The following is a 100,776-nucleotide window of genomic DNA, read 5'->3' as shown; positions in this document are numbered from 1 at the left end:
AACTTCGATGTACCAGATCTAACATCGGTTTAGATCAGATAAAAAGAAGCATCAAAGGTTCTACCTCGTTGGAGAGTGTAGACAAAGTATTTACCTATCTCATCTATCAAATTCGTCATAACCCTGCTAGTCGCCGATTGATTACTTCTTGGTGGAATATCGATGATTTGGATGAAATGGAATTAGAGCCTTGTTGGCACAGTACCCAATGGCTCGTCAAAGAGGGGAAATTACATTTGATTGTTACCGCTCGTTCATCAGACCTTTTCCTTGGCTGGCCTTTTAACGTCTTTCAATATTATGTATTACAACGTATGGTAGCTCAGGTTACAAACTATGATCTTGGAACGATGACATGTAATATTGGAGACATCCATGTCTATGATCGACATTTAGATGTGATTGCTCGCCAAACAGACTCACCTCAATTTGCAGCTCCAACACTTTGGATAAACCCAAATATTAAAGAATTAAGCGATTTTACGATTAACGATTTTAAACTGATTGATTACCAGCATGGACTTACTTTAAAAGCAGAGGTTGCGATCTAGGGGCAGTTTCAACATTACTTAATATGAAACTCCCCCTTCTACAGGTGGGAGTTAGACTGAAGAAAAACCTATTGAGCGAGTGAGAGGTGAACGGCAAAACTCCATTTAGGGTGCCGCTTAGCGGAATGGCAGCTGAAGCGGTATTTTCCTTGCGAGCAAACTGTTCGAGTCTCCGCAGGCGAATGCCGGAGGAGACGAGTTTTGCCCGACCGCGAAAGCTGACAGAACGCGGCAGTCACACATCTTCGGAAGCCCGGTTAGGAGCGTGCCGGGAACCACGATCACGAGCCGCCGATCACGGGACTTTGTCTACACTCTGACTCCCACTTCTACAGGTGGGAGTTTCTAACGACAACCATCTTTAGACTCCAACAAATCCCAGAAACGTTTAGGAAGTCGAAAATATATCTGTACAATTTCCTCGCATGTCTTATGGTCGAATCATTTTACCAGCAATAGTTAGATTAATATTTCTTTATGGTGTATTTTAATATATACAAAGATTAGGTCACAGGAGGTTTCAATATTGACAGAAGATAAGCCAAACAGAAAAATTATAAGTAAATTTAGAGAAAGCTTAACGTTTCAAGGTACTAAAGCTAAAGATTTACCACGAGAATCAAGCGAAGGTGTTGAGTTAAAAGACGAGGGTACATTGCATGCTCTTGATAAATTTGATTTACCATTTCGTCATTATTTTTTTAATGGTGGGTTTATAGGGGAGGTTTTTGATCCTGATACAAAAAGATTTGAATACTCTTTTAATCCAGAGAGAGAAAATCCACTTAGAGATATAGCAAAGATCCAGCAATTTCGAAAAGAACGTAATGAGCCTTTAATTCCAGATGAGTATATAGCAAGAGAAGAAGTTGTAGATCTTATGAAGGAATTTTATAAGGATCAAGAAGATTTGATTCCCGAAGGTAAAACTATGGAATCCAAGAGAATAACTTTTGAGCCATCACGAGAAAAGAATATAACAGTTATTGGTAATGATAAAGGAACACATAAACTTGATGTTCCTGATATCGATGAGCGATAGAAATAAGTCACATGTGTGTGACTTTTTTTATTACGGCTTTAGCCAGTTGAGCACGTTTTTTGTGCTCAACAGAAAACCATCTGCTATGCGGGTGGAAGACAATATGTTATACAAAAATACTCGAGTAAAGACTTGCTTCAGGACCGAAGGACCGCCAGTTAATAATGTGTTCCCATGTAGGGTTGCGTCGAGCAGTCCTTGTGGGGTGTTGTTGCCAGATACCTCGGTGCTGAAAATGACGCCCCCGGCGATATTCCAGCCAATGTATAGACCAATCGCCAGCCACAGCTTGTGGGTGGCGACGTATGCAGCAGTCAGCAGACCACCTGCTTCGACAGCGATCGCTAGCGCACCCCAAAGCGAGGCGTTTGGATTTGCTAGATGCATCAGCCCAAACAGCAGGCTGGTGATTACAAGTGCGATCCAAGTGCCCGTCCACTCCTCGAATATCCGGAACAAAACCCCACGAACATGACCTCTTCAGTAACGGCAGCGGCGGTCAGCATGCCAAAAGGCCCCAAAGCCCCTATCGGCGAGCCCAGTCCGGATACGGTGTAATATTCAAGGAAGAAAAGGTTCAAGATGACCGCACCGAAGAGCACCAAGCCGATCATCGTTCCTATCCCAACGGCTGCCACAGCTCCTTTTCTCTCCATCTCCAGTGGTGCTTGACGCTCAGTCCGTTGTACCACCCAAATGTACCCGAGAATCACCACCGATGTAGCAAGACCGATGAGTAGCGTTAGGATCGCATTGCCCTCCACCCCAAGTGCCGTGATAACCACAACAACTACAAGTTGCAAGATGAGTTGCAGCAATCTTCTACCAGTGAATTTACTTCTTGATTTATTCGGTGTAACGTTTATCTCTGCTATCGTAATCTTCCCCTTTTTATTTGATTTATCAAAATTTTATATTATTATAGAACTCCCTTTAATATTGGATTAATTTTATCGCTTCTTTGATAAACATGAAAGAGTCATTACCTCATATGGTGAAATGATCTGTTTTTTCAAATAACGAAGCTAGAGGGCGAGGTCAGTATAAAGATATTGATCCTTAATGAAATATTAATTAGAATAATATTATTATAGTATAAATATTTATAAATATATGTATTCAATATTGATTTGTCTTACAAGATAGGAGCGTTAGATGGAGAAATATTGCGCATTCTGCATGAGAAGTGAAAACCCATGGGGTCGCAATTTGGGCTTCTCCACCTAGTATTGCAGCTGAATTAACCTTTGGATGAGGATTGAAACATCTCTACATATCGTCATATATTGATGGATTTTCTGGTTGCATCTAGATAAACCTCTTGATAGAATTGAAATTCTGTCCTCTTTGCTTGTATCAAGTAAATACCATCCTTGTTATATCGGGAATAACCTTTGGAAAAGGATTGAAACAGATGCTTCTTCGACACTCACTTGTAGGGGGTTTATCAAATCAAGAGGAAGAAAGGAAACCTGCAAGTGAGTAACGTAACATGGAATAAGTTAATAGGGTTATTGACTCTTATAACTTTCAGTGATCACTGCTGTGATTTATAGTAAAAAAATAAGGAGCCTAATTTGGCTCATTTTATAATGCTTTTTAGGGTTTGATTGGAAAAGAATTTTTACCAAATATATTTCTTTTTAATGTGAAATACTTGGAATTTTCGTTGATTTTTATGATCCGGTTGATAATATAGCCTTTACTTTTACTCCTCACAGAGATTCTGAAAGAACCAATAGGCATGGTTCTTTCGTAAATGCCATTTTTATTTGCAGTTGTTGGAGCATCACGAAAAGTTATTAGTTCGCCTTTTTCATTACGCGGGTTAGCAGCATTAATAGAAACTATTGCATCAGATATAGGATTGTTTTTCTCGTCAACTATTTTGATGATGATGGGAACAGGATCATGTTCAAACAGGTTAATTGAACAACCAATTAATAGAATAAAAACTAAAAAAACAATATGTTTCAATAAAAATAACCACCCTAACGTTTGTGTCAATATTACTAATAGTATACAATATAAATGTATTCAAAAAAATATAGGGAGTTGGATTATGAAGGGTTTTATGAGAAATTCGATTCCGATTTTATTGCTATTGATTCTTATTGTTAGTTTTCATGTTTTACCAAGCAATGCTCAACAGGTAAATACTTCAAAGACAGTACTTCATAAAGGTGAAATAGAATTTAAAGATTTACCTAAAGAAGTACAGGAACGAATAAAAAAGACACCTTCATACGGTCCCGAAAATACAGATGCATTAAAAAATATTGATATGAAAAAGATCAAAGAGTTGCCAAAACACTCAAGTATTGGTAGTGATGGATCGATTGTAACCGATTTGCCCAAACCAAAAGTAAGTGAAAAAAATGGTTTTTTAGGTTCGGATAATGAAAAAATGGATACGAAAAATCTATTAAACTCTTTGGTACCTAATAATCTTGAAATTACACATCATACAACATATCCCTATAATGCAGTGGCAAGACTATTGGTTGAAAAGACTCCAGGTAATTACAATTGGTGCTCAGGATTTTATATTGATAGAAACACGATTATTACTGCCGCTCATTGTGTTTATAATACTACTACGAATACACCTGCAGTAAATATTGAATATGAAAGATCTCCTGGTCCGACAGGTAATCCTCTATATGAGTTTGGAGCAACGAAAAAATTTTGGATCAATAGTGGTTATGTTGATTTGCCAAATGAGAATGGAAATATTTCTGATTCTAAATATGATTTTGCAGCGGTACAAGTTGGAAAAGATTCAGCAAATTGGTTTGGTATACGAAATTCAAATCACCAACCAGGTGAACAAATATTATTAACAGGTTACCCTAGTGGGGGTGAGTATGACGCTTCTATACAATATAAAAGTTTAGGTGTTATATCTTCGATTGAAAATTACAATGGTATTCTTCAAACGACTGGATATATGCACGATGGAATGAGCGGAGGTCCCTCCTGGAATACCAAGGTAGGTACTACGGCAGTGATTGGTATCAACTCAGCTTCACTTTCAGATTATAGTTATTCCTTTTCAACTAGAATTGAAGGAAGCACATATGATAGGATCATCTATTGGCGAGATTTGCCAGACTAAACTATTAAGCATAGATCGAGATAATAATAAAACTTTTTTCAAAATCATGTCCCTTTTTGTGCTTCTGGTTGCACATATTATATAGTAGAAAATAGTTTTAGAGTAAAGAAAGTTTGACTGAATCAACTCTCTATTTATTTTATAGAAAATGGAAGTTTTATCTCTCATATATAGAGGGGTAACAGGAAAATAGTTTGCGGAATTTTGTCGGTTTTTTAGTGAAAATCTTGATAACATGTTAATGACTAAAAACAAATAGCTAAATAGTCTCTTTTGAGGTGCTTGAAGAGTGTGTGAATTCCCACATGCTCTTTTTTAATTCTCAAACATAACGAGTTAAACAAAAAATTACATAGCCCGAACCGCTTTAAGTTAGCTCCTTATTGCGAGTGATTTTTCCTTTCCACGTGTTGAGGTTTTTAGGGTGTGCATTTATTCATGCTCTTTTTTTGTGCTCATTTTCAGATGTGTAATGGTTTTTCAGACCCCTATATATTGTGACAAATGAGGGGTAGCAAGTCATACGTAATGGTTTTTCAAATGCCTATGTATGTTGAAAATGAACAGATTCAAATACATAGCTCATCTGCCAAAGCCTAGCTAGACGAGGATGCAGAGAAACACCTTGGCTATAAACAACAGGTGGTATTGTGTATCTAATTAAAGATAATGAAAATAAGGTGAAGCAATCAGGGGTTCAAAAACGTATGGTGGGAGATTGTTTGATAGCTTTTCAGTAGAGAGCGGATAAGATAGAATAAGGATCAAGAAAGACCTCCATAATCAGAATGGTTGGATCAATTTGTAAAAAAACGCGAACCTCTTGCTCCGTTCAAACCCCAGAGGGTTCGCGCTCTATATGTATCAAGGGTTTTAGCCATTTTTGAGGAAATCATCGCAAGTATTAGTCGATGGAAAAATGGGGTTCGCGATTTGGGTCTTTCCAACCCAGTAACCATATAGGCTGATATCGCAGCCGTTGCATCCGGAATAACCTTTAGATAAGGATTGAAACTTCAATACCTGATATGGCCATGACATGTTGACCTAGTTGCATCCGGAATAACCTTTAGATAAGGATTGAAACTTGTTCTGTTATAGACAAACCCAACCACATCCCAAGTTGCATCCGGAATAACCTTTAGATAAGGATTGAAACCATTCGATCGTGTCATATTCGATAGGAGCTGTTGGACGTTTTTCGTTGCACCTGGAATAACCTTTGGATAAGGATTGAAACAAGTTACCCATAAATGTTTGGATTGCTATACTAAAGTTACATCCAGATAAACCTCTAGGTGAGGATCGAAACAATATAGTAGAAAACAAAATAATTGCCATTGTTGAAACATATGGACAATAATAAGAGATAGATTATTCTGTTATTAATCAGATAATCTATCTCTTTTTGGTTTAAAGTCGTTTATATAAAATCCAATGATACGGACAGGAGTAATAAAATGATTGTTTTACGTAACCTCCTTATCTCCCATTTGATTAGTTTAATGATTTTCTTCATCTCTCTTGCATATTTAATGATAGGGACTAAGGATACAATCGACTTTTATAGTTATGTTAGTTATTTCATCAGCAATATTCTACCTTATGTAGTCGTTTGGTCTTTACTGGCTACGGGAATTGAACGAAAGTTAGAAGATAAAGGGAAGAAGTTCTCCTTTTATGTGTATCTCAGCATGGGTATGGGGTTTTCTTTGATCCGGTATTATTATGCTCATGCGTTAAATGAACCTAAGTTAGATGATTTCAATCTCTTCGTTCTTTTCACTTTTATTAGCTATTGGTGGCTACAACAGCGGATAAAAAAACATATTTCGAATAAAGATTTAAAACTTTACATGATTAAATTACTGATCGCTATTCCAATCGGTCTTGTCACCTTCGGTCTTCCTTTTTATTTGTATCTACCTAATGAAAATGCGATTATTTTCATTCCAATGGTTAGTCTAATTCCTATGATCCTATTTGCCCCATTCGCTTGGATCATTGATTGGCGCCTGCAAAAGAAAACGAGATATCAACAAATATGGTTGCTTTTATTACATATCATAATAAGCTGCATCTATATCATCGTGCATTACTTATATGAAAAAATAAATCCAGTTCAAACTGACGAGCCGTTTCTGTTATGGACTTTTAATATTCCTAGTTACTTGGCGACAGGTGTTATTTTCTGGATATTGACCCTTTTGATTGGTCGAATTTCTTTTACCCACCGATAAATTAAATAGAAGGAGTGGAAACGAGTTTTATGGGGATGATTTCTGATCTAAATGAGCTGATGGTAAATGGAAACGTAGGACTTGTCGCTGTGCTATTCATGCTCAACATCATCATGATTCAAATACTCTACCGATATAAGCCCAATCAACCTGATCTCTGGTCGTATCCATTTTATATCAGTCTCGCTCTATACATCTTAATTATGATCATCATATTGCCAGAATGGGCGGGTCAAGAAGGAGATGCTATTTATCACACAATTGCTTTCTTTCATTATGTGATCGCTTTTATACTGCTATATATCTACTTATTTTTATTGAAGCTCGAATATAAGAATAGGCAAAAACATATCAATCATCAGCAATAACATAGAGAGAGGTGAAGATTCATCGTGTTTGTTTATGTTGGCGGAGCAGTTATGGTGATTGTCACTGATATCCTCATTGTGATGTTGCTTTATAAACAAAAGCCTGATAAACCAAGCTATTGGTTTTTTCCTCATTATGTTACGATGATTATTTTCTTTATTCTTCTGATGCTCGAATCTTATGAGTTCGGGAGATATAGCATGTTCTTTTATTTTTTGCGGGAATTCCTAGGAAATTTTATTTAAATAACATCATATCAATTCGAATCTATCAGACTCAATGATGTCTCCGACGGTCTATAGCTTCGTCTCAGACCTAAGGGACCGTCGGAAGTGGTAAAATGCCGAAATCTCAAGGGTTTGAGGCATTTGAGTAGCGGGGAATGTTCTTCATGATAGTGAAGAAATGTTATGATATACTGAGATCGTCGGAAAAAGCTTGTAAAGGGCTTGTGGTTTAAGGGGTTTGATGGTTGCAGTGTTTCAAAAGAAAGAGCCTTGTTTAAAGGATTGAAACAGTGTTGTTACATCCATTACAGCGATCTGGCTCCCTATCGCTGCGTTTCAAAAGAAAGAGCCTTGTTTAAAGGATTGAAACTCCGCAAACTATTTCCTACTGTAGGCAATAAGCAAAACAAAAAGCGAGTTGGACACTCAATCCAACTCACTTTTCATTTCTTTACTTGCTAAATAAAATTGTCAGAAATAATGATTGAACATAAAAACAATTTGTAGTGTAATAAAAATAGCACATGGTTTTCTTCCGTTCAATACCTCAGGGGCCAATGGAAGAAGTGCTAGTCCCCCCAATGGGGATGTACGGAATCCAGAGTTACTTCTGGAGCAAGGACATCGAAAAATCCAGGGAGATCGTATGAAGTTCATCGGGTACATCAGGAACAAATTCTCGCGCGGCGACACGATCATGTGCGCGTGTCCGTGCAACCACGATCCCAAGTGCGACGCGTGTAGATCCGGTCAGTGCTACTCGCTGCGTTAAGCTTTTGAGCTTCTTCCCATAAAAAACGCCCGGTACTCTAGTACCGGGCGTTTTACCTTTTAAATCCTACATTATACATATCAAAAGAATGAGAACATCCTTATGATTAATGACCATCTATCACAGGTGAATCTAAAAAAGCGAGCTCGTCTAGCTCGCCTCAGTTTGTAGACAAAGCTCTGTGATCGGCGGCTCGTGATCGTGGTTCCCGGCACGCTCCGACTCGGGCTTGCGAAGATGTGTGACTGCCGCGTTCTGGCAGCTTTCGCGGCCGGGCAAAACTCGCCTCCTCCGGCACTCGCCTGCGGAGACTCGAACAGTTTGCCCGTAAGGAAAATACCGCTTCAGCTACCATTCCGCTAAGTTGTGCCCGAAATGGAGCTTTGTCGTTCACCTCTCCACTCGCTCAGTTGCGTTTTTCTTCAGTCTGAAGCAGGCTCTTATTTATCTACGTTCATGACTGCAAATCGACCATATCCAACCGAGGTTTTTGCTCCAACGCCACCGTATTCAAGCGCATCTTTGAGCCAATTTAACACCTCAGTGATACATACTTCATTATTGTTCTGTTGTTTACGTGGCGCAATACTAAAGAGAAATGGTTGATGCTCAGCTACGGTTAGAAAAGGGATCGGAACGGGATTTTCCCAGCCGTTAGGATGTTGGGTTGTTGGATTTTGATAGTACTGGGTATAGTGAGGGGTGATGATGTCGACCTCACATTTAATGGGTTCTAGGGGAAGGGCATCAAAGAAGATGAGGCTTCCCACGCTTAGTTGGTTTGAAGTAGGTTCCGGTCCAAAGAGGCGCTGGATCACATCATGACTAGTATCTGTCCATTGTTGAGCCCAATCGCGAATGAGTCCTTTCACTGAAGTTCCTGGTAGATAGGGCGTTCCTAATGTATGGTGCCATGTAAAACCATTTTCAATGGGGTTTGAGTTGCCCATCCCTGTGATAAAGCGACTCGTTGTTTTGGTGTAGATGACTTGACCATTCAGGTTTTCAACGAGATCTAAATGGCGTTCGACAGTTTCTTGAATGAGCGCTTCATCTCCAGTTTTACCATCATGTTGATGGGTGATGGTTTCGATCCAGTTCTGTTTATTGTTTTTCCGCTTCCATTTATGATTCGGATCGGCTTCCCATGTATGGCAAAATTTATCAAACCACAGACCTGCATTGGCATTAGAACTGCGGATGTACTTGTTGAAGATTGCAGGATCAGCATATAACGGGATTTTTCCAAATAAATTATTCTCGCTCATCGTTTATACCACCTGTTATTTTCAGTTGGGCGACAGAGATTTTCGCATGCCATTTTAACCAAGCCATTGTTTCGGAGATGGCCTGCTGATATCTGATTCGATCATGGCTTACAATAGATTGTAATAAATCCTGTTCCTTCGTCGTTGGATAAGGAGCCAGTGGATCATGACGGCAAAGCCATGTTTGTAAATCTCTATATAGCCAATAATGGGGGTCGTCCGATTGGTCTTTGACAGCTGCTAACAGCTGAGCTAGTGCTTGTCCTAGACCATTCATCCGAATATCTGCTGGTAGACTAACAACATAACTGGCGTAGTCATCCGCTTTCTGCATCAACTCTGGATCACGAGTAATGTTTTTGCGAATGGCCATCACTTTCTCTAGGGAGTCTTTCGCTCGCTGTTGGTCAAGGGTTAGGTGATTCATCTTGTCACTCCTTTGTTGCATCGGCTGAGGTAATAAACCAGCCTTGTCCTAATGTTTCATTGCCGCCGACTTGGATGTAGGGTTTGGCATTGAGTGCCTCATATAGTTGGGTCCAAGCATGATCGTATCCGGGTTTCGCCATCACGAGTGAGTACATGATGGTATCAGGTGGTAATGTCTCTTCGAACCATAAGTTTTCGCTCGCTTTTGTCTCGTTATTTAATTGGTTACGTGCGCGAACCGGCAAACCAAATCGAGCAAAGTGGGCAAAGTCTTGATCATGAAGAATGACGAGTTGATCATCAAGACGATTAAGGACGAATTCATGAGCAATTAACTTTTTAAGCGTCGTGACCATCTCGTCAAATTCCATGTCATTTGCTTGTTTGCAGCTAAATGAGAACTCCTCTAGAAACATGGTTCCAGTAAAATTCTTCGTCAACGCCTCACCCTCTTGTGGCTCAGAAGAGAATGGAAATGTGGGTTTATCGATGAGTGAGCGATCTCGATTTAAGCGTTGAAGGAGATAAGGGCATGTGACCCAACGATAATGACCTGTTAAAGACCGAACAGGAAGTAGAATTAACCGAACATCGGAGAAGATGACCTGACCGGCTTCTGTATCTGGATTGCCGATCTCGCTTTTCGTTCCAAAGATGGTGTTTACATTCTGACTAAACTCTTGTTCCGCTTTCATCCTTAAAGCTCCTTTGAAGCTGGAGCTTGGAATCATGGGATATTGGGTTGTAGCCTCTCGTGCTACAGGCTGTTGGATCACATCATGCGACTGTCCGGTTCCTGGATGAATCGATGTTTCTGCTAACATACCTAAGATAAATCCTTTATTGCTGCTCATTTATGAAATCCTCCTGTTCGCTCCATGTTCCTACGACTAATTGACCTTGCCCCCATAACGATTTCGATCCGCATAATGTGCCATGCAGGGCTTCGATCTGTTTTTGTTCTGTATGTCTAGCTCGGAAAAACCATGTACTGCCACTGGGTAATAATGGCTTTAATGGACGAGATTGTTTGTTTTCCGAATCCCAACCCCCCGCTTGGACCAATTTTCCGATACTTGCGGAGATACACTCACCAGGAATCGGATGTTCAGTTTCTACTTGACCTGACTTGATGGCTTGATCGAGATTCTTAACATCGCTTGAATTAAGTAAAGACAGCGTATAGTAAATCCAACCATTTCCTGATGGATTCAGTTTGGGTAATGAAGGCAATGGGGTAGAGGTAGCTTGATGAATCGAGATCGAAGCAGCACGCCCTTCGCCTCCTAGTGAAATGATATCTGATTTGATGAATGTACAACCATCAGGTATGTTGTCAATATCGACTACGATTTCTAATTCTGTTGCGGGTCTCACCTGATAGATGCTATATAATTCTCCATCATTGGTTGTTCGAGTTGCCTGATCTCGACCAATTCCGACTCGTAATTCTTCTTGCCACAATTGATGAGGTCGAAATATCTGTTCTTGTGTAGGCACTTCTCCTGCTAAAACAGCTTCCATACCTTGACGGGTTAACCATGCTTGGAGGGGAGCTCCTCCTTTTTGTCCGGATGGTAATTGTGGCAGGCGAATTTGCGCACCTAAATCACAGTCAACCGGGAGACCAGGTGAAAGACGTACAAGAGGCGCATCCTCTCGATGGCTAAATAATACAGAGGGAGCCGGATATAGAATCTTGTTTTTATATCGTAAATAGGGACCCGTGATTTGAAGTTGACCGAGGTCTTTTGTCGAGCCCAGTTCATGAGGCCATTCTTTCCCCTTACGCCAGCCATGTCTCTTGGCAAGCGCCATTCGTACAGCGCCTTGCAAGGTCATAAATGTAGGGGGGAAATGACTGCGTGGTAACATCGCACCTGGTTCCCCGAGTTGAAAGGGGGTACCATCTCGAAAAAATAATGTATCGATGGCATGAAAAATCCATTGTTCACGCATGGATGTACGCTCCTTTCTGGGCTAAAAATGCTGCCACAAGCGCACCATCAGCTTTAAATGAATGATTGATAGTGGAATCCGGATTCCAGTTACGACAACAGACATTGACGAGAGAAGCCATTTGCTGTTCAATCTGATCGCGATTGATCTTGTTGTTCCAGCCGACAATTCGTATGTAATCGGCAACGAGCAGTTGGATAATGATTTCTTTGTTTTCTTGTGGATCTTCGGAAAACATGGGGCCATTTTCGTATAACTCACGCAGTTTATATAAAAAGCTGTTAGAAAGCAGTATCTCATTCGATTGAAGGTCAGCTGCTAATTGTTCTAAATGGGTTGGAGCAGATGGACGTGCTGGGTCATAAACCTCTTCCCAACGGGCTGACCAAATCAAATCTGGGCCTGACCCTTTCCATGTGCCAATCGCTAAGCTATCTCGACCGCTTTTTTCTTTCGCGATTCTATCGAGTAGGTAATGCCCATATTGAACAATATTTTGGAGCGGTGCCATTTTATGCGCATAGACAATGCCTGCAGAGATGGTCGATTGTAGTTGGCTTCCTGACTGTTGGAATGATTGAATATATTTCTCACGTAAATGAACGGCAGCAGGAATGGCTTGTGCAAGTGGAAATAGGGCCAGTACATCATCGCCCCCTGCATAGATGGTGACGCCATGAAAATCATTGATCTGTTTCGCGATTTGATCCGTAAACAAAGCAAGAGCTTCACTGATTTTTTTGCTCTGATTCGGTTCTTTGGATTTTGTTTGCAGTAGTTGCCCTAATCGATCACCGTCCATCATCAGTAGCGCATAGTAATCGGCAGGTTCACCCTTCATGACTTTGGTCAATTGCGTTAGCTCCATTTGTAATTTGCATTGTGCTTCGTTAGTTAAATGAGCGGTTTCCAGCGCAAATGATTCAGGATAAACGTATTTTCCATCAAGATTGGTAAAAGAGCGAAGGGATGGCTGTTGCTTTGTGATCGACTGAATGGCTGGAAAATGTTGACTGATGGAAACGGTTTGTAGTTGATGTTGTTTCGCTGCGCTTGCAAAGGTTTTGGCTGCGTGTGGATGTTCCTTCATCGCCCTCACCATCCATGGTAAAGCTGCTAAATATCCGGTGGACGGAAAGGAGATCGCTGAGCTAGGCCATTTCCACCCTAATGCTTTTTCTGATACGAGTGGATATAAGCGTTTAATGAGCCCGATCGCGCTAAGACGTTCATGATCGTTTAAATGAAACGCACCAATTTTCTCTCGTAAAGTCGTCCAAAAACGATCTTGTGCCCTTCGTTCACTGATACGGTGATAACCAGAAAGTTCTTGCAACTGGCTCATCAATAAACACTTATCTCTAGGTTCTTCTGGAGGGATGTGACTTCGCCAGTTTTTTCGCCGATCCAGCAGATTCGCGTCTTCACCCATCACCCATGTAATTTCCCAAAAGTCACGTACTTGACGTTCCCAGATTTTGACTGACTTCCTGCCTAGTTGAATGATATCTTGACTCAATGCGTAATCTTTCACTGCATTGGCAACTTTCCGCCAAGCCATTTCTACTGTTGCGATCACCGTTTGAGGGTCAAAATGGGCACTATCGATTTCCGCTATAAAGCGGTTTGGAATGGAACCAATCCATGGCTGTGTCTCGACAGGTTCATGGGTTACTGTTTTGTAAATAGCATCTAAAAGTGGATCAAGATGACCTTCATCATTTTGTACATAGGGAAAGCGGATTTGACCCCCTTGGCGAATGAGCTCCACCATGGCATGACCAGAAAGAAAAGATAATAAGAATGAGCTGGCTAACAGATCGCGCGTTCGTCGGGAGCGAGCAACAAAATCTTGCACAGGTCCGATCGTAAAGTGAAAAACTTTCCTCATAAATACAGCTCCTTGCGTTGTTTCCTAAATCCTTTTTCTTCTAGATGTTTCGTAAATCGGTCCAGTGCAATGCCAAAGTGAATGTTTTGTTTATCGGCTGGTGCATCTGGATTTTTCGTATTTTCCTTCACTACTTCAGGGAAGGGTGATGGAAGGATCATATAGATTGGATAAAATTTTTTATCGAGATGAATCACGCGCGATATCGCAGGCGAGGGCATTCTATCCCCATCGCGTTTGTTTGGGCGGTATGCAATATCTTTCTGTTCTACATTCATGGGTAATCCAAGCGCTAAGCGGTCTTTTTTAAAACGCTTACGAAATTGTTGAAGCGTATAAGCGCCTTTCTTAAGTGCTGCATTCCATGTGGTTTCACCTTTGGGTAAATAGAATGCTGCCTGATCATTGATGATGGTATGTCTTTCATTTTGAAATGCTGGAAACCATTGATTTAATATAGATAAACCGCGATAAAACGACTGGAACCAGTCTTTCGGTCTCTTTGCTCGGTGAGCAATGGGCAATTGGTTGATCATTTGTTGTGGAATGGGTAGATTGGTAACATGCCAATGCTCCAATGCGAGAGAGCCAAATCCTTTGCGATTCCGATAACCTAATCCACCGATATGACCCAAGAGCCAGATGCTAGCAAGTAAACCCTGCCAGTTGCGTAGTTGCTCTTCTTCCTTTCCTGACCGAAGGAGAAAGGAAAGCGTAAACGTTTGGTTTGCATGAAAGTACGCCCGTTTTTGCTTCTGTTCCTGATCGTGATCCTTATCCTTAGTAAAAAAGGTGAAGTAGCTAAGTCCAGCAAAGAGCCGATCTCGACCTTCCAAAATGGCACAATCCAATGATTGATTCATTCGTGATCGTAGTAAAAATCGCCCCTGACCTAAGTTTGAACGGGGTGAGCCAAACAACTCTTCTTCATATGTTTGTTGTGTGGCAGGGATGAATCGGTTGAAATTGCCGTTGATTGCCCGGTACCAAAAGCGTAACGCTCCTTTGATGGACGGGAGATGAAGTTCGGCTTTCGCCTGATCGGCACCAGATAGGAAGAGAGGGGTAGTTAGACGAAATGTGACTTGTAATTCATTCATGTTTGTCCTCCGAAAAAAGAATGGATCGACGTGAAACAGGCTGGTTTTTATTATATGCGTAAGCTAAAGAGAATAGATAACTCACTAGTGTAATGGGATGGTTAGCAAATGTATACCAGTGATAACTTATTAGTTTTTGTTTAACATCTTTTTGAAACCAATGATTCGGATCGTTATAAACGATATATGGGATTTCATATTTTCCATTGATGAGTAAATCGACAATCTTGGTTGCATCGGGAGTAGAGACATCATCCAGAAAACGATAGATCAAAATATCATAGTTCTCTGATTCTAACTTCGTTTTTAAGGAGACCAGATCAAATTCCATCGGTTCAATCTGATCAATCCCACGTTGACGAATGGACATTAACTCTTCTCGCTCCATTCGTTTCGTTTCTTCTTCAGGTGCGACCAGTAAAATTCGTGTAGACTTAAAAACAATTTCGTTGTTGATCATTTGTTTAAAAGTATTGAATTCCCAATCAAGTATCTTTTTAAATTCTTGTTCCGTTTTGGTTCTCATCTCCTGCAATTGAGTTTCAAAAGAAGTTTGAATCTCAATTTGCGCTTTTTTTAGCGCGCGTTCACTTTCTTCTTTGGATTGAGCTAGTTCTCTAGCAAGTTCCTCTTTCGTTTCTTTTTTGGATTGTCCAGCAAAATAAAAGAAACCCGCGCCTATAACTGTAAAAAGAAAAGTGATCATCGTAATAAATAGATTAAAGGTTGAGCTGAGATCGGTATTTTTTTGTTGCATGAAATCATTGTAGTTTTTGATTTCTTCTCGTATGTCTTTATATACTTCATCATTTGCTTTAAGCTGTTGGATGTCTTGTTTTAGCTCTTCTATTTGTTTTGTGGTTTCTTCTGCTGGTGCTGCAAAAGCAGAGTGGGGCATGAGCAAACTGAAAAGAAGGGTCATGAACAAAAGCATTCTTTGATATTTGTATATATACACAATCGGCTCCTTTGGTTTAAGTTATAGATAGATAGCAAATCATTTCTAATTATACATTGAATACTGTTTAGAATGAATATAATATTTTGTTTTATTAGAAATCGATTACGTGTAAAATCATATGTAACAGTAATCTCGAAAACAAAGCATAAAAATATATTGTAGGTGAGTAAATGTATCGACTCCAATTGCATATACGTGTAGGTCAAAATATCGTTCCACAAATTCAACCGGGTGTGATGACCAAACGATTTCACGCGTTTATATTTTCCGTTATTCAACGAATCGACCCCCAGTTTGCAGTAGATTTACATAATCGAAAAAAGCGTCAACTATTCTCATTTTTTATCGATGAGGATAGAATCCTGATCCATTCTCCCAACAAGCGAGTGATTCAGTGTTTACAACAAGGATTATTTGAAGTCGAGCGAATTGATTTAAGAGATTGGAAGGGAAGAATTCAGGAAATGCATTGTAAACAAATTCATGAATCCGATATCGAGGCTGCATTTTCTACCTATGTCACACTACATTTCCTTACGCCTACCACCTTTTGTCATGGTAAAATCTATTATCCGCTGCCCGAACTTTATCGTGTTTTCACAAGCGCCAATAAAGCCTATGAAATGGCTACTGATTTGATGGTTCCACCAGAGCAATTGCAAGCAATCGCTTACCGTATTCGTATTGACTATCTCAATCTCCAATCAAAGCAAGTAAATTTTGATTCATTTCGTATCAATGGCTTTACGGGCAAATTAGAATTAAGCCTCAAAACCCTCACAGATCAAGAACAACAACTTGCTTGGAAATTACTCGTTTATGGTTCACTCATGGGAATTGGCTATAAAACAGCATGGGGAATGGGTCAGACTCGCATAGAACCATTTGAGCAAAAACATTTTTCTAATAGTAGGTAGTTTGCTTGTAAAACCCAAGTCATGTGTGGTTGATGTAGAATTATTATAGTAGAATAAGGAGTAGGAAAATGCGAGTAGATCCCTAGTGGATCAGAGTTCGCCAATCGGCGCTTGTTCAATGGAAAGAGCTTTTGCTTAAAGGATTAAAACGGTTTGTCAAATGCTGATAGATCAACGTTAGATCAGTTTCAAAAGAAAGAACCTTCTAAGCTAGACAAGAATTCCTAAGGTATATAGTCTGGTAAGTATGAAATTCCGAATATGTATCGGTTGAGACTTGCACAAATCTGAATCTATCCCTTTGAACAAAAGCAATTTTCCGACGGTCTATAGCTTCGTCTCAGACCTGGAGGTCCGTCGAAAAAGGCGTAACGCAGGAATCCCAAGGGTTTGAAGCGTATAATTAACAGAGGATGTTCTTTATGATAGTGAAGAAATGTTATAATATACTGAGACTGTCGGAAAAAGCATGTACAGGGCATGTGATTCAATGGATTTGCTGGTCGCGTTTCAAAAGAAAGAGCTTTGTTAAAAGGATTGAAACGATAATAGATTCACTCATTTTCAAGATAATCGTCTCCTTTGGTTTCAAAAGAAAGAGCTTTGTTAAAAGGATTGAAACTTGAGCGCAACAGGAAACGCTTTATCATCCAACTCGGTTTCAAAAGAAAGAGCTTTGTTAAAAGGATTGAAACTTAGCACCTGATTTCTTCACTGCTATATCAGCAGTGTTTCAAAAGAAAGAACCTTGTTTAAAGGATTGAAACTAACGACTCATAATAGTCAATAACTTCTTGCCACCAAGTTTCAAAAGAAAGAACCTTCTAAGCAAGACAAGGATTCCTAAAGTGTATAGTCTAATAAATGTGAATGTCCGAATAAGTATTGGTTACGACTTGGCACAAATCCAAATCTACCCCTTTGAACGACAGCCCTTTTCCGACGGTCTATAGCTTCGTCTCAGACCTGGGAGATCGTCGGAAAAGGTGTAACGCAGGAATCCCAAGGGTTTGATGCGTATGAGTAATAGAGGATGTTCTTTATGATAGTGAAGAAATGTTATAATATACTGAGATCGTCGGAAAAAGCATGTAAAGGGAATGTGATTCAATGGATTTGCTGGTCGCGGTTTCAAAAGAAAGAGCCTTGCTAAAAGGATTGAAACCAAAAATTTATCAAAGAGACAAATGACCTGATCAATGTTTCAAAAGAAAGAGCCTTGCTAAAAGGATTGAAACTGGGGAAATGAAGATGGTGAAATTTGCTGGGAAGAGGTTTCAAAAGAAAGAGCCTTGTTTAAAGGATTGAAATTAACGAGATTTAGTTTAATATCTCTAAAGAATTCGTTTCAAAATTTAAACGATCCAATTTTTGTTTCAAAAGAGAGAACCTTGTTCAAAGGATTGAAAACGGTGCGCCGATGGCTGAAGCTGGAAGTACAAACGCCCTAGTGGGCAATAAAAAACAAAAAGCGAGTTTGGACTCTCAATCCAACTTGCTTTTCTACCTCTCCATTTACGAACAAATTGAAATGTATCGCGTTTTCCCTGTTTCTACTCATTCCCTCATATTCTTAAACTCTTGATACATTGCCGCTTATGGATGGCTGTTCTTTTGTGGATCGGTTTTAGAACCTTTTGGCGAAAGGTTGTATGATGGGTTTTCGATGGAGAGTGGATAACATAGAATAATGGTCAAGATAGAACTGTACATAATCAGATTGGCTGGATTAATTTGTAAAAAAACGCGAACCTCTTGCTCCGGCGAAACCCCAGGGGGTTCGCGCTTTAGATGTATCAAGGGTTTTAGCGATTATTGAGGAAATGATTGGAGGCATTAACTGATGAAAAATGGGGTTCACGATTTAGGACTTCCCAACGCAGAAACCACATATATTGAGTTCGCATGCCGTTGCAACTAGAATAACCTTTAGATAAGGATTGAAACCTGAGAGATTCGATTTGCTCCTTAGAATACTTGCGTTGCAGCTAGAATAACCTTTAGATAAGGATTGAAACATCGTGGTCGAAAGACATCTTTACTCGTAATGATGGGGTAGCAGGTTCGAATCCTGTTGTCAGCACCAGCTAGAACCCTTATATATCAGGGGTTTTTGTGTTTTTAGGGAAAGTATTAAGGAGGGAAAACGAGTAAACTTCTAACATTTTTCTAACCTTTAGTAGACTAAAGGACAGCTTTTTGTTGCAATTAGGGTAATACATGACTGTTGCAGCATTAGAGTAGCATGTGTTTGTCTGATGTCATGGAATCCTCATATTAGGTAATCTAATTTTTTTAATGATACGTTTAAACGATCGTAAGAAATTCTTGGACTCACAGGTGTCCCTAATGATGTTGCAATAATTAAATTTCGATCTTTGTAGCAGAGCATCCAAAAATTGTATCCGAACGACTTGGACACACTGACACACGAATCACAATGGATATTTACATTTTGGAGGGGGTTACTTGTTAGAAGGGTCTTTCTACCTTCTTGTTTGAGCTTCTCATTTTCTTGAATCCTCTTGTGCTTCTTTAAAACTGCGATTGTCGTTACAGGTAAAGTGATTGATCGTTTACTTCCCGCTGTTTTTGACTCTTGTAAAATGGGTTTGTTATCAACCCATACTAAAGTTCTTCGAATGTAATTTTTTTGTTTCAAAGTCTAAATCACTTCTCGCAAGATGGAATGAAAGTATCTGACAGTTTGTGGTGATAATCCTCCTGTATCATCTATACGACCATTTTCAAGGTTTTCATTGTAAAATCTTTGTATGTGTACATCTTGGAGCTTTTGTAGTGTGTACTTACCTAAACTAGGCACTTGAATTAATCTTGAGTAATTTTCGAATGAAGTAGGTTTTAAAGAATTTCGTCCATAGTCTTCCAGCCATCGTTTGAGAAATTCTTTGAGAATTGTTTTTTGCGGTTAATAAATGTACCTTGTTCTAGCTCATGGATCTTTTGGACCATGGCTCTCTAAATAAATTAAAAACGCTATGGATTTCATATTTTGAATATTATAAAATAATCATTGACACCAATTATTAATATAGGAGGAAAATAGTAATTGAAACAAACAGAAGATGATGAAGAGGGACAGCTTCCTGCGGGAGAAAATGAAAGAAAACATAAAGATACATATAGAAATGAAGAAATAGAAAGACGTACCAATGAGATACGCCTGAAAAATATGATCATAAGACTATCTAAAAAGTATGGTGTTCCTGTCACGGGTGATTTAGGAGAATTGCTAGAGTCGCTGCACCAAAAAAAGATTATCACACATAAGCAACTTGTAGCATTTTATGAGGATAAAATTGAGTAATCTGTAGGAAGCTGCTTTATTAATCGTCATCTGCTAACAAAAACTCAATATATTTCAATGCATTTTCAAGTTTTTTACCAGAGAGCTCACGCCCATTTAGCGTGAGTTTTTCTATATCAGCAAGGTCATACCTCAGTTCCTTGCCTTGCAAGTAACCAACAGTTACTCCGTAAAATTCTGCAAACAGTTTGATGTACTTTTTTGGATATCGAAGTCCCTTCTCATATGGTCCATAGGACCCTCTGGATAATGTTTTTTTTAGTTTCTCTTTCATTTTTCTATTAAATATTTCTACAAATTCTTCTTGTGTCAAATCCATCTCGTTCCGTAAAGTTCTCAGATTTTCCCCGACCTTTTTCTTATACCTGTCATCGTCCGATGTGGACATAAGCATCCTCCATTTTCTCAAATTGTTTCTAATTAGTCTATATTATATCTTCTGGTGTTACATTTTACAATGTTTTGGTTATTTATGTTACTATTTGATACATTTGATTTCTCTGATTTTTATTGACATTCAAAGTTTTATAGAGTTATAATCCTTTTGTATGTTACATTTTGTTCGTTTTATGTTGCTGAATGTTTCATTGGAGTAGATGGTAAATAGCCCATAGACTGAAGTTGTTTCCAGGGAAAATGGGAGAATCGGTTTTTAGGTAGTTCAAAGTACACATTACGTACTTTTCGAGTTTGGCTACACGAGATTCAGTTATAACATGTCCAAGGTTGGGGTAACTTGATTGGATCTTTGTAACGAATTACTGAATGAAATGTTATGCAAAGTTCTCGTACAGATAACAATGACTATGGAGAGTGATTACATGAGCAATTTAGATCAAATGGTGCTGGAGAGATTAATAGAAATCATTGAATTAATGAAGGAAATCAAATCGGATCATTTAAAAAAACCTTTAGTTCTAAAAACGAGTGAAGCAGCTGCTGAGATGAGAATTAGCTTGCCAACGCTACGAGACCATTTTTTAGTTCGTCCTGACTTTCCTAAAGTAAGAGCTGGGACGAAATACTTGATTCCATATGATGCCCTATACCAATGGTTAAATCAACATCCTGAATTTTTAAAAATGAAATAAGAGATTATTTAAACATAAAAGCAAAACAAACAATGTGCGCCATAGTGACTGAATTGGAGATTGGAGACTGATGAAAAATTAGCATAATAAATTGTTAATATTTTTCGGATTTAATCTGCCTACTGTTGTAAGCCGATAGAAAGGAAATGAAATCAGATGTCACCTTTTAAACCAATAAAAAGAGCTAATTTTTTAAAAGATGATTTCACTAAGCAACTAAATGATTTGGAATATGAAATGAAGTTGCTACTCCCTTTTTTGGGTGCCGAAATGTATAAGTTAGAACGTCAAATCAGAAGTGTATTGAAAGCGATTGATTGCATAAAAGGGGGATTTTTCAGAATTTGAGATTTATTCGATTTATAGAAAGCGGTGATTTCATGAAGGTCATTATAGATATTCCGAATGAAGCGGTTGAAATGTTGAAAGATATGGCAACTGCTCTCCAAACGATAGCTAAAACAATTACTGTGGAACAATCTAAGCAGGAAGAAAAAACATTCTCCTTGGAGGAAGTTCGTGCAAAACTCATTGATCTCTCGCGTAAGGGCAAGCGGGAGGAGGTCAAAGGACTCATAAAGCAATTTGACGTACAAAGGTTGACAGATGTTCCGAAAACTTTTCTTTCGGAATTAATGAGAAAAGCGGAGGAGATTGATGAATAGGAAACATTCCCTACTATCTGCATCTAATGCGCATCGTTGGCTGAAATACACGCCAAGTGCATAACTGGAACAATCATTACTCAACAAGACAAGTTCTTATGCATCAGAAGGGATACTGGCATACCAATTGGCTGAGCAATGGTTGAATTATCATTTGAAACACGATTCAAAGTCTCCAGAGGGACCAACGGAGATGATGAAGTATGTTGGGACATATGTAAAGGAAGTTCTTGAAAAACGCGGGGAAATCTATATCGAACGACGTCTTGATTATAGTCCATGGGTTCCTGGAGGATTTGGAACGAGCGATGCGGTGATTCTTACAGACTCCACAATTGAGATCATGGATTTGAAATATGAAAAAGGTTCTGTGTCTGCAATGAACAATCCGCAACTTCGATTATATGGTTTGGGCGCTGTTCATAAGTTTGGAAGGGATTTTAAGAAGATTCGGATGACGATTGTTCAACCCCGGTTGAACAATCGTCATCCGAAGTACTGACTATTGATGAACTCTGTCAATGGGGAGAATCGATTTGTCCCATTGTACAAAAAGCATTTCAAGATAAAGGTGAGTATAAAGCAGGTAGTCATTGTTGTTTTTGTAGGCTTGATGGGCATGTCAGAATCGAAGATTGGCACAAGCAAAATATGAATTTAAGGAGAAATGAAAAGATGAAACAAGAAACCAAAGTGATTACAGGGAAGGTACGATTCGCTTATCCGAATGTATTTCGACCTTATGCAGTTGAGGGACAAGAACCCAAGTATAGTATTTGCTTATTGATTCCAAAATCTGACCAGGAGACAATAGCACGAATTGAACAAGCGATTGAGGCTGCGAAAGAAGTCGCGCGAAATCGTTATGGAGGCAAACTTCCTTCCAACTTAAAAACACCTTTGAGAGATGGAGATGAGGAAAAGCCGGATTATCCAGCATTTCAAGGACATTATTTTTTAAACGCTAGTAGTAAATATCGACCCGGGATTGTTGATCAAGACTTGACCCCTTTACTTGATACTACGGAATTTCATGCAGGTTGTTACGGTCGAGCGAGCATTAATTTTTATCCATATAATGTCTCTGGGAATCAGGGGATTGCTGCTGGATTGAACAATTTGCAAAAGTTATCAGAAGGAGATTCTCTAGACGGACGGTCACGAGCGGAAGATGAATTTGCTGATGATGTATGGGGAGGCAATGACTTTCTAGAATAAAAGTTCAAAGGGATGTGTTGGTGCATCCCTTGATTCTTAATAGAAGAGAGGGGAGAAGATTGCAAGTTTTGAGCATTGATATTGAAACCTATAGCAGCTTTGATCTAAGGCAGTGTGGAGTCCATCGATATGTCGAGACAGAAGACTTTGAGATCTTACTATTCGCTTATGCCGTGGATGATGCACCCATACAAATCGTCGATCTGGCTCAAGGTGAATTGATACCAGCACCGATCTTGGAAGCACTAACGAATCCCAATGTGATCAAAACAGCCTTTAACGCAGCATTTGAACGAACATGTATTGCGAAATTCTTCGATCTTCCCATGCCACCGGAACAATGGCGTTGCACACAAGCTCATGCACTCATGCTTGGATTGCCGAGAAGTTTAAAAGAAGTGGCAAGTGTCTTTTATCTTGAAAAAGATCCACGAGGTCAAAGTTTGATCCGTTATTTCTCGATCCCTTGTAAGCCGACGAAAGCCAATGGAGGGCGAACACGAAACCATCCTCATCATGATTTATCAAAATGGGAATCGTTTAAAGAATATTGTAAACAGGATGTAGCAGTAGAACGTGACATTCGTAGGAAACTCGAACGATATCCCATGCCGGAGAATGAACAATCTCTTTGGGTGATTGATCAGCGAATCAATGATCAAGGGATTCGATTGGATCGAAAATTGGTGGAGAGTGCTATTCAATTTGACGCCCAGACACAAGACCGATTAGAAGATGAAGCAAAACGTTTGACGGGATTGGAAAATCCAAATAGTTTGATCCAACTGAAACAGTGGTTAAAAGATCAGAAAGTCAATATAGATCACTTAACAAAAAAGAATGTACCTGAGTGGATTGAGAAAACAGATGGAACAGTGCAACGAATGCTACAAATCCGCCAAGCACTCTCCAAAACAAGTATCAAAAAATATCAAGCGATGAATCGTGTAATGGGTATAGATGACCGAGCACGAGGTCTGTTTCAATTTTATGGAGCAAATCGAACTGGAAGATGGGCAGGTCGTTTAATTCAGGTTCAGAATTTGCCAAGAAATAAAATCTCTGATCTTAATCTTGCTCGTGAGCTTCTGTTGGAAGATGCGTACGAGGATATAGAACTACTATATGGCAGCCCATCAGAGGTGCTTTCCCAGTTAGTTCGAACAGCATTTGTAGCTTCCCCAGGAAATCGATTGCTTGTATCTGATTTTAGCGCCATTGAGGCTAGAGTAATTGCCTGGTTAGCGGGTGAACAATGGAGACTGGATGTATTTAAAACGCATGGAAAGATTTACGAAGCCTCGGCGAGCCAAATGTTCCGTGTTCCAATCGAATCCATTACAAAAGGTAGTGAGCTAAGGCAGAAAGGGAAAGTAGCAGAGTTGGCACTCGGGTATCAAGGGAGCGTAGGTGCGCTAAAACAAATGGGTGCTTTAGAGATGGGACTAAGCGAAGAAGAATTGTTCGAATTGGTTTCTCGTTGGAGAAAAGCCAATTTACGTATTGTTCAGTTTTGGCGTGACGTAGAGAATGCAGCATTGAGAGCTATAAAAGAAGTGACCACGGTATCGCTGCCAAAGGGGCTCGCTTTTCAGTATGAACCAGGTATGCTTTTTCTTCGGTTACCTTCAGGTCGGAGATTAGCATATGTTCGACCGTGCGTGGATAAGGACGATCAATTAAACAAAGATTTCCTTACCTACAAAATTGGTAGTCAAAGAGAAAAAACATACGGAGGTAAATTAGTGGAGAATATCGTGCAAGCTGTGGCTCGTGATTGTTTAGCAGAATCCATGCTTCGATTAGATCAGGCTGGATACAACATGGTCATGCATGTCCATGATGAGATTGTAGCAGATCAGGCACATGGATCAATAAAAGAAATGTCTGCAATTATGTCAGAACCCATTCCTTGGGCTCCAGGTTTACCACTCGCAGCAGAAGGATTCATGTCGGCTTATTACAAGAAGGAGTGATCAGAGATTGGAGAAGTTGCAACTACAACACGATGGAGCCATCACCATTGCGGTCGGACAGAATCGCAAAGAAACCCAATGGAAAAATCGTGGGTTCTCCTGGACTGGATTTCTTTCACGAATATCTAAAGTACATCGAACTTCTGAGACTTTCTTAGAATACAAGACATTACCTAAACGAAAAAGAGACGAGATCAAAGATGTAGGTGGGTTTGTAGGAGGTACAATTCAAACAGGGCGTAGAAAAGCCGAAAATGTTCGATGGCGATCCATCATAACGTTGGATGCGGACTATGCGAACCATGTTCCATCATTGAAAGTTTTACATTACGCTGCGGCTTTGTATACCACACATTCTCATCATCCTGATAAACCAAGATTTCGGATAGTTATTCCCTTACAACGCCCAGTTACCCCTGAAGAATATCCAGTCGTGGCACGGCGAATTGCTGCTGATATAGATATCGAGTGGTTCGACGATACGACATTTGAACCGCATCGTATGATGTATTGGCCCAGTGCTTCTGAGGACGGAGAATATACTTTCATGTATCAGGATTGTGAATGGATGAACCCAGATGAGATACTAGCTGAATACCAAGATTGGAAAGACGCAGCACAATGGCCTGTATCATCAAGAGAAATGAAATCTATCAAACGAAAAGCCAAGAAGCAAGGCGATCCCTTACAGAAATCAGGAATCATTGGGGCTTTTTGTCGGACTTATACCGTATCGGAAGTCATTGATAAGTTTTTACCAGAAATATATGAAAAAGTGAATGAAGAGCGATATACGTATCAGAGTGGTTCCACAACAGGTGGGTTGGTCATTTATGATGATACATTTGCCTACTCACATCACGCTACTGATCCTATTAGTGGAAAGCTGGTAAACGCCTTTGATCTGGTACGGTTGCATCTATATTTTGAACTAGATGTGGACGCAGAGCCGGATACACCTGTATCTAAGCTACCCTCCTATAAAGCCATGCAAGAGTTGGCAGCAGGAGATGACCAGGTCAAAGAGACATTGGGGATTGAGCAAATTGGTCTGGCAAAAGAAGATTTTGAAGATACTCAATGGATAAAGGAATTAGAAAGACATCCAAAAAGCGGTATACTCTTGGTTACGTTTCGGAACTTTGAGTTGATTCTTGAAAATGACCCAACTTTAAAAAATGCATTTGCCTACGATGAGTTTAATCATCGTCCATTTGTTAGAAAAATACTTCCTTGGAAAGCAAAAGAAGGCCCTTTTGACAATATGGATGATGCAGCATTGAGAGGACATATTGAAAACAAATATGGCATTCGACATAAAGAACGTTTAACCGATGCATTAATGATGGTTTCTCGTAGGCATGCATTCCATCCCATTAAAGATTATCTAGAAACTTTAAAATGGGATGGGATTCCGCGATTAGAGAGCATATTTATAGAGTATTTAGGAGTTGAAGATCATGTACATACGCGTAAGTTAACCATAAAAGCGTTAGTGGCTGCGATAAAGAGAATCTATGAGCCAGGAGCTAAATTTGATGAGATGATTGTATTCAAGGGAAAACAGGGACGTGGAAAGAGCATGATGATCGCTCGACTTTCAAAAGGATGGTATACTGATTCGCTTGATTCCTTAAATGGAAAAGAGGCCTATGAGTCACTACAAGGTAGCTGGTTGGTCGAATTAGCTGAACTTTCAGCGATTAAAAGAGCGGCAGATATTGAACAAGTGAAGAAGTTTCTGTCCAAGACAATGGATCGATATCGTCCTCCATACGCACGAATGATCGAAGAATATCCAAGGCAGTGCATTTTCTTCGGTTCAACAAATACCCATGAATTTCTCAGTGACCGAACCGGTAACCGACGCTTCTGGCCCTTTCGTTGTGAAGATGAGCCAAAAAGAAGATGGCATCAGTTAACCGATGATGAAATCGATCAAGTTTGGGCAGAGGCTTTAGTTTACTATCATGAAGGATTTGCTACCCATCTTGATCCTGAAGTAGATGCTGATACATTAGCTTGGCTTGAAAATGAACAACATGAACATACTGAAGAAAATTCGTTGTCTGGGATGATTGAAGAATTTTTAGAAAAACCACTACCGCTCGACTGGAATCAGCGGGACATATCAAGTCGAAGAGCTTTTTTAAATGAGGATTTCGGCAGTTCTGCTATTGAAGTACTTCCACGCAAAAAGGTTTGCGTCATGGAAGTATGGACCGAGTTACTTGGAAGAGACCCATCCCTAATTGATAAACGGTTTTCAAGAGAGGTGGGGTCCATTATCGAGAACCTTCCTGGATGGAAAAGGTCAAAGAGATTGAGCTTTAAACATTATGGTCAACAAAGAGCGTTTGTTAGACAAAAGGAAAATAGCAGCTAGACAATACCGAAAAACTTTGTCTAGGTAGCTTCTATTATTTTATCTACTTTGTCTATATAATACTACTCTTTTGTCTAGGGATATATGTATTGATATATAAGGGTTTAATGGATATATAGACAAAAGTGACAAAGTAGATAATGGAAAAGAGTTATTAGCAGGTATGAGGTGTATGGAGGATATAGAAGTAAAAGTGGCTTCATAGGTCGCCTTGTACTCCATAATAGGAGGTAAGTATTAAAACTCTCTGATTTTGTCTACTTTGTCATTTGGATGAAGATGAGAGAAAAGCAGCTTGAACAGCGTTTGAAACAAGAAGTAGAAAAAGCTGGAGGATTAGCATTGAAGTTTATATCACCAGGATGGGCAGGTGCTCCAGATCGTATTGTACTTTTACCTGAAGGCAGAATCATTTTTGTGGAAATGAAAGCACCAAAGGGTCAATTGAGACCCTTACAAAAGAAGCGATTGCAGCAATTAAAAGATTTAGGATTTGACACTCGAATGGTGAATTCGGTGGATCAAATCAGAGAGATGGTGATTGATGAAGAAGTCAAGAGATCAGAAAACCCTGATTCATGCGGTCAAAGCGAAGATTGAGAAGGTAAGCAAAAAATAAGAAGAGGGCACCAGAATGATCATTATTGGCAATGAAGTTTTTAAGACAAAGAAAGCCGCAATAGAAAGAATACGGGGGATTTTTCATTCTTATGATACTGATGAATTTCTAGACTTGAAAGACGAAGTGTTTATCAGGGGTTTGCTTGAAAATCACCCTGATACAGATCAAAAGAAAGGTTGTGGAATCGCTGGGATTAAAGTTACTCAGAATCCATACTTTAAGAGGAATAAAACCTTTGTCATTATACGTATTGACGGAACAGAGACCGATTTTAGCTTCCAAAAATGTATTACCAAACCTAAGCCAGAAACGAAGTTCCGTGCAGCCTGCCGGCGTGCAATAGCACCATATATTATTAAATTTAAAAAAGAATTCTTCTCGAAAAATGAGGATATTTGTGAGATTACTGAATCAAGATGACTATCCATAATTCACATGTTGACCATGCACCGCCTAATACATTTGAAGAAATAGTTCAGATGTTTATAGAGAGCCAAAATATTGACACTACATCTATTATGTTTGAGTCGGCTTCTGATCATAAATATGGAACTTATTTTTAGATAAGGAATTTTAGCAAGAAGTGGATTCATTATCACAATGAAAAAGCAACATTACGTGTCATCAGCGAAAAAGCGAATTTAAGTCATGTTAGAAGGCAGTACTATGCCAAGCCAAGAAAGGATGTAACATAGCCAGACTCGTTAGATCAAGATTTGAATAAATAGAGAAAGAGGAGAAGAAAATGGATAAAAGTCAGAAAGAACGAGCTGAGATAGAATTTGCGAAGCGCATCAAAGGAGAAATAGTTCCTCATTTTGAAGTTGCTGGAGGCACATATAAATGGAAAATTAATGGATTGGGCATTTCTTGGGGAGTAAAGGATCGAAAGAATGGATTTAAAATGCTTAATAGTTGGTTAGACGAGGATAACGAGGCATTGGCTTTGAAAGGGCACAAAAAAGAGTGGTTAGTATGTATGAAACTATCTACCTTACAAGAATTGTTAAAAATTAAGTAAAGAGGAGACGTCAGAGATGAAAGCAACTAAAAGGAATGTAAGGCGTCAAAAGCCTGAGTGGCGACGCAAAGTAGAATGGATGTTGGAAGTTTATCCACAATACCAACAGGCTTTAAAAAAGTGGCATCCATCTCTGGTATCTCCTGTCATAATGGAGCGAGTAGATGGAGGAAACTACAAAAGTTCAATTACTGAAAAGATAGCTCTTATACATGCTGAACAACAGCAATTGATTAAGCAAGTGGAATACGCATTATCTCTGTTACTAAAAAATGAATTGCAAGTAATCACTACGACTTATTTCCCAGTTAAAATTCCAGTTATTATCGTCTGCTCTCGATTACATTACAGTGAGAGAAAATATTATTACTTAAAAGAACAAGCCTTTCGAAAAATGGCTATGTCTTTAGGATTATTAGAATAGAGCTGTAATTTCGGGAAAAGGGTTTAGTGAAACGAATGAAAAGTAGTGGGGTAATTTGGATTTATCACATTGTGAAAACTGCGTTTAAAATTCGCGATATTATACAGTAAAAGATTCAGTTTTTTTTAAGGTTAACGATGAAGAATTAGGGATCGATGAGGTAAGTTTTATTGTTAAACTTGTAAGTGTTACAGGAACTCAAACGGAAGAATATGAGATTAGAGGAATCAGAATAATACACCAAATAACCTAATCTGATTTTGCTCAGGTACTTGGTATCCACGAATGTTTATTATCAAGCTCGAGAAAGGGTTGGTTATACAAAGAGTAGAGCTAGATAAGAAAATTAGATTGTCATTTCAGCTATAGAGTGTAAGGAGCATTTTAAAAAGACGGGTTGAACCGTCTTTTTAGTGTTGGAATTAAAAACTTCAATATAACCGTAGAATCTTTTTAGTGGAAGTGAAAGCAAGCTGATCCCATGGGATTTCGCTAAACTTAAAAAAGCATCCCTTTTTGCTTTCGATATTCACGATTACGTCTTCACTATCAGTAATTGCTTCATAAGTTAATTGGATCAGTCCATCTTTCGAGGATGAGTATGTATCAACGATCTTTACAATATCTACTGATAGGCCTGTTTCTTCTTTTATTTCATTTCTTAGGGTGTCTAATAGATCATAGCCCCGTTCGACATGTCCTCCTGGAAATGCCCAAAATCCTTTTCCTGGCTCTTCATTTCTTTGCAGGAGTAATACTTTATTTCTTTCCTTATTTAATACTACTGCTACTACGACTAATTTAGGATCTAGATAAAAAATAAATTTACAGTGGTGACAGATGAGTTGAGGCTGGTTGGGAATATGTAAATCTTCTAGAGAGAAACGTTGGCCACAACGTGGACAAAACTGAAGGTCCTCTTTTTTGTAATTCCAATCGTATTTAAAATAGATGTCCTTGTTCATATTTGAAGCTCCCTCGTTATAGATTCGTTGTTCCAGAGTGAATAAAACTTCTTTTTTATTTGTTCGTACAGTGTTTGCTTTCCAGCTACCTTTTGCAATGTGAAACGAGGTCGTTTTTTTTCTGGAAGATAATCGGTAATTTCAACGACTAGTTTTCCAGCCTCACCATTATCAAATCCAGTTACGATATATGGAAAAATGGTACTGTATGTCTTTATTTTTAAACGAGTAATCAGCTTATCAGGTAGTTTTTTTCGAAGTTGATTTAGTTTGCGTATAGAATTTCGGATCTCGTAATGGAATTGTTTTTTATCATCATCATCATCGATAAATGTAAGAATAGAAAAGTTGTTTTTGATCCAACCAGGATCGAGGATTAACAAGTGTATTTCTCCAACATACAGTTTTTCTTTTAAAATATATGCCGAATCTTCAGCTAAATGAATCATGGATGTTCCTGAGATAAAGCAATTCCCTTTAGCCTCTAAAAGACATTTTTTATAGTCGGAAATACGATCATTAGGCGAATCCGTGATTTTAATGAAACCATCATAGTTAATTTTATCTTGTGTGGGATTAAAAGGATCATAATCAGAAAGCCCCACTTTCCATAGTGGAATTCGTAATAAATGGCACAAATTCCGTATAGTACAGAGATTTGTTATTTTTTTTACTCCTCGTTCCACATCGGATACGTAATTCACATTTACACCATTTCCATTATCAGTGGGCCATTTCTCAGCTAGTTGAGCTTGTGTCATTTTTAATTTTTCTCTACCTTCACGTATCGTTAACCCATAATGATATTCCATGATGCCTACACCTCATACAAATTAGTGTGAGTGATTAGTATTTCACGTTCTAAAAGTTTTGGGGTTCACTGTATATGCAATATTATGAATGTATATTCTGATAGTTAAATAGAAAACTGTAGTAATTTTGGTCAATATATATTAATGATTTGAATAAACATTCACTCTATTAACATGGGTCATTTTTTATAAAGTCCTACTTCTTGGATTGTTCTCTTTTATGTGGATGTTGCAGATAATAGTGTTAGATACTTTAGTGATCATTATAACGCTTAAACAACCTGATTAGAAAGAGTTGACATATTGGAGGTTAATCATGAAACGAGTAGAACCCATTTTGATGATCGAGCATCACGATATGTTAGCACTGGATCAGTTGAAAAGGAACTTAATTGGCGCGGGATTCGAATTGCAATTTCGTTGTCTACTCTCGATAGGTGGAGAGAATCATCGTTATATATATGAAGTCAAAAAACAACCAGAAAAGAGAGATTTACTAATTTCGGATCAAAACTAGCTATTCATGAGAGGGTTGAGTTAGCGAAGATAGCTAGCAAATGGGATGCGTGGAGACATGATCAGCTTGCTGGTATGGTAGGTAGGATAGCAATGGATTGGAAAAAAGGAGATTTTAGTCAATATTTCGGTTTGATTCAAATTTAGCCTCCTGGTATCTGTTCACGAAACTATCTCGGCGGGTTATATCGATTCATTCCGTTTATGAACGGTTGTGGGTGGGAAAGGATAGTAGCGGTTAGGGGCTGAGATATACAACACACCTTTAATTAAAAACCTAGTTTTAAATCGGTATCATCACTCGAAAATAAAAGACTTAGTCCCTTAGAGTGGTGAATTATTATATTTATAGTATCTGATAATAGAGGTCATATTATATGTCTATGATACAAAAATAAGATATATCGATGGTCGTTGCTATTTACGCACTACCAATCCTAAGTCGTTGCGAAAGGCAAGACAAAGGAGGGTTGTGGGAATGGCAAGTAAAAAACGTCTTTTGAAAATTCCTCTAATTCGTATGGGTAGAGAAGTGAAAGGGCGTTGTAAAATTTGTGGGGAAGAGGCTTTAATTTGGACTGATGGCGGTAAGCTTGTTTGTACTGCTTGTGACTCGCCTCAATGGTAATGATAGAATAATAGGAACTCTATTTAGGGTTCCTATTATTTTTGAAAGCAGGGATAAAGTGAATGATATTACGCTGTTTATGGAAGGATATAAACCTGCTCTTTATGATACTGTTATGTCAAAGCGATTTATGGGTTGGTTGCCACAACTTCAGGAGTATCCGTACATAGATGAAGGAATCAATCTTATTCCTGATGTTAAATTCTATTTGTTTTTCCAAACGGAGAATCAAAAAAGAGATTTTCAATCTAAGGTGAGTAAATTCGCTGTTCCATCAATTGAATTTCATCGATTGCTTGGTCAAACATTAGGCTATCCACCAAAGGCAGTTGATTTTTACATAAGGTGTGAGCAAGAGCCGTCATTAAAACCACTAAAAGTAGGAATGCATTATCAAGGAGTGTCATGCAATGGGAGTGTTTATGATTTAATTGATAACTGTAATTGGCTATGGGATACATACAGCTCTAAAGATTTACCTAATGAACCTCTACAGGTTCGCATTGGTTATAACATGTATTCTGCGGGATGGGGTGACATTGAGAGGATCAAAGAAATACAACAGATTGCGTTTTCTGAACTTCCCATTTCAGAGATCACAGTTAAATAAAGAAAAAGAAGATTGCGGGCGAAAGCCTATTTTTTTTGCATCTTAAAGGAGATATTATTTTGCACTTTTTATGCAGTTTTTTTGCCGTTTTCTAGTAATATGCCGTGATATTATGGTATCAGGGGTTAGTAAGTAAATAAATCAATTCATTTGAGACGAGCGAAGGCTCGTTGTTTTTTATTAGGAGGAATGTTCATTGTACCAATTTTATGGTCCGCGTCTAAGAGTTACAAATAGAATCTGCGACCAAAATAGAGAATGCTTAAAACAATCTCGTTTAATTTTTTACCAGCATCTTTTCGAAGATACTTTGGAACTGATTAAGCATCTATTAGAAAACGGAGTGATCATAGATTGTGTGATTGGGAAAGCATACACGAGTGATCCTAAAATCGTAAAAGAAATAGAGGCTTTAGGGGTTCGCGTAGTAAAAATGAATTATTCACTAGCTGATAAGGGTCATATTCTACAGCATATTCTTTTAGGCGCACTGAAGAGGGCACGAAATAAGGGTCAGAAGGTTGTGATTAATGAAGTAGGAGGTTATTTTGCTTCAATTCTGTCCGAAATTCCGCGAGATTTAAAGGGTTATTTTGGAGGAGTAGTTGAAACAACCACCTTTGGTTGGAACCGATACAAAAGACTAGAAGGTAGTATCCCTTTCCCAATCTATCATGTTGCAAGAAGTCCACTAAAAGAAGCGGAAGCCTCTCATGTAGGAAAAGCCATTTCGCTTGCATTTGATCATTTAATGCGTCGATTGGGTATTTCTATTTCGGGGAGAACAGCACTAGTAGTTGGATATGGAATGGTTGGAAAACAGATCGCGAAGTCTCTTTCTAATCATCAGCTACATGTAACAGTAAAAGATATCAATCCAATTCAAAGACTTCAGGCGTACATTGATGGTTATCGCATATTGGAAACAGAAAATTTGAATGAGTTTGACCTCATTATATCAGCAACTGGACGTGAAGGAATTAGTCTAGACATGATAAGAAAATGCAAATCTGGTGTCATACTGGCCAGTGGAGGTTCTAGAGATACTGAAATTGATGTTAGGGGTTTAAAGAGGTATAGAACAAAAGAAGCAATACATGATGATATTTCTATTTATCATGTTGAGGGGAAAAAAATATTTGTTTTAAGAAATGGAACTGCATTGAATTTTGGTGTGAAAAGTGTCCCCTCTGAGATAGTTGATCTAGTTTATAGTGAGATCATTTGTTGTATATCCAAATTAGCTCAAGATGGATCGAAGAGTGGTTTACAAGAACTTGATCAGATCGAAAGGGCACAAATAGCAGAACAATGGCTAATGGATATGAAAGGAATGAATCGCATTGGCAATGATGAAAGCTGTACTATATCATCCACAAGTGGGATTAAAAGATGTAAAAATTGCAAAACCACAGGTAACACACAGGGACTTATTAATAGCAGTACAAGCAGTTTCGGTCAACCCAATTGATATCAAAATAAAAGAAAATCGTTCTAAGAAAGATCAACAAATGGTATTAGGGTGGGATGTTGCAGGGGTAGTAGTTGATGTTGGATCAGAATGCCGATATTTTAAACCTGGTGATAAAGTATTTTATGCCGGTGATATCAATCGACCTGGCGGATACAGTGAATACCATAAGGTAGATGAGCGGTTGGTTGGTTTGATGCCTAAGAGTTTAAGTTATTCTCAAGCAGCAGCATTACCTTTAACTAGCTTAACAGCATGGGAAGGCCTATTTAATCGGTTGGGCATTTCTATGAATTCGAAAGATAATTTGGATAAATCTATTTTAATCATTGGTGCAGCTGGTGGTGTTGGATCAATAGCAGTTCAATTAGCTCAAAGGGTTGGTCTGACAGTAATTGGTACATTTTCACGATTTGAATCATTTGAGTGGTTGAAAAAATTAGGTGTAGAACATACGGCTCAACATGATCACCCTTTAGATAGGCAATTGACTCAGTTAGGTATGCCAATGGTTGACTATATTTTTTGTCTTCATGATACAGATCAGTATTGGAATCAAATGGCTGAAGTGATTGAACCACAAGGAAAAATATGCTCGATTGTTGAGCCATCACTATTGTTAGATCTATCGATTCTACAGACAAAAAGTATAACTTTTGCTTGGGAGTATATCTTTACTCGACCTACATTTCATACAGATGATATGCATGATCAACGGAAAATTTTAAACCAATTGTCTGCTTGGATTGACGATGGAAGACTAAAAACAACTCTCACCAAAAATTTTGGTGCAATCTGTAGTCAAAATTTAGACCTAGCTCATCAACGTTTAAAATCAAATCATGTAATCGGAAAATTGGTTTTAGAGAGTTTTGATTAGAGATGTAAAGAAAAAGGAGATTTTGAATGCGTCGAAGAAAACGAAATAATTTATCAGAAAAGGTAAAGATAAGAGATGGGCACAAATGCCAGGTGTGTAATTCACCAAAAGAACTTGAAGCTCATCATTTGTTTGCCCAGAACATATATCCTCAGTTAATAAGAGATTTAGATAATATGATTACTTTGTGTCATAAGTGTCATCTGAGTTTTCACAGATTTTGCCCTGGAGGAGTTAATAAAGGTGAGGATTTTGTCCGTTTTTTAGATGATTTATACGAAAATCATCAACATGCTTCAGCTCGTGGACTCAAGAAAAGGTTGAAACCTACCATTGAAGTGCTTAGTCAAAGAGTTCAGAGGACAAATTCGAAGACATTATCACAAGACAAAAATCAAAAGAGAATAAAAAAAGGTGAGAGTTGTTTGTTGACAAAATTACAACCATTAGCAGAATTGGATTTACAACAGCTTGAACCGAGTTATAGATTACAAGTTTTAATATCGAATGAGCAGAAAGAATTGTTGTGCCAATATTCCAATGAGTTTAAGTACAGTCAACTTCATCAAATAAAAAAGCGATTTAGGCAGCTACTAAGTATGGGATTGATAGAGGATGAGGGGAGGTGAAAAATGAGTCTAAAGGTATATGTATATGATCCAGATCACGTTGTTAGTCAGGTATGCCTATGGTATTTTCAAAAGCGTAAACTTCCTATTGTTGATACTCCTGAAAAGGCAGATGTAGCCTTTGCTCCAAACGAGAAAATAAAAAAACAGAAAAAAAGACCCAAATATGGAACGCTCATCTTTCACCCTTCTCTCCTTCCAAGGCATAGAGGAGAAGACGCATTAAGGTGGGCGTTTCGTTTTGGCGAAAAATATACAGGGGCGACTTGGTATTGGTTGGATGATATGCCTTATACTGGGGACATTTGCGAAATGGTTGTGTTAGGGATTGGATATGGAGAGAACCCAAAGGATTTTTATACGCGAGCTGTTGTTCCAGCAGCTATGAATATGTTATTTTTCATCGTTAATGACCTTTCAAAAGGTTTAATTAGACGAAGACCGCAGTCAAATGAGTCAGCAACATATGAACCATCTTTATGGAATGAAAATGAATGAAATGATAGATGAGCCTTATGAAATGATAGAGTAGTTGATTGATTCAAGTTGGGAGCAAATCAAGAATTTGTGTGAAATTTCGTTTGTGATTCGTGATACTGATCGAAAATTAAAATATCAATACGTAGAACTTTTAGGAAATGATGATTGCTTCTAAGAGTCTTTTTGTCGTTATCAAATATGAATAGAAAGTAAGTATGAATGTATTACAACAGGAATTATTTGATAAATCATTATTAGAAGGAGATGTGATCAATGAAAAGATTGTTAGGAGTTCTTTTAGGTGTTTGTTTATTGGCTGGTTGTGCTTGGGATTTAGACGGAACTTGGATTTTGTCAAGCGGGCAGGATTCAAAAGGATGTACAAAGCGATTTACTTTCCTAGAGAAAGGCAATGTCGAAGTTGAGAATGATGGAGAAATGCCTTTTGTTGTTTCATATGAAAGAGTTGGAGCTAATCAGTATAAGATGGATACAAAAACAAGTTCAAATTTAATCAGTTTTAAAATAGAAGGAAAAAAGCTACAAGCAAAAATTAGTGGAGGTACTGCAACTTGTCTATATGATCAGATTAACAGTTGAATAAAGGAGGGAGTGATTTGAATCGTTATCTTTTGACGGCTTGGGCGAGGCGTGGAGTACTCGTCCTTTTTTGTTTGGTTGCAATTATTTATGGAATTAGACAAGCATCACAAACCTATAAAGTCTGGTTTCCAGATCATTTTCATCAAAAGAAACCAGTGCAAGTAGTACGAGTAATTCCTGATGCGGCCAAAACAATTGGGGAACAATTCTTATGGCAGTATTATGCTGATCAAAAAGAGGAGACAGAAAGAAAAGGATCACTGATTGAATGGATGACACCAAATTTACAATCAAAATGGGAACAGAATACAGCATTGCAAAGAAGCAAGTTTGATTTTAAACGAGTTCTACTTTGGAGTGAGAAATGGCTAGCAGTCGATAAACAAGCTGCTATTGAATATCTAGTGATACAAGAAGATGGTCGTAGACTACATTTTCGTCTATCAGTGGTAAGGTCAGGTGAAACTTGGTTAGTTGATCAGCTACCGAGTTTGTTACCACCTCCAAAGCAAAACACTGACTTGTTTCAACCTACCACATCGATCAGTGAACAGGAGCATGGTCAAGTTGAACAAGCTGTTGATGGATTTTTTTCTTCTTGGTTATTAGGTCGAATGGACGCAAATACAAGAGCCATACACAGAAAACTGTATCCGCTGTTAAAAACTGTAGGTGGCAATTATCATCTATTGTCCGTTGTACCATTGCAGGAAAAACCGTTAGTTGTTGATGCGATGATCATGCTTAAGCAAGAAAAAAATGAATGGATGCCGTTGCAATATCGATTGGAACTCTCGAAAGATAAGGATCAATATGTTGTGAAAAAAATAATCGGAGATTGAGGGGTGATTGATGAATGGATCTACTAATGTTAGCTAAAGAAGTGAATCCTCTTCAAGGGGTATCCAAAGTTATTTATCAGTTGGTTGGAATAGGTGGGGCATTAATTTTACTTACAATAGTGTTTCGCGGATTAGGTCTATTGAACAAAATGGCCATTCAGGGTTTGTTAGGTTTAATTGGAGTGGGGCTTTTACTTATGTTATTTACCGATGGAGAAAATTCAAAACAATTATTGCAAAACTGGGCTGACTGGTTGAGGAAATACTTGCAGGGGGAAAGTGGTCCATGAATCGAGAGCATCGTATGATGTTGAGTCTATATACAGAAGTCAATCGATTAAAGCAAACTTTTCGTCATATTGAGGGTATCCCCATTCCTTTGCCGGTACCTATTACGTTATCTGGGATTGTAGTAGGTGTGCTGTATATTTTATTGGCACTTCAAGTGCCTTGGGGAGATCCGATTACAAAATATTTCTTTTTACCTTTGGTGATTGTTTGCGTGGTTTCATATGTAGAACCAGATTATATGAACCCCCTTTCTTGGCTTTACACTCATATACGTTGTATGATTCGACCGAATCGTCGTGTAATCAATCGATCAGTTCCGCCAATTGGTTATCAAAAAGAATATCGACAACCCACGATCATTCGAAAAAAAGCAAAGGAGGAAAGATCATGATTCATCTACCCACTGAAATCAGGGAGAATATAGCCATTATTCAAGGAGTGCCGTGGGCTTTTGGTAAATTTATTACCCATACATTATCAGGATTATCGGATGAGGAACGATTACAACAACTTCTACGTGCGGAGTCATTCTTCCGTGAGGTGGTTCCGCCAGGTCAGATCGGTTGCCTCTGGTTGATAAAGAAGAGGAGAAACTGGGAGAATGAATTTGAACATGTCGTTTACAAGAGTCCACTTGGGCATCATCAAGCAATAGAGAAAGCAAGAGAATCGTGGTTGGAGTTGATTCAAAAAGAGGAAGCAAATTTACAATATGAGTATTTATTCGGTATGCAGCTTCCTTTTAAAAGTTCAATTCAGAAGAAATTCATTCACCAATTCCCTATAGATCAAGCAAAATTGCAAAAATGGATACGATCATGGATTGGCACATCACTTTCAAAGCGGAATACTGAGCGTTTTCAACAGGTGTTCCAAGAACGTACAGCCGGTTATGCAATAGAACCTTGCTCCACTGAAGATATTATCCAATTATATCAACAACATAATTTTCGTGGATTACCCAGCCCAACACTTCGTCCGACTGATCAACATCCCGATCGGTGGGATTTTTTAATGCCAAATGTAATCGAGAATCAAGGAGATCATATTCGGTTGGAGAGTGCAGAAGGTCTACGTTATATGACATTTTTAACCATTTCTATTTTTCCGAGTCAAATAACAGTACCTGGATTTGATTTGTTTTATGATCTTCAAGCACAAGGATTACCAGTTGATGTGCATTTGCGATGGGAACAGAAGCCATATAAAGAAGCGAAATTATATAGTGAGCGGCGAAAGAAACTGGCAATATCTAATAGGAAACACATGGGGGAAGTCGAAGAAGATTCCATCTTGGATGATACAATCGAAGCGCAAGCAGAGCAAATGGAGGCGGAGATACAATCAGAGACGCAACCACTAAATATGATGCAACTAGTTTTTGTGGTTACTGCTGACCATAGTCCAAACGAGTTAAATTATTATGTCAAACTCTTAAAGCGCTATTTAGAGCAAAAAGGGATGACTGTGCATCGCTCCACTGCTGATCAAGGAGAGTATTACGACGCATGGTTGCCGAGTTCGAAGTGGTCTCCGATGGGTTTTTGTTTTCCTATTTTACCGAATCGGACCGCTGCTTTAGCGACTCCTGGTGCAGTGGATTCCTTAGGGGATCCCAATGGTTTACCAGTGGGATTTCTACGATCCAATCGATCTGTTGTCCGATTAAATGTATCTTGGGGTGCGCAAGTTGATCAATCATCTAATATCGTGATTGTTGGACAGACGGGCAGCGGGAAAACGCATTTAACGGATACCTTGGTACGCAATACGTTGCTCACTACACGTAGCAGAGGTCTTTATATTGATATCAAAGGAGAACATCGACATTGGGGAGAGTTACCTGGTCTTAAAGGGGAAGTTCAAGTAATGACATTGGACGGTTATGAACATCCAGGCATTCTTGACCCTTTTCGACTAATCCAACGGCTTGATCATGATGTGGCAATAGAAGGTGATATAGAGGTACATCGATTAGCTAGAGCCAGGGAAATAGCTTATGATATGCTGTTGCAGATTTTGGATCTAGATCAAGATCAACATCGATTTGCACGACGAAATGAACTATTAACTGCTTTAGATCAAGTATGTACTGAGGATGAACCTTGCATGGCTATGGTTGTTGAAGTTTTAGAGAAATCAAAAGAAAAAACAACGCAACAGATGGGACAATATTTGCGACGAATGCAAGAGCTTCCACTTGGAAAATTGATTTTCGGTAATTCTGTGAATGAAAAGGGTCTTGTATTTCCTCGAACAGGCCTAATTATCTTGGGTATGAAACAAATTCATCTTCCTGAACTTGGACAACTGGCTTCTGCTCCATCAGAACGAGTATCTGAGGCTTGCATGACTGGAATGGCTGTGCTAGTCGAACAATTTTTGATTGAAGGGAAACAGAAAGGTGTTTTTTCCTTTTTCGTAGGGGATGAAGGGTATTTTTTCGTTCGTTCTGCTGCTGGAGCCCAACAGGTTGAGCGAAATTTCCGACTTGGTCGATCTTCCTACTGCGGGAATATTTTGTGTAGCCAGAATCCCGATGATATACCAGATTCACTTTTAAATCACGTTTCAACTTATGTTTGTCTTGGTACTAAGACCGCCAGTCAAACACAACAAGTGATGCGAGCATTGGGGGTTGATGACCCTATGATTTACAATGATTTAATGCGATTAGGAATTGAACAGAGTCAAGCATCACAAGGTGGAAAATTAGAGGATCGAACGTATTCATTAGGGTATCTGCGCGATCTAAACCAAAAAGTTGGGCTGGTCGAGTTTCGAAACCCTGAACCAACAATTAATGAATTTTTTAAAACACGTCCAATAGAACAGGAATAGTAGAAGGAGGGAAGTAATGGGGTGAAACAACGGATTTATTTAGGGATAATTGTAAGTTGTATACTCGTTTTAAATCCAGGTAAGAGTGAGGCTGCTGATGATCTACTACCAGGTAAGTCGATCTTTTCACCGAGCCATAATCAATACCCACGAGATGCTTATATATTAGACGAAGTTCCACCTGATGATCCTGAGTGGCCAGACCAAGCTGTGCAAGTGTTGCATGTGATACTGCAAGCTATCTGGTCGTTTTATCTATGGGTGGTAGAGTTTGTGATGCGTATTGCTCTGTTAAGCTATGATGATGCATTGTTATCGAAATTATTTGCATTTGTCGGTTCAATTATGCCACAGATCATTGATGGTATTTGGAATCCATTATGGTTTTTGGTAGCAGGAATCGGTATTTTTTCGATTATTTTGATGTGGATGAATGGCAATACAAATCGTTCTTTGACAGCATTATCAGCCTTGGTAATCTTAACAGCAGTGACTCCTTTACTAATTACTTCGCTCCCAAGCTATTTGGATCAAGCCAATCGAATAGCTACCTCAGTTTCAAGCGATTTAATGGGTCGAATGCTGGTTAGATCAAAAAATTCATTAGAAAAATCAACTACTGCACAGCAATCACAGAAAATAATAGCTGATACGATTTGGGATTCGTTGGCCAAACAACCTTACTTAGTTATCAATTTTGGGAGTGTTTCGCAAGGAAAGAAATATTTTTCATCTCTTATGGAACATGGAACTGAACGAGGTAAAAGAATTAGTAAATTACGAGAATGGGGCAAAATTGATGCTGAAACCGGAGTGGCAAAAAACAAAATGTTCACCATCTTCACGTTTGATGGATCGGGCGAGAGAAGTGCAAAACTGTATTGTATATTGTTGCTTATCACAGTTCCAATCTATTTGATGGTTGCTATGAGTATTATGATATTGATTTGGAAAGCAAGGGCTGTGGGTCGGAGCCTTTTTTTTATTTTTGATGGATTATTGTCTTTATATCCCAATTATGGCGTTCGACATGTAATGCAGAGTGTAGTGCAAGTGTTTAGTGCCATTTTGATGGTCATTATATATAGCACAGCTTTGTCTATCTTTTTTGCTTTATGGACGCGGTTGCTTAAAGCAAAACCATTTGGATCAGCTTCGTTTGCGGATCAAGTTTTTCTCATTCTTCTACTCATCGTTGGTCTTTGGACAGCCGCGAAAGAGCTATCTGGTCGTTTTGGTGATACAAACAATCTCAGTGGTAAAAGAGGTCTGCTGACACGTGCTTTTATGGGAGCTCAACTTTTTCGTACTGTTACTCGTAATCCTATTAGTCGTTGGGTTACAAAAAACATTGGGAAAAGTCGGAAAGAATCTGCCAAATTAATAGGAACTAGCTTATCTAAAACTGGGAAGGCGGTTAAGAACTATGTTAGTCAAGTTGATACAGTGCAAAAAATGCGTAGTCATGTCAAAGCTGAATTGCCTCTTGGAAGGATGAAATCCATGCAACCCGAACGGATGCAATTAACCACAAATCTTTCAAAAAGAGGGCAAAAGGTTTTTCAGGAGATGAAACGACAACGTTTGGCTCCAACTCACAAAAAGGATGTTATCAGTTTTCTTCGACGTAACCCTCATTTAACATCAGCTGTTCAAGAAATGATTCAATGGCAAAATCGTCGTCCATACGAACAAGTTCGAGAAACACATGTTTTTGATGGTAGTCAAATTCCAATGGAACCTCCACAGAAGCATACACCTGAATATCATACATGGATGCAAGTTCCTGAATACCAGCATCAATACAAACTATGGCTAGGTGCCGAGAAATCGGTACGACATAAACGTTGGCAAGAGTATTATCGAAAAAAAATCCGCTATGATAGAAGTCCTATTCGTCGCTTGTTTATGAGAAGACCAAAATGGGTGGAACCAACGCAAAGAGAAGCACTGCAGGAGTATAGACGTTTGTTGCAACAACAGAAAAAGGGTGGAAGCAAGAAATGAAAGGCGATCAGCAATTATTGAATTGGATTGGCAACTTAGTTGTCCTCATATTTAGTCTGATACTTTGTTCGAGTATGTATAAATGGGTGAAGAATTGGTGGTTCAATGAGTCATTATATATTCCGCTGATCGGAATTGCTTTGGTTATTGTTGTTACTTCAATACTCGTTGTTGCTGTCTACTACTATTATTATCAGGTTTCAGTTAAACAGATTCAATATTACCGGGTTGTCCCCCACATAAATGATTACTCGTTGAAAGAATCAGTTTGCCGTTTGGTACAAACATTTGCTCATTTCGACCGTTCTCCTTTACTTAGATTTCTCAAAGGGAAAATCTGGTTCCGATATATAATCCACATGGATGAATATGGAGAAATTCGACTCTATTTTGGATGTCCTAAAGATAAGATTGCTGGAGTTAAAGGAGCAATTCGGGATGCTTACCCAAAAGTAGAGCTATACCCAATCAAGCTAGAGGAATTGCCACTACCAGAATCCCATGTTAAGGGAAATAATAATGAAAAGAAAGAGAACCACACTCAAGGAGTTGGTGGATGCTTTTTATTTAAGAGTCGTCGGACAGTTGGATTGCCATTAAGGCCCTTTGAGCAATCTGAACTAGGTGATCTCCTACTGAATTTAAGCAAACAAACATGGATCGATCTACAATTCTCCCCTGTTTCTAATCGAATATTACAAGCCACAATGAATCAGGTAATGGAACGGTTGAACATCAGTAAAAAAGAGCTTTTTCAAAAGACGAAGATCCAACCCCATGACTATGGATTATTAAATAATTTGACTCCTGAACAATACAATCAACGAAAAGGAATATACAAGCGATACTCAGGTAAGGATAATGGATTTCGTTGTTCGATTCATATTTGGTCACATTCCTTTACAGTTTTACAAGCAGTAGATAGCAAGATATATAGTATGACAGCGTATCAATGCGAGATTCATCTACACCATTATAGGTTCTTACCAGGCATTCGTAATCGAATTCGTTGGTCTATCCCACTCCCTTTCCAAAGAGGATTGTTGCTAACATCGAATGAATTAGCTCAACTCTTTCACCTACCTAATGGCGAGCATACAATTTATGCAGAGACAGATGAATGTAAAGATAGAGGATGGATTGAGCCAATCACGCAGAATATGATTGCTGATGATGAATATGTAAAAGGATTACCTATTGGTTTGTTCGCACATCCGGTCAAACGAAATCGGCAGGTGAGAATTCCATATAAAAATTGGACACAAATGGCATTTGGCAGTGGAATGGCTGGAATGGGGAAAACATCGTTTTTGCTCAATTCCATTTTTCATCATTTAGAAGAAGAGTGGTATGGGAATCCGTATGCTCCTGGGGTGACATACATTGATCCCAAAGGAGAAGATTACCGTAAAATTGTAGCCAAACTATTAAGAGATGAAAAAAAAGGATATAAAGTGAATTGGGATCGAATTCACGTCTTTGATTTTCGCTCGACTCAATATGTTCCTGGTTTGAATTTGTTGCATGTGAATCCTGGAGAATCAAAAAATGTTGTTGTTGAGAATGCATTAGCAATCTTAAAAAATGCTTTTCCTTATCAAGATAGTATTTGGTTAGATCGAGTTGGGAAACTGTCATTGCTGACTTTAATAGAGAGTGGTGAAAAGCATAGTATTTTAGGTTTAGATCGCATGATCCGTTCAAGTGATCCACTTCATCAACATCTGATTGATTCCATTAAGATAGAGGAGTTGAGACAGGATTGGGAAGAGCTAGGGGAAGATTTAGCAAATGCACAAGTTTCATCTCCTATTCGAAATCGAACACAAAAGATTCGATATAATGCGCTACTTAAACGTTTATTTGGTCAAGCTACAATGGATTTGAAAGTTCGTGAATGGATGGATGCTGGGCATATTGTAATTTACTGTCTAGCTGGCTTAAACCATGAAGAACGTAAAATGATTATGGGGTATGTTGTTACACAATATCATCAACAGTCACTTCTTCGCCACAACAAAAAAGAACACTTACATGTTGTGGATGAGCTTGGTTATGTCCAGTTGCCCATTATGCAGCAAATTTTATCTATGGGACGAGCATTTGGTCACTGTCTAATTGGTATGACACAATATATTGATCAACTTGATTCAGAAATAGCAAACGCCTTCTATGGAAATGCAGCTACTATTATCGCATGTCGCCAAGGGTTTCAAAGTGCCTCTATGCTTCAAAAGATGAGTGGAAATTCTTTAGATGCAAAATTGATTCAAAGGTTACCACGATTTACAGCAGCAGTGAGTACACTTAATCGTCAAGGATATACCACTGTATTACATGTGAAAACAAAGCCTATTCCGTTTTATAAACCAAATGGTCAGCCTACTTATTTTGGATCAGATAAAGAGCGGCAAGAAAAGGAAGAACAAATGGCGATTCAATGGGTAGACCATAAAATTGATCAGTTGATGGCACGAGACTGTCATCCAGTTTATGAGGTTGATCAATGGATAAATGATTATATGAATTCAAAGACCACCAATCAGGAAAAGAAGTCAGAGAATAAAGACGATGAAATTGATCTACCACCGCTTTATTAAAAGGAGGGAAAAAATGATCTTTCAATGGCTGGATCATGAAAAATTACGACCTCTTGATCAACTACTTCTCTCTTTGTATGATCATGGGGCGTTTTCTGCTAGACAGTTTTGTGCATTGTCAGGGTGGAGGGTTGCCAAAATGAGGATGATTATCTATCGGTTACGTAAGAAGCAAAAAGAGGAAAGTTGGATTAAGACGGAAATGACCAGCTATGGTGAAGATAGCAGTTATTATCGTTTAGGAGAACATGGATTAAAATATGCCAGTCAGTTACGTGGGGAACCTGCTGTATTAACTCGATTAAGGTCAACGCAAATGCAACATCTTCATCTTTTAGGTTTAAATGATATTCTAATTCGATTGGTTCAAAAGGAGCAGAGCCATCAAATGGTTTGGCTTCAAACTAGAGAAGCGTCGGATTATCTATATCGACTTTGTTGTAAACAAATGAAGAGAGCTCGCACTCAATTGATTCAACCAGATGCGTTTATGGTCTATAAAGGGGGAAGGTATTGGATCGAATATGATCGTTCAACAGAAGGTCCACGTGTAATTGAAAAAAAGATGAGACAATATATCAAAATTTTTCATGTGTTACGTGGGATTGGAGCAGATTCAACGGTTGCATGGATTACAACAACAAATCAAAGGAAGAAATATTTGCAGCAAATTTGGGAAAGTATCAATAGGGATTTGAAGATGGATATCTCAATGCATTTTTTTCAAGAGGGCGAAGAGATCTCTTTTTTTGTTTATCAGAAATAGTAGTGATTATTTTTGGAAAAGTGGCTTAGATAATTGAGTTGTAAAGGGGGTGATAGATGGTCAATTTTTTGAGTTATTCATAAATCAACATTAGAAAAAAATTACATCAGAGAGGAGATATAACCATGAGTGAAAAAAATAAAATGTGGTTAATTGGGGATGAAAATCCGTGGGAAGAGATTTTGGGAGAACCACCAAAACAAGATTATATATGTATAAAGGTGACTATTATTTAGAATCATCCTTTTTATTTCCGATATTTCTTCTACTCCTGTTATTTAGTTGTTATTGAAATGTTATTTGAAAGTGATTTCATCGTTATTCAAAAAATGCCTAACCCCAGTGATACCAAGGGATAGGCGTTTTTACTATATAGGATAATATGCTATTTAAATGCTGGTGTGTGATTTTAAGGTGATGGAAGTTAATTTAGAACAGTTAGGGGGAGATTTGTTTTGACTTATAGACAAGAGGATTGGCAGGAGATATATGGAGAAGCGGAATTATATGATGTTCCAGATGAAATTCCAATAAAAAAGGTATCAAAAAATAGAGTGAAGAGAAAAATGATCAAATATTTGAAATTTGGAAAACACAAAGTACCTATGTCGAATCAAGAACATCAGTTACTAGAAAAAGAATACATGAGATTCATAGAGGAACAAAAAACACCATTTGGTTTTGTTATGCACCTTATAGGAGGTGAGAAAGATTGAGTTTTGTTCGTCACTATCCACTTAATCAAATTACACCAGCCGACTACAACCCACGCAAGATCACGAACGACTCTTTTAATCAGTTGAAAGAGTCATTAAAGAGATTTGGCATTGTAAAGCCACTTATACTAAATGAACGTGGTGTTATCATTGCGGGTCACCAACGTTTAAAAGCAATGAAAGCCATTGATATGCAAGAATCGCCAGCAATGGTACTTAGTGAGGTTAGTTTGCATGATGAGATTCGATTTAACTTGTTTCATAATTCAGTTGAAACAAATGTATCGATAGTCTTTGTGAATGGACTAGAGGATCAAGATGAAGGATATCATTGGGTTGATCCTAACCGAATACATGTAGTTAACAACAAAAATCCCTCAATCACATATGAGATTTGCAGGGTTTGGGGAAGTGTGATTGTAAATGACAAGGGGCAGGTAATAGCGAACGCAGATTATGCAGTTGCCTGTAAACAATTAAAAGAGCCTTTGCTTGTCTATAAGATGAACAGTAATCAAATTGAGACTTTAGAAAAATACTTGCATAGTAACTATGGGAGTTACCACTATGACGAACTGAAAATACCTTCATATAATCAGTTACATTGTCAAATGCATCGTTTAACAGCAAGAAAAAAGAAAAATCATTCATCAACGTATGAACAATATGTATTGCCAATTCTTCAACGTAATCATCGGTTGATTGATTTTGGTTCAGGGGAATGTGCGTATATAAAGAAATTGGTGGAACAAGGTTATAAAGCATATGGATATGAACCTTATTATCGGAAAAAGGGATCATGGATAATTGATATGAAAAGAGTCATCAAAATGATTAAAGCGATTGAGTGGTCTATTGAACAGAAGGGATTGTTTGATGTTGTAGTTTTAGATGGTGTACTTAACTCAGTGGTACATTTGGATTTTGAACGCTGGGTAATGACAGCATGTAACAGTCTATTAAGAAAGGATGGAACTTTCATCACAGGAACGCGGAATTTAAAGAGTATTAAGACGAATAATAAAAAAAAACGGTTGAATCGAGTTCGACAGATTCAGTTTCTTGATTCTAACAACTTCTCTGGTATCTTTCGAGATGGTATTTGGACATTGCAACATTTTCATGATCATACTTCTTTGAAGAGGCTTTGTAAACGATATTTCAATCAAGTTGAAATCTTTGGAGCTAAGAGTGGAGCTAATGTTTATGCAGTATGTAAAAGCCCTAAACTTTTACCTTTAAATGAGTATCAAGAAGCATTAAATGAGGAGTTTAATATGGTGTATCCAGGAGGATATCGTCATAACAAGCATCAGCGGATAGTTGAGCTTATTCAAAAATTTGCGAAAGAGCGTGGATAGTTGGGTGGTGCTAAGGTAGAAATGGATAATATCTATTTCTACCTTAGCACATTTTTTGATTTATTTTGGTTCTTTATCTGTATCATCAATATCATCTATATATTCGAGAAGATCACCCGGCAGACATTTAAAAAATTTACAGAACTTACACATATGCCGAAGAAAAGGGCTTTTTGATGTTTCATAGTAATATTCACTAATTGTATCAGGTCTGATACCAGTTCCTTTTGAAACATCTTTTTGTGTTAATTTATGTTCTCCCATTTTTTGTGAGAGTTTAAATCTAATCATCTTTTCCTCATATTCGAGAAGATCACCCGGCTGACATTTAAAAAATTTACAGAACTCATTCATATGCCGAAGGAAAGGACTTTTTGATGTCTCATAGTAATATTCACTAATTGTATCAGGTCTGATACCAGTTCCTTTTGAAACATCTTTTTGTGTTAATTTATGTTCTCCCATTTTTTGTGAGAGCTTAAATCTAATCATCTTTTCCTCCTCAAATTATAAATTATTACAATTATATGGCGTAGTTAGAACTTAGGCAAACTATCAAAATTAAATCACGAAAAACGAAAATAAAATACAAAAAACAGTTGACAATGACGAAAAACGTGATTATAATAAAAATATAGCAAGAGAACAGATTATTTCGAATGATATCTTGCTAAGCGCTTTGATAATCAAATAATCGGCTGGACGAATTGAGAATGGCCTATATCGTCTGACTTGCGGGCAAACTACGAGCCTTAACTACGCCATGACGCAGGGACTATACCTGAAGAGCGCGAGCAAGTCCAACACCAAAAAATCCATTTATATACAAAGTTGATATATACCAGCGAAGACTAAATATTTATTAGGCTGAAAAGTGATTAATTCAATCAAGGTTTGAGCTTGGTGAGTTCATCGTTTGGAAGTATTTTAAAGAAACAACGTAAAAAGGGTGTTTATTATGAGCTATTTTGAAACGTTAGTACTTGTAAAAAAAGACGACTTTATTACGGGAGAAGCAATTTTCCGTAGAGTAGGAGAATTGCTTGCACCTTATGATGAAAGTAATGAAGTTGAACCGTTTGAAGTGGAGTGTGGTTGTAAGGGATTACTTGCGAAGCTCAAGTCAGTAGAAATAGTAGAGAAGGCAACAGGAACAAAATTTAATGATCTAAGAATGGTGTTTTCAAGGATACCTGATGCATACCGTCCTAGTTGGAAAGATTTCGCAAGTGAGTTTAATTGGCTGGTACGTAGAGTGGAAGTTCAGCATCCTTTATTTGAAGCGTTTAACCCAGACTGCCAGTTATGTAATGGATCTGGTTTTTATCTTGAAACAAAGAATCCCAATGCTCGTTGGGATCATTGGGAAGTAGGAGGCTGTCTATCAGAGTCAATGGATATAGTATCCGGTCAATATTTTTTTAAGTCAGAAATCTTACGGAAGAATATAGTTCTGACAAATGATTTGATTGACCAACCTTACATTCCATTTGCGATTGTTAGCTATGAAGGATGGTTCGAGAAAGGACGTATGGGTTTGTGGACTCAGGTGCAAAATGTAAAACCCGATGAAGTATGGGAGGCGGAGGTCAATCAATTAATACATGATCATCTTGACCATTGGGCAATTCGATGTAAGTTGCATATTTAAAAGCCATCCATTAAGGATGACTTTAGGAAATTGGGAGTTGCAGTTCCCATTTCTAATTTTTGAATATAGCTTAAAGCGATTATAGCAAAACAAGAAGGTGTATGCAAATGGAACCATCTAAAAACCCCTTATTTGAAACCGATCGACTAAGAGAATTTAATAGTTACTTCAATCGCATTAGAGAAGCTATAAACTTGGCATACGATGATCCTGTCCTTATTAAGGAATCGGTAGAACGGCAATTGCAGGAAATGGAAGAAATTTGGTTTGAACTTGAGAAACATTTATTAAGTTGATTGATAAATGGATGGATTAGTCCTCAGCAGTGTGGAGGCTTCCACACTGCTGAGTTGATGATGAGAAAAACGGAATCTGCAAGAAATTTCTTTTAATTTGATGAAAAAGGTGATTACATGCATCGAAAAATGAAAGTAAACAGTACTCATGTTTTCCAAAAAGGTTGTTTTATCCATGATCCGTTAGATTCGTTTGATATCTTTGATCATTATGTTCATGGACGCTATAAATTATCTAGTTTTGTCATTGATGAAATTATTATCCTAAATGAGAAAGAATGGCTCTCATTCATTAGTGATTTGCAAAAAAATCAACAATACTTAAAAGGAAAAGGGGGGTACAATTCTACCTTTTTAATTCCAAATGAGGAAAGTTTTTGGAAGTTAGAAGAATCAGTACATGATCGTTTTATGGCTGAAGTTTACCGTCAGTGTATAGCAGTTGTTCACAGTAATGATCAATTGGAGTTAAATCCTGATCGGGCTTGCTTTGTTGTGGATCCTCAAGGTTTAGCCTACCCTAAATACGTAAACCCGTTTGGGAAGTGGATTCTCCCAGAATTAATGAGCGGGAATCCTTAAATTTCTTAATGAGTGGAAATTATACAAAGTTTTTGGCTCCCAAATATAACACAAAGGTGTGTTTAAAATGGCCCTAAACATTGGGGAAATTGGGTTTACACTAGGAGTTATGAAACTAGTCGATGATGATATAACTATTCTTGTACCATTGATTGAAAGACATCGAATGGGAGATTGGGGAGATGTTCCTTTCGATGATAAAGTAGCAAATGATTTTGAAGTTCGGGGAGCTTGTGGTGGAGGTTTTTTGTCTAGCTATCAAGTGAATGGAACAAAGATTTGGATTTCAACCGTAGGGTATGGCACAACAGAAGTCTACACTGTTGTTATGTTACCAAATGAATATTAAACAAAATCAGCCCTATTTATCGCAATAGGGCTATTTCATTACTTTTCCAATAAAAATGAAAGGAAAGAGTCTACATGCCAATGATCAAAGTTGGTAAGAGACGTATGGGAATATCCAGCCGTATTATCCACTCTTTTTTGAAAGAAAACCAACTTGAATATGACATGGACGAGTTTATAGAGAAACATCTACAAAAATACGGACAATCCATTCGTGATTATGTAGAAAAGTTAAGCCAAGAATCCATTATTGATTTTTTGGATGAGATCGCAGTTCCCTATATACTTCTGAATGCTGAAAATCACTCATTACATTTATCTGTTATCGGAGCTACGTATGAAATTGAAATCTTATGTAATACCAAAAAAGATCATTATCAATGTACTCTTCTTTATCAGGGTGCGAGATGTATTGAAAAATCTTATAAACGTCTATCTTCTGTTAAACATCTGATTATCCGTTATATGCAAATATAGCAGTCTGAGATTGATCACATTCAAAAGTTATTAATTCATAAAATGAAAGTGAGTGTTGATTTTATGAATCCATTCAAACCAGCATCTTCTATAAGAATGATTCGATCTAGATTGTGTTTTCGTCCTGAGTTGGAACATTTGTTATATAGAATCATTTCTAAGCTTTGTCAGATCTGCATCTCTCAAAAACCCTATCTTTATGATGATACATCAGTTGTGAATCTCTTATTGAACCTTCCAATGAATACTATTTTGAGACATTATCAAAGTGATATTTTTCGATTAGAGAAGGATTTAGAAGATGCAGAATGTGACTTTGGTAAGGAATCTGTAAAATACACTATTGTTCTGCATTATTTAGAGAAACGTAAATCAGATTTTCGATTTCTTGAGTCGTTAAATGAAATGTTGGTAAATGTGAACGTAAACAGGAGTAACAAATAGAACAAACAAAAAAACGCGTTCAATAAGGAGCGCTTTTTTATTTACAAAAAAATCGAGAGATTGCTAAAGGAGACGATTTAATGTACAGAGCATATTTGTAGAATAAAGAAGGACAACGAATACCCAGTTATGTGGAGCTTGAAGAGTCAGCAGCAGCGATTATGCATTATTTTACGATTCAAGCAGTGTTACATCCAAACATTATCGTAACAGATGAACTGGATGTCATTGTTGCGGAGATGAAAAATTATAAATTGGTATTTCCAGAAATTCAGGAAATTGATTTTAGAGACCTTCGTAAATTATTTATTTAGAAACATTGGATGCATTATTAGAAGAGATAAAGGAGTTCCGGAAATGAATGATAAATGTATTTGATTTCTTCATTATTTATGTAGTTTTTATCGCTGTATTTGTTTTTGTACTGTTAATTACCTGGAAATAGAGATTAAAAAGTAATTCCCTCGTTGTTGTTGACAACTGAGGGGGCTTTTGCTTTTGTAAGTGCAGAAATACAACAAGTGTAGTAACTGGTCTTTTTATTTTAACTGATAGCAAAAAGAATTTTCATCTCATAGGTTAGGAGCTGAGGGGATGGATGCTCGCGCGTATTTAAATGAAATTGCTCAAGACTATGTTTCAATTACTTGTAATAAAAAAATTGTTGGTGGAATGCCCGCAATTAAGGGCACTCGGATTCAAGTTTCACTAATCTTAGCTTGTTTACGAGATAAGATGAGTATTGAGGAAATCTGCGAAGATTACCACTTGAGTTCGGACAATATAAAAAAGGCTATGGAATATGCCATAGCCGTTTTAGATCGTCCATTTCTATAAAGCAGAGGCTAATACAAGGATGATAGGATCAAGTTAGATGCATATGTAGTATTTACAATGTAAAAGTAGCTCTTATGTATTCAAGTGTTTAACGACTATTTTTATCTTCATCGATATCGATCATCGTCTTAATCGCCCACTCATTATGATCTAGCAACTGTTTAAATAAATTATATAATTCATTATATTTGCTGTTCGCTATTCGCGATTTAATAATGAAAACAAGTAACAGAATAGATAAGATGCAAATGATGATCAACAAAAATGTTAACATTTACCTACTCCTTTTCAAGAGATACAGATTAATAATACCCCAATAGATATTGTAATAATCGCATAATATCATGTAAAATGAATGTTTCGAAAAAAATTATTGGGAAAATATTATTCTGTTGAGGAGGAGGATTATATGATTCGTATAATGGCAATGGATGGAACAGGTGAACTACATTTTCCAGATCAGATTAATGATCTATTACAACAAACATGGAATTGGTATTGGGTTGATTTCTCAAAACCGACACCTGAAGAAGCAAAGAAACTAGAGCGATTCTCTTTTCATCCATTGGCTGTGAAAGATTGCTTTTATTACTTTCAAAAACCGAAACTTGACTACTATGATCAGTATCAATTTTTAGTGCTTAATGCATTTGATGTGGATTATCAAGTACATGAAGTTGATCTTTTTTTTAGTCACCGTTTTGTGGTGACTTATCATTTTGAACAACATAATGAAATCGATACAGTTTGGGAACGTATCGCCAATCATAACATTGGAGGTTTACGAGAAAGAGGACCAGCTGGAATTACATATAAAATCATTGATAAACTAGTTGATAGTTATTTTCCTACTGTGCAAAACATAGAGCATCAATTAGTACAGTATGAAAATGATCTTTTTGATCATCCAGATGCCTCAAATCGTTTTGTACGAGATATTTTTAAAATGCGTAAGCACCTGCTGGATTTGCGTTTAGCTATTTTGCCAATGCGTGATCTTTTGTATCGGATCGTTAATTCAAGACATATACACTTGGGCAACGAAAAATACTACTATTTACATATACATGAACATTTGGAAAAACTATCGCAATCTATTGAATCAAGTACCAATATGGCTTCTGATATTCGCGACCATTATATGTCTGTCAATTCGCATCGCTTGAATAAGCATATGATGATCTTAACAATCATAACAGTGATCTTCATGCCACTCACATTTATCGCTGGCATCTATGGGATGAATTTTAAATTCATGCCCGAACTTGAATGGAGGTATGGATACTTTGTAGTAATAGGAGTAATGGTCACTATTGCAATATTACTTACAATAAACTATAGAGGTTTTTTCACTAAAGATGATATATGATTCAAACATTGATTTAGAATCATTACAGTTTGTCTATGAGGAGAATCTAGGTATTCAGTGATTCAGGAATAGGTTATTGTTCAGTTTGAGGAACTTGTAGGATTGGATTAAACTAGGTCAGAGGAGAAATCCCCTGACCTTAGTTTGATTAAATCAATGTTAACCAGGGGGGTCGCCAATAATAGATTTAGTCATTAAAGTACACCTCCTATTGTTCTTCATCCAATAATAAGTTAAACCTGAATAATTCCGCCATATACATATTGAATTTCTCTTCATCTCTATGTTCCCAAAGCTTGGTCAATTTAGTTAGAATTTGGCTTGCTTTATAGTAAAGAGAATGATTTTTAGCAACTGATAATGCTTGTAGAAAGATATCGGACGCTTTACTAATATCATGTTGAGCTAAATGACATACCCCTAATTCTGTTAAACTTTGGGCATACCTAACTACATCAGGAGATTTTTGTCCGATTTCGACTGCAACTTTTAGGTATGATTGAGCTTTTTCAAATTGTTTTTTTTTCATGTATAGAATTCCGATTTGTGTAAACGTAGTGATAAAGAGATATTTTTTTGCGATTTGATTTTTCAAGTTTAAACCTTCAAGGAAACATTTTTCAGCATTGTTTAATTGATTTAGTTTTAGATAGATACTACCAAGTGTAGTAATTAGCTCTAGTGTTCTTTCAGGAGATTTATTTAGCGTGCTAATTTCAAGTCCTTTTTTAGCCGTATAGATAGCATCGTCAAATCGTTTCATTTTAAATAGAAGTTTTGCTCTCATCTCATAAGTGTTTAAAACTACATCTAAATAATCTATCTGATCTAGGCATTTCCACAACTCTTTTACAGTTTGATATGCATCTTGGATTCTATTAAGTTTTTCCAAATAGAGCACTTGGCAGATTTTAAGAGTATAGAGGATATGGTATCTTTCTCCATCTGGATTAAAACAACTGATTCCTAGTTCGGTATATTGTAAAGCATTTTTTAAATTGCCATAGTAAAAGAAGTTTATACGACCTAAGTCATTATAGCAAATAGAAGCGATGTTTGATTTGCCAATCTGAGGATATTTGTCAACAAACTCAATCGTTCTCAAGAAGTTTTTTCGTGCTTGTTCCCATTGATTTTTATAATAATATGCCCTGCCCTTTAAATAGAATATCATAGCTTCCAGTTCTCGGAATCCACTTAAATTAAATTTTTTTAACTCAGTTAAGCCTTCATCTGGATTACCTTGTTCAATGAGTCTTTCAATAAACCATAATTCCTCCTCTTTTTCCAATTTTAATTTTCTCTCTTGTTGAGAGAGTTGATTATAGTCACTAATATTCAATTTAAGCTTATGAACGCAATAATATTCTATTTTTTGATGGCTGACTATTGGCACTCCTCTTTCGATATTACTAATGGTGGAAACAGAGATTTGTTCATCCTCTAACTCCTCCATCGTAAATCCAAGTTCTTTTCTTTTTCTTCTACACATATTCCCTAATTCTTTTAAATTGATTTGATCAAACATCCCTAAAACACCCCACATCTCGCTTATTTCTTAATAATAGCTAAAAAAAATAAAAAAAAATAGGGTAAATACTTATGAAAATCAATTTTTTATTACATGCGAGATTGAAAAATAAAAATTATTAATTATTGATAAATTATGATCATAATTTCATAATTAAAGTATAGAGTAAGTAACTTCAAGGATAGTATACATCTTGGAATATTGTTCAGGAGATAAAATAACAAACTTAGTAAAAATAAAAAACTGAATAAAATATTAGGAGGCGATAATTACGGCATGATGATTATTGCAGATAATATGTGGTTTAAAGGATAAATCCTACTATTTATTAGAAAGTAAACGATCATTGCTTAGTCACAGACATGTAACAGTTTCGATCGACGGAGGGGTGATTTTGAAATGTGGAAGAGATTTATAAAAAAGGAGCTACTCAAATGAAAAGAACTAGGGAGTACTTACAAGAGAAAAGTATTCATAGGAAATATATGACATCAAATCAGGAAAAAGCTCCACTATCCATATCGGTAAATTGGACAGAAATAATTCGAGTGGCTGCTCAAGCTTATAGAAAAAACAGCTTGATGAGTCGAAAGGAGCAGGATAAAAACAATGGATATGAGATAGAATCAGAAATTAAAAAAATACCTATAAAAAAAGGGGTTCGAGAGGAATTAGAAAGAGAAGCAGTGACAGCACATAGTTTTGACCGACGAGTGTTGCCACCACCACTCTACAAAAAAACATTTCCACCTTATCATACACCCATTCAGTAGAGCTTTTCAATTTATCATTTCTCAGCTTTAAAAAGAAAAGTTGTGTAGTAGGTGATTTCGATGAAAAGAAAGTTAACTTTGTGGGTGAATGATGAAGAGAAACGTGTATTGATGCAAGCTTTACGGATGCATCAACAATCACTAGTATCAGCAATCACAAATACAGAATTCCAAAGAGAAATAATCAGACTGGAGCTAGGGATTACTACAGAATTACTAGATAAAGTGGAAAGGCAAGAAATGCAAGGCACTCTACCCACGATTTTGAAATTATCCGGAATGTCAAAATTCAATGATTGGAAACAGGATTTTTGTGAACTACAAAAAGGAGCCACGACTGCAATCATCGCCTGTGGCACTAGTGGAGAACGGATAACAGTTAATTATGATTCAATAGATCAAGCTTTCTCCATTGTAGTAGATGGAATTTTAGAGATGAAAAACCAACATATGGGTTTTGTTCTCCGTCGATTTAAGGAACTAGTGAAAGAATAAGGTATATGAACGACGACTTTGGATGGGAAGTTTGTAGATGAGAATATACAGTTACTTGCTAACTGAGTGAAGTCGACTCCAAAAAAGAGGAGAGAAAAAGTCTTCTCTTGGAAGAAAGAATATGGACAAAATGACGTATAAAACAAGTTTGTATCAGATAGATTAAGAGATCGGAATCAGAAAGTGAACATTATCATGCTTTATTGCTGCAAAAAATTCATTTTCTGCTTGTCGTGAATTACAGATTAGAGGAATTGAATATGCAACAAGTACTAGTGAACTGGATGAATGAAGCATTAAAAGCTAAGAGCGAACTAATTCAAGACTTAATACAGATTCTACAGATTAGAAGTGTTTATGATAATTCCTTAAGTACTCCTCTTGCCCCATTTGGATTAGAAATTGCAGAAGCGCTTTCATATATGTTGATGCTGGGAGAACGTGATGGATTTATCACGAAAAATGTGGACGGATATGCGGGTCACATCGAAATGGGTGTTGGGAAGGAATTGATCGGCGTTTTGGGGCATGTTGATGTCGTTTCTTCTGGGGACGCACCTTGGACTTTTCCACCATTTGCTCCTGAAATTCGTGATGGAAAGCTATATGCTCGTGGCGCGATTGATGATAAGGGGCCTTTAATGGCAGCTTAATATGCAATGAAAATTATTAAGGAATTGAACCTACCGCTCAATAAAAGAGTTCGTTTGATTATTGGTAAAGATGAAGAGCGACAATGGAGATGTATCAATCACTATTTTCAATATGAAGAGATGCCTATGATGGGTTTTACCCCTGATGCAGATTTTTCCATCATTATTGGAGAAAAGGGCGTATTAACTTTAGCGTTTACAGGATATATCAAGGAAACATCTTCTACAGAATTTGCTTGGAGACTAGTAGAATTCTCATCAGGTCAAGAATCAAATAAAGTACCTGATTTAGCAATAGCTCAGATTGAAGGTGAAGGAGATACAATAAAAGAATTATTCCAATCATTCCTATTAGAAAATCAATTACTCGGTTATGTGGAAGAATTGGATACAAGTTTTCAATTGATTTTACATGGAGTCTCTCACCATGTATCAGATCCACACAGGGGTTTAAATGCAGCATTACTATTGAGCAAATTTTTACAACAGCTTTCATTAGAGGCACAAGGATCACAGTATATAGAAATGTTAAATCAGTATTTTACAGACAGCTTCTTTGGTGAAAAATTAGAGATAGCTGTTACAGAAGAGATACTAGGTCGTCTCACAGTAAATGTAGGGATTTGCCGGTATCATCGGTATGGGGAAGCGTCTTTGACGTTGAACTGTCGTTACCCAATGGGTGTGAATCCAGATGAATTAAAAAATTATATCGCAGAACGTTTAGCTCCATATCAGTTGAAATTAACAAGTGTTGAACATATACCCTCCATTATGTAAATCAAGAGCATGAATTGGTTCAGAAATTAGCACATGTTTATGAGGAGCAAATGCAACAACCCGCCCAATTATTGACAACAGGTGGAGCTACGTATGCCCGTGCGATTGATGTAGGTGTAGCTTTTGAACCTATATTCCCGGGCAAGTTGAAGTCTGCTCATCAACAAGATGAACATGTGGAGATCGATGACTTAATTCGGGCTATCGCTTTATATACACAAGCGATTTATGAATTAGCCAATTAAAGGACGTGCTGCTGATGATCAATTCAATGCTAGCAAAGCAAGCTCTATCAATTAGGCAGCTTAAAAAGCAACTAGAAAAAGAAAATAAGGAAGGTTGTCCTTTTTATAATAAGGTCGGAAATTTAGCTTGTAAAGATGGCTCTTGTTATCCTAAAGAAGAGGCGGTCGAAAAAATGTAATCTTAATTTTAAACTTCGTTTGTATTTCGACCTATGATGGATGTGACAAAGTGTTCAGAGTACGTTATTACGCTTTTTAGCAAATGAATTAGTGTGATAGCGAGAAATGGACAAAAGACACTTCACACACCATCGTTATCTCATACTCCTATAATTTGGGGGAGGGGGCTCCCCCAATTATCTAATCAATATTGAAGAATATAATTCATCGCAGCTCCTGCCTATCTTCACTCTGTGTTTTGATCATTCACAATAATATTTACACAGCAGAAAACAAAAACTATTATGTATATATGGGCTCCATTATAGGCTCCAAAAAACTAGGAAGTGATTGAAATGAATAATATCGCAGTAGCCGCAAAATGCGCGTTGGTATCAGACAATGAAAAAGTACTCATCTTACAAAAGACACCAGAGGAAATGAAGGGTGACGCATCAAAAAGTAGTTACGATTTACCTGGGGGTCGTATTAAGTATGGTGAAGAAATTGAAGTAGCGTTAAGACGTGAATTAGAGGAAGAAACAGGGGTGTTATGTGATGACTTTGAACTAAAGACTGCTTGGTCTGTGATGCGACCTGATGGAGTGCAACTGCATATTCTCTTGTATAAGGCGGATTACAATAGTCAACCAATTCATCTTAGCTCTGAACATGATGGATATCAATGGGTCGGATTGGAGGATGAAAGGATATCAACAATGCCAAGTTGGATCACACAGGCCGTAACCAAAGTGATGAAATGAATGACAATCTTACCATAGGCTTTTTAAATGGTAAATTCCTATTAGGATCGGAGCATAGACTCTCTATATTTCATGGCAACTGTAGAGTTAAGGATGGGAAAATTATTAGTTTTGATCAAGATTCTACAGGATACGATTTAATGGTCGATTTAAAAGGGAGTTTGGTAACACCGAGTCTAATCAATGCACATATTCATTTGGGTGAGACCTTGTTTCAGGGATTAAAGGGTAAATGGAATCTGGAGCAGTATTTAATGCTTGCCGATTATTGGAATGCTTCACTAGCTAGTAAGAAAAGTGAAGCATGGTTTCACTCTGCAAATGCGACAGCAAACGAAATGATAAGATACGGAACGAGTGTTTTCTGTGCTGCAAGAAGCAGTGAAATAGCAAGTCGTTATGGTATGAAGGCTTTTTCGGGTTATCCCTTAATGGAATCAAAAAAGCTAAGCTCGTTTTTAATTGACGGTTTTCAAAAATATGTTGAGTTTTCAAAAATTGCTAATGAATTAGGCAGCCAACCAGGAGTTTTCCTCCACTCACTTTATTCAAATGGTAAATCCACGCTAGAACTTGCACGCAAATGCTTATCTTATGGTACTAACTTCTTAACGGTCCATGTAGCTGAAACACTCGAGTCATGTAAAAAAGTAAAAGATAAATGGGGAAGATCCGACATTGATATACTTCAACATTATGGAATGCTAAATGAAGATACAATTTTGGTACATGGAGGATATTGCTCGTTAGAGGAATTAAAAGTGATCTCAAGTATGGGCTCTAAGGTTGTATTATGCCCAGTATCTAATCATCGTTTGGGGACAAGGTGTTTAAACCCAACTGACCTAGAAAACGAAAGGATCAAGTGGTGTCTCGGAACAGATGGGCTTGCTACAGGTATCAGCGCAGATTTATTTCAACACATGAGGTTTATGAAAAGAATGTTTCCTGATCTAGCTGAATGGAAATTATGGTCAGCAATCACCTATTGGGCTGCACAGGTATTAGGGATAGAGAACTCGAATGGAAAACTAGATGTAGGTTACAATGCTGATCTGTGCGTTTTTCAAACAGAAACACCTGATTCAGTCGAAACGATTCTTCGATGGCTCGTCTTTCAAAAACGTAAACCGCTATGCCTTTATATAAGTGGTAACAGAATTAACAGCAAAAATATAGAAATTCCTTCTGTTTACAGACCATTACAACCATTAACGACAGACATACTATCCCGATGGAATTAAATATAGCTTGACGAAGGTCAACTATAAAATGGGTGGGATGAGATTTTGGGGAAGCTAATCGTTTTAGAGGGAATTTGTGGAAGTGGTAAAACGACACTATCAAACAAATTGATTTCAGAGTTAACAAAGAGGGATGTACCCTGTATTTATAATCATGGGGCTTTTACTTACAGTAAAATAGGCAGATCATTCAAAGAAATAGCGAGTGATTATCCCATTGCTAAAAGAACAATCTATTATATATCCGATCTTTTGCAGGATTACTACAACGTCATAAAACCTCATCTGGCAAATGATTACGTTATTATTCAGGATCGATACATTGATTCAATTTGGGTATATAACGAATGTATAGGAATGATTGATGGTCAGGATTACGCGGTGATGGAGATATTCGATCATTTTCAGTCGTTTGGTTTACTGCCACAACCGGATTCTGTTATTTTTTGCTATTGTGAAACTAAGGAAATCATCAAGAGATTAACCTCTAAGCCTGATTCAAATATTCATTCAATGTATCTAAATCAGCCAGAATTCATTGGAATGATGCAGACAAAATATACAGAAGCACTTTCTAAAAGACAAGGGTTAATAAAAATAGACACTAGTGAACATTATAATGTGACCTCTCTAGTTGATAGAATTCTCCTTTAAAAAGTGATGTGAGTAATGGATATATTGCTTTGAAAAATAGAGGAGGTAACGTGTTTATGTATTCGGTCACTTTGATTAATTTGCCCACTTCCTCCATACGAAAGCCTGCTGAACATAGTGGTTTAGCATCGTTACATGCGTATCTTACTTCAAAGGGAATTGATGCTTCCATTATTGATGCTTATGCAAACAATATTGATATCGAAACGTGTTGGTCATTGATTAAAAGAAGGATCAATAGTCATCCACAAATGATTGTTGGTTTCACTCCTTTTGTTACGTCAGTAAATGAATTGGTTGTGCTTGGTGAAAGGATTAAAAAGTACTACCCTGATGTATTTGTAATCGTAGGTGGACACTTTGCTACCTTTCATAAAGAATATTTATTAGATGAATTCCCTTGGTTGGATGCTGTAGTTGTTGGAGAAGGAGAACAATCTTTATATGAATATTCCACCTCACCCTCTGATGATACACCAGGTGTGTTAAAACGAAATACCCCGTTTATTCCTCGTCCACGAATTAGAAATTTAGACACTCTACCCTATCAAACTCGTTATATATCTCCAGAAAAATTGAAAGATGAACCTTTAAGTCTTGTAACTGGTAGAGGCTGTTATGCAGCATGTACCTTTTGTAGTATACCCACATTTTACCGTAATAATAGTGGGCCAGCTCAATCCGCTCGTTCTGTAGCTCATCTTCTGGGCGAGATTAAAACATTAATTAATAAGTATCAAAAGAATTCTTTCAAGATTGTAGATGATAATTTCTTTAGAGTTACCGATAAGAATGACCAGTTTCTGGTTGATTTAGTTGCAGAGATAAAAAAGCTGGATATAGACCTAATCTTTCGGCTTTCGGCAAGACCAAATGATATAACAGAGAAGAGGGCTAAACTCTTAAAAGAAATGGGAACCAACGTAGTAGCAATTGGAGGAGAATCAGCCCATGAAGATTCGCTTGTATTATTTAATAAGAGATTAACTGTTGCAGATTCGAGGCGTGCAGCCAACATTCTAAAGGAAAATGGCATTACCACATTAATGAACTTCATTACGTTTGATCCGATATTAGATATTTCTGGGCTAAAATTAAATCTTGAATTTATTAAAGAGCATATGAATTTTTGTGTTTTTCATCGGATTAATTCTCATTTATGGTTACGTTCTACTGACCCGATTCTACAAAAATTATTAGAATTGGGCTTAGTCACAGGTGATACAAATTCATTCCCTTATGTTCCATATAGATATAAGTGTTCAGAAGTGTACTTAATCAAAAAGTACTTTGACTACTATTGTGCTAAAAATATGAGAGATTATTATGCTGTGGTTGAAACATTGATGGCTCCTAATGAACTACCAACACCAGAAAAGTGGGAAAAGTACCATGAATTTATGATTCAAGATACAAGTATGTTAGAACAGTTGATTAAAAATTGTGAGGAAGGTGTTCTAGAAGAAACTGATGTTATCACTGAAGAGCTATTCGAAGATTTGAGATTGTTCGTTTAGTAATGACAGAAGAACAGTAAAATAAATTCATCTGGGGAAGTGGTCATTAGTGGACAAGAATACAATGATAGACCCCATGGAGCATTATAAACGGAATGTAGGACCAATCGAACACGATGAACTTGATGAATGTGAAATTGATATTGAAAATATTGGTTGGACTTTAGGCAATGATTGTCCGTACCGTTGTAAACATTGCTATTCCATGTCAGCTAGAAAAAAAGGAATGGATTTTTCTCCAGAAATTGTAGACCGTGTCATAGATCAAGTATACAAAAATGGAGCAAAGACGATTAATCTGGGTGGAAATGAGCCGTTATATACAAATGGAATTAACCCAAAAAACTCATTACTTCCTTATATCATCAGGAGACTTACTGAGAAAGGAATAGATGTTGGGCTGACTACTTCAGGTATAACTCTCACTTATCTTGCAAAATATCACCCAGAAGAATTTATGTTGTTGAATGATATTGATATTAGCATCGATTCTCCGTATGAAGAAGAACATAATGAAAATCGTGGAGCAAACATTTTCCCCATTGCCACTAAGGCTTTGGAGCTTTGCCGTGATCATGATAAGGATTTTACAATCGTAACTTGTGCAATGAGCTGGAATTTTACTGAAGATCGAATCAGAGCCCTTGTTGACATGGCTAGAAAATATGGATCAAATGTAAGGATTAATCCCTTTAAACCGATTGAGAGCAAACATATGGCTACGAAGCTTGAACCTGATCAATACTATCAAGGCTTCTCACTGTTAATGAGTTTATGTGACAATTTGGATATGACAGAGCCAACATTAGCTGGTATTACAAAACTAAAACAATCGAAGCGGTGTCCATGTGGTAGAAAATCGTTTCGAATACATTCTATTACTCCAGATGGGAAAATTCCTGTGTCTCCCTGTGTGTATTTACATGATTACAAAGTAGGAAATTTAGTTGAGGATGAGTTATACGATATCATTCGTTCACCTCAATTTAAGACATTTAGAAGGAGAAATAAACATCCAGAATACATTTCTGGTTGTGAGGGATGTGAAATTCTTTCTATATGTGGAGGAGGATGTGCTGCGCGTTCCTATTTATATAATTTGCATCAAAATGGAGGGCGCTCTCTTTTTTCAAGAGATCCTTATTGCCCGAAAACCATTAATCCTGAGACTGTTTTTCCTGTAAATCCTAATATGCCGGATGATGTACATCTTGTTCATCAGGATTACTTATGTACTTGGATTGGACGACCTAAAAATAATATGTAAGTCTGTATAAAAACTGTGAAGTTTGAATATAAGAAATCGGACTGAGTTATCCACAATCACCTGTGGATAACTTTTTTATTAATAGAGTTAGGCAATAGATATTATGAGAGAATTAATTTGCTTTTTGTCTTCCCCATTGATGAAAGAAAGGGCTTCGAATAAAACCTCGCTTGCTTATTCCACGAGATTTGACTACACAAGGGATGGGATCAAGATACATAAATTCTTGGTCTTCCCCAATCTTATTTTGATCAATTAGTTGCCTAAAACGAAAACGTTCGGTAGGAGGTGGAAATTCCATAATTCCAGCGGGTACACCATCTGTAATAGAAAGAGATAATTTATAGAATTAAAGTGCAAGTCATAAAGATAGAATAATTTTTCAGGGAGGAAATGAAATGGATTTTCTATCAAATTCAAGTGAAGGTCGTTATGAAAGGAATGTGCTGGACTTCCTAAAACCTCTTAAAAGGAAATCTGGTTTGGAACTTCCTAGCAAGAAACAAATAACAAAAGAGATAATGGAGAGCGTCTTGGGGAAGAGTCTCTATTATCTCAAATCTAAGTAACACAGTTATCATATACTAACGAAGCAGAAAATTACAAATCGAAGGGTTGCTCTTTACCTTTTTTAGCAAGGGGCTTGGAGTTGAGGATTCATTGAAAAGGAAATTAACAATATGGGTTACTGAGGATGAGCAGCGAATTTTGGAACAGGCTCTGAAGGAGCATCAACAGAGATTAGCTTCATCTATAACAAGTTCGGATTTTCAGCGAAAAGTCATTAGTGAAGAGCTTGGAATGACAGCAGAACTACTGGAACAGGTGGAAAAGAGACAACACCTGATTGCTTTGCCCACAATTACAAGGCTTCAGGAACTCTGGGGTAGAGACGATTGTAAGAAGAGTTTTTGTGAACTTAAAAAAGGTGATATTGCTGCAATTGTGGCATATTCACCCTCTGGCGAGCATCCAAGTTGATTATGACAAAGAAGATTGTGCATTTCGCATAACTGTTGATGGGATTTTAAAGATGAAGAATCAGGAAATAACACTAGTTTTGAATAGATTCACAAATATTGTGAGGGGTTAAGTAATCATTTAGTTCTGGGTAGAGAGATTGGGAATAACGGACGGGAACGCATAGTGGGCGGGAGACAGAAATTCCTCTGTCACGGCGGGTAAAGGTGCATAAGAGTTGTCCATAGCGAGTTTGAAGACAGTCGTTGAAGCAAGAACTCCATTCGGCCTACATGGGGCTGGTCGAGTGGTGATTAATGGGTTTTCAAAATCTGTTTCACTACAATATTCTCACAAATCCTATTAGGGGGAATATCCCCCTCTTTTAATCCATCTAAGTTACTCTTTTAAATCCATTTTGTTGATTGATCTTCATCATAGGATAATTTGATTCATCAACTTCTGTAACCATCTTTAACAAACCTTCAGACCTACAATAATCTATTGAAAGGTTTTTCAAATAAGAAGCTATGCCATACCCTCTATATCTCTTCTTAACAACGGTTAAACCGCACTTTGCAACTTTCTTCTCTTTATCAATTGTAATACTACAAAGTCCAATCCATTCTCCTTTATATGTGGCAAGAAACTGAGTTTTATTATTCTTCCAGTAATGACCAAAAATCTTTTTGGAAAATTGATCAAATGTCTCAAAAATACCATTCTGACCTGGATCATCTATTACGCCTTCTTTTACCAGTTCATAGAGTTTTTTTCTAGTCTCTGGAGTGTCGTTAACGTTTGAAAGTTTGATAAACTCAACGCCATCAAGTGTAATAGCATCAGAAAGAACAGTGCTTTTATTACTACCGTCTAGAAGATATTCATATTTAATCATATTCATGGTAGTTTTCCCCTTAATTTGAAAAAAATATTATGAGAATCTTAGCATTTATTTGTCCATTTATGCAAGAGTTAAATTTTCTTTGAAAGGAGGTGATAAATATGACTCGTGAAAAGAAAGAATTCATTATCTCTCAAATTCGTGAAGAAATGAAAGATGCAGTCAGTTTCACTCGTAATCTTTCGGAGCAATGGGATCATGGTGGGAAAGATGATGATGATAAAAAGTAAATCTTATGAGTAATGTGGGAGTTTAATCTCCTGCATTGCTCTTCAATAAAGAGGAGAAAGAAATGGATTCTCTAAAAGCCCATCTTTATTATCTAAAGAGTGATCTTCCATCCTTTAGTTTAGTTAGGTACTTTCTAAATCATTTAAATCCAGAAATACCAAATCAACGTACTTTTTATAACCGCTTAACGAGAGGTTTTTATGATTCATCTTTTTTCGATATCAGCTATATTTCAGATTTAGGATTGAGACGTATGAATGAACCTACTTTATATTTTCTGTCTCTAGCTCGAAAGTACTCTAAAGATTATGTTTATAATGAAAATCAATATGATCAAGTGATTAAACAACTATTTGATCAAATGAATAGAAATGTGAATACATCTCCATATGATTTTGTAGCTTTTGTAAAAAGGAACCTTGATAGACCCGCTTTCTTAAACCATATCATTCGATATTATGTAGATATTTTAGGGGACTGGATCGATGCGGATGTAATGGCTATAGTTATCGTAAATTCATCAAAATTGATGCCAAAAACAAATCAAACAGCGTTGTTAGTGTCTAATTGTGGTAATCTACTAGCCCACACGAGCAATGCGTTATGTCGGGACGCTTATCAATTGGCGTATAGTTTACAAACTAATCCCTACCATCGGTTTACAAATCAATTTCGTATTGCTGTTGCTGAGATTAAAAGGCTGCATCAACCATCAAAAATACTTTCCTCTTTAAAGCGGACGAAATTAGCGGCAAAAGAATTTGGAGATTCAACCAATCAACCACTTAATACGACGTTTTGTTATGGTTTGATACACAATTTAGAGGCTTTATACTATCTCAAACAGAAAAAATTCGAAGAAGCTGGAAAGCAAATTAAAAAAGCATGGTCGATTGTAAAAGAAATCCCTTCTTATTTATTAGCTATGGATCAAGATATTGCTAATCGATATCGCATTCAGATTATAGAAAATCTCGCTTTTTTCGCTGGATTTAGTTCGTCTTGGGAAACATCTATCCCTTTATTTATTGAAGCAGTAGACCTTTGTCGTCAAGTTCACCCTCACTCATTAGCCGAACTTTTATCTATGCTTGGCTATGCTTGTATTCAATTAAATAAATATGAAGAAGCGATAAGTGTTTTAGAAGAGGCGGACCAACTACGATTACATGGTGTTGCAATATCTAAAGCCAATGAGGTTAGAAAAATGTTAGCAGTAGCCCATTATGAGTTGAGACATGACGAACAAGTGGAGTACTGGTTAGACAAGACAATGAAATATCAGGAAGGATTGAAAAATATCCATCTAACGGAGGGATGAAATGAATTCTCAAGACTACATTCGAAAGCTGTTTGCTAAAGAAGATAGACTAAGGATATCAATATCTGAAATCTTAAAAGAAAGTGGTGTTACTGCTCAGTCTATTACCCCAGAAGTAGCTAAGACACTTCAATTGATCGTCAAAATCTCAGGAGCAAAGAATATACTTGAAATAGGAACCTTGGGCGGTTATAGTACTATCTGCCTAGCTAAGGCAACACAAGGAGTCGGGCATGTGACATCGTTGGAAATCAGTCCCTCCCTTTAGGATAGAGGGAGCATGCGTTTTTGAATACAATGATTGATACGCTAGAATTAAGTTATTCAGATACTTTACTCAAAATAGATCGCTTGTTTCAAAAGATCAATATTGAAGGGATAATCGATTAAATACGCTCATGTTAACAAAAGCACAGTTTTGATTCGTCTAGATAGAGTAACAGTTATCATAATCCTTTGTAGTGGTGGTCTGTATAATGAGAGATTTCACTTCTGACATGATTATTGGAGATGAACCTCCACATGCATAGATATTTCGGTGATGGTTTTTCAGAGTAATAAAAAAGAGGTGATCAAATGCTACCACCTGGCGATGCAGATGGATAGAACAAAAAAAGCAGCCTTTACAGGTTGCTTTTTATTTATCAAAAAGTGGAAGAAAAAGCAGCCTAGAATGGGTGAATGAATTATATATGGTATGTTTTTTGAACTAGATACTGGTATAAGAACAATCTTTAGTACTCACTTTCTTTGAGTAATTAACGATACAAAACCAAATTCAATAAAAAAGGAAGATGATGGTTGGGAGTGACCCTCTCTTTAGAGTAAAGTGTAAATAGTGTAATAAGTGTGTTGAGGAGATGCAAATCTATAAAATATGCGGGGGCGGTTGAAGGCAGAGATAACTTCTAACAAACCTTCTAACGTAATATATTTTCTTTGGCTTCGGTTCATTTATGTATCTTTCTAAAAGCCTTGATATCATTGGTTTTCTTTATTTATATAGGTGCTCGTTTTCCCTAATTTCCCTATGTCACGTTACTCGTAATGAAAGGGTATGTACTGGTTTGAGAAAAAAGCAGGAAAGCAAGGGAATCTGGGGATTTATTAAAGGAGGTTGAATCATGAGACAAATCATTGCAATGGGTGGCGGTGGCTTTTCGATGGAGAAGGAAAATCCTCTCCTTGACTTATACATATTGGCTCAATCACAAAAAGAGAAACCCCGAGTTTGTTTTGTTCCTACAGCATCAGGTGATGCAGAAGGATATATTCAAAAGTTTTATCGATGTTTTGAGAAGTTCGAATGTGAGACCGCTCATCTATCGGTTTTTAAAGCCCCAATAGACTTGGAAGGATTCATAGCTGAACAAGACATTTTCTATGTTGGGGGAGGTAATACCCGAAATTTATTACTCCTATGGAAAGATTGGAAAATCGATGAGTTACTAAGAAGGGCCTATCAAAAGGGGGCTATTCTTACAGGGCTGAGTGCTGGATCGATTTGTTGGTTTGAGCAAGGCGTGACTGATTCCTTCCCTGGAAAGTTATCTTCACTAGAATGTTTAGGTTTACTGAAAGGTAGCAATTGCCCCCATTATGATGGTGAAAAAGAGCGGAGACCCAGCTATCACAAACTGATTGAAAATGGGGAAATGACAGATGGGTATGCAGCCGACGATGGGGTAGCTCTTCATTACATAAATGAATCACTACATCGGGTAGTAAGCTCAAGAGAAAATGCAAAAGCCTATTCAGTAAAGAAAGAAGAGGGTTCAGTAGTAGAATCAGAGGTTCGTCCGATCTATTTAAAGGAATCTGCACTGATTTAAATTTCTTTGGGAGCCTTTACATGACCCTAATTTAGAAGGGATGTAGAATCCATGTCAAAAAATAGGTTTTACTGCTCCTGTGACCATACACCTCTTTTTCGTTAAAGATGACCAAATCTTATTACTTCGCAGATATAATACAGGCTATGAAGATGGTAACTATTCAGTAGTAGCAGGACATTTGGACGGAGAGGAAACAGTAAAACAAGTTGCTATACGGGAAGCAAAAGAAGAAGCTGGTGTTCATTTAAAAGAAGAAAATGTAGAAATAGTTGGTGTGATGCATCGTAAGAAGGATGATGAACGTATCGATTTCTTTGCCTGTGTAACCGAGTGGAAGGTGACATTCAAAACCTGGAACCACATAAATGCGATGATCTGCGCTTTTTTCCAGTAGACGATTTACCAGACAATACAATCCCTTATATCGTCAAAGCAATTAAAAACTATAAAGAGGGAAGGCTCGTTGCTTAATAGAAGTCAGAATTGATATACTAAACAGTGAATGCGTTAATCATATCAGCCTTTGCTGTTGCTATATATGTGCCATAAATACACTACCTTATCTAAGTTGTTGTCGATTGCGTTCCAATCAGTAAGACAATTTACGAAGAAGGAGGGGTGTAACAATGGCTTCTCGTAAAACTAAATTTACAATCAAGCTCCAGCCTAGCAATCAACTTTCTCATTTATCCGCCCTATCATGGGGAATGGATGATGATCCACCCATGTGTCGTAGTTCACAATGTAGAACAAATAAAAACGTAATTTGGGACGAAGGCGAATGGAAATGCACAAAGTGTAACCGAATAGTAGATCCAGATTGATTGAGTTTCGATAGTTATAAATATTTGTAACTGATATAATTAGGAATAGCTTAATCATGGCTATTCCTTTTTTATGGAGGCGATGTGAGATTGACAAAAAAAAGGTTTTATGACGCTTTTTTAGACGGATATAAACCAGCGATTCAGTTTGAAACGTATAGTCGTCATTTTAATCGGGTAAGTGATTTACCCTTTCCAAGTTATCAACTTGATGAAGATTTATGTATGTTTTTCCAAACGGAAGAGTTGAAGCAAACATATTTAGATCGCATGAATGGTGTAAATGAAAATTCTTATGAAGAGATTTACATTATGGGGACAACATTGGGGTTTCCCGAAAAATCCGTAGATTTATATGCAAAAGCGAGGGTGCTTGAGGCAAAAACAGGGATATATCCAACAGAGGAAGAGAAGATGTATAAGATTGGAGTAAACTGGGCGGGTTTTGAGTTTGCAGGATTTCTGAATGTATTGGAGCCTGATATACAATGGTTATGGAATACTTATAACCAATCAAAGGCTGTTGAAGAACCATTCTATTTATGGACAGAGGAATCCAGCTATATAGAGGTTCCTTTAGGAGATTTTGAACGATTGGAAGAAGTGAAAGTATACATAATGAAAGAAAGAGGTCTGATTCCAGCGGTGAAAGGTTAAAGAAGTACATATTCAATACAAACAAATATAGCTTCATTCTTTCATCGTGAGCTACAGCTCGCGTTTTTTGTTTGATTTGTAAACCAAAGGAATCACGTAGAACTACGAATATATACATGTTGTAAATATTTAATAGATAAATGGAGGCAAAATGAAATGGAACTGACGTTTCGGAAATTTGAAGAGAGTGATTTAGATTTCCTGAAAAATTGGTTTGAAGATGTAGAGTTGAAAAAGCGGCTAGGTGGAATGTTATCGCTAGATGAATGGTATTTTAGGGTTATTAAAATCCCAAATCAGAAGCATATCATGTTTTTGAATGATGGGAGACCAGTAGGAAAAGTTTGTATTGAAGAGTATGAGAATAAAACAGCAAGTATTAGCCTGTTTGTCAATCCCCAATTGAGAAATCAAGGGTTTGGGAGTAATATTTTGACATATATATTATCCCACCCCATTGTAGGACATTTAGAGTCGATTACAGCATATATTGAACCAGACAATCCGGCAAGTTATTTTTGTTTTAAGAAAGTGGGATTTGTAGATCAAGGAGTTATCAATGAAGATGGTATGAGATTATTATCCTACAAATTAAAGTGATCAGATAGGAATACAAAATGTCCTATTTTTAGTGATAGTATCTCAGAGGTCGCTTTTCAAGGTATTCAGTGCGGAAATCGATTTGCTAAAGTGAGGTTTTGCAATATTCCCCAACCTGAAAAGAATATATTTTTATCGTTTTATTTTCATCAATTGTAGTTTAAAATACTTGCTGTTTTCGTCCTGATGGTTCGTAGCTTCATATTTTTCTGTATAAAGTTGATTAATGGTGGAACCATTACCTTGTGTAATCATCACCAAGTGAAAAATGGTTTAGGTAGGGAGTGACTTAGGAACGTGAAACGAGTCTCCTGAACCATTTTGGGGCGGTAGAGTAACGAAAAATTTTCCAATACATGTTTTGAAATCGCTTCTAGACATATCACCCATTTCTTTGATTCGCATAAGTTGATGAAAAGGATGACAGTGATTCTAAAACCAGCGAAAGTGAAAGTAGTGATTCAAATATGAAGGAAATAGACAAGATCAAACATATCCCTCAACCGATGCGAAAAGATGGAGCAGGCGCCCCTGACTTTGGTCCCAGAGACGTTTTACGCGATCTAGAAAATCCGAACATCCTGGTTCCACCCAAAACAGATTCAGGGCTGATTCCGAATTTGAAATTTTCTTTTTCAGACGCTCATATGCAGTTAAACCATGGGGGTTGGTCTAGGGAGATTACGATTAGGGATTTACCCATCGCCAAAACACTTGCTGGCGTCAATATGAGCTTAACCCCTGGAGGCGTACGAGAACTCCATTGGCATCAACAAGCTGAATGGTCTTACATGATCTTAGGAAGTGCACGTATCACATCTGTTGATCAAAAAGGTCGAAATTTTATAGCCGATGTAGGACCGGGCGATCTTTGGTATTTCCCGCCAGGTATTCCTCACTCTATACAAGGACTGGAAGAAGGATGCGAATTTTTACTTGTATTTGACGATGGGCACTTCTCAGATTTGAATACGTTGTCCATTTCTGATTGGTTTGCACATACACCTAAAGATGTACTATCAGCAAACTTTGGTGTATCAAAAAAAGCTTTTAAACACATTCCCTCCAAGCAAGTGTACATTTACCAGGATGAAGTTCCTGGATCATTGGATAGTCAGGAAATCCAATCCCCTTATGGAACCGTTCCAAAAAGTTTTAAACATCGATTGCTTAAACAAAAGCCGATTGTGACACCTGGGGGAAGTGTCCGTATTGTCGATTCATCCAATTTTCCAATTTCAAAAGCAATCGCGGCGGCTCTGGTCGAAATTAAACCAGGAGCGATGAGAGAACTACATTGGCATCCAAATAACGATGAGTGGCAATATTATCTTACCGGACAAGGGCGTATGACGGTGTTTGCGGGAAATGGAACCGCTCGAACTTTTGACTATCGAGCGGGTGATGTGGGGTATGTTCCGTTTGCATTTGGTCATTATATCCAAAATACAGGCGACGAAACATTATGGTTTTTAGAAATGTTCAAAAGCGATCGCTTTGCTGATGTATCCTTAAATCAATGGATAGCTTTAACACCACATGAGTTAGTTGAAAGCAATCTCCATGTCGATTCAGAACTCATCAATCGACTACGAAAAGAAAAATGGCCTGTGGTAAAATAAGTCCATTTTTCCATACAAACCTTATTGGACCGTCGAAAAGTTCGTAATCGTAGCTCATTCCATTAGTGGACTCCTTGGTTTAAAACTGGCAAACATTTTTCATAATCGTGTAGTGTGATTTGTAGCGATTGGCGCGGCTATTCCGAAAAAAGGGGGATCTTTTCTCTCCATTTTCCCCATCGCCCAACGACTCTTAATGAATTTCATGTTACGTGTGTTTAGGACAAGGCCACCAGCATCAGCGATTCGACAAAGCCTATGTCATGATCTAACGGACAAACAAGCGACTCAGATTATAAATTCATTTGCTCCTGAATCGAGACATCTTTTTACTGATCGCATCGACTTTTCCATTCCTAATGTCGCAACACTTTATGTGAAACTGACAAACGATCTTGAGTTTCCACCCTTGTTACAAGACCAGATGATTGCCAATCTTGCCCCCCAAAGTGTAGAACAGATAGAGGCGGGTCATCTGCCCATGCTTAGTCATTCGCAACACTTGGGCCTTATCCTTCGTAAGTTTATCAATGAAATGGACGAATGAATATTGTTTTATCCAACAGAATGCCAGCACAATCGTACGTGGGATTTGGCTTATTAAAACGAACCGATCACTGATGAACTGCATTTAATTAGAAGAATATACGTATTCAGACGGTACCTTACGCTTATGAAGCCAAGGTATCGTCTTTTTGTTGTGTCCATTTCGTCACCTAGCTTCACGCTACTATGGCAGGCTCCTTTCCAAGGTAGGTATCACAAACAGCCTGCGTAGTCATTGTCACAACCTCGCGGGAAGGTAAGCCAATGAAAAACCGCTCCTGTATTTTTCAACCTATTTTTTGTTGTTTTTTTCACACGGTCGTGCTATTATATTTTTAGCACGGTTGTGCGATAAAAAACAGAGGGGTAACCACATGAACAAAACAGCACGAATACGCTCGCTTGATATCTTACGGGGCTTTGCCATCTTAGGTACATTGTTGACCAATATTTGGATTTTTGCCTATCTAGGTGACTTGAATTACCTGTTCGTTGGACAACAAGATATTTGGTCTTCAGGTGATTCACTCCTTCGCGTTCTTTCATTAGCACTTTTTAATGGCAAGCTCCTCAGTCTCTTAGCCATTATGTTCGGTGTCGGTTTGGAATTAAAGTATCAGCAGAGCTTGCGTAAAGGTCGCGCTTGGCCGGGGATATATCTTTGGGTCTCGTTGATCTTATTTATCGAGGGGCTGTTGCATTTTACACTGGTTATGGAGTATGACATATTGATGAGTTATGCAGTCACTGCTGTAATCGTAGCCTACATCGTAAAACGTGGCGAACGGGCGATTAAATGGGCGATGATCATCTTTGGAAGCATTCATCTCTTGCTTTATCTCGGTGTAACCGTAATTCAATTATCGGGCGCTTCGTTATCCATGGGCAATATGCATGAAGTCGTCCAGCTCTATCAGCAAGGGAGTTGGTTCGAACAAGTGATCTTTCGCCTAAACAATTTTATTTTATTACGTTTAGAATTGATCTTAGCCTTCTCATCAAATATTTTTCTTTTTCTTACGGGTGTCTTATTGATGCGCAAAGGTGCGTTTGCTTCCGATGCACAAGGCATCCACATTCGTCGAAAACTCTTTCGCTATGGATTGCTAATCGGTCTTCCGCTCAACTTATTGGTCTTTGTACCGGGGGGCTCGTTTGACTTAATCGTTCGCTATGTCTTCTCCGCAGTACTCGCAATTGGATACTTAGGCGCATTTAGCTTAATGGCCGAAAAATGGCAAGACTGGCGAATCTGGAATCTCCTCGAACAAACAGGGAAAATGTCGCTGAGTTGTTATGTCTTACAGAATCTGTTCTGCACTGTTCTGTTCTATGGCTGGGGTCTGGGGCTCGGCGGGAAAATGGGTTCCGTGGAAGTTCTATTGATCTGGTTCGGAGTCGCAATGCTACAAATCTTCTTTGCCACCACTTGGTTACGCTTTTTCCAATTTGGACCGATAGAAGCAGCGCGTCGAGGTATTTTAGCACTGATCACCCGTCAATCATGATATAATGTGCAAATGTATCTTCAGTCAAGTAACTTCACTAACGAAGTTGTCCAGCGCAGAAGGAATGGTAATAGAAGGAGTAACTTTCAGGAACTACGAGCCGCATGCGTGATAGCAAAGAGAAGGACGAGGACTTTCTCTTTGCAAAGCGAGTTCCACAGCTCTTGAGCGTACGGTTGCTACGTCTTGAAGACATCTGCGTAGCCCGCCCTTAAAGCTTGACGAATGGAGCAATATTGGAAGATATTTGCTGCATTTTGTGCAAGTCGAACATGTTGACCAAAGGATTGTTATTTATGCCCAAAAAAGTCGATCATCAAAAACAACGGGAAAAGGTTGCCGCGGCAGTCTGGCGTGTGGCGACACGTGAAGGTATTGAAAAAGCCTCTGTGCGCAATATTGCCAAAGAGGCGGGGCTTCCTGTGAGTACCATGCGTCATTATTTCACGAATCAATCGGAATTGCTGTTATTTGCCATGAAATCAATTCTAAGTGGAATTGAACAACGCGTTTACGAAAAAATCAGACGAGATTATACGGAAAATCCAGATATGACAGCGTTTGAAGCAGCCAAACGAATGTCTATGTTCTTTATTCATATTGATCATGAATTGGAAATAAAGATTTGGTTATCATTTACAGCTAAATCACTCTATGATGCAGAGATGAAACAATTGAGTAATGAAATGTACATGGATCTATATGGTGCAATGAAACAAGTGATCGAGGTTCTCCAACAAGCCAAGTTGACCAAGGTAGATCTTGATGTTGAACTTGAGATAGACCGACTCTATGCTCTCGTCGATGGGATTGCCATCCATCGGTTAATCAAGCCTGACTGGATGACTCGAGCGAAAGCAGAACGGTTAATCACCCATCATTTAGAAAGTCTCTTAAGAACTTGATATATGCCAATGAAATGCTTTTTCTATGTTTAATCTGTCAAGATAAACAATCTTGGTAAACTCTAGTTCCAGTCCCTTTTCGTCTATGAATTGTACGAAGCTCGTAATAACATACTGGTCTTCATCTGAAATAGTGTCTGCGACATAAGTAAAGTCTTCGGGGGTTGATAGGATATTTGTGTTATATATCCGACTTCTAACAAACTTCTAACGGATTTCTAACGAAGTATATTTTCTTGTATTCTTTTATATTGCTCTATATTGCCAGAAACCCTAATAGATTGCGCTATATTGCGTTAGGTTTCCCCCTATTTTCGCCCGGCCTATAACTTGAAAACAGTTGTACGTGTGGTAATAAGCCAATGGGGTTGTTTGAATCTTAATTATTAAGGATTCAGCTTGCAAATCATCTGCATGTTGGGTAACAATTTGGTAACACACTACTGTGAACTAGGGTGAATTTAACACTTAGACAACCTAGATAGACAATGAAGAACCTCAATAAAATCAATAAAAAGACACTCCAATGAACAAAATTGCATGTATGGCTCGACTCTCGTAATGATGAGGTCGCAGGTTCGAATCCTGTTGTCAGGACCAGTTAGAACCCTTGTGTATCAGGGGGTTTTGTGTTTTTGCGGTAGGTATATTTTTAGATTTTTACCCTATCCACCATCGTCTTATTTGACTACTATTTTTCTTATTAACCACTTTTGATGACTATAAGGTGGTTATCTTCTATATAATGATAACATTCTGAAAAAAATTATATATATATTTGTGCACATTATCTTGTAATGGTTATATCCCTTCTAAAAGGGGGTACGTCCTAGATAACTCCAAAAGCGGCATAATAGATAGATATACTTTCCAGCACATTGAAGATGGCTATTGTGAACGTTACAAGCTGATAAGAGAAGAGGAAATTGAGGTTGCGTTAAGACGAGAATTGGAGGAAGAAACAGGCATATTGTGTGAGGATTTCGAATTGAAAACAGCTTGGTCAGTTATGCGGCATGATGGAGTACAGCTTCATATACTTTTGTATAAAGCGAATTACAATAATCAAGCTATTCGTCTTAGCTCTGAACATGATGGTTATCAATGGGTAGGATTGGAGGACGAAATGATATCAACAATGCCAAGTTGGATTACAAAAGCCATTACCAAAATGATGAAATGAATGACAATCTTACCATATGCTTCTTAAACAGTGAATTTCTGTTAGGGTCAGAGCAAAGACTTTCTATATTTCATGGGTGTATTGATTGTGAAGCGATCAATACTTCTCCAATTAGTAATAGCGCTTGTCTCTAGAAAAAGAGACAAGCGCTTTGGATTTTGCGTAAGTTCAAGTATCAATAAGTTTACCATCAAAAGAAAATTCAACATTGCTAGGGAGTTGGCGGCTAGTAATGTCAATATCATGTGACATATGCGTTAAAATCATCTGGTGTGCATTGAGATGATTTTTGAGTTTAATTGCTTCTTGTACATCATATACAGATCTTTTTTCCTGATTTGGTCTGGTAGATTCGTCCCAATAAGATGCTCCCATGATAATAAGGTCGAGATTAAAAAAAGGTGTCATTTGTTCATCAGACATATTGATAGCATCTGAGATATAGGCCCAAACGAATCCTAGTCTTGTGAATTTAATTCCATAACTATATCCATTATGACCATGGTTTACTTTATGAAAACTTATTTCGTATTCGTCTGTTTTCCATGTTGTAGTACCAATGAATTGAATTTGTGTTCTGTTATGTAAATAAGGATAACGATCTTTAAGTGTTTTTATTACATCCATTGGACTAATTACTAAAAGACTCTTATTATTCCAAAAACAGAGGTCGGCAAGATCACCAAAGCCAGCTATATGGTCATTGTGAGCATGAGTAACAAGCAAAAGGTCAGGTATATGAATCTGATATTCTAAAAATTGTTGCCGAAAATCTGGCGAGACATCAATTAAGATCTTCTGGGTTGAATCAATAAAAGCACTAGGTCTTTTTCTAACATTGTCACTTCCGATACAAATGTTGCAATTACAAAGCATACGAGGTACACCTTGTGCATCGCTTGTTCCTAGAAAGCGAAGAGTCCCCATCGGTTTCACCTCTTAAATCCCCTGTTTGAGCTGCTATATAAGCAGGAGAAAGCGTAATTCTCTAACAATCGGGGCGATTCTTTTCTTCAATCTCCTTGCATTAGTGAATCTGTGTGAATTGAATTGATCATCGAGGAAAATGAGAAAGTCATCTCCACTATTTGTCCCATTGGGACAAAAATCATGGAATTTAGCATGACATATCTCACAAAGAGTCAATCCATTAAGCAAGACGTTTGCTAACAATGGATAGGAGCTTTGTGAGAAGAGATGATGGATCTGTCGTTGTCTCTTACTGGACGAACATAGTTGGCAGCAATCGTTATCTCTTTTTTTGATTGTTCTTTTTTGTTCATCTGAAAACCCACGCATTCTTACACCTCGATTGGTTTATTGTAAGAGAAGATGCAGAGTGCCGACAAAATGTATTGTACTAGATAAAAACTTAATATTCAATCTTTTATAAGCATCTCTAAGTGCATTAGCTTTTTTTGGTAGATCCACTAACTGATGCATCTTTTCCGTGTAAAGATGGCTTCATATAAAACCAAATTTACAATTAAGCTTCAACTTTGCAATCTATTGCCTTATATATCTGCTCTATCATGGGGAATGGATGATGAATTACACTAGGGAATTGATTTCCCTAGTGTAGATATTTTTAATCATTCAACGGGTTTATTTTTTTAGTTTTAGGAGAGCTAACGATGCTTCCAATCGAATCTTATCATCATCAGACTTCAGAAGACCCCTCAATGTTTCCTTTGCTTCCTCCTCTATTTGAAGATTTTTTTCATGGAGAGTTGGTATGAGATTCCTTGGAAGGTATTGTTCAATATCTGCTTCTTCAAAGTGATGCTTCCATTTGGTTACTGTCGGAATATTGTTCAAAAGCTTCTAGACTTCATTATTCATATCTTTTCTTTTAATTACTTTTACCCACTCGCATTTTCGTTGCTGGGCACAATGAATATCTTCATATTCAGGATCATATCTATATTCCTCCACGATCCCAATGTGACAATCTTCTCCATTTGGAACTAAAATCACGTCTCCAGCTTTCATGGTTAAAGCAATAGCACATAAATTAATGCAACAACCTTATTCTGATTATAGTGTTTTATTATAAAAAAGTATGATAGTATTCTCTATATTGTAATATAATGCCCCCTATTACACGAGAGCGTGTCTTTTTCCTTTTTTCTTCCCTTTTTCCCTAAACTTTGGCTATTCAACAGACCTGAAAATGATTTATATTTTAAATATCGATAAAAAATAAGGATGTATTCAACATGCAATTTCAATTAAGTAAAAAATATTTATACGCGTTTATCCTTGTCTTCATAATAGAAATCATTATAGCCACTTTCATTGACAATAGTTTTATCAGGTCATACGTTGGTGATGTTTTGGTTGTAGTGCTGATTTACTGTTTCATTAAAGCATTTATAGCAACCAAATTTAAACAGTTTCCGTTGTGTATATTCATTTTTGCCCTTTTAGTAGAAATTGGACAGTATTTCAATCTAGTAAGGTTACTTAATCTTGACGACTATGAGATTGCGCGGATAATTATTGGGACTACATTAGATTTAAAGGATATTGCCTGTTACTTGGTGGGCTGTGTTGGGTTGTTCCTGTTTGAAAAGTTAAAACAGCGCACAGTTGATAAAAGAAATAAGGGAAAGATGACTTGAGAACCCTATTACTCAAGTCATTTATTTATGTATTAAGCCACATGTTAGGCTCCAGCACAAATCGATACCAGAGTAGAGATATCTAACTTGTTAATATCTACATTCTTCAGATCATTTACCACGCTACTATCACTCCTTTTGGATAGATCAAACTTTATCCTCTCTACATTGCAATAATAGTTCTGTCTGATTTGGTAAATGCAACCATAGATAGATTAATTCGCGAATGTTACGAGTTACCTGTATACAATACATTAAAGGATGCAGCAAACGAAGTACGCAAGAAATCTTATCGTGTCCTATATGACCAAGTTTATCAGCAGCTAGAAGAAGAGCAAAAACAAACGATTGATATGTTATTTCAAACAGTTGAAGGTTCAACATATAGCATTTGGAATCATTTAAAAGAAGATGCGAAAAGTGCTACTATTACCCACTTACGAGATCTTCTTGTCCACCGAGATTGGTTGATTGATCAGCAGATTCCCACCGATATGTTGAAAGATATTCCTCTCGAGAAAATGAAACAAACGGCTGCAGAAGCAAAAACCCTTACATCGGGTCGTATGGCTGAAATGGAAGTCAAGAAAAGATATGCCCTTGCTGTTTCTTTGGTATACGTTCAATTATCGAAAATATTAGATAACATTGGCGAGATGGCAGTAAAGCGAATGTCCAGTATTCATAAAAAAGGACGTGAGTATTTAAAGGATTACAAAGAAAAAAGAGAGAAGCAAACCGATTCACTTGTTGCTACCCTTCACGATGTACTAGTAGCTTATCAAACAGAAGGAGAAGCAGAGGCACGAATCCAAGCTATTCAAAAAGTAATTGGAGAACAGGAAGAACAGATCTTGCGAGATTTCGAATCTCATTTAGCACTCAGTAGGGACTATTATTACTTGTTCTTGTGGCGGTTTTATAAAAGTCATCGTTCTACTTTCTTTAAAATCACCCACTCTCTTCCTTTTCGTTCTACGAATCAGAATACCGCTTTAGAAGAAGCTATTTCGTTTCTTCTACCCCATCAACATACTCGTAAAGAATGGATTTCAGTAGTTCAGGAGGAGAAGTTAGGTCCTTGGAAAAGAGAAGTGACCTCCTTACTCGATTTATCTTGGATTCCCGATGCTTGGTGGAAATGGCTCACTTCCAAAGGGAAGAAAGAAACAATGCCAGAAGAAATAAATCGTCGTCATTTTGAAATATGCGTTTTCTCTCAGATCGTGTTGAACTTAAAAGCAGGTGACTTGTACATAGAAGGAAGCGAAAAATATGCAGATTACCGAAAGCAACTGGTTTCTTGGGAAGAATATGAGGAGAAGGTGGAAGAATTTTGCGAGCAAGTGAATTTACCGTCTACAGCCAATGATTTTGTGAAAAAGATAAAAAAGCAGTTTCAACAAGTAGCTAGAAAGACAGATCAATCCTTCCCACGTAATGAACAGGTACGAATTGAAAATGGAGAAGTAGTGTTCAGCAAGATAAAAAAGAAAAAGATTCCCCCAGAACTAAAAAAGTTAGAAACTTATATTGCTCAGAAGTTGGAACCCGTCCATGTTTTAGATGTACTTTGGGATAGTGAGCATTGGCTTAATTGGGCTCGTTTCTTTGGTCCTATTTCCGGTCATGAGACGAAAATAGAAAATTCTGTTGAACGATACTTGATTAATACTTTTTGTTACGGGTGCAATTTAGGACCCACTCAAACCGCTCGATCATTAGGTGACCTGGATCGCCAGCAAATTTCTTGGGTGAACCAACGTCATGTTACGATAGAGGATCTGGATAAAGCGATTCAATATATTATCAATGCTTACAACCATTTTGCTCTTCCGAAACATTGGGGAGACGGCAAGCGAGCTGCAGCGGATGGGACCAAGTGGGATTTATATGAGCAAAATCTATTATTGGAAAAGCATATTCGTCATGGTGGCTATGGTGGAATTGGATACTATCATACCTCGGACACGTATATTGCTTTGTTTAGTAACTTTAATCCTTGCGGAGTCTGGGAAGGCGTTCATATTTTAGATATTTTAATGAATGAAGGAAAAGTGGAGATCCAACCTGATGTTCTTCACGCTGATACACAGGGACAAAGTGTGACCATCTTTGGACTTTCTACCTTATTAAGTATTCAACTGATGCCCCGAATCCGTAACTGGAAAGACTTAAAAATGTTCCGACCTACGAAAGAGGATAGGTATGAACACATCGATGAGCTATTTTCAAGTGAAATTGATTGGGAACTGATTGAAACATATTATTCGGACATGATTCATGTAGCCATGTCTATCAAAGCAGGAACGATTACTCCTTCTACCATTCTTAATAAATTAGGAACCTATAGCCAAAAAAATAAGTTGTATCAAGCCTTTCGGGAACTTGGAAGAGTGATGCGTACCATGTTTTTACTTCAATACATGTCGGATGAGGAGCTAAGAAGTACTATTTAATCTGCTACGAATAAAAGCGAAGCGTTTAATGGTTTTACAAAATGGCTATCTTTTGGAGGAGAAGGGGTTATTGCTGAAAATGATCGGGACAAACTGCGAAAAGTGATTAAATATAATCATCTTGTGGCCAATTGCTTGATCTTTTATAACGTTTTCTCTTTATCTCATATCATTCAAGAATATATCCAAGAAGGCAACGAGTATAACGAAGAATTACTCGCCTATTTAAGCCCTTATGTAACTGCACATGTCAATCGATTTGATATTTACCAAATCGATTCTAACCGTAAACCACCAAATCTCTCATTTGAGGTACTAAGGGTCGTATGATAACTTAAAAAAAGATTGTCTTTATTCATGAAAAAGGGAGATTTATAATGGATAAAAAAGGAATAATCAATATTGATGGTTTTGAATTAGCTTATCGTATTGAAGGGAAAGGAACTCCAGTACTTGTGGTTGGCAGTGCAGTCTATTATCCTCAACTCTTTTCCAAAGAGATAAGAAAAGAATTAAAACTTATTTTTATTGACCATAGAGGTCATGTAATACCACCGCGGAAATTAAAATCAGAGGACTATACACTGGATCGGATATTAGAGGATATAGAGACAATAAGAGAAACACTTCATTTAGAGAATTTTATTATACTGGGTCACTCAGGGAATGCCTTTCTTGCCTTTGAATATGCGATCAAATATCCCACACATGTTAGAAAAGTTATTTTATTAAATACAGCACCTACAAATAGCCAAGAAAGACAAGCACAAAGTATCGCTTTCTTTAATGAAACCGCAAGTCCTGAAAGAAAAAAGAAGTTTGAAAAAGATATTTCATTCCTTGCAAACGATATAAAAAAAGAACCAGAAAGACGGTTTGCTCATATGTGTATTCGAATGGGTGCACACAGCTTTTATGATTATACATTTGATGCAGCTTACATGTGGAACGGGGTGTATACAAGCATGCAAGTTATCGACTACCTATGGGGGAAGGCTTTTGCACAACTAAATATAAAACAGTCTTTAACTCATTTGGATAAACCCGTATTCCTTGGTGTAGGAAAATATGATTATTTAGTAGGACCCTTCTCGTTGTGGGATTCTATTGAGGAGAAATTTACAAATGTAAGAAAGGTAATTTTTGGCCATAGTGGACACAATCCCATGTTTGAAGAGCCAAATTCGTTTAATACTCATTTAATCAAATGGATTTATGAAGACATTTAAAATCATAGAATCTCTAACATTAGCCAATAACGAAAAAACTCAAATACTCGTCGTATTCTCTAGCAGAATGTGACGAGTTTTTTTGTTATAATTGTATATAACACCATATTATGGAATGTTAACAGCCTGAAAACTCGTCATGTTCTACATGGAGACTGTAACAAGGGGTGCGATAATGAACAAATAGATTGCATGGGATGATTATTATACTTATTTAGAACACAAAGGATTAAGCCCTACAACCATTACCTCCCATAGATCTTCTATCAACCGTTTCATTCTTTGGATCGAGCAAAAAGAAACTCACATGGCGGACAGTGAAGAATTAACCATCTTACAAAAAGCATTTCAAAAACATATCCAGCTTTTCAAAAAATCTGCAAGTAGAGAGTTGAAATGGAAAGCAGGAACCATCAACTTAACGATCCGTCATTTAAAACAGTGCTTTACTTGGTTGCTTGAACAAAAGTTGATCCCAGATAACCCAGCGAAAGAAATCAAATACATACCTGAAAATCGATTACAGCCAAAATGGATTACAGAACAACAGGAACGTAAGTTATTTGCAGAACTGCGTTTACTTCTCGGCAACCCCAAAAATATGGAAAAATCATTCGGGAATATGCAATGATTGCATTGATGTACTTCACAGGAATACGGGTAGAAGAAAATATGTAATTTGAAGTTATCTGATGTACAGATCCATGAACGCTCTGGTTGGATTTATATCTATGGAAAAGATAACAAACAGCGTAAAGTTGATCTCAATAAGTCTATCCGTAAGGTCTTAAAGCAATATAAAAAGGAATATCAAGGAGATTTAAAAGGGGAATATCTCTTTGATTCACAAAGATCGAATCAAGTTACAACTCGAGGGGTTCAACATATCATTGAAAATTACGCTACATGATTGAATATGACAGATCTTACTTGTCATGCATTACGCCATACTTGTTTACACAATCTTGTTAAGGCAGGTATTCCTCTCTCCACTGTAGCAGAAATAGCAGGTCATTTAAAAGTGGATGGCACACCTAATATTGACATGACTTTACGTTATATCAAACCAGGTAAAGAGGAAAAAGCTAATGCGATGGAAGCAATAAGTTGGGATTAGTAGGGGAATTGGAAAAATTTTCAGATGTGGTCCCTCATTCCTCGAATCGTTCACATACCCCATGATCAGTTCAGTCATTGAAGCAGTGAAATTATAATATAGAAAAGTCAAAGAATCTCCCTTAATGCGTGTTCTGTCAGGAGGATTCTTTGACTTTGTTTTTATATTTTATGATGTCTCTGTTTGAAACGTATAATTCGTGCCTCGATCTCATCTCTTACACGTCGAAAAGTAGCTTGAATTTGATCTTCTGTACCTTGTGCCTTTGCTGGATCACCGAATCCCCAATGATCGCGCTTCACATGAGGTGGTGTCATCGGACATTTGTCGTTCGCATCTCCGCAGAGTGTAACGACATAATCAGCTCGATTGAGCAAGTCAGGATCAATGATATTCGATGTTTGGGTGGAAATATCTATACCCTTTTCCGCCATGATTTCCACTGCTTTTGGATTGACTCTGTGTGCCTCAATCCCTGCACTATAGACCTCAAATTTGTCACTTAAATACCTCTTTCCAAACCCTTCCGCGATTTGACTACGACAGGAATTTCCAGTGCAAAGAAAATAAATGATTTTCTTTTTGTTCATGACGCGACCTCCTTTATGTTTCTTTTTGTGTTAGAAAGTATTTCCGTCTGAACCAAAATGCCACATTGACTAAGCCGATCAAAACAGGCACTTCCACCAATGGGTCAATCACAGCAGCAAAGGCAACTCCCGAGCGGATTCCAAAAACTCTGATCGCAACCGCAATGGCTAATTCGAAGTTGTTACTGGCAGCGGTAAAAGAGGGAGACGGATTTGGAATAGTGTCGGCTCCGACCTTTTTTCCCATATAAAATAAGATTAAGAACATCACAACAAAGTAAATGAGTAAGAGGGGATTGTAATTTGTAATACGTCTAAAGGAAGCTCTAGAACAATATCACCTTTTAAAGAAAACATAACAATGATCGTGAAGAGAAATGAAACTAAGGTGATAGGGCTAATAACAGGAATAAAACGATTTTCATACCTTTTTTTCCTTTTGTTATTACTAATGTGAGTCGTGTAACCATGCCTGCAAAGAACGGGATACCGAGATGATGAGAACGCTTTGGGCAACTTGTCCCATCGTAATATCAACGACCTGCCCATTCAATCCAAGCCAATCAGGAAGTAATGTGATAAAGAAGTAAGCATAATCGAGTAAAAGAGAATCTGAAAAACAGAATTAAAAGCAACCAAGCCAGCCGCATATTCTCGATTGCCATTAGCGAGATCGTTCCACACAATTACCATTGCAATACACCGAGCTAATCCAATCTGAATAAAGTAATATAATTTTTTTGCACAACAGAAATAGTTCCCCATACAAAACACCAAAAACAAAGAAGCGGCGTTTCACCCATATCTTGGGCAGTGCTGCTCTTTGTTGTGAACGAGGTCACACCATAAGATTGGCGATATTCCCTTGTAATAATATAGCCTTATTTATAGAGACTATTTTTAAATAATACTTATTCAACTGAAATTAAAAACACGATTGATGATAGTGAATGAAGATATTACAAGAACGAAATCAGCTTTTTAGTTCTGATTTTTTTGTTCCTGGTAGTATTGAAATGGATTGTGATTGTTGGCAACAACCACGCCAAGGCAAAAGATATTCGTTTCGTTTAGGTAGCGAGAGTAAAGCAGAGAACCAATTCTTTTCATATCCGTTCAATCGAGCAAAATGCCAGATTTGAAAGGCTGCGGTATCTGTCATTTTTGAGTGAGCAACAAATGTAATAGCTTGATCAATAGGGACTGCATAAAAAGCCGCAGTTTCAAAGGAAAAATCACGTGCTTCTTGAATAATGGGAAATAGTTCTTCCCAAGTTTTATCAGTATGTACATGGTAAAGAAAGATGGGCTGCATTTTTTGTTTGGGAACAGCAATTCCATCAAAATTTAGGGAAGTAAATTCCAAATTGAGTTCTTCTTTAATTTCACGAATCGCACATGTGATGAAAGGATCGGTTTCAGAATAGTCGTCACTTCCAACAGTGCCAGCACATGTTGTTCCATAGTTGCCTGATGAAATGGCGACTCGAGTTGTACGCTTAACAATACCAATTCTTCCTTGGGTGTCAATAATCAATATACTGACAGCAATGATATTCGCTAGAGAACGATTATTTAAAGCATCCAACACATCTTTTGGACGTCCATGTTTTTTGACATCATTTGTAACCTGTTGAATAATTGCAAATGAGCCAATGGATCGAAAAACAGCAGCCAATTGTTGTCGAAACGAGCGAACAGGCTCATTAGATGGATAGGCTGTAAGGTTGGTAGAGATAAAATCAAAGAAATCAACTTGCGATATTTTCGCCTTTACAAGGGATCGTGGTGGATCTAATTGATTGAGATTATGATCTTCTTTGTGATTCGATGTAAAGATCAATTGATCTAAACGAACCGATCGACCATTAAAAAGACGGGCTTGGTTTCGTGATGCATAGAATTTAATTAGAATTTCACGTTCTTTATGAGTGATTGGCGATATAAAATCTGTGTGCTCATCTCGTACCACATCAGTAATTTGAATTTGATCAAGATAAAAGACACGTTTTTTCGGAGGGCGTAGTCGTCTGAATGACTGAGATATGCCAGACATTCGAATATATATAAAAAAGTAAGTGGTAAAACCAATGATCATTAAGGCAATGATATTGGCGATTACATTTTCTGATACAGATGTAATAGACATAAAGGTCCTCCAATATTTGTAATATACTGTTATTTTATCATATTTCTCATGTATCACCCTCAACAGGTATCTACCCTAAATTTTCATTTCAACACCTGCTAAATATATTGCTTCATTTTATGAAAAGAGAAGTGTGTATAGAATTTATCATGTTGTGAAAATCTCGATGTTAATAATGCTATAACTCTTATAACTTCGGTGATCACTGCCGTGATTGCAATAGTTAAAAAATAAGGAGCCGAATTTGGCTCCTTACTAGTATTTTGAAAAGTTTAATGTTTCTCAAGTTCATGTCTGGTTTCATGCTTCAGATGGGACATATATAGTAGAGAAAATTTATGAGAAAAGATAGTTCATATAAAGTGATTCTATTTTTTGTTTATAAAAATGTTGTTAAAGTTTCTATCTTAACCGAGCGACTTATTACCACTTGAAATAAGCGCTAGTTTCGCAGGAGGTCCCATTTAGGCATCTTAAGTACAATCGATAAGTTCTGGCAGATGCTGGTGTTATTGGCACGTCTAAAATGTAATCTTCTAAGTTTCGTAGAATTACAATTGTTTGACTCCAACCTGTTTCCAATGGAAGGTTAGAGAGATTGACGATCTACTTATATGTGCTGTTCTCTTTGGTAACAACCTTTTTGTACTTTCTACCAATAATCTATTAACTTATGTATGCTCATTCGTATATTTTAGTTTAGCCCTAACTGATTCGTAATTTTTTGTGTGAGAAAATAATCGATATTTAAAAAGGCACATCTATTATTTTATAGAATGCGCCTTATCGTAGGATTACATAACCCATAACCAGATGTAATTAGAACATATATTTGTATTTTGGTCAACCTTATGTATAATATGAGTCGCTAGTATCAGGATCATCCTATACGAATCAAGAAGGGTTATTCTGTTTGACTAGCCGTCACCAATCATCAACAAATCAAATTTGTTAAATTTCTCAACCGTTCTGTGAGAAATCGAATATTTCTTTGTCTGGTTAGTCAATCACACTCCCCATTAAGGGATATCTACACACCAATTCTATATCCAAGTCTGACAAAGTCTGCTTTATCCCCATTTTGGTAAGAAGGGTGGAGAGGAGTATGGTCCCACTCGCACTCGTTGTTTGAAGGAAGTGGTGTCACTCTCACAGCAATGGCAGGATTTTCAGGGAAACATGTAGGGTTGGCGTCTGTTGTGCATGAATTCTCACCTGTTATATATGCCATTCGAACGACAATCGGTCTGCTTTTTGTAAGCATCGTAGGAAAAAGAGGTCTTATTACAGCAAATCGATCTGTTTTTAAACTAACGGTTTGTTTCGTACATGTTATTACATTATTATTTTGGTACACCCATACACGTTCTGGTACTAAATCTAATTGTTTAGTCTGAGACCCAAGTTTAGCCATAATCTCTGTAATAGGCATGGTAGTATTTTCAGGAGCATCATTCGCAATTTTTATAACAAAGTGATGGGATCGATAGCCCTCATGTGGATACCATGCATGAATCATCTCATCAATTTTTTGATTTAACCATCCAACGGTCACATGATTACTTGTTTGTGGATAAAAATGAGGTGGTTCTACATGAGGAGGTGTGTCTGGACTGACGGATTGGATTAATTGAGCCAGGCCCCCAGCAAGGATAAGACCCGCTCCAACAACATCCGCGATTTCACCAACAATTGGAATCGCCTGTGCTACAACCAGTGCTGATAGAGCGATAGAATTGATGGCAATCGCTTCTCCATCATGTTTTTCGATACCATTGGCAATACCAACAGCCTGACCTAATCCCGGAATAATAGCTGTTACGGCGGCTGCTTTATCTAAGCCATCTGCATTCTTATTAGAAAAAGTTTCAGCCAGACCAGCAGCCCAAGAAGCTATATTCAGTGCCGTAGTAGCACGAGAAACCCCTTCTTTTAACGAAGAAAGTTTGTCAATTTTAGGCGCATAATCATTGTATATTTTTTGTAGTTTTTCTTTATCCGTTACAGCATTTTTCGAGTGACTTTGAAGTTCTGGATGTTCTTCTATAATTTGTTTCACAATTCTTTGTGATTCTGTTTTGATTTTTTCCCAATCTAGACAAGATGATCCTGAACTATAATAAGATGCAGACCTACATATTATTAAATCTTTGAACTTAGCTTCATAACTTGTTAGGTCGTTCTCGTACGGACCCCTGAGCTTCATCATAAGCTCCAATCTCTCTTTTGCATTGAGAGAGGAAAAATCTCTTCCTTTATACCACACTTTAACTTCTTCAGAAACCTGGACCTGTTCTGTGGCAATATTCCAAGGAATGATAAATTCTAGGCGTGGTATCTTCATGCCATTTATATCTGTAAAACTCTCAAATTCATCTGTATCTATAAGAATAATCTTCTCTTTTCCTAACTCATTCGTAAGGAAATTTTGATTGCTGTTAAAATGTGTCTCGTTTAACTCTTTTGCTGTGGTAAGTTTAATTAATCCTTCTTCTCGTAGAGCACGATAAAGTCGTCCTGGGGTGATTGCCTGTGCTGCATCTTTATTTTCATAACGAACAAATCGTACATCCTCTGGAAGCTTTATTTTAAACAAACCTCCGGGAACACCGCTATTATTATCCACTGCATAGGATGCTGCGTGATGCAAGTGTTCTGCTGCATATAAACCCTGCCAATGTGGGTCGTAGTTACCTAATCCCACAGGATTTCCATGTTCATCTGTGGATGTGGATTTAACAATTTTTTGTCCCACCTGATAATCTTTTACTCCAATCGGTGAAACACCTCGGTATACATGGAAATTCTTAAGTTTTACTATTTCTACAACAATCGATTCATTATTTGGCATAATTTATTTATCTCCTTTACAAGTTGAAGAATACGAAAGCTTCGTGTGAAATCTTTTCTTTCCGATGATAATGTAAATACAAAATAAATAGCGTTAATGCGATTTAAATTGGAGAAATGTTACTATTCATAACATTACCTCTTTTATATTGTCGAATAAGATTATATCATATAAACAATTGTAAAATAGGGATTTTTCATTAATATCTGATTAAATAATCTTTAAGAGATAAAGGCATAGGTAGAGAGAAGCAATTTCGTCTCCTATACAATAAATGGGATTATAGGGTACTAAATTGAAAATTATGACTCGATCGCAATTGATACAACACCATTGTCTTGATTGCTTTTTGTGACATCTTGACTGTCTAAACAAACTAGCAGTTTGAGAGGCGGCAATCAAGTTTTTTAATTTTTTATTTGATCTATGTATTGAAGAGAGAAATAATTATGGATACGTATAAATATATTCCTTGGAAAAAGATAATTTGAAATATAGGGACGAAAAAATTTTTATAATTGTGAATATTTTTGCTGAATGCGCGTTTAGAAACATTTCAAGGACAACCTTTTATCGAACTAGATAGTAGGACTATAACAGATAAAGAACGGAAATATTTGAAAAAGAAAAAGCATATCCATCTTTCCCATTTCACTTGTCACTATCCTTTGAAAGAGTTCACATCATCTCTGTGGTGTTTTTAATAATAATATAATATTGTTAAGAGAATAAGTAATTTAAAAATTCATAATAGAAGAGAGGCATGTGAAGGATGAAAAAGTTTGTTCTCATCAGTCTGTTATTGCTTTTCTTAGTTGCAGGTTGTGCATTTCCTGTTTCAAATCCTATCACAAAAGAAGAAGATCTAAACAAAGTTGCTGATTTGGTGGATGCAACAAACAATGCAGATAAAGAATTTACTACTTCTTTAATGAATTATGCAGAGGATCAAATCAAGGAAACGAAACAACGAACTGAACAAACAGAAAAAGATTTACAGAAAAAACTAGATCAGTTTAATCTCGATCAACACATTGATACAAAAAAGTACAATTTAGATCAACAATCGAATCCCTATGATGAGAATTACACATTGCAAAAACTTCAAAACACCAATCCGTTAGAAGATAGCCTTGGATCTTTTAATACAGAAGATCTCATCAAACAGCAAGAAAAACGTTTAAGAGATAAACTGTCCGAGATTGCTGCTAAGAAACAAGCAGAATTGGATCAAACTCGTCAACAAGTGACTGAACTCCAACGAAACAATCGACTGGGAGCACGTGAGGAAGAAGCATTACAAAAACTTTCAGCGTGGATTAATAGTGAAATCAGCGCAAATCAAGAATACATAAAAGTAGCTGAAAGTCTTACACTCAAGCAAGTTTCTGAGTCGTGTAAACCAGAGCGAACCACACGTGAACAAACCGGAAATCTCATCATTACAACTACGTACTTCAAATGTACGATCTTAAAGCAATATGAACATAAAGTTACATATGCTAAGCAACAACGAAAGGCTTTTGAAGATGTGTGGAAAAAGATTCATCATGATTTGTTTGGCTATGACCCATTACATGCAGATACTGGAATGATAGAACCAGAAATCAAAAATGGAAAATTGACGGGTTACAAGTTGTATACAGATTTTTCAGGAAAGAAGAGAAAAGTGACGAAATCCAATCAATGTGCTGGTCGCAATTGCACACCAAATAATCTTCCTGGAGAGACTATTCAAGTTCCCTTTGATCAAAATGGTTTTCCTGATTGGAAGCAGTGGCGTGCTGGTGAATTTAAGTTACCAAGGAAATTATGGCAATCATCCGATGATCAGCAATTTAAGCAATTGAATCAACAGTTGTATAATAAAATGAAGACAGATCCAAATCTAGCCCGCAAGGTTGAGGATGGATTTTTTGAACTCATTCAAAAAGGAGCAGGTGTCCAAAATAAAAATACCCAATCACGTATGAAACGATATTTTCAAGAACATCCTGCGTTGAGTCAAGCGTTGGATAAGATTGATCCCAACATGAAAAAGGATTTACTGGCTGGAAAGGGAAGTCAAAAGCTGTATGATTTAATTCAGCAAGACTTTGCACTGAAAAAATTGTTCCAAGACGCGAATGAAAAGTGGGCAAAAGAAAATAAAGTTCCACTTGCCTTTACATGGAACCACCATCAAATACCAGGTAAGATGGAACTGGTTCAGGCGAGAATTCATAACAATGTACCACACACAGGTGGACGATCGATTTGGGGAGGCGGAAATGCAAAGCGTTAGAAAGGGCGTATAAAGATGAAGGATGAGAAATTAACGCAAAAGTTAGAGCAGTTTTTTCAAACAGAAGAAAATAAAACAGAGCAAGATTTGCAATCTATTTTCTTCTATCCATTTCATTCAGATATGAGATTTTTGTTGTTTGAGGTGATGGGGTATCATGGAGATTATGGTATCACTCTTCATTCGATGATCGATTTTGGAAAAAACTTAAATACAAATGCGAAGGGTGAGTCATTAATTGATTTGCCAGGTTTCACGTATGCGATTACCATCCCTGTAGATCCTAAAGAGGAAATTGAACTGTTTGAATTGGCAAACGAATTCATCGTAGAGTGGTTTATAGATCGATTCCATCAAGCGGGTGGTGTTTCGTTTCCATATGATTGTTATTTAATGTGGCATGATGATGTTACTGCAATTGATATGAAAAAGCGAGTACGGATAGATACCGAACTACTTTACAACGAATAAGGGTCGCAGAATATGAGGATCTCGTTGCCAACGCAGTTATTTTTAAAATGCCTTTGACTTGACCGAGTCATACGTCAGTTCCTGTAGATCCAGACGATCTCAGAGTGCTTTGAATGGTTATGGGATCGATATCCAAGTTTAGACGATTCGCCAAAAGCGTTGATAGGTACAACATTTTATCAGGATCACCAAGATATTGAAAATGTGCGACAGATTGTACTAAAGAATGTTAAAGAGCTAGTTTAAAAGAATTATCGTGAGCTATGCTCGCTTTTTTTTTTGAATAAATAGCACTCAAAAAGGGCTACCTTAATTAAAAAAGGTTAATAAATCATGTCTATTTATAGCTCAGGGGTAGCTCGACTTATCCAAAGCATATCTTCAGGTTTTAAGGGGGCTGCTCTTGAGTAAGTATAAACCGAATCGACTGATTCACGAGAAATCACCTTTCTATATACAATTGAGAAGTATTGAAAAGACGCTCATTCATTATTTATAGTTTTTGTTAATGAAATTAGGGGAAATTAGTTGAAAAAGTAGTTTGAGGTGTAGATTTTGAATAAAAAGATTGTTCGGAATATGAGTTTTGTATTTGTTTTGATTTTAATAGTTGCTTATTATTTTGTAATTCGATTTTGGTTATCAAAAAACTTCAGCCCAGAAGTTGATGCAGCTCTTATTACAGCTTTAATAACCATTCCAGTAGGTTTACTTACAGTGTTAGGTACTGTATGGGTATCCATTACTGCTAATAGAAAACTAACTGCAACTACAATTTTGCAACAGAGAACAGGCGTAAGAGATCTTTTAGTAGTTAAGCGATTGGAATTATATGAAGAGTTGTTTTTAAAAACATATAATTTGGTTCACTCAATAGGTTTCTTTTTAGTAAGTTTAGATCCAGATGAGGAAAAAAAAGCAAGCGAGTATATGAAATGGTTAGAGAAGTTTTATTTTAAAAATATATTACATTTGAGTTTCAACCTTAAGCTATCGATTTTTACATATCTTTTTACTGAAGATAGGGAGATTATTGATTTTGGATATCCATCAAGAATGAATGAAGCAGTCGAATTCTACGATAAAACATCCGAATATATTGATAGTGACCAATTTAGAAAAGACATAATAAAAACCTTTAGGAAAGATAAGAAGTATTTGGATGATAATTTAGAAAAAATCATTGAGATTTCAAGTAATGTTAATAATTCCGGAATAGTATCTGAATTAATATCTCAAAATTGGTTGCAAAAGCATTTTGGGAAAGACTTGAGTGCAAATGAGATGAAAAAGGGGTTTGTTATAAAGCGTTGTTTAGGTTTTATAGCATCTTATAAAAGAAAGAATAAAGATAAAGTCGTCGTTTTTGAAGAGTATATATATGTTGCTGAAGTGTTCTATACTCTTATTGCTTATATTATTGAGTCGGAAGTTGATTTTGATGTGATCGAGAAGGATTTGAATTATCTTTATAACAAAGAGATAAATCTACATCATTTAATCGAAAAATAGGAATCTAGCATTCACGTTCATAGCTATAATAGGAATTTTATATCATTCTTATGATAAGGGAAAGACATATTGATTTTAATGTGAGTCTTTTTAGATAGTAGGTATATTTTGTCATCAGTGGTTTATCTGAACGTTTCCAGATCAAGATAAAAGTATCAGGTGCAAAATGAAATCCCCTTTATCAATCTTGGTTCATTGATGGTAGCTTGGTCAAACAAATGATATTTCAATTGTACTTAACAATCTAATAACACCATTGTGGAAGACTTACGAGCCAAATTAAAAGACTGGTTTAGTAAGGTTGTTGATCTCTTGGTGATCCAGCAGGATGTAAAACAGGGCTTATTTATATGGGAACTAAAGCTCATCCTGAGAATGTTGATTAAATGACTGATCACTAACTCCGAATACCAGGATTCTTTTCACTTCATAGCGAATTTTACAAATAGATTGCCAAATATTTTTACTATGGTAAGTACGATTCGCAACTTAGTCTCTAAGTTTCACAAACCCTAAACAGGGGAAATACTGAATTGGGCATAGTTAAGGAATATTAGATATCCAATAACAAGTTAAATATTTACTAAATATTCAAAATGGGGAGGATTGATAAATGGATGAAAAGCAAATTCTAGATAACTTATATAAACAAGCGAAGTCATTTTCTTTTCGTTATGACCCGTATAAAGAGTCGCCCGATGAAAATGAAATTTTATTAGGAAGAGGGCATCGATCAAGTAAGGGGTTAATATTGAGTCAACATTTAACCAAATGGTTATCCATTTCATCTTACGTTTATCATATGGATCAGGATGAAATTAACAAATGGATACCATCATATCGAGTACCTACGAAACAAATCACCTTCTTCTTAAAAGATTTATCTCCTGATACTGTCCTTTCATATCTACTTTGGAGCATTCGTATCAATCAACTTCCTTTTGACATCCCAAAGATCTGGATCGATTATGTAGATAACTGGAAGCGAGGAGATGTTTCGTTAACAGGTGAGCCTTTTCAATCATGGGGTTGTTTACAAAGTGCATTGGCTCATACCTATTTCTCACATGGAAATGAGCCAAAAGATATTGAAAAGTCGTTTCTTGCTTGTTTGAAATTTCTTATCTCCTTGCTTAAGCAAGGGGTTATTCCTTACCAGGTAGTAGATGTGGATTACTTTCCTGAATATCAAATTGCGAAATCGTTCCTTACTTACGAGTATCATAGATATGTTAATAGCTATAAATCAGGAACTAAATTACAATTGGTACTTCCAATTGTCGACTCGAATAAATCTGCTGTTATTGATGCTTTTATATCAACAGAAAAGGCCTATATTGGCGCGATTAAATCGTTTGTCAGATCGGATCAGACTCGCCCTTGGTTGAAAATGGGTTTCAGTTTAATGGCGATACATCAGCCCATGTTAAAAGGAACGGGAAATGATATGGTAATTTCTATTGATCCTTCTAAACAAATTCATTTAGAACAATTTTGGACGGAATTAGAGAAGTTAGAAACAGAGAAGTGGAAAGGTCAACGACCCATGGATGAAAATCAATTAGCCCCAATGTATCCATGGTACTATGATAAGGATTTCTCATTGGTCGCAGCTCCAAAAAAGGCAATGGAACAGTCATATGGATCAAAATTAACTTGGAATGATGTGGTTAACACATTGTGGAAGCTTTATCATCCTGCAAAAACCTTACAGGTGCAACCTTATTTAGAAGATGGTACATTAGGAAACCCCTGCTCAGTCTATGAATGTCAACCTGTTGATAAAAATATTGAATGTAATAAACAACTTTTTGCGTGTAGGTGGAGTCAGTATGATTTACAAGAATCCCTAATTAACTCTCCAACAATGAAGCAGTTGTTAGCATCTTGTGCATCTGGTGTTAATCGTTTACCTACTGTTTATGAATTACCTTCAGAACAATCCTTTGACTTTAAAGAGATTCCTGGAGGATATGCTGTTATTCATGCAAATGGGGTTTTTTTATTGGATGATTGGCAAGATGATTCTATACCATTTCATGATTACCAGAATGAATTTCATAAACTAGAAACAAGATTGATGTCAATATTAAAGATGAAGAAAGAGATAAAAGAAAAAATAAACTATATCGCAGAAAGTATGCGAGATTATAAGACGTTAAAGAGCCAGCATCTAACACACTTAAATCACTGGATGGCTATTCTGAAAGTGGAGTTACGTAAAAAAATTATTGATTCAAACCCCTCCATAAACTATGATTTACAATCTTTTTATCGTGCGATAGAAAAACGCTGGGGAATCGAAGAACAACTGAAAGAGTTATATGATTCTGTTTCTGAAATTGAGAATATTGTGAGAGGGTATGTAGACACTCGAACAAATCGATTGGTAAGCAATATAACAGTGTTTGGATTTCCTATCGTACTCTTTGGAGGTTTATTTCAATTTATTTTTCAAGGAATCAAAAATCCACCTTGGTTAAGTTTGTGGGGAATACATTGGTTAGGTTTACTCCTTTATTTAATCTTTTCAAGTGTGGGTATAGTCGGGGTCTTTTTTTTTCAGAAAAAAATCAATCAAGGATTAAACCACAAAAGTAATCCGAGTGAAGAAAGGTTTTATAATCGAATTAGTTCATTAAATAGATTTACTTCAGAAAATAAAATGAATCACGATGTTTAACTATGAATATTAATTTGTAACTACATTACTCATTTGAAGGGTGATTATAGTGAATCCGTTTTCTAATTATCCGTTTCTTATTTCAAATGCAGTTTACTTATTTCTACAAGACATAGGAAAACAACAATATAAGTCTGCTTTGTTTTCTTTAAGGGATCTTGGGGAAGCAATTATTAAGCTATATAGTTCAGTACTTGTTTCTGACGGATTGCTGCTTGCTAGGCAAAAGAAAGACGATCTTTTGATCGACAAATTATTAACCATTTGCTCAAAGCTATTTCAAAAGCCGCCTTCATTAGGTGATTGGCTTGATTTTTATTTTCAGACTGCACGATCGCTTCGTATGGAGGGATACGAGTCGGAATTAGAGTTTCCAGAGTTTTTATCCATTGTGAGTAGAGGCCGAAGAATTCAATGTAATAGTAAAGAAGCAAAAGTGCTGCGGCAATTTGTAAAATGGAGAAATGATTCAATTGGTCATGGACGAATTAGTAATAATATAGAAACCGTGAAAAATAACATTGATATGATGTATAACAAACTAAAGGGAATTTTAGAAACAAGCCGTATTTTTTTAGATGATTTATCTATTTTCAGCATGAGTCCATCAGATAAAAAACAGGTAATAAACTGGAATATAGATAAACTCATTCATTCAGATTATAAACCGATGGTTGATTGGGATTATTCTGTTTGGGTTAAACGAAACTCAAGCAAAAAGATGTTTTCTATTTCCCCTTTTATTATCAGTAAACTTACTGAAAATCAAAATCAAGATCAAGATATTTATACTTTGTTAACATTCGATAAAATCCGCCAAGGCTTTATTTTTTTGGACTGTTTTTATGGAAATAAGGTCAGATTAACAAAATTGCCTGAATTAGAAGCTTTACTATTAAGTATGCAAGAAAAAGGAAAGCTAAAAATTATGGATCAGTTTAGCGGTAAAGATTTATTAAACACAACAAATTCATCGTATTCAAGTGAATTAATTCGATCTTTTGATGTAGTTGAGTTCGGTTCAGATAATAAAGAAAAGTATCTTAATCCTAATCTTCAGATAGAATTCATAGAATCAACAATTGAAAAGCTAGCTTCAAAGGTAGGGCATGGATATCTTCACATTACTGGTAAATCAGGGATAGGTAAATCATGGATGGCTCATGCGCTAAAAAATGAGAAATATTTTCAATTCTCTAATGGTGTAATTAAATATCATATTCGACTTGGAATGAGGCAAAATCCTGAGGTCTTTATTTATTCAGTGAGTGATCAAATCAGAGATGAGAATGGGCATAATGTTCAAGCAAGAATTCAGTTTGAAAAATATCTAACAAAATCTGAAGCAGTGAATGCTTTTTTTCAGGAGGTTTTAGAAAAATCCCAGCAAGAATTTTTGATCTTAGTTATTGATGGTTTAGATGAATTACTCGATTCAAAAGATATGATTATCGATTATTTACCAAAACCAAATGAATTGGTAGAGAACGTGTTTATTATATTACTATCGAGGGGAAATTCGGAATTAAGGCATCAATCATTTAAATTTATTGAACGAGTGAAAGAGGATCAAGCTTATAAAAGAATCGACTTAGATCAATTTAAAAGAGACAGAGAACTCTTATTCAAGGAGTTTTTGACGAAAAAATGTGCTCTGAATAATGAGCAACTTATTGAAAATATAATACAATCCTCTAATGATTCATTCCTTATGATCAGCCTCTTAGGTAAAGTATATGCTGAGTTTGATTCAACAGATCTTCGAATACCATCTAATACACAGCAAGCGTATACTAATTATTTGGATAAATTAAAGCAATCAACTGGAGAATCAATTTTTGATAAGGTGTATTTAAAAGTGCTTTTAACATTAGCATTATCGCCAACTGCACTAAAACTCGAAGCAATTTCTGATCTTTCTGGAATTCAAGAAGAAAAAGTCGTATTCACTTTGTATGATATTGGAGACTTTTTTCAAGTCATACGTGATAAAACAGACAATTATTTTTCGATATCACATATCAAGTTTATTGAGTATTTGCTATTGAATTACCAAAATGAAGCTCAAGTGATATTGACTGATATTGTTCATTTTTTTTCTAATCAAGAAAGTATCGTTACCTGGTTGATCGAGTGTAACCAAAAGCTACAATCATTCGCTGCAACCCGGTTAAGTATATATTTATCAGAACTTCTTGTAGAACTTGTTCCGAAAGGAACAAAAGATTGGTTAGAAGTGATGTACAGTTATATTGATATGATTCATATTACAGGTGACTATTTTAAGGCAGCGCAAATGTATCATAAACTTGCAGAAGAATTGATTCGCTCTTATGGATATAATCGTCGTGATGAAACCTATATTCGATATAAAATGAGGGAAGCACATCATTTAAAATTTGTTGCTCCGATAGATCAGCCAGAGCTAATTCTTCAGGAGTTATTGTCTTTAATTGATGACCATCATGATTTGTATAATGATATTTGTTTTGGAATCTATGGCTCCATTGGTTGTTTGAAGAAACCTGATTATAACATGTTAAAAGAATTAACAAAGGTCGCGAAGAGGGCAAAACGCAATGGAAATATAGTGTTATATGTTAAATGCTTAAGAAGAATAATTGATTTATATTTGATTACAGGGCAGATTGAAGAGGCAAACAAATTAATCACAAAAGCAATTCAATTAGCTGAGCCTTTACAATCAAGACAAAGAATATATTTATATAGTACTGAAGGTGAAATTTATCGTTTACAAGGGAAAATGGAACAAAGTTTGGTTCTTCACAATAGTACACTCGAATATGCAAAGAAACTGGGTTTAAATGGTTGGGCAGGACATGGAGCATTAGGATTAGCCGAAACATATCGAATGATTGGAAATGAACAAGAAGCGAAAAGGAACGTTCAATTGGCTTACTCCTATTATCGACAAGCAAGTAATCAACCATGGGGAACGATTCATACAATGATCACAGATTATTTTCTGAGTAAAAAGTCAAATCTTATACAAAATGCATTGCGTATGAGTG

The 100,776-nt window shown here is 37.0% G+C and carries 99 protein-coding genes and 4 pseudogenes; 78 read left to right on the top strand and 25 right to left on the bottom strand.

Annotated features, from left to right (window positions below):
* Both thyA and BUB71_RS15035 read left to right on the top strand, forming a co-directional pair.
* On the top strand, positions 1–551 hold a 551-nt coding region (gene thyA / locus BUB71_RS15040; RefSeq protein ID WP_139279140.1), incomplete at its 5' end, for a thymidylate synthase.
* Positions 552–1,077: 526 nt separating this feature from the next.
* Positions 1,078–1,593, top strand: a complete 516-nt coding sequence (locus tag BUB71_RS15035) for a hypothetical protein (RefSeq protein WP_073156467.1) — start codon at positions 1,078–1,080, stop codon at positions 1,591–1,593.
* Positions 1,594–1,623: 30 nt separating this feature from the next.
* Here the strand turns inward: BUB71_RS15035 and BUB71_RS19885 are convergent, their stop codons facing one another.
* The 3 genes from BUB71_RS19885 to BUB71_RS19725 all read right to left on the bottom strand — a co-directional run bounded on the left by BUB71_RS19885 (position 1,624) and on the right by BUB71_RS19725 (position 3,570).
* Positions 1,624–2,052: a CPBP family intramembrane glutamic endopeptidase gene (locus tag BUB71_RS19885; RefSeq protein WP_217653562.1), complete on the bottom strand. Its 429-nt coding sequence runs from the start codon at positions 2,050–2,052 to the stop codon at positions 1,624–1,626.
* A complete protein-coding gene (locus tag BUB71_RS19880; protein ID WP_217653561.1) occupies positions 2,004–2,411 on the bottom strand; it encodes a hypothetical protein in 408 nt (135 codons plus the stop codon). The genes BUB71_RS19885 and BUB71_RS19880 overlap by 49 nt, the downstream gene beginning before the upstream one ends.
* A gap of 781 nt (positions 2,412–3,192) precedes the next feature.
* Positions 3,193–3,570: a hypothetical protein gene (locus tag BUB71_RS19725; protein ID WP_073156463.1), complete on the bottom strand. Its 378-nt coding sequence runs from the start codon at positions 3,568–3,570 to the stop codon at positions 3,193–3,195.
* A 97-nt stretch (positions 3,571–3,667) separates the two neighbouring features.
* On the opposite strand from BUB71_RS19725, the gene BUB71_RS15020 reads away from it, so the two are divergent.
* From BUB71_RS15020 to BUB71_RS15010, 3 genes are all read left to right on the top strand, one after another.
* Positions 3,668–4,711 carry a trypsin-like serine peptidase gene (locus BUB71_RS15020; RefSeq protein ID WP_175552394.1) on the top strand — a complete coding sequence of 348 codons (1,044 nt, stop codon included), beginning with the start codon at positions 3,668–3,670 and terminating at the stop codon, positions 4,709–4,711.
* 1,460 nt (positions 4,712–6,171) lie between these two features.
* Complete coding sequence (locus BUB71_RS15015) at positions 6,172–6,951, top strand: hypothetical protein (RefSeq protein WP_073156456.1); 780 nt, start codon at positions 6,172–6,174, stop codon at positions 6,949–6,951.
* A gap of 29 nt (positions 6,952–6,980) precedes the next feature.
* Positions 6,981–7,319, top strand: a complete 339-nt coding sequence (locus tag BUB71_RS15010; RefSeq protein ID WP_073156452.1) for a hypothetical protein — start codon at positions 6,981–6,983, stop codon at positions 7,317–7,319.
* 1,440 nt (positions 7,320–8,759) lie between these two features.
* Here the strand turns inward: BUB71_RS15010 and cmr6 are convergent.
* The 7 genes from cmr6 to BUB71_RS14970 are packed head-to-tail and all read right to left on the bottom strand — an operon-like array spanning position 8,760 to position 15,888.
* The gene (gene cmr6 / locus BUB71_RS15000) at positions 8,760–9,587 is read right to left on the bottom strand and encodes a type III-B CRISPR module RAMP protein Cmr6 (RefSeq protein WP_073156446.1); all 828 of its coding nucleotides are present in this window, start codon (positions 9,585–9,587) and stop codon (positions 8,760–8,762) included.
* Positions 9,574–10,014, bottom strand: a complete 441-nt coding sequence (locus BUB71_RS14995; RefSeq protein ID WP_073156442.1) for a type III-B CRISPR module-associated protein Cmr5 — start codon at positions 10,012–10,014, stop codon at positions 9,574–9,576. Before BUB71_RS14995 ends, cmr6 begins: the two co-directional genes overlap by 14 nt.
* Before the next feature lie 4 nt (positions 10,015–10,018).
* Entirely contained in the window at positions 10,019–10,870 is an 852-nt protein-coding gene (cmr4, locus tag BUB71_RS14990; RefSeq protein ID WP_073156438.1) for a type III-B CRISPR module RAMP protein Cmr4, read from the bottom strand.
* Positions 10,857–11,975: a type III-B CRISPR module-associated Cmr3 family protein gene (locus BUB71_RS14985; RefSeq protein WP_073156433.1), complete on the bottom strand. Its 1,119-nt coding sequence runs from the start codon at positions 11,973–11,975 to the stop codon at positions 10,857–10,859. Before BUB71_RS14985 ends, cmr4 begins: the two co-directional genes overlap by 14 nt.
* A complete protein-coding gene (gene cas10 / locus BUB71_RS14980; protein ID WP_073156428.1) occupies positions 11,968–13,866 on the bottom strand; it encodes a type III-B CRISPR-associated protein Cas10/Cmr2 in 1,899 nt (632 codons plus the stop codon). Before cas10 ends, BUB71_RS14985 begins: the two co-directional genes overlap by 8 nt.
* Positions 13,863–14,966 (bottom strand): type III-B CRISPR module RAMP protein Cmr1, encoded by a 1,104-nt coding sequence (cmr1, locus tag BUB71_RS14975; RefSeq protein ID WP_073156425.1) that lies wholly within the window; start codon positions 14,964–14,966, stop codon positions 13,863–13,865. The genes cas10 and cmr1 overlap by 4 nt, the downstream gene beginning before the upstream one ends.
* Entirely contained in the window at positions 14,959–15,888 is a 930-nt protein-coding gene (locus BUB71_RS14970) for a hypothetical protein (protein ID WP_139279139.1), read from the bottom strand. The genes cmr1 and BUB71_RS14970 overlap by 8 nt, the downstream gene beginning before the upstream one ends.
* Positions 15,889–16,097: 209 nt before the next feature.
* On the opposite strand from BUB71_RS14970, the gene cas6 reads away from it, so the two are divergent.
* Positions 16,098–16,844, top strand: coding sequence for a CRISPR system precrRNA processing endoribonuclease RAMP protein Cas6 (gene cas6 / locus BUB71_RS14965; RefSeq protein WP_073156418.1), 747 nt, complete (start codon positions 16,098–16,100; stop codon positions 16,842–16,844).
* Positions 16,845–19,509: 2,665 nt separating this feature from the next.
* Here cas6 and BUB71_RS20365 read toward each other — a convergent pair.
* Positions 19,510–19,761: an N-terminal phage integrase SAM-like domain-containing protein gene (locus BUB71_RS20365; protein WP_084731642.1), complete on the bottom strand. Its 252-nt coding sequence runs from the start codon at positions 19,759–19,761 to the stop codon at positions 19,510–19,512.
* Between the two features lie 153 nt (positions 19,762–19,914).
* Between BUB71_RS20365 and BUB71_RS14950 the strand changes: the two genes are divergently transcribed.
* Complete coding sequence (locus BUB71_RS14950; RefSeq protein WP_073156412.1) at positions 19,915–20,172, top strand: hypothetical protein; 258 nt, start codon at positions 19,915–19,917, stop codon at positions 20,170–20,172.
* A gap of 19 nt (positions 20,173–20,191) precedes the next feature.
* Here BUB71_RS14950 and BUB71_RS14945 read toward each other — a convergent pair whose 3' ends face one another.
* Complete coding sequence (locus tag BUB71_RS14945) at positions 20,192–20,485, bottom strand: hypothetical protein (protein ID WP_139279138.1); 294 nt, start codon at positions 20,483–20,485, stop codon at positions 20,192–20,194.
* 508 nt (positions 20,486–20,993) lie between these two features.
* On the opposite strand from BUB71_RS14945, the gene BUB71_RS14940 reads away from it, so the two are divergent.
* The 11 genes and pseudogenes from BUB71_RS14940 (at position 20,994) to BUB71_RS14890 (ending at position 29,575) form a co-directional block, all read left to right on the top strand.
* Positions 20,994–21,263, top strand: a complete 270-nt coding sequence (locus BUB71_RS14940) for a MerR family transcriptional regulator (RefSeq protein ID WP_073156406.1) — start codon at positions 20,994–20,996, stop codon at positions 21,261–21,263.
* Between the two features lie 156 nt (positions 21,264–21,419).
* Entirely contained in the window at positions 21,420–21,611 is a 192-nt protein-coding gene (locus BUB71_RS14935) for a hypothetical protein (RefSeq protein WP_073156403.1), read from the top strand.
* Between the two features lie 32 nt (positions 21,612–21,643).
* Complete coding sequence (locus tag BUB71_RS14930) at positions 21,644–21,928, top strand: hypothetical protein (RefSeq protein ID WP_139279136.1); 285 nt, start codon at positions 21,644–21,646, stop codon at positions 21,926–21,928.
* 64 nt (positions 21,929–21,992) lie between these two features.
* A pseudogene (locus BUB71_RS14925) lies at positions 21,993–22,540 on the top strand (DUF2800 domain-containing protein); the annotation flags it as partial.
* 63 nt (positions 22,541–22,603) lie between these two features.
* Positions 22,604–23,146, top strand: coding sequence for a DUF2815 family protein (locus BUB71_RS14920; RefSeq protein WP_175552393.1), 543 nt, complete (start codon positions 22,604–22,606; stop codon positions 23,144–23,146).
* Between the two features lie 59 nt (positions 23,147–23,205).
* A complete protein-coding gene (locus BUB71_RS14915; protein ID WP_073156391.1) occupies positions 23,206–25,122 on the top strand; it encodes a DNA polymerase in 1,917 nt (638 codons plus the stop codon).
* A 7-nt stretch (positions 25,123–25,129) separates the two neighbouring features.
* Positions 25,130–27,508, top strand: a complete 2,379-nt coding sequence (locus BUB71_RS14910) for a virulence-associated E family protein (protein ID WP_073156388.1) — start codon at positions 25,130–25,132, stop codon at positions 27,506–27,508.
* A 279-nt stretch (positions 27,509–27,787) separates the two neighbouring features.
* Positions 27,788–28,108, top strand: a complete 321-nt coding sequence (locus BUB71_RS14905; protein WP_073156385.1) for a VRR-NUC domain-containing protein — start codon at positions 27,788–27,790, stop codon at positions 28,106–28,108.
* Positions 28,109–28,142: 34 nt separating this feature from the next.
* On the top strand, positions 28,143–28,550 hold the full coding sequence (locus BUB71_RS14900; protein ID WP_073156381.1) for a DCL family protein: 408 nt from the start codon (positions 28,143–28,145) through the stop codon (positions 28,548–28,550).
* Positions 28,551–28,875: 325 nt separating this feature from the next.
* Complete coding sequence (locus tag BUB71_RS14895) at positions 28,876–29,151, top strand: hypothetical protein (protein ID WP_073156377.1); 276 nt, start codon at positions 28,876–28,878, stop codon at positions 29,149–29,151.
* Positions 29,152–29,167: 16 nt separating this feature from the next.
* Complete coding sequence (locus BUB71_RS14890) at positions 29,168–29,575, top strand: ArpU family phage packaging/lysis transcriptional regulator (RefSeq protein WP_073156374.1); 408 nt, start codon at positions 29,168–29,170, stop codon at positions 29,573–29,575.
* Positions 29,576–30,006: 431 nt separating this feature from the next.
* Here the strand turns inward: BUB71_RS14890 and BUB71_RS14885 are convergent, their stop codons facing one another.
* Positions 30,007–30,540 (bottom strand): NUDIX hydrolase, encoded by a 534-nt coding sequence (locus BUB71_RS14885; protein WP_073156371.1) that lies wholly within the window; start codon positions 30,538–30,540, stop codon positions 30,007–30,009.
* The gene (locus BUB71_RS14880; RefSeq protein ID WP_073156368.1) at positions 30,537–31,352 is read right to left on the bottom strand and encodes a helix-turn-helix domain-containing protein; all 816 of its coding nucleotides are present in this window, start codon (positions 31,350–31,352) and stop codon (positions 30,537–30,539) included. Before BUB71_RS14880 ends, BUB71_RS14885 begins: the two co-directional genes overlap by 4 nt.
* Positions 31,353–31,668: 316 nt before the next feature.
* On the opposite strand from BUB71_RS14880, the gene BUB71_RS14875 reads away from it, so the two are divergent.
* The 17 genes from BUB71_RS14875 to BUB71_RS14800 all read left to right on the top strand — a co-directional run bounded on the left by BUB71_RS14875 (position 31,669) and on the right by BUB71_RS14800 (position 48,593).
* Positions 31,669–31,869 carry a hypothetical protein gene (locus tag BUB71_RS14875; RefSeq protein WP_073156365.1) on the top strand — a complete coding sequence of 67 codons (201 nt, stop codon included), beginning with the start codon at positions 31,669–31,671 and terminating at the stop codon, positions 31,867–31,869.
* 477 nt (positions 31,870–32,346) lie between these two features.
* The gene (locus BUB71_RS19715; protein WP_175552392.1) at positions 32,347–32,496 is read left to right on the top strand and encodes a hypothetical protein; all 150 of its coding nucleotides are present in this window, start codon (positions 32,347–32,349) and stop codon (positions 32,494–32,496) included.
* Positions 32,497–32,554: 58 nt separating this feature from the next.
* Complete coding sequence (locus BUB71_RS14870) at positions 32,555–33,106, top strand: hypothetical protein (RefSeq protein WP_073156363.1); 552 nt, start codon at positions 32,555–32,557, stop codon at positions 33,104–33,106.
* A 196-nt stretch (positions 33,107–33,302) separates the two neighbouring features.
* Positions 33,303–34,577: an adenosylhomocysteinase gene (locus tag BUB71_RS14865; RefSeq protein WP_073156360.1), complete on the top strand. Its 1,275-nt coding sequence runs from the start codon at positions 33,303–33,305 to the stop codon at positions 34,575–34,577.
* Positions 34,459–35,457 carry a zinc-binding alcohol dehydrogenase family protein gene (locus BUB71_RS14860; RefSeq protein WP_073156486.1) on the top strand — a complete coding sequence of 333 codons (999 nt, stop codon included), beginning with the start codon at positions 34,459–34,461 and terminating at the stop codon, positions 35,455–35,457. The genes BUB71_RS14865 and BUB71_RS14860 overlap by 119 nt, the downstream gene beginning before the upstream one ends.
* Before the next feature lie 26 nt (positions 35,458–35,483).
* The gene (locus BUB71_RS14855) at positions 35,484–36,086 is read left to right on the top strand and encodes an HNH endonuclease (protein ID WP_073156356.1); all 603 of its coding nucleotides are present in this window, start codon (positions 35,484–35,486) and stop codon (positions 36,084–36,086) included.
* A gap of 3 nt (positions 36,087–36,089) precedes the next feature.
* The gene (locus tag BUB71_RS14850; protein ID WP_073156352.1) at positions 36,090–36,584 is read left to right on the top strand and encodes a formyltransferase family protein; all 495 of its coding nucleotides are present in this window, start codon (positions 36,090–36,092) and stop codon (positions 36,582–36,584) included.
* Between the two features lie 255 nt (positions 36,585–36,839).
* Entirely contained in the window at positions 36,840–37,166 is a 327-nt protein-coding gene (locus BUB71_RS14845; RefSeq protein WP_073156348.1) for a hypothetical protein, read from the top strand.
* 17 nt (positions 37,167–37,183) lie between these two features.
* Positions 37,184–38,011 carry a conjugal transfer protein gene (locus BUB71_RS14840; protein ID WP_073156344.1) on the top strand — a complete coding sequence of 276 codons (828 nt, stop codon included), beginning with the start codon at positions 37,184–37,186 and terminating at the stop codon, positions 38,009–38,011.
* Between the two features lie 14 nt (positions 38,012–38,025).
* The gene (locus BUB71_RS14835) at positions 38,026–38,301 is read left to right on the top strand and encodes a hypothetical protein (RefSeq protein WP_073156339.1); all 276 of its coding nucleotides are present in this window, start codon (positions 38,026–38,028) and stop codon (positions 38,299–38,301) included.
* Positions 38,298–38,693 (top strand): hypothetical protein, encoded by a 396-nt coding sequence (locus BUB71_RS14830; RefSeq protein WP_073156334.1) that lies wholly within the window; start codon positions 38,298–38,300, stop codon positions 38,691–38,693. The genes BUB71_RS14835 and BUB71_RS14830 overlap by 4 nt, the downstream gene beginning before the upstream one ends.
* Positions 38,690–41,143 carry an ATP-binding protein gene (locus BUB71_RS14825; protein ID WP_073156331.1) on the top strand — a complete coding sequence of 818 codons (2,454 nt, stop codon included), beginning with the start codon at positions 38,690–38,692 and terminating at the stop codon, positions 41,141–41,143. Before BUB71_RS14830 ends, BUB71_RS14825 begins: the two co-directional genes overlap by 4 nt.
* Before the next feature lie 21 nt (positions 41,144–41,164).
* Positions 41,165–43,150: a hypothetical protein gene (locus BUB71_RS14820; RefSeq protein WP_073156328.1), complete on the top strand. Its 1,986-nt coding sequence runs from the start codon at positions 41,165–41,167 to the stop codon at positions 43,148–43,150.
* On the top strand, positions 43,147–45,750 hold the full coding sequence (locus BUB71_RS14815; RefSeq protein WP_073156325.1) for a type IV secretory system conjugative DNA transfer family protein: 2,604 nt from the start codon (positions 43,147–43,149) through the stop codon (positions 45,748–45,750). Before BUB71_RS14820 ends, BUB71_RS14815 begins: the two co-directional genes overlap by 4 nt.
* A 13-nt stretch (positions 45,751–45,763) precedes the next feature.
* Entirely contained in the window at positions 45,764–46,516 is a 753-nt protein-coding gene (locus tag BUB71_RS14810; RefSeq protein ID WP_073156322.1) for a replication-relaxation family protein, read from the top strand.
* A gap of 455 nt (positions 46,517–46,971) precedes the next feature.
* Positions 46,972–47,232: a hypothetical protein gene (locus BUB71_RS14805; protein ID WP_073156319.1), complete on the top strand. Its 261-nt coding sequence runs from the start codon at positions 46,972–46,974 to the stop codon at positions 47,230–47,232.
* Positions 47,229–48,593, top strand: coding sequence for a ParB N-terminal domain-containing protein (locus BUB71_RS14800; RefSeq protein WP_073156316.1), 1,365 nt, complete (start codon positions 47,229–47,231; stop codon positions 48,591–48,593). The genes BUB71_RS14805 and BUB71_RS14800 overlap by 4 nt, the downstream gene beginning before the upstream one ends.
* Positions 48,594–48,653: 60 nt before the next feature.
* Here BUB71_RS14800 and BUB71_RS19875 read toward each other — a convergent pair whose 3' ends face one another.
* Positions 48,654–49,085: a helix-turn-helix domain-containing protein gene (locus BUB71_RS19875; RefSeq protein ID WP_084731632.1), complete on the bottom strand. Its 432-nt coding sequence runs from the start codon at positions 49,083–49,085 to the stop codon at positions 48,654–48,656.
* A 466-nt stretch (positions 49,086–49,551) separates the two neighbouring features.
* Here BUB71_RS19875 and BUB71_RS14785 point away from each other — a divergent pair, with 466 nt between their 5' ends.
* The 7 genes from BUB71_RS14785 to BUB71_RS14750 all read left to right on the top strand — a co-directional run bounded on the left by BUB71_RS14785 (position 49,552) and on the right by BUB71_RS14750 (position 53,228).
* Positions 49,552–50,244 (top strand): hypothetical protein, encoded by a 693-nt coding sequence (locus BUB71_RS14785; RefSeq protein ID WP_073156313.1) that lies wholly within the window; start codon positions 49,552–49,554, stop codon positions 50,242–50,244.
* A 107-nt stretch (positions 50,245–50,351) separates the two neighbouring features.
* On the top strand, positions 50,352–50,540 hold the full coding sequence (locus BUB71_RS14780) for a hypothetical protein (protein ID WP_073156310.1): 189 nt from the start codon (positions 50,352–50,354) through the stop codon (positions 50,538–50,540).
* 117 nt (positions 50,541–50,657) lie between these two features.
* Positions 50,658–51,122 (top strand): hypothetical protein, encoded by a 465-nt coding sequence (locus BUB71_RS14775; protein ID WP_073156307.1) that lies wholly within the window; start codon positions 50,658–50,660, stop codon positions 51,120–51,122.
* A 67-nt stretch (positions 51,123–51,189) separates the two neighbouring features.
* Positions 51,190–51,471: a hypothetical protein gene (locus BUB71_RS14770; protein WP_073156305.1), complete on the top strand. Its 282-nt coding sequence runs from the start codon at positions 51,190–51,192 to the stop codon at positions 51,469–51,471.
* A gap of 74 nt (positions 51,472–51,545) precedes the next feature.
* Positions 51,546–51,947 (top strand): hypothetical protein, encoded by a 402-nt coding sequence (locus BUB71_RS14765; RefSeq protein WP_073156302.1) that lies wholly within the window; start codon positions 51,546–51,548, stop codon positions 51,945–51,947.
* 575 nt (positions 51,948–52,522) lie between these two features.
* Positions 52,523–52,705: a hypothetical protein gene (locus tag BUB71_RS14755; protein ID WP_073156296.1), complete on the top strand. Its 183-nt coding sequence runs from the start codon at positions 52,523–52,525 to the stop codon at positions 52,703–52,705.
* A gap of 280 nt (positions 52,706–52,985) precedes the next feature.
* Positions 52,986–53,228 (top strand): DUF433 domain-containing protein, encoded by a 243-nt coding sequence (locus BUB71_RS14750; RefSeq protein WP_084731630.1) that lies wholly within the window; start codon positions 52,986–52,988, stop codon positions 53,226–53,228.
* A gap of 88 nt (positions 53,229–53,316) precedes the next feature.
* Here BUB71_RS14750 and BUB71_RS14745 read toward each other — a convergent pair whose 3' ends face one another.
* The gene (locus BUB71_RS14745) at positions 53,317–53,502 is read right to left on the bottom strand and encodes a hypothetical protein (protein WP_073156294.1); all 186 of its coding nucleotides are present in this window, start codon (positions 53,500–53,502) and stop codon (positions 53,317–53,319) included.
* 135 nt (positions 53,503–53,637) lie between these two features.
* Between BUB71_RS14745 and corA the strand changes: the two genes are divergently transcribed.
* Positions 53,638–54,597, top strand: coding sequence for a magnesium/cobalt transporter CorA (corA, locus tag BUB71_RS14740; protein WP_073156289.1), 960 nt, complete (start codon positions 53,638–53,640; stop codon positions 54,595–54,597).
* Between the two features lie 208 nt (positions 54,598–54,805).
* Here the strand turns inward: corA and BUB71_RS14735 are convergent, their stop codons facing one another.
* Entirely contained in the window at positions 54,806–56,125 is a 1,320-nt protein-coding gene (locus BUB71_RS14735; RefSeq protein ID WP_175552391.1) for a tetratricopeptide repeat protein, read from the bottom strand.
* Between the two features lie 437 nt (positions 56,126–56,562).
* On the opposite strand from BUB71_RS14735, the gene BUB71_RS14730 reads away from it, so the two are divergent.
* From BUB71_RS14730 to BUB71_RS14685, 13 genes are all read left to right on the top strand, one after another.
* Positions 56,563–56,901 (top strand): hypothetical protein, encoded by a 339-nt coding sequence (locus BUB71_RS14730; RefSeq protein ID WP_139279135.1) that lies wholly within the window; start codon positions 56,563–56,565, stop codon positions 56,899–56,901.
* A 60-nt stretch (positions 56,902–56,961) separates the two neighbouring features.
* Entirely contained in the window at positions 56,962–57,396 is a 435-nt protein-coding gene (locus BUB71_RS14725; protein ID WP_073156279.1) for a hypothetical protein, read from the top strand.
* 260 nt (positions 57,397–57,656) lie between these two features.
* Positions 57,657–58,049, top strand: coding sequence for a M20/M25/M40 family metallo-hydrolase (locus tag BUB71_RS20060; RefSeq protein WP_245815656.1), 393 nt, complete (start codon positions 57,657–57,659; stop codon positions 58,047–58,049).
* Between the two features lie 6 nt (positions 58,050–58,055).
* Complete coding sequence (locus BUB71_RS20055) at positions 58,056–58,829, top strand: peptidase dimerization domain-containing protein (protein ID WP_245815654.1); 774 nt, start codon at positions 58,056–58,058, stop codon at positions 58,827–58,829.
* Positions 58,830–58,843: 14 nt separating this feature from the next.
* The gene (locus BUB71_RS20050; protein ID WP_245815652.1) at positions 58,844–59,074 is read left to right on the top strand and encodes a M20/M25/M40 family metallo-hydrolase; all 231 of its coding nucleotides are present in this window, start codon (positions 58,844–58,846) and stop codon (positions 59,072–59,074) included.
* 14 nt (positions 59,075–59,088) lie between these two features.
* Positions 59,089–59,253, top strand: coding sequence for a hypothetical protein (locus BUB71_RS19710; RefSeq protein WP_175552390.1), 165 nt, complete (start codon positions 59,089–59,091; stop codon positions 59,251–59,253).
* Between the two features lie 336 nt (positions 59,254–59,589).
* Positions 59,590–59,997 (top strand): NUDIX domain-containing protein, encoded by a 408-nt coding sequence (locus tag BUB71_RS14715; RefSeq protein WP_073156275.1) that lies wholly within the window; start codon positions 59,590–59,592, stop codon positions 59,995–59,997.
* Complete coding sequence (locus BUB71_RS14710; protein WP_175552389.1) at positions 59,961–61,241, top strand: amidohydrolase family protein; 1,281 nt, start codon at positions 59,961–59,963, stop codon at positions 61,239–61,241. Before BUB71_RS14715 ends, BUB71_RS14710 begins: the two co-directional genes overlap by 37 nt.
* Before the next feature lie 45 nt (positions 61,242–61,286).
* A complete protein-coding gene (locus tag BUB71_RS14705; RefSeq protein WP_073156267.1) occupies positions 61,287–61,895 on the top strand; it encodes a dTMP kinase in 609 nt (202 codons plus the stop codon).
* Between the two features lie 56 nt (positions 61,896–61,951).
* The gene (locus tag BUB71_RS14700; protein ID WP_073156264.1) at positions 61,952–63,412 is read left to right on the top strand and encodes a B12-binding domain-containing radical SAM protein; all 1,461 of its coding nucleotides are present in this window, start codon (positions 61,952–61,954) and stop codon (positions 63,410–63,412) included.
* 49 nt (positions 63,413–63,461) lie between these two features.
* Positions 63,462–64,679, top strand: a complete 1,218-nt coding sequence (locus tag BUB71_RS14695; protein WP_217653560.1) for a radical SAM/SPASM domain-containing protein — start codon at positions 63,462–63,464, stop codon at positions 64,677–64,679.
* Positions 64,680–65,077: 398 nt separating this feature from the next.
* Positions 65,078–65,248: a hypothetical protein gene (locus BUB71_RS19705; protein ID WP_175552388.1), complete on the top strand. Its 171-nt coding sequence runs from the start codon at positions 65,078–65,080 to the stop codon at positions 65,246–65,248.
* A gap of 91 nt (positions 65,249–65,339) precedes the next feature.
* Positions 65,340–65,660 carry a hypothetical protein gene (locus BUB71_RS14685; RefSeq protein ID WP_073156256.1) on the top strand — a complete coding sequence of 107 codons (321 nt, stop codon included), beginning with the start codon at positions 65,340–65,342 and terminating at the stop codon, positions 65,658–65,660.
* A gap of 373 nt (positions 65,661–66,033) precedes the next feature.
* On the opposite strand, the gene BUB71_RS14680 is transcribed toward BUB71_RS14685, so the two are convergent.
* Complete coding sequence (locus tag BUB71_RS14680) at positions 66,034–66,543, bottom strand: GNAT family N-acetyltransferase (protein ID WP_073156253.1); 510 nt, start codon at positions 66,541–66,543, stop codon at positions 66,034–66,036.
* Positions 66,544–66,644: 101 nt separating this feature from the next.
* Between BUB71_RS14680 and BUB71_RS20235 the strand changes: the two genes are divergently transcribed.
* From BUB71_RS20235 to BUB71_RS20230, 12 genes are all read left to right on the top strand, one after another.
* On the top strand, positions 66,645–66,773 hold the full coding sequence (locus BUB71_RS20235; RefSeq protein ID WP_281248214.1) for a hypothetical protein: 129 nt from the start codon (positions 66,645–66,647) through the stop codon (positions 66,771–66,773).
* Between the two features lie 62 nt (positions 66,774–66,835).
* On the top strand, positions 66,836–68,095 hold the full coding sequence (locus BUB71_RS14675) for a tetratricopeptide repeat protein (RefSeq protein ID WP_073156249.1): 1,260 nt from the start codon (positions 66,836–66,838) through the stop codon (positions 68,093–68,095).
* Between the two features lies 1 nt (position 68,096).
* Positions 68,097–68,363, top strand: a complete 267-nt coding sequence (locus BUB71_RS14670; RefSeq protein WP_073156245.1) for an O-methyltransferase — start codon at positions 68,097–68,099, stop codon at positions 68,361–68,363.
* A gap of 856 nt (positions 68,364–69,219) precedes the next feature.
* Entirely contained in the window at positions 69,220–69,927 is a 708-nt protein-coding gene (locus BUB71_RS14665; protein WP_073156241.1) for a Type 1 glutamine amidotransferase-like domain-containing protein, read from the top strand.
* Positions 69,928–70,006: 79 nt separating this feature from the next.
* Positions 70,007–70,324 carry an NUDIX domain-containing protein gene (locus BUB71_RS14660; protein ID WP_422785151.1) on the top strand — a complete coding sequence of 106 codons (318 nt, stop codon included), beginning with the start codon at positions 70,007–70,009 and terminating at the stop codon, positions 70,322–70,324.
* A 520-nt stretch (positions 70,325–70,844) separates the two neighbouring features.
* Positions 70,845–71,411 carry a hypothetical protein gene (locus BUB71_RS14650; RefSeq protein ID WP_073156235.1) on the top strand — a complete coding sequence of 189 codons (567 nt, stop codon included), beginning with the start codon at positions 70,845–70,847 and terminating at the stop codon, positions 71,409–71,411.
* Positions 71,412–71,567: 156 nt separating this feature from the next.
* Complete coding sequence (locus BUB71_RS14645; protein ID WP_073156232.1) at positions 71,568–72,011, top strand: GNAT family N-acetyltransferase; 444 nt, start codon at positions 71,568–71,570, stop codon at positions 72,009–72,011.
* Positions 72,012–72,478: 467 nt separating this feature from the next.
* Positions 72,479–73,633: an oxalate decarboxylase family bicupin gene (locus BUB71_RS14640; RefSeq protein ID WP_073156229.1), complete on the top strand. Its 1,155-nt coding sequence runs from the start codon at positions 72,479–72,481 to the stop codon at positions 73,631–73,633.
* Between the two features lie 214 nt (positions 73,634–73,847).
* On the top strand, positions 73,848–74,180 hold the full coding sequence (locus BUB71_RS14635; RefSeq protein WP_139279134.1) for a hypothetical protein: 333 nt from the start codon (positions 73,848–73,850) through the stop codon (positions 74,178–74,180).
* 373 nt (positions 74,181–74,553) lie between these two features.
* Complete coding sequence (locus tag BUB71_RS14630; protein WP_073156222.1) at positions 74,554–75,687, top strand: DUF418 domain-containing protein; 1,134 nt, start codon at positions 74,554–74,556, stop codon at positions 75,685–75,687.
* 296 nt (positions 75,688–75,983) lie between these two features.
* Positions 75,984–76,592: a TetR/AcrR family transcriptional regulator gene (locus BUB71_RS14625; RefSeq protein ID WP_073156219.1), complete on the top strand. Its 609-nt coding sequence runs from the start codon at positions 75,984–75,986 to the stop codon at positions 76,590–76,592.
* 778 nt (positions 76,593–77,370) lie between these two features.
* Positions 77,371–77,775, top strand: coding sequence for an NUDIX domain-containing protein (locus tag BUB71_RS20230; protein WP_073156216.1), 405 nt, complete (start codon positions 77,371–77,373; stop codon positions 77,773–77,775).
* A gap of 168 nt (positions 77,776–77,943) precedes the next feature.
* Here BUB71_RS20230 and BUB71_RS14615 read toward each other — a convergent pair whose 3' ends face one another.
* Together BUB71_RS14615 and BUB71_RS20360 are read right to left on the bottom strand one after the other, a co-directional pair.
* Entirely contained in the window at positions 77,944–78,702 is a 759-nt protein-coding gene (locus BUB71_RS14615) for an MBL fold metallo-hydrolase (protein WP_073156211.1), read from the bottom strand.
* Positions 78,703–78,735: 33 nt separating this feature from the next.
* The gene (locus tag BUB71_RS20360) at positions 78,736–79,074 is read right to left on the bottom strand and encodes an HNH endonuclease (RefSeq protein WP_422785150.1); all 339 of its coding nucleotides are present in this window, start codon (positions 79,072–79,074) and stop codon (positions 78,736–78,738) included.
* Positions 79,075–79,994: 920 nt separating this feature from the next.
* Here BUB71_RS20360 and BUB71_RS14610 point away from each other — a divergent pair.
* The 5 genes and pseudogenes from BUB71_RS14610 to BUB71_RS20040 all read left to right on the top strand — a co-directional run bounded on the left by BUB71_RS14610 (position 79,995) and on the right by BUB71_RS20040 (position 85,204).
* The gene (locus tag BUB71_RS14610) at positions 79,995–80,399 is read left to right on the top strand and encodes a ribosomal maturation YjgA family protein (RefSeq protein WP_073156208.1); all 405 of its coding nucleotides are present in this window, start codon (positions 79,995–79,997) and stop codon (positions 80,397–80,399) included.
* Positions 80,400–80,752: 353 nt separating this feature from the next.
* A pseudogene (locus BUB71_RS20045) lies at positions 80,753–83,188 on the top strand (Tn3 family transposase).
* 47 nt (positions 83,189–83,235) lie between these two features.
* Positions 83,236–84,087, top strand: coding sequence for an alpha/beta fold hydrolase (locus BUB71_RS14600; protein ID WP_073156205.1), 852 nt, complete (start codon positions 83,236–83,238; stop codon positions 84,085–84,087).
* Between the two features lie 187 nt (positions 84,088–84,274).
* On the top strand, positions 84,275–84,718 hold the full coding sequence (locus BUB71_RS14595) for a phage integrase N-terminal SAM-like domain-containing protein (protein ID WP_084731617.1): 444 nt from the start codon (positions 84,275–84,277) through the stop codon (positions 84,716–84,718).
* A gap of 48 nt (positions 84,719–84,766) precedes the next feature.
* Positions 84,767–85,204 (top strand): annotated as a pseudogene (locus BUB71_RS20040) (tyrosine-type recombinase/integrase).
* A gap of 161 nt (positions 85,205–85,365) precedes the next feature.
* Here the strand turns inward: BUB71_RS20040 and arsC are convergent.
* From arsC to BUB71_RS14565, 5 genes and pseudogenes are all read right to left on the bottom strand, one after another.
* A complete protein-coding gene (arsC, locus tag BUB71_RS14580; protein ID WP_073156192.1) occupies positions 85,366–85,794 on the bottom strand; it encodes an arsenate reductase (thioredoxin) in 429 nt (142 codons plus the stop codon).
* A 13-nt stretch (positions 85,795–85,807) separates the two neighbouring features.
* Positions 85,808–86,041, bottom strand: a complete 234-nt coding sequence (locus BUB71_RS20035) for an arsenic resistance protein (RefSeq protein ID WP_245815649.1) — start codon at positions 86,039–86,041, stop codon at positions 85,808–85,810.
* A 20-nt stretch (positions 86,042–86,061) separates the two neighbouring features.
* Positions 86,062–86,487, bottom strand: a pseudogene (locus BUB71_RS20030) (arsenic resistance protein).
* Between the two features lie 280 nt (positions 86,488–86,767).
* Positions 86,768–87,943 carry an NUDIX hydrolase gene (locus BUB71_RS14570; protein WP_073156189.1) on the bottom strand — a complete coding sequence of 392 codons (1,176 nt, stop codon included), beginning with the start codon at positions 87,941–87,943 and terminating at the stop codon, positions 86,768–86,770.
* A 1,030-nt stretch (positions 87,944–88,973) separates the two neighbouring features.
* On the bottom strand, positions 88,974–90,794 hold the full coding sequence (locus tag BUB71_RS14565) for a hypothetical protein (protein ID WP_073156187.1): 1,821 nt from the start codon (positions 90,792–90,794) through the stop codon (positions 88,974–88,976).
* 772 nt (positions 90,795–91,566) lie between these two features.
* Here BUB71_RS14565 and BUB71_RS19690 point away from each other — a divergent pair.
* From BUB71_RS19690 to BUB71_RS14535, 5 genes are all read left to right on the top strand, one after another.
* A complete protein-coding gene (locus tag BUB71_RS19690; protein ID WP_084731611.1) occupies positions 91,567–93,078 on the top strand; it encodes an HNH endonuclease in 1,512 nt (503 codons plus the stop codon).
* A 15-nt stretch (positions 93,079–93,093) separates the two neighbouring features.
* On the top strand, positions 93,094–93,549 hold the full coding sequence (locus BUB71_RS14550) for a hypothetical protein (protein WP_073156183.1): 456 nt from the start codon (positions 93,094–93,096) through the stop codon (positions 93,547–93,549).
* A 555-nt stretch (positions 93,550–94,104) separates the two neighbouring features.
* A complete protein-coding gene (locus tag BUB71_RS14545) occupies positions 94,105–95,061 on the top strand; it encodes a hypothetical protein (RefSeq protein WP_073156180.1) in 957 nt (318 codons plus the stop codon).
* Between the two features lie 613 nt (positions 95,062–95,674).
* Complete coding sequence (locus tag BUB71_RS14540) at positions 95,675–97,744, top strand: hypothetical protein (protein WP_073156177.1); 2,070 nt, start codon at positions 95,675–95,677, stop codon at positions 97,742–97,744.
* 436 nt (positions 97,745–98,180) lie between these two features.
* The coding region (locus BUB71_RS14535; RefSeq protein WP_217653559.1) for a P-loop domain-containing protein at positions 98,181–100,776 on the top strand (2,596 nt) is incomplete at its 3' end.

This window comes from Seinonella peptonophila (genome assembly GCF_900129355.1).
Lineage (GTDB): Bacteria > Bacillota > Bacilli > Thermoactinomycetales > Thermoactinomycetaceae > Seinonella > Seinonella peptonophila.
This window is presented reverse-complemented; position numbering and strand designations above follow the sequence as displayed.

Excerpts from the sequence above, each read along its gene's own strand:
- BUB71_RS14615 (WP_073156211.1), bottom strand. The coding sequence starts at position 78,702 with ATGGGGACTCTTCGCTTTCTAGGAACAAGCGATGCACAAGGTGTACCT.
- BUB71_RS14895 (WP_073156377.1), top strand. The coding sequence starts at position 28,876 with ATGGATAAAAGTCAGAAAGAACGAGCTGAGATAGAATTTGCGAAGCGC.
- BUB71_RS14815 (WP_073156325.1), top strand. The coding sequence starts at position 43,147 with ATGAAAGGCGATCAGCAATTATTGAATTGGATTGGCAACTTAGTTGTC.
- BUB71_RS14570 (WP_073156189.1), bottom strand. The coding sequence starts at position 87,943 with ATGTCTATTACATCTGTATCAGAAAATGTAATCGCCAATATCATTGCC.
- BUB71_RS14835 (WP_073156339.1), top strand. The coding sequence starts at position 38,026 with ATGGATCTACTAATGTTAGCTAAAGAAGTGAATCCTCTTCAAGGGGTA.
- BUB71_RS14610 (WP_073156208.1), top strand. The coding sequence starts at position 79,995 with ATGCAATTTCAATTAAGTAAAAAATATTTATACGCGTTTATCCTTGTC.
- BUB71_RS14735 (WP_175552391.1), bottom strand. The coding sequence starts at position 56,125 with ATGTTTGATCAAATCAATTTAAAAGAATTAGGGAATATGTGTAGAAGA.
- BUB71_RS14875 (WP_073156365.1), top strand. The coding sequence starts at position 31,669 with ATGAAACGAGTAGAACCCATTTTGATGATCGAGCATCACGATATGTTA.
- BUB71_RS14855 (WP_073156356.1), top strand. The coding sequence starts at position 35,484 with ATGCGTCGAAGAAAACGAAATAATTTATCAGAAAAGGTAAAGATAAGA.
- BUB71_RS14905 (WP_073156385.1), top strand. The coding sequence starts at position 27,788 with ATGAGAGAAAAGCAGCTTGAACAGCGTTTGAAACAAGAAGTAGAAAAA.
- corA (WP_073156289.1), top strand. The coding sequence starts at position 53,638 with ATGATTCGTATAATGGCAATGGATGGAACAGGTGAACTACATTTTCCA.
- BUB71_RS14780 (WP_073156310.1), top strand. The coding sequence starts at position 50,352 with ATGGAACCATCTAAAAACCCCTTATTTGAAACCGATCGACTAAGAGAA.
- BUB71_RS14775 (WP_073156307.1), top strand. The coding sequence starts at position 50,658 with ATGCATCGAAAAATGAAAGTAAACAGTACTCATGTTTTCCAAAAAGGT.
- BUB71_RS20055 (WP_245815654.1), top strand. The coding sequence starts at position 58,056 with ATGAAAATTATTAAGGAATTGAACCTACCGCTCAATAAAAGAGTTCGT.
- BUB71_RS14940 (WP_073156406.1), top strand. The coding sequence starts at position 20,994 with ATGAGCAATTTAGATCAAATGGTGCTGGAGAGATTAATAGAAATCATT.
- BUB71_RS14850 (WP_073156352.1), top strand. The coding sequence starts at position 36,090 with ATGAGTCTAAAGGTATATGTATATGATCCAGATCACGTTGTTAGTCAG.
- BUB71_RS14540 (WP_073156177.1), top strand. The coding sequence starts at position 95,675 with ATGGATGAAAAGCAAATTCTAGATAACTTATATAAACAAGCGAAGTCA.
- BUB71_RS14845 (WP_073156348.1), top strand. The coding sequence starts at position 36,840 with ATGAAAAGATTGTTAGGAGTTCTTTTAGGTGTTTGTTTATTGGCTGGT.
- BUB71_RS14770 (WP_073156305.1), top strand. The coding sequence starts at position 51,190 with ATGGCCCTAAACATTGGGGAAATTGGGTTTACACTAGGAGTTATGAAA.
- BUB71_RS15020 (WP_175552394.1), top strand. The coding sequence starts at position 3,668 with ATGAGAAATTCGATTCCGATTTTATTGCTATTGATTCTTATTGTTAGT.
- BUB71_RS14715 (WP_073156275.1), top strand. The coding sequence starts at position 59,590 with ATGAATAATATCGCAGTAGCCGCAAAATGCGCGTTGGTATCAGACAAT.
- BUB71_RS14640 (WP_073156229.1), top strand. The coding sequence starts at position 72,479 with ATGAAGGAAATAGACAAGATCAAACATATCCCTCAACCGATGCGAAAA.
- BUB71_RS14885 (WP_073156371.1), bottom strand. The coding sequence starts at position 30,540 with ATGAACAAGGACATCTATTTTAAATACGATTGGAATTACAAAAAAGAG.
- BUB71_RS20360 (WP_422785150.1), bottom strand. The coding sequence starts at position 79,074 with ATGCGTGGGTTTTCAGATGAACAAAAAAGAACAATCAAAAAAAGAGAT.
- BUB71_RS14700 (WP_073156264.1), top strand. The coding sequence starts at position 61,952 with ATGTATTCGGTCACTTTGATTAATTTGCCCACTTCCTCCATACGAAAG.
- BUB71_RS19710 (WP_175552390.1), top strand. The coding sequence starts at position 59,089 with ATGATCAATTCAATGCTAGCAAAGCAAGCTCTATCAATTAGGCAGCTT.
- BUB71_RS14670 (WP_073156245.1), top strand. The coding sequence starts at position 68,097 with ATGAATTCTCAAGACTACATTCGAAAGCTGTTTGCTAAAGAAGATAGA.
- BUB71_RS14750 (WP_084731630.1), top strand. The coding sequence starts at position 52,986 with ATGGATGCTCGCGCGTATTTAAATGAAATTGCTCAAGACTATGTTTCA.
- BUB71_RS14890 (WP_073156374.1), top strand. The coding sequence starts at position 29,168 with ATGAAAGCAACTAAAAGGAATGTAAGGCGTCAAAAGCCTGAGTGGCGA.
- BUB71_RS14830 (WP_073156334.1), top strand. The coding sequence starts at position 38,298 with ATGAATCGAGAGCATCGTATGATGTTGAGTCTATATACAGAAGTCAAT.
- arsC (WP_073156192.1), bottom strand. The coding sequence starts at position 85,794 with ATGAACAAAAAGAAAATCATTTATTTTCTTTGCACTGGAAATTCCTGT.
- BUB71_RS14665 (WP_073156241.1), top strand. The coding sequence starts at position 69,220 with ATGAGACAAATCATTGCAATGGGTGGCGGTGGCTTTTCGATGGAGAAG.
- BUB71_RS15010 (WP_073156452.1), top strand. The coding sequence starts at position 6,981 with ATGGGGATGATTTCTGATCTAAATGAGCTGATGGTAAATGGAAACGTA.
- BUB71_RS15015 (WP_073156456.1), top strand. The coding sequence starts at position 6,172 with ATGATTGTTTTACGTAACCTCCTTATCTCCCATTTGATTAGTTTAATG.
- BUB71_RS14880 (WP_073156368.1), bottom strand. The coding sequence starts at position 31,352 with ATGGAATATCATTATGGGTTAACGATACGTGAAGGTAGAGAAAAATTA.
- BUB71_RS14785 (WP_073156313.1), top strand. The coding sequence starts at position 49,552 with ATGAGCTATTTTGAAACGTTAGTACTTGTAAAAAAAGACGACTTTATT.
- BUB71_RS14645 (WP_073156232.1), top strand. The coding sequence starts at position 71,568 with ATGGAACTGACGTTTCGGAAATTTGAAGAGAGTGATTTAGATTTCCTG.
- BUB71_RS14725 (WP_073156279.1), top strand. The coding sequence starts at position 56,962 with ATGAAAAGAAAGTTAACTTTGTGGGTGAATGATGAAGAGAAACGTGTA.
- BUB71_RS14825 (WP_073156331.1), top strand. The coding sequence starts at position 38,690 with ATGATTCATCTACCCACTGAAATCAGGGAGAATATAGCCATTATTCAA.
- BUB71_RS20235 (WP_281248214.1), top strand. The coding sequence starts at position 66,645 with ATGACTCGTGAAAAGAAAGAATTCATTATCTCTCAAATTCGTGAAGAA.
- BUB71_RS14930 (WP_139279136.1), top strand. The coding sequence starts at position 21,644 with ATGAAGGTCATTATAGATATTCCGAATGAAGCGGTTGAAATGTTGAAA.
- BUB71_RS14745 (WP_073156294.1), bottom strand. The coding sequence starts at position 53,502 with ATGTTAACATTTTTGTTGATCATCATTTGCATCTTATCTATTCTGTTA.
- BUB71_RS14935 (WP_073156403.1), top strand. The coding sequence starts at position 21,420 with ATGTCACCTTTTAAACCAATAAAAAGAGCTAATTTTTTAAAAGATGAT.
- cmr4 (WP_073156438.1), bottom strand. The coding sequence starts at position 10,870 with ATGAGCAGCAATAAAGGATTTATCTTAGGTATGTTAGCAGAAACATCG.
- BUB71_RS14680 (WP_073156253.1), bottom strand. The coding sequence starts at position 66,543 with ATGAATATGATTAAATATGAATATCTTCTAGACGGTAGTAATAAAAGC.
- BUB71_RS14995 (WP_073156442.1), bottom strand. The coding sequence starts at position 10,014 with ATGAATCACCTAACCCTTGACCAACAGCGAGCGAAAGACTCCCTAGAG.
- BUB71_RS20035 (WP_245815649.1), bottom strand. The coding sequence starts at position 86,041 with ATGGGAAAAAAGGTCGGAGCCGACACTATTCCAAATCCGTCTCCCTCT.
- BUB71_RS14860 (WP_073156486.1), top strand. The coding sequence starts at position 34,459 with ATGAAAGCTGTACTATATCATCCACAAGTGGGATTAAAAGATGTAAAA.
- BUB71_RS14550 (WP_073156183.1), top strand. The coding sequence starts at position 93,094 with ATGAAGGATGAGAAATTAACGCAAAAGTTAGAGCAGTTTTTTCAAACA.
- BUB71_RS14730 (WP_139279135.1), top strand. The coding sequence starts at position 56,563 with ATGAAAAGAACTAGGGAGTACTTACAAGAGAAAAGTATTCATAGGAAA.
- BUB71_RS14985 (WP_073156433.1), bottom strand. The coding sequence starts at position 11,975 with ATGCGTGAACAATGGATTTTTCATGCCATCGATACATTATTTTTTCGA.
- cas6 (WP_073156418.1), top strand. The coding sequence starts at position 16,098 with ATGTATCGACTCCAATTGCATATACGTGTAGGTCAAAATATCGTTCCA.
- BUB71_RS14970 (WP_139279139.1), bottom strand. The coding sequence starts at position 15,888 with ATGACCCTTCTTTTCAGTTTGCTCATGCCCCACTCTGCTTTTGCAGCA.
- BUB71_RS19715 (WP_175552392.1), top strand. The coding sequence starts at position 32,347 with ATGGCAAGTAAAAAACGTCTTTTGAAAATTCCTCTAATTCGTATGGGT.
- BUB71_RS14565 (WP_073156187.1), bottom strand. The coding sequence starts at position 90,794 with ATGCCAAATAATGAATCGATTGTTGTAGAAATAGTAAAACTTAAGAAT.
- BUB71_RS19690 (WP_084731611.1), top strand. The coding sequence starts at position 91,567 with ATGAAAAAGTTTGTTCTCATCAGTCTGTTATTGCTTTTCTTAGTTGCA.
- BUB71_RS14600 (WP_073156205.1), top strand. The coding sequence starts at position 83,236 with ATGGATAAAAAAGGAATAATCAATATTGATGGTTTTGAATTAGCTTAT.
- BUB71_RS14625 (WP_073156219.1), top strand. The coding sequence starts at position 75,984 with ATGCCCAAAAAAGTCGATCATCAAAAACAACGGGAAAAGGTTGCCGCG.
- cas10 (WP_073156428.1), bottom strand. The coding sequence starts at position 13,866 with ATGAGGAAAGTTTTTCACTTTACGATCGGACCTGTGCAAGATTTTGTT.
- BUB71_RS14675 (WP_073156249.1), top strand. The coding sequence starts at position 66,836 with ATGGATTCTCTAAAAGCCCATCTTTATTATCTAAAGAGTGATCTTCCA.
- BUB71_RS14765 (WP_073156302.1), top strand. The coding sequence starts at position 51,546 with ATGCCAATGATCAAAGTTGGTAAGAGACGTATGGGAATATCCAGCCGT.
- BUB71_RS14900 (WP_073156381.1), top strand. The coding sequence starts at position 28,143 with ATGATCATTATTGGCAATGAAGTTTTTAAGACAAAGAAAGCCGCAATA.
- cmr6 (WP_073156446.1), bottom strand. The coding sequence starts at position 9,587 with ATGAGCGAGAATAATTTATTTGGAAAAATCCCGTTATATGCTGATCCT.
- BUB71_RS14630 (WP_073156222.1), top strand. The coding sequence starts at position 74,554 with ATGAACAAAACAGCACGAATACGCTCGCTTGATATCTTACGGGGCTTT.
- BUB71_RS14810 (WP_073156322.1), top strand. The coding sequence starts at position 45,764 with ATGATCTTTCAATGGCTGGATCATGAAAAATTACGACCTCTTGATCAA.
- cmr1 (WP_073156425.1), bottom strand. The coding sequence starts at position 14,966 with ATGAATGAATTACAAGTCACATTTCGTCTAACTACCCCTCTCTTCCTA.
- BUB71_RS14920 (WP_175552393.1), top strand. The coding sequence starts at position 22,604 with ATGAAACAAGAAACCAAAGTGATTACAGGGAAGGTACGATTCGCTTAT.
- BUB71_RS19875 (WP_084731632.1), bottom strand. The coding sequence starts at position 49,085 with ATGATTAGATTTAAGCTCTCACAAAAAATGGGAGAACATAAATTAACA.
- BUB71_RS20060 (WP_245815656.1), top strand. The coding sequence starts at position 57,657 with ATGCAACAAGTACTAGTGAACTGGATGAATGAAGCATTAAAAGCTAAG.
- BUB71_RS19705 (WP_175552388.1), top strand. The coding sequence starts at position 65,078 with ATGGATTTTCTATCAAATTCAAGTGAAGGTCGTTATGAAAGGAATGTG.